This window comes from Caniella muris (assembly GCF_943193035.1).
In the GTDB taxonomy this organism is placed as follows: Bacteria; Actinomycetota; Coriobacteriia; order Coriobacteriales; family Atopobiaceae; genus Granulimonas; species Granulimonas faecalis.
In genome coordinates this window covers 57052-171736 of sequence record NZ_CALPCK010000002.1, presented here as the reverse complement: position 1 = coordinate 171736, position 114685 = coordinate 57052, and the positions used below count along the sequence as shown (strand labels likewise).

At 70.5% G+C, this 114685-nt stretch carries 100 protein-coding genes (2 of these 100 running past the window's edge); 29 read left to right on the top strand and 71 right to left on the bottom strand.

The annotated features are described in order from the left end of the window. On the top strand, positions 1–103 hold the final stretch of the coding sequence (locus NFR49_RS07830) for a YbaK/EbsC family protein (RefSeq protein ID WP_251159086.1). The gene continues 365 nt to the left of window position 1, outside the view; 103 of the gene's 468 nt are visible here — the last part of the coding sequence; the start codon falls outside the window, past its left edge; the stop codon is at positions 101–103. Positions 104–365: 262 nt separating this feature from the next. On the opposite strand, the gene NFR49_RS07825 is transcribed toward NFR49_RS07830, so the two are convergent. Further along, a complete protein-coding gene (locus NFR49_RS07825) occupies positions 366–830 on the bottom strand; it encodes a GNAT family N-acetyltransferase (protein WP_251159085.1) in 465 nt (154 codons plus the stop codon). A 175-nt stretch (positions 831–1005) separates the two neighbouring features. Between NFR49_RS07825 and NFR49_RS07820 the strand changes: the two genes are divergently transcribed. Genes NFR49_RS07820 through NFR49_RS07810 form a run of 3 tightly spaced genes read left to right on the top strand, consistent with a single transcriptional unit; the run spans position 1006 to position 2996 of the window. Continuing rightward, positions 1006–1389 (top strand): GntR family transcriptional regulator, encoded by a 384-nt coding sequence (locus NFR49_RS07820; RefSeq protein WP_251159084.1) that lies wholly within the window; start codon positions 1006–1008, stop codon positions 1387–1389. Between the two features lie 31 nt (positions 1390–1420). After that, the gene (locus NFR49_RS07815) at positions 1421–2302 is read left to right on the top strand and encodes an ABC transporter ATP-binding protein (RefSeq protein ID WP_251159083.1); all 882 of its coding nucleotides are present in this window, start codon (positions 1421–1423) and stop codon (positions 2300–2302) included. 1 nt (position 2303) lies between these two features. Beyond that, positions 2304–2996 (top strand): ABC-2 transporter permease, encoded by a 693-nt coding sequence (locus tag NFR49_RS07810; RefSeq protein ID WP_251159082.1) that lies wholly within the window; start codon positions 2304–2306, stop codon positions 2994–2996. A 126-nt stretch (positions 2997–3122) separates the two neighbouring features. On the opposite strand, the gene NFR49_RS07805 is transcribed toward NFR49_RS07810, so the two are convergent. The 4 genes from NFR49_RS07805 to uxaC are packed head-to-tail and all read right to left on the bottom strand — an operon-like array spanning position 3123 to position 9112. Further along, positions 3123–4598, bottom strand: a complete 1476-nt coding sequence (locus NFR49_RS07805) for a UxaA family hydrolase (RefSeq protein WP_251159081.1) — start codon at positions 4596–4598, stop codon at positions 3123–3125. Between the two features lies 1 nt (position 4599). Beyond that, positions 4600–6117 carry a tagaturonate reductase gene (locus NFR49_RS07800; protein WP_251159080.1) on the bottom strand — a complete coding sequence of 506 codons (1518 nt, stop codon included), beginning with the start codon at positions 6115–6117 and terminating at the stop codon, positions 4600–4602. A gap of 49 nt (positions 6118–6166) precedes the next feature. Beyond that, entirely contained in the window at positions 6167–7672 is a 1506-nt protein-coding gene (locus NFR49_RS07795) for a glycoside-pentoside-hexuronide (GPH):cation symporter (protein WP_251159079.1), read from the bottom strand. An 18-nt stretch (positions 7673–7690) separates the two neighbouring features. After that, the gene (uxaC, locus tag NFR49_RS07790) at positions 7691–9112 is read right to left on the bottom strand and encodes a glucuronate isomerase (protein ID WP_251159078.1); all 1422 of its coding nucleotides are present in this window, start codon (positions 9110–9112) and stop codon (positions 7691–7693) included. Positions 9113–9385: 273 nt separating this feature from the next. Here uxaC and NFR49_RS07785 point away from each other — a divergent pair, with 273 nt between their 5' ends. Further along, the gene (locus NFR49_RS07785; RefSeq protein WP_251159077.1) at positions 9386–10417 is read left to right on the top strand and encodes a LacI family DNA-binding transcriptional regulator; all 1032 of its coding nucleotides are present in this window, start codon (positions 9386–9388) and stop codon (positions 10415–10417) included. A 302-nt stretch (positions 10418–10719) separates the two neighbouring features. Here the strand turns inward: NFR49_RS07785 and pflA are convergent, their stop codons facing one another. The 5 genes from pflA to NFR49_RS07760 all read right to left on the bottom strand — a co-directional run bounded on the left by pflA (position 10720) and on the right by NFR49_RS07760 (position 16881). Beyond that, positions 10720–11514: a pyruvate formate-lyase-activating protein gene (gene pflA, locus NFR49_RS07780; RefSeq protein WP_251159076.1), complete on the bottom strand. Its 795-nt coding sequence runs from the start codon at positions 11512–11514 to the stop codon at positions 10720–10722. 127 nt (positions 11515–11641) lie between these two features. After that, entirely contained in the window at positions 11642–11893 is a 252-nt protein-coding gene (gene grcA3, locus NFR49_RS07775; protein WP_135978157.1) for an autonomous glycyl radical cofactor GrcA3, read from the bottom strand. Between the two features lie 52 nt (positions 11894–11945). Continuing rightward, positions 11946–14081, bottom strand: a complete 2136-nt coding sequence (pflB, locus tag NFR49_RS07770) for a formate C-acetyltransferase (protein WP_251159075.1) — start codon at positions 14079–14081, stop codon at positions 11946–11948. A 372-nt stretch (positions 14082–14453) separates the two neighbouring features. Further along, positions 14454–15518 carry a redox-regulated ATPase YchF gene (gene ychF / locus NFR49_RS07765; RefSeq protein ID WP_251159074.1) on the bottom strand — a complete coding sequence of 355 codons (1065 nt, stop codon included), beginning with the start codon at positions 15516–15518 and terminating at the stop codon, positions 14454–14456. 73 nt (positions 15519–15591) lie between these two features. Further along, on the bottom strand, positions 15592–16881 hold the full coding sequence (locus tag NFR49_RS07760) for a 4Fe-4S binding protein (protein WP_251159073.1): 1290 nt from the start codon (positions 16879–16881) through the stop codon (positions 15592–15594). A gap of 128 nt (positions 16882–17009) precedes the next feature. Between NFR49_RS07760 and NFR49_RS07755 the strand changes: the two genes are divergently transcribed. Continuing rightward, positions 17010–19565, top strand: a complete 2556-nt coding sequence (locus NFR49_RS07755) for a DEAD/DEAH box helicase (RefSeq protein ID WP_251159072.1) — start codon at positions 17010–17012, stop codon at positions 19563–19565. A 161-nt stretch (positions 19566–19726) separates the two neighbouring features. On the opposite strand, the gene NFR49_RS07750 is transcribed toward NFR49_RS07755, so the two are convergent. The 4 genes from NFR49_RS07750 to NFR49_RS07735 are packed head-to-tail and all read right to left on the bottom strand — an operon-like array spanning position 19727 to position 23581. Beyond that, positions 19727–20827: a histidine kinase dimerization/phospho-acceptor domain-containing protein gene (locus NFR49_RS07750; RefSeq protein ID WP_251159071.1), complete on the bottom strand. Its 1101-nt coding sequence runs from the start codon at positions 20825–20827 to the stop codon at positions 19727–19729. Beyond that, the gene (locus NFR49_RS07745; RefSeq protein WP_251159070.1) at positions 20824–21513 is read right to left on the bottom strand and encodes a response regulator transcription factor; all 690 of its coding nucleotides are present in this window, start codon (positions 21511–21513) and stop codon (positions 20824–20826) included. The genes NFR49_RS07750 and NFR49_RS07745 overlap by 4 nt, the downstream gene beginning before the upstream one ends. Positions 21514–21523: 10 nt before the next feature. Continuing rightward, positions 21524–23062 carry a VanZ family protein gene (locus NFR49_RS07740; protein ID WP_251159069.1) on the bottom strand — a complete coding sequence of 513 codons (1539 nt, stop codon included), beginning with the start codon at positions 23060–23062 and terminating at the stop codon, positions 21524–21526. Between the two features lie 51 nt (positions 23063–23113). Then, entirely contained in the window at positions 23114–23581 is a 468-nt protein-coding gene (locus tag NFR49_RS07735; RefSeq protein ID WP_251159068.1) for a DUF3823 domain-containing protein, read from the bottom strand. Between the two features lie 229 nt (positions 23582–23810). Between NFR49_RS07735 and NFR49_RS10175 the strand changes: the two genes are divergently transcribed. The 10 genes from NFR49_RS10175 (at position 23811) to NFR49_RS07690 (ending at position 33329) form a co-directional block, all read left to right on the top strand. Continuing rightward, positions 23811–23936 (top strand): hypothetical protein, encoded by a 126-nt coding sequence (locus tag NFR49_RS10175; RefSeq protein ID WP_275557151.1) that lies wholly within the window; start codon positions 23811–23813, stop codon positions 23934–23936. 423 nt (positions 23937–24359) lie between these two features. Beyond that, positions 24360–25247, top strand: coding sequence for a substrate-binding domain-containing protein (locus NFR49_RS07730; RefSeq protein WP_251159067.1), 888 nt, complete (start codon positions 24360–24362; stop codon positions 25245–25247). A 4-nt stretch (positions 25248–25251) separates the two neighbouring features. Then, complete coding sequence (pstC, locus tag NFR49_RS07725) at positions 25252–26112, top strand: phosphate ABC transporter permease subunit PstC (RefSeq protein WP_251159066.1); 861 nt, start codon at positions 25252–25254, stop codon at positions 26110–26112. After that, positions 26109–26999 carry a phosphate ABC transporter permease PstA gene (gene pstA, locus NFR49_RS07720; protein WP_251159065.1) on the top strand — a complete coding sequence of 297 codons (891 nt, stop codon included), beginning with the start codon at positions 26109–26111 and terminating at the stop codon, positions 26997–26999. Before pstC ends, pstA begins: the two co-directional genes overlap by 4 nt. After that, a complete protein-coding gene (gene pstB / locus NFR49_RS07715) occupies positions 26999–27838 on the top strand; it encodes a phosphate ABC transporter ATP-binding protein PstB (RefSeq protein WP_251159064.1) in 840 nt (279 codons plus the stop codon). Before pstA ends, pstB begins: the two co-directional genes overlap by 1 nt. Positions 27839–27891: 53 nt before the next feature. Further along, on the top strand, positions 27892–28611 hold the full coding sequence (locus tag NFR49_RS07710) for a response regulator transcription factor (protein WP_251159063.1): 720 nt from the start codon (positions 27892–27894) through the stop codon (positions 28609–28611). Continuing rightward, complete coding sequence (locus NFR49_RS07705; protein WP_251159062.1) at positions 28604–29992, top strand: sensor histidine kinase; 1389 nt, start codon at positions 28604–28606, stop codon at positions 29990–29992. The genes NFR49_RS07710 and NFR49_RS07705 overlap by 8 nt, the downstream gene beginning before the upstream one ends. A gap of 336 nt (positions 29993–30328) precedes the next feature. Then, positions 30329–31342: an alpha/beta hydrolase gene (locus NFR49_RS07700; RefSeq protein ID WP_251159061.1), complete on the top strand. Its 1014-nt coding sequence runs from the start codon at positions 30329–30331 to the stop codon at positions 31340–31342. Then, positions 31315–32676 carry a phthiocerol/phthiodiolone dimycocerosyl transferase family protein gene (locus tag NFR49_RS07695; RefSeq protein ID WP_251159060.1) on the top strand — a complete coding sequence of 454 codons (1362 nt, stop codon included), beginning with the start codon at positions 31315–31317 and terminating at the stop codon, positions 32674–32676. The genes NFR49_RS07700 and NFR49_RS07695 overlap by 28 nt, the downstream gene beginning before the upstream one ends. Next, positions 32673–33329 (top strand): DUF6320 domain-containing protein, encoded by a 657-nt coding sequence (locus tag NFR49_RS07690; RefSeq protein ID WP_251159318.1) that lies wholly within the window; start codon positions 32673–32675, stop codon positions 33327–33329. The genes NFR49_RS07695 and NFR49_RS07690 overlap by 4 nt, the downstream gene beginning before the upstream one ends. Before the next feature lie 41 nt (positions 33330–33370). Here NFR49_RS07690 and NFR49_RS07685 read toward each other — a convergent pair whose 3' ends face one another. The 15 genes from NFR49_RS07685 to NFR49_RS07615 all read right to left on the bottom strand — a co-directional run bounded on the left by NFR49_RS07685 (position 33371) and on the right by NFR49_RS07615 (position 47841). Further along, positions 33371–33739, bottom strand: a complete 369-nt coding sequence (locus tag NFR49_RS07685) for an Hpt domain-containing protein (protein WP_251159059.1) — start codon at positions 33737–33739, stop codon at positions 33371–33373. Positions 33740–33750: 11 nt separating this feature from the next. Further along, complete coding sequence (locus NFR49_RS07680; protein WP_251159058.1) at positions 33751–34965, bottom strand: HD-GYP domain-containing protein; 1215 nt, start codon at positions 34963–34965, stop codon at positions 33751–33753. 40 nt (positions 34966–35005) lie between these two features. After that, complete coding sequence (locus tag NFR49_RS07675) at positions 35006–35947, bottom strand: transglutaminase domain-containing protein (protein WP_251159057.1); 942 nt, start codon at positions 35945–35947, stop codon at positions 35006–35008. After that, positions 35944–38916, bottom strand: a complete 2973-nt coding sequence (locus NFR49_RS07670; protein ID WP_251159056.1) for a response regulator — start codon at positions 38914–38916, stop codon at positions 35944–35946. Before NFR49_RS07670 ends, NFR49_RS07675 begins: the two co-directional genes overlap by 4 nt. Positions 38917–38925: 9 nt before the next feature. After that, positions 38926–40182: an ABC transporter substrate-binding protein gene (locus tag NFR49_RS07665; RefSeq protein WP_251159055.1), complete on the bottom strand. Its 1257-nt coding sequence runs from the start codon at positions 40180–40182 to the stop codon at positions 38926–38928. Positions 40183–40411: 229 nt separating this feature from the next. Beyond that, positions 40412–41410 (bottom strand): sensor domain-containing diguanylate cyclase, encoded by a 999-nt coding sequence (locus tag NFR49_RS07660; RefSeq protein WP_251159054.1) that lies wholly within the window; start codon positions 41408–41410, stop codon positions 40412–40414. 25 nt (positions 41411–41435) lie between these two features. Beyond that, positions 41436–42509: a type IV pilus twitching motility protein PilT gene (locus NFR49_RS07655; protein WP_251159053.1), complete on the bottom strand. Its 1074-nt coding sequence runs from the start codon at positions 42507–42509 to the stop codon at positions 41436–41438. A 71-nt stretch (positions 42510–42580) separates the two neighbouring features. Further along, positions 42581–43033: a hypothetical protein gene (locus tag NFR49_RS07650; RefSeq protein ID WP_251159052.1), complete on the bottom strand. Its 453-nt coding sequence runs from the start codon at positions 43031–43033 to the stop codon at positions 42581–42583. Position 43034: 1 nt separating this feature from the next. Continuing rightward, positions 43035–43418, bottom strand: coding sequence for a hypothetical protein (locus NFR49_RS07645; protein WP_251159051.1), 384 nt, complete (start codon positions 43416–43418; stop codon positions 43035–43037). Beyond that, on the bottom strand, positions 43415–43945 hold the full coding sequence (locus NFR49_RS07640) for a DUF4860 domain-containing protein (protein WP_251159050.1): 531 nt from the start codon (positions 43943–43945) through the stop codon (positions 43415–43417). Before NFR49_RS07640 ends, NFR49_RS07645 begins: the two co-directional genes overlap by 4 nt. Then, on the bottom strand, positions 43942–44265 hold the full coding sequence (locus NFR49_RS07635; RefSeq protein WP_251159049.1) for a hypothetical protein: 324 nt from the start codon (positions 44263–44265) through the stop codon (positions 43942–43944). The genes NFR49_RS07640 and NFR49_RS07635 overlap by 4 nt, the downstream gene beginning before the upstream one ends. Before the next feature lie 33 nt (positions 44266–44298). Next, entirely contained in the window at positions 44299–45348 is a 1050-nt protein-coding gene (locus tag NFR49_RS07630; RefSeq protein WP_251159048.1) for a type II secretion system F family protein, read from the bottom strand. A 79-nt stretch (positions 45349–45427) separates the two neighbouring features. Further along, positions 45428–45934, bottom strand: a complete 507-nt coding sequence (locus tag NFR49_RS07625) for a PaaI family thioesterase (RefSeq protein WP_251159047.1) — start codon at positions 45932–45934, stop codon at positions 45428–45430. A gap of 133 nt (positions 45935–46067) precedes the next feature. After that, entirely contained in the window at positions 46068–47126 is a 1059-nt protein-coding gene (locus tag NFR49_RS07620) for a hypothetical protein (protein WP_251159046.1), read from the bottom strand. Positions 47127–47133: 7 nt separating this feature from the next. Next, entirely contained in the window at positions 47134–47841 is a 708-nt protein-coding gene (locus NFR49_RS07615) for a response regulator transcription factor (RefSeq protein WP_251159045.1), read from the bottom strand. A gap of 201 nt (positions 47842–48042) precedes the next feature. Between NFR49_RS07615 and NFR49_RS07610 the strand changes: the two genes are divergently transcribed. After that, positions 48043–48300 (top strand): hypothetical protein, encoded by a 258-nt coding sequence (locus NFR49_RS07610; RefSeq protein WP_251159044.1) that lies wholly within the window; start codon positions 48043–48045, stop codon positions 48298–48300. A 186-nt stretch (positions 48301–48486) separates the two neighbouring features. Here NFR49_RS07610 and NFR49_RS07605 read toward each other — a convergent pair whose 3' ends face one another. The 4 genes from NFR49_RS07605 to NFR49_RS07590 form a co-directional block, all read right to left on the bottom strand. After that, entirely contained in the window at positions 48487–49023 is a 537-nt protein-coding gene (locus tag NFR49_RS07605) for a GNAT family N-acetyltransferase (RefSeq protein WP_251159043.1), read from the bottom strand. 145 nt (positions 49024–49168) lie between these two features. After that, a complete protein-coding gene (groL, locus tag NFR49_RS07600; protein WP_251159042.1) occupies positions 49169–50806 on the bottom strand; it encodes a chaperonin GroEL in 1638 nt (545 codons plus the stop codon). A 54-nt stretch (positions 50807–50860) separates the two neighbouring features. Continuing rightward, positions 50861–51151: a co-chaperone GroES gene (locus NFR49_RS07595; RefSeq protein WP_135978179.1), complete on the bottom strand. Its 291-nt coding sequence runs from the start codon at positions 51149–51151 to the stop codon at positions 50861–50863. Positions 51152–51425: 274 nt separating this feature from the next. After that, positions 51426–53396 (bottom strand): NAD(+) synthase, encoded by a 1971-nt coding sequence (locus NFR49_RS07590; RefSeq protein WP_251159041.1) that lies wholly within the window; start codon positions 53394–53396, stop codon positions 51426–51428. A 269-nt stretch (positions 53397–53665) separates the two neighbouring features. Between NFR49_RS07590 and NFR49_RS07585 the strand changes: the two genes are divergently transcribed. Then, positions 53666–54031 (top strand): hypothetical protein, encoded by a 366-nt coding sequence (locus NFR49_RS07585; RefSeq protein ID WP_251159040.1) that lies wholly within the window; start codon positions 53666–53668, stop codon positions 54029–54031. A 141-nt stretch (positions 54032–54172) separates the two neighbouring features. Here the strand turns inward: NFR49_RS07585 and NFR49_RS07580 are convergent, their stop codons facing one another. The 8 genes from NFR49_RS07580 to NFR49_RS07545 all read right to left on the bottom strand — a co-directional run bounded on the left by NFR49_RS07580 (position 54173) and on the right by NFR49_RS07545 (position 63737). Continuing rightward, on the bottom strand, positions 54173–55450 hold the full coding sequence (locus NFR49_RS07580) for a zinc-ribbon domain-containing protein (protein WP_251159039.1): 1278 nt from the start codon (positions 55448–55450) through the stop codon (positions 54173–54175). A gap of 185 nt (positions 55451–55635) precedes the next feature. After that, positions 55636–57264, bottom strand: coding sequence for an amidohydrolase (locus tag NFR49_RS07575; RefSeq protein ID WP_251159038.1), 1629 nt, complete (start codon positions 57262–57264; stop codon positions 55636–55638). Between the two features lie 105 nt (positions 57265–57369). Beyond that, entirely contained in the window at positions 57370–57642 is a 273-nt protein-coding gene (locus NFR49_RS07570) for a hypothetical protein (RefSeq protein ID WP_251159037.1), read from the bottom strand. Positions 57643–57919: 277 nt separating this feature from the next. After that, positions 57920–58687 carry an amino acid ABC transporter ATP-binding protein gene (locus NFR49_RS07565; protein WP_251159036.1) on the bottom strand — a complete coding sequence of 256 codons (768 nt, stop codon included), beginning with the start codon at positions 58685–58687 and terminating at the stop codon, positions 57920–57922. Between the two features lie 12 nt (positions 58688–58699). Further along, positions 58700–59953 carry an amino acid ABC transporter permease gene (locus NFR49_RS07560; protein ID WP_251159035.1) on the bottom strand — a complete coding sequence of 418 codons (1254 nt, stop codon included), beginning with the start codon at positions 59951–59953 and terminating at the stop codon, positions 58700–58702. A gap of 94 nt (positions 59954–60047) precedes the next feature. Next, positions 60048–60971: a transporter substrate-binding domain-containing protein gene (locus tag NFR49_RS07555; protein ID WP_251159034.1), complete on the bottom strand. Its 924-nt coding sequence runs from the start codon at positions 60969–60971 to the stop codon at positions 60048–60050. A 361-nt stretch (positions 60972–61332) separates the two neighbouring features. Then, positions 61333–62805: a M20/M25/M40 family metallo-hydrolase gene (locus tag NFR49_RS07550; protein ID WP_251159033.1), complete on the bottom strand. Its 1473-nt coding sequence runs from the start codon at positions 62803–62805 to the stop codon at positions 61333–61335. A 2-nt stretch (positions 62806–62807) separates the two neighbouring features. Next, a complete protein-coding gene (locus NFR49_RS07545) occupies positions 62808–63737 on the bottom strand; it encodes a transporter substrate-binding domain-containing protein (RefSeq protein ID WP_251159032.1) in 930 nt (309 codons plus the stop codon). 1015 nt (positions 63738–64752) lie between these two features. Here NFR49_RS07545 and NFR49_RS07540 point away from each other — a divergent pair. Continuing rightward, positions 64753–65286, top strand: a complete 534-nt coding sequence (locus NFR49_RS07540) for a PTS sugar transporter subunit IIA (protein ID WP_251159031.1) — start codon at positions 64753–64755, stop codon at positions 65284–65286. Positions 65287–65388: 102 nt separating this feature from the next. Here the strand turns inward: NFR49_RS07540 and NFR49_RS07535 are convergent, their stop codons facing one another. The 11 genes from NFR49_RS07535 to NFR49_RS07485 all read right to left on the bottom strand — a co-directional run bounded on the left by NFR49_RS07535 (position 65389) and on the right by NFR49_RS07485 (position 76872). Continuing rightward, positions 65389–66894 (bottom strand): PSP1 domain-containing protein, encoded by a 1506-nt coding sequence (locus NFR49_RS07535; protein WP_251159030.1) that lies wholly within the window; start codon positions 66892–66894, stop codon positions 65389–65391. Beyond that, a complete protein-coding gene (locus tag NFR49_RS07530; RefSeq protein ID WP_251159029.1) occupies positions 66873–68033 on the bottom strand; it encodes a DNA polymerase III subunit delta' in 1161 nt (386 codons plus the stop codon). Before NFR49_RS07530 ends, NFR49_RS07535 begins: the two co-directional genes overlap by 22 nt. Continuing rightward, positions 68026–68652, bottom strand: a complete 627-nt coding sequence (tmk, locus tag NFR49_RS07525) for a dTMP kinase (RefSeq protein WP_251159028.1) — start codon at positions 68650–68652, stop codon at positions 68026–68028. The genes NFR49_RS07530 and tmk overlap by 8 nt, the downstream gene beginning before the upstream one ends. A 9-nt stretch (positions 68653–68661) precedes the next feature. Beyond that, entirely contained in the window at positions 68662–69546 is an 885-nt protein-coding gene (locus tag NFR49_RS07520) for an SDR family oxidoreductase (RefSeq protein ID WP_251159027.1), read from the bottom strand. Between the two features lie 42 nt (positions 69547–69588). Then, positions 69589–70212 (bottom strand): flavodoxin family protein, encoded by a 624-nt coding sequence (locus tag NFR49_RS07515; RefSeq protein ID WP_251159026.1) that lies wholly within the window; start codon positions 70210–70212, stop codon positions 69589–69591. A 28-nt stretch (positions 70213–70240) separates the two neighbouring features. Then, complete coding sequence (locus NFR49_RS07510; RefSeq protein ID WP_251159025.1) at positions 70241–72757, bottom strand: DNA topoisomerase I; 2517 nt, start codon at positions 72755–72757, stop codon at positions 70241–70243. A gap of 68 nt (positions 72758–72825) precedes the next feature. Next, positions 72826–73620 (bottom strand): twin-arginine translocase subunit TatC, encoded by a 795-nt coding sequence (gene tatC / locus NFR49_RS07505; protein ID WP_135978196.1) that lies wholly within the window; start codon positions 73618–73620, stop codon positions 72826–72828. A gap of 15 nt (positions 73621–73635) precedes the next feature. Beyond that, positions 73636–74232, bottom strand: coding sequence for a Sec-independent protein translocase subunit TatA/TatB (locus NFR49_RS10170; RefSeq protein ID WP_275557150.1), 597 nt, complete (start codon positions 74230–74232; stop codon positions 73636–73638). 142 nt (positions 74233–74374) lie between these two features. Then, entirely contained in the window at positions 74375–74689 is a 315-nt protein-coding gene (locus NFR49_RS07495; protein WP_251159024.1) for an STAS domain-containing protein, read from the bottom strand. Between the two features lie 74 nt (positions 74690–74763). Beyond that, complete coding sequence (locus NFR49_RS07490) at positions 74764–75483, bottom strand: tetratricopeptide repeat protein (protein ID WP_251159023.1); 720 nt, start codon at positions 75481–75483, stop codon at positions 74764–74766. 102 nt (positions 75484–75585) lie between these two features. Continuing rightward, positions 75586–76872, bottom strand: coding sequence for an aspartate aminotransferase type Ic (locus NFR49_RS07485; protein WP_251159022.1), 1287 nt, complete (start codon positions 76870–76872; stop codon positions 75586–75588). Positions 76873–77009: 137 nt separating this feature from the next. On the opposite strand from NFR49_RS07485, the gene NFR49_RS07480 reads away from it, so the two are divergent. Then, entirely contained in the window at positions 77010–77264 is a 255-nt protein-coding gene (locus NFR49_RS07480) for a hypothetical protein (protein ID WP_251159021.1), read from the top strand. 104 nt (positions 77265–77368) lie between these two features. Here the strand turns inward: NFR49_RS07480 and nhaA are convergent, their stop codons facing one another. After that, positions 77369–78760 (bottom strand): Na+/H+ antiporter NhaA, encoded by a 1392-nt coding sequence (nhaA, locus tag NFR49_RS07475; RefSeq protein WP_251159020.1) that lies wholly within the window; start codon positions 78758–78760, stop codon positions 77369–77371. A 195-nt stretch (positions 78761–78955) separates the two neighbouring features. Between nhaA and NFR49_RS07470 the strand changes: the two genes are divergently transcribed. Further along, the gene (locus tag NFR49_RS07470) at positions 78956–79849 is read left to right on the top strand and encodes a DegV family protein (RefSeq protein WP_251159019.1); all 894 of its coding nucleotides are present in this window, start codon (positions 78956–78958) and stop codon (positions 79847–79849) included. Positions 79850–79895: 46 nt separating this feature from the next. Here NFR49_RS07470 and NFR49_RS07465 read toward each other — a convergent pair whose 3' ends face one another. The 6 genes from NFR49_RS07465 to NFR49_RS07440 all read right to left on the bottom strand — a co-directional run bounded on the left by NFR49_RS07465 (position 79896) and on the right by NFR49_RS07440 (position 88365). Then, positions 79896–80954, bottom strand: coding sequence for a nucleoid-associated protein (locus NFR49_RS07465; RefSeq protein WP_251159018.1), 1059 nt, complete (start codon positions 80952–80954; stop codon positions 79896–79898). Positions 80955–81018: 64 nt separating this feature from the next. Beyond that, on the bottom strand, positions 81019–81801 hold the full coding sequence (locus NFR49_RS07460; protein WP_251159017.1) for a mechanosensitive ion channel family protein: 783 nt from the start codon (positions 81799–81801) through the stop codon (positions 81019–81021). Position 81802: 1 nt separating this feature from the next. Beyond that, a complete protein-coding gene (locus NFR49_RS07455) occupies positions 81803–84247 on the bottom strand; it encodes an ATP-dependent helicase (protein WP_251159016.1) in 2445 nt (814 codons plus the stop codon). Between the two features lie 154 nt (positions 84248–84401). Next, the gene (locus NFR49_RS07450) at positions 84402–86834 is read right to left on the bottom strand and encodes a homocysteine S-methyltransferase family protein (RefSeq protein ID WP_251159015.1); all 2433 of its coding nucleotides are present in this window, start codon (positions 86832–86834) and stop codon (positions 84402–84404) included. A 32-nt stretch (positions 86835–86866) separates the two neighbouring features. Next, positions 86867–87499: a vitamin B12 dependent-methionine synthase activation domain-containing protein gene (locus NFR49_RS07445; protein WP_251159014.1), complete on the bottom strand. Its 633-nt coding sequence runs from the start codon at positions 87497–87499 to the stop codon at positions 86867–86869. Beyond that, on the bottom strand, positions 87496–88365 hold the full coding sequence (locus NFR49_RS07440; RefSeq protein WP_251159013.1) for a methylenetetrahydrofolate reductase: 870 nt from the start codon (positions 88363–88365) through the stop codon (positions 87496–87498). Before NFR49_RS07440 ends, NFR49_RS07445 begins: the two co-directional genes overlap by 4 nt. Positions 88366–88760: 395 nt before the next feature. On the opposite strand from NFR49_RS07440, the gene NFR49_RS07435 reads away from it, so the two are divergent. After that, positions 88761–89003 (top strand): LSm family protein, encoded by a 243-nt coding sequence (locus NFR49_RS07435; protein WP_251159012.1) that lies wholly within the window; start codon positions 88761–88763, stop codon positions 89001–89003. Between the two features lie 388 nt (positions 89004–89391). Here the strand turns inward: NFR49_RS07435 and NFR49_RS07430 are convergent, their stop codons facing one another. Next, positions 89392–90333: an undecaprenyl-diphosphate phosphatase gene (locus tag NFR49_RS07430; protein ID WP_251159011.1), complete on the bottom strand. Its 942-nt coding sequence runs from the start codon at positions 90331–90333 to the stop codon at positions 89392–89394. A 217-nt stretch (positions 90334–90550) separates the two neighbouring features. Here NFR49_RS07430 and NFR49_RS07425 point away from each other — a divergent pair, with 217 nt between their 5' ends. The 6 genes from NFR49_RS07425 (at position 90551) to NFR49_RS07400 (ending at position 99822) form a co-directional block, all read left to right on the top strand. Next, positions 90551–91000: a universal stress protein gene (locus tag NFR49_RS07425; protein ID WP_251159010.1), complete on the top strand. Its 450-nt coding sequence runs from the start codon at positions 90551–90553 to the stop codon at positions 90998–91000. A gap of 390 nt (positions 91001–91390) precedes the next feature. Further along, complete coding sequence (locus tag NFR49_RS07420; protein ID WP_251159009.1) at positions 91391–92452, top strand: coiled-coil domain-containing protein; 1062 nt, start codon at positions 91391–91393, stop codon at positions 92450–92452. A 177-nt stretch (positions 92453–92629) separates the two neighbouring features. Next, positions 92630–93607: a DMT family transporter gene (locus NFR49_RS07415; RefSeq protein WP_251159008.1), complete on the top strand. Its 978-nt coding sequence runs from the start codon at positions 92630–92632 to the stop codon at positions 93605–93607. Positions 93608–93694: 87 nt separating this feature from the next. Continuing rightward, positions 93695–96634, top strand: coding sequence for an insulinase family protein (locus tag NFR49_RS07410; protein WP_275557149.1), 2940 nt, complete (start codon positions 93695–93697; stop codon positions 96632–96634). 21 nt (positions 96635–96655) lie between these two features. Further along, positions 96656–98008 (top strand): 2-hydroxyacyl-CoA dehydratase subunit D, encoded by a 1353-nt coding sequence (locus NFR49_RS07405; protein ID WP_251159007.1) that lies wholly within the window; start codon positions 96656–96658, stop codon positions 98006–98008. Beyond that, positions 98005–99822, top strand: a complete 1818-nt coding sequence (locus NFR49_RS07400; protein WP_251159006.1) for an acyl-CoA dehydratase activase — start codon at positions 98005–98007, stop codon at positions 99820–99822. The genes NFR49_RS07405 and NFR49_RS07400 overlap by 4 nt, the downstream gene beginning before the upstream one ends. 633 nt (positions 99823–100455) lie before the next feature. On the opposite strand, the gene NFR49_RS07395 is transcribed toward NFR49_RS07400, so the two are convergent. From NFR49_RS07395 to NFR49_RS07350, 10 genes are all read right to left on the bottom strand, one after another. Beyond that, positions 100456–102105 carry a hypothetical protein gene (locus NFR49_RS07395; protein ID WP_251159005.1) on the bottom strand — a complete coding sequence of 550 codons (1650 nt, stop codon included), beginning with the start codon at positions 102103–102105 and terminating at the stop codon, positions 100456–100458. Further along, positions 102102–102839, bottom strand: a complete 738-nt coding sequence (locus NFR49_RS07390; RefSeq protein ID WP_251159004.1) for an ABC transporter ATP-binding protein — start codon at positions 102837–102839, stop codon at positions 102102–102104. Before NFR49_RS07390 ends, NFR49_RS07395 begins: the two co-directional genes overlap by 4 nt. Positions 102840–103008: 169 nt before the next feature. After that, positions 103009–103203 carry a type II toxin-antitoxin system antitoxin gene (locus NFR49_RS07385; protein WP_251159003.1) on the bottom strand — a complete coding sequence of 65 codons (195 nt, stop codon included), beginning with the start codon at positions 103201–103203 and terminating at the stop codon, positions 103009–103011. A 4-nt stretch (positions 103204–103207) separates the two neighbouring features. Beyond that, entirely contained in the window at positions 103208–104194 is a 987-nt protein-coding gene (locus NFR49_RS07380; protein ID WP_251159002.1) for an SPFH domain-containing protein, read from the bottom strand. A 475-nt stretch (positions 104195–104669) separates the two neighbouring features. Further along, positions 104670–105665, bottom strand: a complete 996-nt coding sequence (gene ilvC / locus NFR49_RS07375; protein WP_251159001.1) for a ketol-acid reductoisomerase — start codon at positions 105663–105665, stop codon at positions 104670–104672. A 93-nt stretch (positions 105666–105758) separates the two neighbouring features. Continuing rightward, positions 105759–106244 carry an acetolactate synthase small subunit gene (gene ilvN, locus NFR49_RS07370; RefSeq protein ID WP_135978944.1) on the bottom strand — a complete coding sequence of 162 codons (486 nt, stop codon included), beginning with the start codon at positions 106242–106244 and terminating at the stop codon, positions 105759–105761. Continuing rightward, positions 106241–108169 carry a biosynthetic-type acetolactate synthase large subunit gene (ilvB, locus tag NFR49_RS07365; RefSeq protein WP_251159000.1) on the bottom strand — a complete coding sequence of 643 codons (1929 nt, stop codon included), beginning with the start codon at positions 108167–108169 and terminating at the stop codon, positions 106241–106243. Before ilvB ends, ilvN begins: the two co-directional genes overlap by 4 nt. Next, the gene (gene ilvD, locus NFR49_RS07360; RefSeq protein WP_251158999.1) at positions 108166–109830 is read right to left on the bottom strand and encodes a dihydroxy-acid dehydratase; all 1665 of its coding nucleotides are present in this window, start codon (positions 109828–109830) and stop codon (positions 108166–108168) included. The genes ilvB and ilvD overlap by 4 nt, the downstream gene beginning before the upstream one ends. A 410-nt stretch (positions 109831–110240) precedes the next feature. Further along, positions 110241–110813, bottom strand: coding sequence for a GNAT family N-acetyltransferase (locus NFR49_RS07355; protein ID WP_251158998.1), 573 nt, complete (start codon positions 110811–110813; stop codon positions 110241–110243). A 283-nt stretch (positions 110814–111096) separates the two neighbouring features. Continuing rightward, positions 111097–111942: an ABC transporter ATP-binding protein gene (locus tag NFR49_RS07350; protein WP_251158997.1), complete on the bottom strand. Its 846-nt coding sequence runs from the start codon at positions 111940–111942 to the stop codon at positions 111097–111099. A 148-nt stretch (positions 111943–112090) separates the two neighbouring features. Here NFR49_RS07350 and ilvA point away from each other — a divergent pair, with 148 nt between their 5' ends. Next, positions 112091–113311, top strand: coding sequence for a threonine ammonia-lyase (gene ilvA / locus NFR49_RS07345; protein WP_251158996.1), 1221 nt, complete (start codon positions 112091–112093; stop codon positions 113309–113311). A 273-nt stretch (positions 113312–113584) separates the two neighbouring features. Here ilvA and leuB read toward each other — a convergent pair whose 3' ends face one another. Further along, positions 113585–114685, bottom strand: the 3' portion of a protein-coding gene (gene leuB / locus NFR49_RS07340; RefSeq protein ID WP_251158995.1) for a 3-isopropylmalate dehydrogenase. The gene runs 9 nt beyond the window's last position; 1101 of the gene's 1110 nt are visible here — the last part of the coding sequence; its start codon lies off the right edge, out of view; the stop codon is at positions 113585–113587.

The following is a 114685-nucleotide window of genomic DNA, read 5'->3' as shown; positions in this document are numbered from 1 at the left end:
CCCGGCCGCCGGCAACGCCGCCAGCGCCGTGCGCCTGTCGTGCGAGGAGCTCGAGGGGGCCTGCGACGGCGCCCGGTGGGTGGACGTCTGCAAGGGGTGGTAGCGGGGGCGCTCCCGGGGGCCGTCTCCCGGCGACGTCCCCGACGGCGGCCCCTCCTCTGCACCTTCTTCTGCACCTGAACGCCGTTGAGGGCGGCCGCTCCCGCACCTGAACGCGACCAGGGGCGGATTCTCGTCACCTGAACGCGCACCAGGACGGTTTTGACGGGAGACACGCCGACGGAGTCGCCCTCATCCGCATTCAGGTGCGGGAGGGGGCCGCCGTCGCGGGACCGCCGCCGCAGGGCCGCGGCGGCCGGTACCCCTCAGAGTACCTGCTCCATGCAGGTCTTCATCGGCACCATGCCCAGGGCCTCGTAGAAGGCGCGGGCGCCGGGGTTGCACTCCCACACGTTGAGCGTCACGTCGAAGAAGCCCCGCTCCCGGGCCCAGGCCACCGCGTGCCCGTAGAGGGCGCGGCCCACGCCGCGGCCGCGGACGCCCTCGTCCACACAGAGGTCGTCGATGTAGAGCGTGGTGGCGTCGCGGCGGATGGGGTCGCCCTCCATACGATGCACCTCGCAGAGGCAGTAGCCCGCCACGCGCCCGTTGAGCACCGCCACGAAGACGGGCCTATCGTCGTCCTCCAGGATGGCGGCCAGCTCGTCGGCACCGTACTTGGTGCCCAGGCGGAACAGGTCGGGCCTGCCCTCGGCGTGCACCCGGTTCACCTGCGCCAACAGGTCGAGCATGGCCCCCACGTCCCGGCGCCCCGCGTCCCGCACCTCCACGGTCTCCCCCCTCTCCGCCCGGTCCGTGCCGGGCCTCCCAGTCCCCTGGATTATGACCCTCGGCCCCGCTCCCCGCCACCGGGCGCACCGTCCTTTGAGATCCCCCTTGACAGCTCCCCGCCGCGGCCATACTGTACATATCGTGTATACACAGTAAGGCAACCCGAGGAGCGATTTGGACATCATCCTCTCGAACTCCAGCGACCTGCCCATCTACGAGCAGATCGCGGCCCAGCTGGAGCGGGCCATCCTCAACGGCGAGCTCGCCGCCGGGGAGCGCCTGCCCTCCATCCGCTCGCTAGCCAACGACCTGCGGGTGAGCGTCATCACCACCAAGCGCGCCTACACGGAGCTCGAGCACCGCGGCTTCATCGACACGGTGCAGGGCAAGGGCAGCTTCGTCTCGGGCGGCAGCGCCGAGCTCCTCCAGGAGGGGCGCATGCGCCGCGTGGAGGAGCTGCTCACCCGGGCCGTGGACGAGGCCGCCGCCACCGGTGTGCCGCTCGCGGAGCTGCCGGCCATGCTCGACCTTCTCATCCAAGACGTCCGGGAGGGCTGACCCCTCCCGCCCGAAAGGAGCCCGACCCGCCATGAAACCCCTGGTGCAGGTCTCCGGCCTCTGCAAGTCGTACCGCGACTTCACCCTCGAGGGCGTGACCCTCACGGTGGAGCCCGGCTGCGTCTGCGGCCTCGTGGGGCCCAACGGCGCCGGCAAGTCCACCCTCATCAAATGCCTGCTGGGGCTCGTGACGCCCGACGCCGGCCGCGCGGAGGTGCTGGGCGAGCCCCTGCCGTGGGCGCCGCGCCTCTCGCCCGGGCTCAAGGCCCGCGTGGGCGTGGTGTTCGACACCCTGCCGCTGCCGGGGTCGCTGCGCGTCTCGGCCGTGGGCGCCATGGGACGCGCCGCCTACCCCTGCTGGGACGATGCGCGGTTCCGCGCCCTCTGCGGCGAGTACGGCCTGGCGCCCCACAAGGCCGTGGGAGAGCTGTCCCGCGGCATGGGCATGCGCCTCTCGCTGGCGTTCGCCCTGGCGCACCGGCCCGACCTGCTCGTCCTCGACGAGGCCACGGCCGGACTGGACCCCATGGCCCGCGACGAGGTGCTCGACGACGTGCGGGCCTTCATGGCCGCCGACGACGGCCACGGCGTCCTCATGGCCACCCACATCACGGGCGACCTCGAGAAGCTTGCCGACGAGGTCGTGTGCCTGGACGGCGGCCGGGTGGCGTTCGACCTGGCCAAGGAGGACATCACGGACACCGCGGGCATCGTGCGGTGCACGGCCGGGCAGTTCGAGCGCCTGCGGGCGGCCGGCGTGGAGGGGCTGCGCTGGGAGCGGCGCCCCTACGAGACCGTGGTGCTCGCACCCGACCGCCGCGCCCTGGCCGCGGCCTGCCCGGACCTCGCCGTGGGCCGGGCAACCATCGAGGAGTACATGACGCTCGCCGTCAAGGGCGAGAGGGAGGCCTGACATGCGGACCGTGCTCATCTCGGACATTCTCACCATGAGAAAGCCCCTCGCCCAGCTCGCGTTCATCGGCGTGTTCATCGCGCTGTTCATAGGGAGCGTGGCGGTCGCGGGGTTCTTCCCGTTCCTCTTCATGACGAGCCTGTTCACCGTCGACGAGCAGAACGGTTGGGAGCGCTTCCGCCTCACGCTGCCCGTGACGCGGAGCCAGGTTGTGCGGGGCAGGTACCTGACCGTGCTGGCCTCGTGCGTCGTCTCGGTCGTCGGGGCGGTGGCGCTCGCAGTGCCGTTCTCCTGGCTCTCCGAGGCGGGGCTGCCCGTGGCGTCGGTGGTCCCGACGGAGGGGACCGGCATCGGGGAGCTGCTCCTCACCACCACCGTGGCCTCGGCCGCCACCGCCCTGGCCGTCCTGCTCCTGGCGTCGCTCTCCATGCCGGTCTACCTGCGCTACGGCGCCACCAAGGCGGCGCGCGTAGCCCCGGCGGTCGTGATCCTGGCGTTCTGCCTCGGCATGGCCACCCTCGAGCAGGTGGGCGTGCTCGCCCAGTGGGGGCCGCACGTGGACGCGTGGCTGGGAGGGCTGGCCGCCAGCGGCCAGGGGGTGCCCGTCGCCCTCCTCGCCACGGCGGCGGTGCTGGCCGTCTACGCCGCGTCCTCGCAGGTGTCGTGCGCCATCTACGAGAGGCGGCAGTTCTAAGCGCCGGACACGGGCTGCATACGGCGCGCCCGGCCGCCCATTGGACGGGCGGCCGGGCGCAACGACGGCGGTTTGGGACAAAAGTGCCCGACCATTGGGACAAAAGTGTCCGGGTGGTGGGACAGGCTACAGCGTCACACCGTCTTTCCAAATGGCGACCTCGGCCGCGCCGCGGCGCTCCGCCGAGGTCCTGCGGCCGCTCGCGCAGGCCAGCACGGCGTCGAAGAGCGCGTCGGCGGCCTCGTCGATCGTGGCCTCCCCCGCCGCCACGACGCCGGCGTCGAAGTCCACCCAGCCGGGCTTGGCCGCGGCCAGGGCCTCGTTGGTGGCCACCTTCATGGTGGGCGCGGGGGCCCCGAACGGCGTGCCGCGGCCGGTGGAGAACAGGATCACGTGGCAGCCGGCGGCCGTGAGGGCCGTGGTCGACACCATGTCGTTTCCCGGGGAGCACAGCAGGTTGAGGCCGTGGCGCTCCACCTGGCCGCCGTAGGGCACCACGGCCACCACGGGGGCGCTGCCGCCCTTCTGCACGCAGCCGCAGCTCTTGTCCTCGAGGGTGGTGATGCCGCCGTCCTTGTTGCCGGGGCTCGGGTTCTCGTAGACGGTCTCGCCGTGGGAGATGAAGTACTCCTTGAAGCCGTTGAGCATGGCGCAGGCGTCGTCGAAGGTCCCCCGGCTGTCGCAGCGGCCGAGCAGGAAGCTCTCGGCGCCGAACATCTCGGGCACCTCGCAGAGCACCGATGTGCCGCCCTCGGCCACCACGCGGTCGCTCACGCGGCCGATGACCGGGTTGGCCGTGATGCCCGAGAGGCCGTCGGAACCGCCGCACTTGAGGCCCACCACGAGCTCGTCCACGCCGATGGGCTCCCGCCCGCGGCCTCCCACGAGGTCCATGAGCTCCTCCACGAGGGCCGCGCCGGCGGCGAGCTCGTCGTCGACGTCCTGGCAGGTGAGGAAGCGCACGAACCTCGGGTCGTAGTCGCCGAGCTCCTCCACGAGCTGGGCGTGGGTGCAGTTCTCGCAGCCGAGCGAGACGAACACCACGCCGGCGGCGTTGGGGTGGTGGGCCAGCGCGGCCAGGACCTTGCGGGTCTGGGCGTGGTCGCCGCCGGTCTGGGAGCAGCCGTAGGGGTGGGCGAAGGAGAGCACGGCGTCCACGGAGCCCCGGGGCTCCACCGACTCGGCGATGGCGCGCGCGATCTGGTTCACGCAGCCCACGGTGGGCACCACCCAGACCTCGTTGCGGGTGGCGGCCCGGCCGTCGGGGAGCCGGAAACCCATGAAGGTGCGGGTCTCCTCCGGCGCCACGGCGCAGGGGCGCGGGTCGTAGACGTAGTCCACCTCGCCCGAGAGGTTCGTGGCCATGGCGTCCAGGTGCACCCAGTCGCCGGGGGCGACGTCGCGGGTGGCGTGCCCGATGGCCACGCCGTACTTCACCACGTCCTCGCCGGCGGCGATGGGGGCCAGGGCCATCTTGTGGCCCCGGGGCACGTCGCGCAGGGCCACGACGCCGCCGGCGCCCTCGGGGGCCTCGCCCGCGGCCACGGGCTCCAGGGCCACCGCCACGTTGTCGGCGGGGTCTATGCGAATGACCGACGCCACCCTACTCGACCCCCTTGGACGCGCAGGCGTCCATGGCGGCGCGGCAGCCCTGCTCGCGGATGAGGGCGAGCTGCTCGGTCACGCGGTCCGCCAGGCCGGGCACGTCGTTGAGATCGCGGCCCCAGAACGCCTCCTGGGCCAGGGTGGCGGCCACGAGGTCGGCGGTCTCGTCGCCGGCGTGGGCGAGGAAGAACTCCAGCACCTCGGGGGCGTCGTCGGCGTGGTAGGCCGTGCCGTCGGGGCGGGTGAGGGCGAGGCCCTCGCCGTCGATGCCGGTGGGGTCGCTCGTGTAGAAGGCGATGAGGCAGGCGAGCGTGGTGGCCAGGCGCCAGGGGGCGACGCCGGCGGCCTCGGTGGCGTCGAGGAGCGTGGGCAGCACGCGGCCGCGCCACTTGGCCGCGGAGTTGAGGCTGATGGAGATGAGCCTGTGGTCCACGAACGGGTTGTCGAAGCGTTCCTTCGTGGCGTGGGCGAACGCGAGGCAGTCGTCGAGGTCGAGGGCCGGCAGGAGCGTGGGGATGACCTCCTCCTCGAGGAGGCCGTCCATGAAGGCGCACACGCTCTCGTCATGCATGCAGTCGCGCACGATGTCCAGGCCGGAGAGGTAGGCGCCCAGGGCGAAGCCCGTGTGGGCCCCGTTGAGGATGCGCACCTTGCGGCGCTCGTAGGGGGCCACGTCGTCGGTGACGAAGACCGAGGGGCTGTCGGCGAAGGGCAGCGTCTCGGCGAGCCCGGCCGGCCCCTGGACGCCCCAGAGCTCGAAGACCTCGCGCACGAGCTTGAAGCCGTCCTCGTAGCCGGCGGCCTCGTCCATGGCGGCGCTCTCGGCCGGGTCGGTCACCGAGCCGGGCACGATGGAGTCCACGAGCGTGGTGGCGAAGGTGCAGCCCTCGGAGAGCCAGTCGACGAAGGCGTCCTCCCAGCCCCACTCGCGGGCGTGGCGCGTCACGAGCTCCAGCAGCCGCGCGCCGTTCTCGGGGATGAGCTCGCAGGGCAGCACCGTCACGCCGGGCTTCCCGGCGAGCCAGCGCACGTGGAGCAGCTGGGCGAGCTTGGCGGGGTAGCTCGCGGGCGGCCGGTCGTCGGGCCCGCAGGAGCCGTCCCAGGCGATGCCGGCGTCGGTGGTGTTGGAGATCACGAGCTCGAGGTCGTCGGAGACGGCGAGCTCCATGAGGGCGGCGTAGTCCCCGTCGCGGTGCGGGTTGAGGACGCGGCTGATGGCCGAGACCACGCGGCGGGTCTCGACGGGCACGCCGTCGGCCTGGCCGCGCACGTAGACGGTGTAGAGGCCGTCCTGGGCGTTGAGGGCGTCGGCCACGGCCGGGTCGGTGGCGCGGGGCTGCACGACGCAGACCTTGCCGTCGAAGCCGCGGGTCTCGTTGGCCACGTCGATGTAGTAGTCGGCGAAGCCGCGCAGGAAGTTGCCCTCGCCGAACTGAAGCACCTTCTCGGGCGCGTCGCGAAGGAGATACCCGTCGTAGCCGATGCGATCCAGGGTCTCGTAACTGAGCGTGTTCATGGGTTTTCCTCCAGAAGGGACGGCGCCCCCCGGCGCCGTCCCGAGACGGTTACTTGCTGTCGATGGTGCTCTCGCCGATGACGCCGCCCTCCCAGCGGCCGGCCGACAGGTCGGCGCTGATGGTCCGGTAGCGCTGCTCGGTGATGTTGTAGAGGAAGAAGATGATGAGCGCCGCGCAGACCAGGGCGATGCCCGGGTAGAGCGTCATCGCGCCCTTGATGCCGAGGAGCGTCTCGGGCGTCTGGGCCTGGTTGGCCACGTAGCCGGTGAGGGCGAGGATGCCGCCGGAGACGATGGCCGCGAGGGACTGGGCGAGCTTGCGGGAGAAGTTGAAGGCCGCGTAGGTCATGCCCTCCTTGCGCACGCCGGTGTGCCACTCGCCGTAGTCGATGACGTCGGAGACGAAGGCCCAGGTGATGCCGTTGGGGATGGCCAGGGCCACGTAGCCCACGGTGACCAGGACGATGAAGGTCGCGACGTTGGTGGGGATCACGAAGTTGAGGACGTTGGCCACGGCGCCCACGATGAAGCAGGCGACGCAGGTGGGCTTCTTGCCGAAGTGCTTCACGAGGGTGGGGATGAGCAGGATGGCCACGACCGAGGAGCCCATCATGATGCCGTTCACCAGCGGCTGGAGGCCGATGTTGCCCAGGTTGTACTCGCAGAAGTACACCATCATGGTGTTGTTGGTGTTCATGGCCGAGATGGTGAACAGGGTGAGCAGGATGATGGCGCCCAGGTTCTTGTTGGTGAAGATGACCTTGGCGTAGGTCTTGAGGCCCACCTTGCCCTTGCCCTCGGCGGACTTCTCGGCCTCGCGGTTCACCTTGATGTGCTCGCGGCAGCCGAGATAGCAGACGGCGAACCCGGCGATGCCGGCGACGCCCATGACCACGGCGGCCATCATGTAGCCGTGGCCGCTGGCGGCGGACCCGCCGAAGAACAGGACCATGGGGATGAACACGGTGCCGCAGATGAGCTGGGCCGTCAGGGAGCCGGCCTGGCGCGTGGTGGCCATCTGGGCGCGGTCGTCGACGTCGCGGGTCATGACCGACGCGAGGGAGCCGTAGGGCACGTTGGTGAAGCTGTAGACCGTGCCCCAGATCATGTAGGTGATGAACGCGTAGGCGATCTTCATGGGCATGGAGACGTCGGGCATGGTGAAGGTCACCACGGTGAGCACGGCCAGGATGACGGCCGAGACCATCATGACCGGGCGGAACCTGCCGGCGCGGCCGATCTTCTTGCGGCCGTCCACGAAGGCGCCGGCCAGGGGGTCCATGAAGGCGTCGTAGATCTTCGTCACGGCGAAGATGAGGCTCACCATGGCCGGGGCGATGAGGGCGACGTCAGTGTAGAACTTCGTCAGGTAGGCCTGGCCGAGGTCGAACATGAAGCCGTTGCCCATGTCGCCGAAGCCGTAGCAGATCTTCTCGCGCCAGGGGAGGCGCTTGGCGCCGGGCTCGGCCTCGGGCTCGGTCAGCGGGGCCACCGCCACGTCGGCGTCGTCGTCGGGGCCGAGCTCGGCCTCGAGGTTGGTCTTGTTGTCGATCATCGGTGCACTCCCCTGAGTTTACGCGACGGGCAGGTCGAAGCCGAAGTAGCGGACGGTGTTGCCGTACGAGATGTCGGCCACGATGGAGCCCAGGGCGTCCATGTCGCGGGGGTACTTGCCGGCCTCGACCCACTCGCCGACCAGGCCGCAGAGCACGCGGCGGAAGTACTCGTGGCGCGGGTACGACAGGAAGCTGCGGGAGTCGGTGAGCATGCCCACGAACGTGCCGAGCACGCCCTCGTTGGCGAGGGCCGTGAGCTGCTCGCGCATGCCGCACTCGTTGTCGTTGAACCACCAGGCGCTGCCGTTCTGCATCTTGCCGGCCACGGGGCCCTCCTGGAAGCAGCCCATGACGGTGTCGATGACCACGTTGTCGTTGGGGTTGAGGCTGTAGAGGATGGTCTTGGGCAGGCCGCTGTTCTCGTCGACGGCGTTGAGGAAGTCGGCGAGCTGGTCGGCGGGGGTGTGGTTGGAGACGCAGTCGTAGCCCGTGTCGGGGCCGAGCTTGGCGAACATGCGGCGGTTGTTGTCGCGCTTGCAGCCAAAGTGGAGCTGCATGACCCAGCCCAGACGCACGTACTCGGAGGCGAGGAACTCCATGAGGGCGGTCTTGTACTGCAGGACCTCGACGCCGGTGAGGGGCTCGCCGGCGACGGCGCGGGCAAAGATGGCCTCGATCTCGTCGGCGGTGGCCGGCTCGAACATCACGTAGTCGAGGGCGTGGTCGGAGGCGCGGCAGCCCAGCTCGTGGGCCACGTCGTAGCGGGCGGAGATGGCGGCGCAGAGCTCGGCGAACGACGTCACGGGCATGGCGGCGACCTCGGAGATGCGGCCCAGGTAGGCGCGGAACTCATCGCCGCGCTCGATGCGCAGGGCGGCGTCGGGGCGCATGGCCGGGACCACCCTCACGCCGAAGGTCTCGTCGGCGGCGAGGCTCTTGTGCCAGCGGAAGTCGTCGGCGGGGTCGTCGGTGGTGCAGATGAGGCGCACGTTGGACTGCGCGATGAGGTTGCGGCAGCTCATGGAGGGGTCGGCGAGCTTGGCGGACGTGAGGTCCCAGACCTCCTGGGCGGTGTCGGCGTTGAGCACGCCGTCGTAGCCGAAGTAGCGCTTGAGCTCGAGGTGGCTCCACTCGTAGACGGGGTTGCCCACGCAGCGGGTCAGGGTCTCGGCCCACTTCTGGAACTTCTCGCGGTCGGGGGCGTCGCCGGTGATGTAGCGCTCGTCCACGCCGTTGGCGCGCATGAGGCGCCACTTGTAGTGGTCGCCGCCGAGCCACACCTGGCAGATGTTCTCGTAACGCTTGTCCTCCCAGATCTCCTGCGGGGAGATGTGGCAGTGGTAGTCGACGATGGGCAGGTCCTCGGCGTAGGTGTGGAAGAGCTCCTCACCCGTGGCCGTGGAGAGGAGGAAGTCCTTGTCGTCCATGAAGCGCCTCATTGGTGCCGCCTTTCTCGTCGTGGGCAGTGCCCGATTGAAACCGGTTTCAAATAGCGGATATCCGTGACCGGTCACCTGGCCGCGCAGGAGCCATAGGCCCCCGCTGTTCCGGGGAATATCATGCGATGTAAGGGAGTTCAGAAAAATATTAGACGGTGAACGGTAGTTGGTACCGATTTCAACGTACTGGCGTGCTCTTGGCTTGGAACCGCCGCTGTGGCACCGTTTTCACCACGGGCACGGATGCCCGGCACCGCAGAAAGGGAGGCCGCCATGGGCCGCAAGAACGTGACCATCTCCGACATCGCGGTCGCGGCCGGCGTCTCCAAGACCACGGTGTCGCGCTACATCAACGGCAGGTTCGACCTGCTCTCCGAGCCCACGCGGCTCCGGGTGGAGAAGGCCATCCAGCTGGCGCACTACACCCCCAGCGCCGTGGCCCGCTCCCTCAAGACCCAGCGCTCCTACCTCGTGGGCGTCATCGTGGCCAACATCACCACCCCCTTCGCGACGTCGCTGCTCAACGGCATCGGCCAGGGGCTCAGGGAGGGCGGCTACATCCCGATCTTCGCCGACGCGGGCGACTCCCCCGACGACGAGCGGCGCCTCGTCGAATCCCTCGTGTCCCACCAGGTGGACGGCCTCATCGTCAACACCACGACCTCGCAGAACCCGCAGCTCATCGACCTCGCCAACTCCGGAACCCCCGTGGTGCTCTGCGACCGCTACATCGACGACTACAACTTCGACATCGCCGTGTGCCCCTACCGGGAGCCCACCCTGGAGCTCATGGCCTCCATGCGGGGGCGGGGGTTCGACCGGGCGGCCTTCTTCACCCAGGACTTCACCAACAACTCCCCGCGGGCGGAGCGGCTCGACGCGTTCCTCGAGGGGGACCGGGACATCTTCGGCGCCGCGGACCCCGACGGCGACGTCTACCTCTGCGACCCCTGGGACCCCGACAGCACCCGCGCGGCCGTCTCCGCCATGCTCGCGGACTCGGGCGACCACACCGTGGGCGCCTACGCCACCAACACCGTGACGCTGCTCGCCGTCCACAACGCCCTCACCGAGCTCGGCGTGGCCGTGGGCGAGCGCGTGGGGCTCTGCGGCCCCGACGACTGGGGCTGGGCGCACCGCCTGGGCTGGAACTGGGCCGACACCCTGGGGCCGGGCGTCACCACGTTCGAGACGGACCCCTACGCCATGGGCCTCGAGGCGGCCCACCTCATGCTGGAGCGCATCGCCGACCCCACCGGGAAGAAGCAGGTGCGCCTGGTCCCGGCGCTCATGCCGCGGATGTGACGCGGGGCGGCGGAGCCCGGCGGCGCCTCTCGGCGGGCGGCGGCACCCCTCCCAGCGGCACCCTCGGCGGCACCCCCCTCCGCCGCACCCCCTCCCCCCGCTGCACCCCCTCCGCACCTGAACGCGATTGAGGGTGACCTTCTCCGCACCTGAACGCGAACGAGGGCGGATTTCGCCTCCCTGAACGCGGTTGAGGGCGGATTCCGGCACGAAGATGCGTCGGGACCCGCCCTCAACCGCGTTCAGGTGCGGAAAGAGGGGGTGCGGAGGGGGTGGGGTGCGAAAGAGGGGGCGGGCACCTGTCAGCCGCGGTCGGCCCGAGCCGCGGCGCGGGCCTCCAGCACCTGCCGGCGCAGCCCCGGGATGGCGCCCTTCTCCTGCGCGGGCACGCCCTCCAGGGGGTAGTCCAGGCCCAGCGCCCGGTACTTCCCCACGCCCATGGTGTGATAGGGCAGCAGGTCGAGGCCCACGACGTTGTCCCAGCGGGCGATGAGCCGGCCCAGGGCGGCGAGCTCGGCGGGGTCGTCGGTGATGCCGGGCACCACCACGTGGCGGATCACCACGGGCGTGCCGCGGCGGGCGAGCTCGTCGCCCAGGGCCCGGGGGTTGTCGGCGGCCTTGCCCGTGAGCTCCCGGTGCCCCTCGTCGAAGGCGTGCTTGACGTCCAGCAGCACAAGGTCGCACTCGTCGAGCAGGGCGGCGTGGCGCTCGGGCGAGGCGGCCGAGAAGGCGATGCCCGAGGTGTCCAGGCACGTGTGGATGCGCCCCGCCGGCGCACGGTGGGCCAGGGCGAACACGGCGGCGGCGAAGTCGGGCTGCAGCATGGGCTCGCCGCCGGAGAGCGTGATGCCGCCGCGGCGGTAGAAGGGACGGTTGCGCTCAAAGAGGTCGAGCACCTCCCCCGCCGTGGCCACGGAGCCGGCCGCCGGGTCCCAGGAGTCGGGGTTGTGGCAGTAGGCGCAGCGCATGGGGCACCCCTGGCAGAAGACCACGAGCCTCGTGCCCGGTCCGTCGACGGTGCCCATGGTCTCCATGGAGTGCACGCGGCCCTCCCGGGCCCGCAGCGCGGCCACGCCCACCGTCTCCCTCTCGTCCATCGCACACCCCTTCCAGAGGAAGGCCCCGGGCCTCCCATCCCTTAAAAGCATGATGCAACCGCAGGAGGGGCCGCGCCCGGCTGCCCGGGTGCGGCCCCTCCGTCGCGGCTCGTTTCCCGCAGAGGCGTTAGAGGGCCTCGTGGAACGTGCGGGAGATGACCTCATCCTGCTGCTCGCGGGTGAGCTTGTTGAAGTTCACGGCGTAGCCGGAGACACGCACCGTGAGCTGCGGGTACTTCTCGGGGTGGGCCTGGGCGTCGAGCAGCGTCTCGCGGTTGAAGACGTTGACGTTGAGGTGGTGGCCGCCCTTCTCGGCATAGCCGTCGAGCATGGAGACGAGGTTGTCGACCTGGTCGGCGGAGACTTCGCTGGTGGTCATGGCAGCTCCTTCCGTAGGGGTTTCTAGGTGGTCGGGTGGTCGGGTGCGGGCGCTACGAGCAGTCGACGTCCACGGCGCCCTCGCGGGCGGAGGCGTCGGCGGCGCAGGCGGCTGGGACCTCGTTGGCGAAGGTCACCTCCACGCCCAGGGCGTCGAGGTCGAGGTCGCCGAACATGACGTCGCCGTCCTTGCCCAGGGCGCCCGGCACGATGGAGAACGTGTTGGAGATGCCGTCCTGGGCGTCCTTGAAGGGCATCTTGGCCACGGAGGCGAGGCTCGCCACGGCGCCGCAGCTGTCGCGGTGGTGCATGGGGTTGGCGCCGGGGGCGAAGGGCTCGCCGGCCTTGCGGCCGTCGGGGGTGGAGCCGGTGGCCTTGCCGTACACCACGTTGGAGGTGATGGTGAGCACCGACGTGGTGGGCACGGACTTGCGGTAGGTCTCGTAGCCGCGGATGTCGTGCATGAAGTCCTCGATCACCTCGGCGGCGATGGCGTCCACGCGGTCGTCGTCGTTGCCGTAGCGGGGGAAGTCGCCCTCCACCGCGAAGTCCACCACGATGCCGCGCTCGTCGCGGACGGGGCGCACGGTGGCGTACTTGATGGCCGAGAGGGAGTCGGCCACCACGGAGAGGCCCGCGATGCCCGTGGCGAACCAGCGGTGCACGTGCTCGTCGTGGAGGGCCATCTGCAGACGCTCGTAGCAGTACTTGTCGTGCATGTAGTGGATGATGTTGAGGGCGTTCACGTAGACGCCGGCCAGCCAGTCCATCATGTCGTGGAATTTGTCCATGACGTCGTCGTAGTCGAGGACGTCGCCCTCCACGGGACGGTACTTGGGACCGATCTGGGTGCCCTCGACCTCGTCCACGCCGCCGTTGATGGCGTAGAGCAGGCACTTGGCCAGGTTGGCGCGGGCGCCGAAGAACTGCATCTCCTTGCCCACGCGCATGGAGCTCACGCAGCAGGCGATGGCGTAGTCGTCGCCGTGGTACACGCGCATGAGGTCGTCGTTCTCGTACTGGATGGAGCTCGAGACGATGGAGATCTTGGCGCAGTAGCGCTTGAAGGCCTCGGGCAGGCGGGTGGACCAGAGCACCGTGAGGTTGGGCTCGGGGCTCGTGCCGAGGTTCTCCAGGGTGTGGAGGTAGCGGAAGCTCATCTTGGTGACCAGCGGGCGGCCGTCGATGCCCATGCCGCCGATGGACTCGGTGACCCACTGGGGGTCGCCCGAGAAGAGCTCGTTGTAGTCGGGAGTGCGGGCGAACTTGACCATGCGCAGCTTCATGATGAAGTGGTCCACGTACTCCTGCACCTGGCGCTCGTCGACGATGCCGCGGGCGAGGTCGCGCTCGGCGTAGATGTCGAGGAAGGTGCTGGTGCGGCCCAGGCTCATGGCGGCGCCGTTCTGCTCCTTGACGCTGCCCAGGTAGCCGAAGTACAGCCACTGGATGGCCTCCTGCAGCGTCTCGGCGGGGCGACCCAGGTCGAAGCCGTAGATGGCGCCGAGCTCCTTGAGCTCCTGGAGGGCGCGGATCTGCTCGGAGAGCTCCTCGCGGTGGCGGATGACCGGCTCGGTCATCGTGGACTCGGTGCCCTCCTTCTGGCGCTTCTTGTCGGCGATGAGGAAGTCGAGGCCGTAGAGGGCCACGCGGCGGTAGTCGCCGATGATGCGGCCGCGGCCGTAGGCGTCGGGGAGGCCGGTGATGATGTGGGAGTGGCGGCAGGCGCGCATCTCGGGGGTGTAGACGTCGAACACGCCCGCGTTGTGGGTCTTGCGCAGGTTGGTGTAGATGTCCACGATCTTCTCGTCCACGTGGTAGCCGTGGCTCTCACAGGCCTGCACGGCCATGCGGATGCCGCCGTTGGGCTGCAGGGCGCGCTTGAGGGGCTTGTCGGTCTGCAGGCCCACGACGGTCTCGCGGCCCTTGTCGATGTAGCCGGGGCCGTGGCTGGTGATGGTGGAGATGACGTCGGTGTCCATGGCGATGACGCCGCCCATGGCACGCTCGGCGGCGAAGAGGTCCATGACCTCGCCCCACAGGTACTCGGTGTCCTCGGTGGGGCCCTCGAGGAAGGTCTCGTCGCCCTCGTAGGGGGTGTAGTTGCGCTGGATGAAGTCGCGAACGTCGACCTCATGCTGCCAGGGGCCCGGGACGAAGCCCTCCCAGGCGACCGGAGTCTCTTGCATGGCGATGCTCACTTTCTGCGAGAACCTTGAAGTCTTTCCAAGCAAGAACCTAGCAGAGCCGGAGGGGCGCCGGGGCCACCCAACTAAAATACCGGTAACTGGGTGGGTGAACGAGATTTGACATGCTCGATGGGGCGGGGCCGGGGTCCGGAAACAGGCGGCGGGGCGCCGGGATGCACCACGGTGGCGCGGTCTTGCAACCGGTGCGCCACCATGGCGCGGGAAACCCGGTGGACCGGCCGAAAAGCGCACCACCGTGGCGCGGTCTCGCGACCGGCGCGCCACGGTGGTGCGTAACGGGGAAGCTGTACGACCTGGGACAAAAGTGCCCGACCATTGGGACAAAAGTGTCCGGGTGTTGGGACAGGGGGCCTAGACGTTGAAGCGGAAGTGCATCACGTCGCCGTCCTGCACCACGTAGTCCTTGCCCTCCATGCGCAGCTTGCCCTGGGCGCGGCAGCCGGCCTCGCCGCCCAGCTCCACGTAGTCCTCGTAGCTGGCGACCTCGGCCTTGATGAAGCCGCGCTCAAAATCCGAGTGGATCACGCCGGCGGCCTGGGGTGCCTTGGCGCCCACGGGGACGGTCCAGGCCTTGACCTCCATGGGGCCGGCGGTGAAGTAGCTCTGCAGGCCCAGCGTGCGGTAGGCGGTCTGGGCCAGCGTCTCGAGGCCGCTCCGCTCCAGGCCCAGGCTCTCCAGGAAGTCCTTGGCCTCCTCGTCGCCCAGCTCGGCGAGCTCGGCCTCCACCTCGGCGCAGATGGGGATGGGGGTCTGGCCGTCGATGGGCGCCGGGGTCTCCCCCACCTTGTCCTCGTCGACGTTGGCCACGTAGATCACCGGCTTCATGGTGAGCAGGAACAGCTCCCTGGCGGCGGCGCGCTCGTCGTCGGTCATGTCCATGGCGGCGGCGCGGCCGCCGTCGTTGAGCCACGCCAGCAGGCGCTGGGCCACGGCGAGCTTGGGCGCCAGCTCCTTGTCGCGGCGGGCCTCCTTCTCCAGCTTGGGCAGCTGCTTCTCGAGGGTGGCGATGTCGGCGAGGATGAGCTCGGTCATGATCGTGTCGGCATCGGCCGCGGGGTCCACCCGGCCGTCCACATGCACGACGTCGGGGTCGGAGAAGTAGCGCACGACCTCGCAGATAGCGTCGGTCTCGCGGATGTTGGCCAGGAACTGGTTGCCCAGGCCCTCGCCGGCGTTGGCGCCCTTGACGAGGCCGGCGATGTCCACGAACTCCACCGTGGCCGGCACGATGCGGTCGGGGCTCACGATGGCGGCGAGCTCGCCCAGGCGGGCGTCGGGCACGTCCACGATGCCCACGTTGGGCTCGATGGTGGCGAAGGGGTAGTTGGCGGCCAGGCCGGCGCGCTTGGTGAGGGCCGTGAAGAGCGTGGACTTGCCCACGTTGGGCAGCCCGACGATGCCGATGGAGAGAGACACGGGGGTTCCTTTCTGGAGGGTGCTCCTCCCACTGTACCCCGCACGGCGGCCCCCGGGCGCTGAGGCGCCGCCCCTAGCCCTCGTCGTCGGCCAGCGAGCCGCCGAGCCTCTCCAGCATGTCGAGGCCCTTGAGCACCTGGCTCCGGCCCTGCTCCTTGAGGCGCTCCAGCTCCGCCTTGGACTCGGCCTCGCGCTCGCGGCGGTCCTTCTCCTCCTCGTCGGGGAGCACCAGCTCCTCGGCGTCGGAGAACTCGTACTCGACGGCGCCCGTGGGGCACACGTGCTCGCAGGCCCCGCACTGCACGCAGAACTCCGGCTCCACGCTCCAGCGGCCGTCCTCGCTGATCTGGATGCAGCGCACCGGGCACACGTCCTCGCACCTGCCGCAGAGCGTGCAGAGGCCCATGTCGCACACCGGCTGGTACAGGTCGATGTTGCCGGCCAGCTCCGGGTGCTTCTGGAGGGCCCCCATGACCTGCTTGCGGCGGTCGGTGAGGACGCGGCGGCGGTTCTTGGCGTTGGTGACGCCCACGGCCCGGTCCAGGGTGTGCTGCACCTGGTCCATCTGCCTCTTGTGGGCGTCCAGGAGCCCCCGCACCCGCTTGGCCGCCGTGAGCACGGGGTTGGTGCGGCTCACCAGGCGCTCGCCGCTCTTCATGATGTTCTCCACGAACTCCTTGCGCTGCCAGCTGCGGCGCACCTCGCAGGTGAGGGCGGCCTCGTCCACCACGAGGTCCAGGCCGAAGCCCGCCCAGGTCTCGGCCCGGGAGATCATGTCGCAGTAGGTCTGCTCGCCGGTGGTGGTGCGGCAGCGGTCGCAGATGCCCAGGGGCAGGTAGACGGCGATGTTGGGGAAGCGCGTCATGAGGGCGAACCACGTCTCGGAGGGCACGGCGCCCACGCAGGGCAGCACGACCTCGTTCTCCCGGGGCAGGCGGCCGAGGGCCCGGGTGCACGTGACGTAGGCGGTCTCGTGGCTCGCGGCGGCGCCGGCGATGCGGTCGTAGAGCTTGACGGTGTTGATCTCGCGCGTGTGGTAGGCCTCGCTCGGGCACACCGAGACGCACAGGCCGCACTTGATGCAGGTGTCATCGATCTCGATGGCGCCGTCGTCCACGTGGACGGCCCCCTTGGGGCACACGTCGACGCAGCGCGTGCAGGTGGAGGCGTCCCGCGACTTGCAGCTGGTGCACGACGGCGTGGCCGCCCGCGGGCGCTCCTTGTAGTCGGCGGGGTTCCACACGGGGACCTCGCCGGGCTTGGCGGCCAGGGTGTTGGCGATGTCGGCCAGGGGGTTCCGGATGGCCTGGAAGTCCTGGGAAATGTCGATGATGTCGTCGAGGAAATCGCGCTTCTCGGCCATGGGGGCTCCTTGGGTGACGGCGCCGGGCGCGCGGTCTGCACGCGGTCTGAACCCAACATTGTAGGACAGGGCGCCCCGGCGGCGTACCATGGGAGGCCGACGTCGAAACCGCTGCGGAAGGCAGGCCCATGGCATCAGAGATCGTCTCCCCCCAGGAGTTCGGGGAGCTGGGGGAGCTCGCCCTCGAGCTCAACGGACGCGAGACGCTCACCCGCGAGGACTGCTTCGACGCGTTCCTCGACTGGTGCTCGGGCCGCGGCATCGAGCTCTGGCCCCACCAGGAGGAGGCCCTCATGGCCCTCATGCTGGGCGACCACGTGGTGCTGGGCACGCCCACGGGCTCCGGCAAGAGCCTCGTGGCCCTGGGCATGCACTTCATGGCGGTGGCCCGCGGCGAGACCTCGTACTACACGGCCCCCATCAAGGCCCTCGTGTCCGAGAAGTTCTTCGACCTCGTGGACCTCTTCGGCCGCGACCTCGTGGGCATGCTCACGGGCGACGTGCAGATCAACCCGGACGCCCCCATCGTCTGCTGCACGGCCGAGATCCTGGCCAACCGCGCCCTCGCCGAGGGCGACGGGGCCGACATCTCCAGCGTCGCCGCCGACGAGTTCCACTTCTTCTCGGACCCCGACCGCGGCCGCGCCTGGCAGATCCCGCTGCTCTGCCTGCCCCAGACGCAGTTCCTGCTCATGAGCGCCACGCTGGGCGACATGGACGACATCGTGGCCCTCATGGAGCGCATGAGCGGCCGCGACGTGGACCGCGTCATGGACGCCGAGAGGCCCGTGCCGCTCAGCTACCGCTACGCCATGACGTCGCTCGAGGCCACGGCGGAGCTCGCCCTGCGCGACGGCGAGGGGCCCCTCTACATCGTGCACTTCGCCCAGGCGGCGGCGCTGGACTCCGCCCAGGCGCTCTCGTCGTTCGGCATCGCCACCAAGGAGCAGCGCAAGCGCATCCAGGAGGCCTGCCGCGGCACCAACTTCTCCACGGCCTTCGGCAAGATCCTCAAGCGCCTGCTGGCCAGCGGCGTGGGCGTGCACCACGCCGGCATGCTGCCGCGCTACCGCCTGCTCGTGGAGCGCCTGGCCCAGCAGGGGCTGCTCCCCGTGATCTGCGGCACCGACACCCTGGGCGTGGGCATCAACGTGCCCATCCACACCGTGGTGTTCGCGCAGCTCACCAAGTTCGACGGCCACCGGCAGCGCCGCCTGCGCTCCCGCGAGTTCCACCAGATCGCCGGCCGCGCCGGGCGCTCGGGCTTCGACACCGAGGGCGTCGTGGTGGCCGAGGCCCCCGAGCACGACATCGAGAACGCCCGCGCCCTGGCCAAGGCCGGCGACGACCCCAAGAAGCGCCGCCGCGTGAAGAAGAAGCGGCCGCCCGAGGGGTTCGTCAACTGGAACGAGAGCACGTTCGAGCGCCTGGTGGAGTCCGTGCCCGAGAAGCTCACGCCGCGCATGGACGTCACGCACTCCATGGTGCTCGAGGTCGTGGGCCGCGGCGGCGACGCCCGGGCCGCCGTCTCGCGCATCATCCAGGACTCCCTGCAGACCCCCGAGCAGAAGGAGGCCCTCGAGGCGCGGGCCGACGAGGTCTTCGCCACGCTCATCGACACCGGCGTGGTGGTGCGCGAGGACGGCGGGGACGGCCCCACCTACGCCCTCACCCGCGAGCTGCCCGAGGACTTCGCCCTCGACCAGCCCCTCTCGCCGTTCCTACTGGCGGCCCTCGAGCTCCTCGACCCGGAGGACCCCTCCTACGCCCTGGACGTCGTCTCCATGGTGGAGGCCACCCTGGAGGACCCCTACCAGATCCTGCGCGCCCAGCTCAGGAAGGCCAGGGAGACCGAGAACCAGCGTCTCAAGGCCGAGGGCGTGGACTACGAGGAGCGCATCGAGCTCCTCGCCGACGTCGACTACGAGAAGCCCCTGGCCGACGAGCTGGAGGCGGCGTTCGAGATGTACTGCCGCGAGGTGCCGTGGGCCCGCGACTTCAGCCTCCGGCCCAAGAGCGTGCTGCGCGCCATGCTCGAGAGCGCCAACGACTTCAAGAGCTACGTGCAGGCCTTGGGCATCGCGCGGTTCGAGGGCATCCTGCTGCGCTACCTCTCCGAGGCCTACCGCGCCCTGGACCGCACCGTGCCGCCCGAGAAGCGCGACGGGCGCCTGGACGAGATCCGCGCCTGGCTGGGCCTCATGGTGCGCTCGGTGGACTCCAGCCTCGTGGACGCCTGGGAGGCCGCCGGCGAGGAGGAGGACGGGGGCCCCGGCGCCTTCGTGGCCTCCGACGCCGTGGTCAAGGACCGCCGCGGTCTGACCCTGCTGGTGAGGAACGCCCTGTTCCGCCGGCAGACCCTGGCGGCGCGCCGCGACGCGGCGACCCTTGGCGAGCTGGACGCCGACTGGGGCTACGGCGAGCGCGTGTGGCGCCAGGTGCTCGAGCGCCTCTACGCCGAGCACGACGAGATCCTGCTGGACGGCGACGCGCGCTCGGCGGCGTTCTTCGACATCGACGACGGCGACGAGGAGGCCGACCACGTCTGGCACGTGCGCCAGATCTTCGCAGACGCCGACGGCGACCACGACTTCCGCATCACGGCCGACGTGGACCTCGACGCCACCCAGGAGAGCGACGGCGTGGTGTTCAAGAACTACCGCGCCGGCTTCTGGGAGGCCTAGCCCCTCCCGTCCCCCCACCCGGACACTTTTGTCCCAATGGTCGGGCACTTTTGTCCCACCGCCACAAAGCCCCCTCTCTCCGCCTGAAAGCAATTAAGGGCGCCCTCAACCGCTTTCAGGCGGAGTGGGAGGGCGGTGCGACAAACCAACCTGGTACCTTGTCAGGGGAGAGGGGCGGGCCACCAAAGCCTGACAACAGTCCCTTCGTGGTCGAGCGACCCCTCCTGAAGCGCCATAAGCCCGCGGGCGAGCCGGAGTGCCACGGCGGGAGCGGTCTCGAGGGCTGCCAGCGCGGGATCGTCGATCTCGACCCCTGCCTCCAGACGGCGGGAGCCCCGGTAGCGAAACAGCCCGGTGACGACCACGTCCTGCGATGCTGCAGAAAAGACGGCATCCACCGCGACCGCGGTGAGCTCGGGATCCGCCAGGACGCGAAGGGCAACAGGGAGGTCGACGGAGCCTTCGGGGAGGTCCCGGCCGGTCGCCGCGTCAAAGACCGCTTCCCGCACGTCCATCTCGCAAGGTTCGCTTTCGACAGCCCCGCCCTCGGCCCATGCCACCTGCAAAAGACGGTTCGTCCGCCTCCGGACCCGATCGGTGGAGCGATGGACGCGCTCCACCGCATCCCGCAAGGACAGCGTCCCCAGCTCCGCACCGTCCACAGCCGCATCGGCCGCCATCAGAGGCCCCTTGACGTCATGGGCCGCCACGGAGAAAAAGGCACGTTGTTTCTCGGCATCCCTTTCCATGGCGGCACAGAGGCGCTCGCAGGCCACCCAAGCGGCGACTGAGAAGACCAGCCACACCCCAAGGCCGGCACCCATCGACCTGCGCAAGGCCGCAGAGGCATCAGAGACGTCAACCCACAGCACTTCCAACCCGCGCTCGGCCCCGGAAGGGTCGGACAGCGCACGGACGCACCACAGGGCCCGTGTGGAGCCGTCACCGTCGAACGTGCGCACCCGGTCTCGGGGGACCTTCGCCCGCGGGTCCGTCACAGCCGCAGCGTCCCCCTCGACGACCTCGCTCGCGAGAGACCGGGCGAGGGACCCCTCCTCCCCCGTAAGCGCGGACTCCACCGATGCCGAGCGCACGTTGCCGGGATGTCGGAACACCCCCTGCCCCAGCCGCTCTTCCACAGCGGAGATGGCAGGCGAGTCGACTGCCCACAGGCCGACGAACCCCAGCAGCACCAAGGTCACGGCTCCAAGCGCCGTACCCGCGGCAACGATTCTCCTCAGAAGAACGGCAGGCCGGCTCATGGCGTAGACGCCCTCTCGACCACCCGCACCCCGACGCCCCAGACCGTCTGGACCTCCACGGAGGAGCCAACCCTAGCGAGCTTCGTCCGAAGACGCCGCAGCGTCTCGTCGAGAACGCGGGTGGGGGCGTCGGCCTCGAGGCCCCAGACCTCCCGAAGGAGCTGGGCGCGGGACACGACCGCCCCGAACCTCGCACAGAGCGCCGCCAAGAGCTCCCCCTCGATGCGCGTGAGACCGATGGGAACACCATGGGCGCACCACGAGGCCGTCGATGGTTCCCACAGGAGATCGCCATGGGAGCCGATGCATGCCTCCCCACTCGGAAGGCCCGGCCTTCTCAGCTGGGCGTCGACCTCTGCCACAAGGACCTGCGTCGAGATTGGCTTCTCCAAGTACCGGTCGGCGCCCCCGTCGAGGCACCGGCACCGGTCGTCCGGAGCCGAGATGGCCGTGAGCATGATTGCCGGCACGGGACTGACCGCCCGCAGGCGCTCGAGAAGGGAAAACCCGTCGACGCCGTCCATAGCGATGTCGAGGATCGCGAGGTCGAGGGTTCCCGACGCCACCGCCTCCAGGAACTCGAGGCCGGAGGCAAAGCCCACGACGCAGTGGCCTGCCGCCTGGAGACAGGCGGACACGCCCTCCCGCGTCTCCCTATCGTCCTCGACATAGAAGATGGTGGCCACCGGCGCCCCCTTACCCGGGCTGGCGGACAAGGAAGAGGCGGTGGTTTCCCGACCCCGAGACCTCGTCCCGAAGCGTCAACCCCACCGGGGCCGAGGGTGTGCCCCAGTCCCGAGGGGTCGAATCAATATCGGCATTAACCATATGAATTATCGGACACCCGCGCAAGTCGTCCTTCACGGCGCAGGTTGCGAACCAGACCCCCTGCTCCTGGAACTCGGCGGTTCCCATGACAAAACCGCGCAAGCTCGTCGTACTCGACCCACCGACTGAAAGCCAGGGCCTGGCGCAACTCTCAGCATCGCGAAGGTCCGCATAATCATCCCAGCTCAGAAAGGGCACGGGGTCCAAAGGGTCCAGATTGACTTTTCCTGTAATCCCGATCTCCTCGACCTGCATCCATCCGTCCTGCAGCCGAACGGTCAAATCTGCAGCAAAAGGACCGGCACTCCTGTACCGTTCATACATTTTTTTAAGTGAAACCGAACGGCCGGATTCGTCCAAACCCTTGCTTTCCGACAAAACGACAACAGGGACACCGTGACCAAGCGCGACGTCTTCACATTCATCCTTGAAGTAGGCGAGCATGCCGAGGCACAGGTCTCCCGTTGCGCTCTTCCACTGCTCGCATTGAACGATCACGGCTCCAGCCAAGGAGAGCACATCGCCCTCCAAAGACCCTTCGAATGGGCCCGAAGCCTGAATCCCGTCGACCTGTGCCGTAGAAACGGGATGGGCCTCTGCCGAGACACCCCGGGGCAACTGCGAAAGGACGGGGTCTTCTATATACCGAACCGTCGTATCCGGCTTTGCCCCTCCCCCTCCCATGACGGTAAGCGCCGCAAGAAACACGACAAGACCTGTTGTCACGCCGCACGCCAACGTGAGCTTAATCTTGCTCTCAGAGCCGTTGTCACCGGTCCGACGGCGAAGAAGAAGCCAATGCCCACCTGAGTCTGGGGCCACCTCGAGATGTTGGCCAAACAATCGGCAGAGAACCACGCCACCCATGGAACCACAGACGTTGCAGGCGAGATCAACCACATCGGCAATGCCCAGCGCAGCCACAAATTGGACCATTTCGAACAGGAAAGAAATCAAGGCGGCCGCTAAGATTGGCCGCCAAAACCCCCTCAGGCGCCCCGCCAGAATAGCCCCCAGCGGTACGAAAAGGAGAAAGTTGCCCCAGACGGCCGCCGGGTCTTCCGAAACCTGGATACCGAGATTCCCAAAATCCAGGTTGACCTCCCGGATTCCGGGACTTTTGAGAAGGACAACGGAACCGAGGGCAAGCGCATAACCAGCCCCCATGCCGATCATGACCGCCCTTCTCCATCGTCCATCCACGGCCCCCTTGACGAGGTACCAGATGGACAAACCAAAAACGGAGGAGATGGCGTAGATGAGGAGGGCACCGATGGGCCCTGCTACTCCGAGAAGGCCGACAACGCTCCCGTATAGGTAATTAAATGATATGTATATAAGCAGAATGCCGGCCACCACCCCGGCGCCAACCGGGAGGATGGTCCGTAAAAACCGAGAACGTCCCATGCCTACCCCTCAAGAGACGGGCGGGAGCCCCGGGAGCTCCCGCCACTGCACTCATCCGTTGAAAGAACCGCTGATAGTGAACTTGTCGTAAGCAGAGCCCGAATAGAAATACAGGCGATATGTCCCAGCGGAGCAATATGTGGAAAATGAGCCGGAAGTATCGTTGTAGAAGGTTCGAGACCCAACATCTGACCAGCCCAGACCGTCTTTTCTCTGAACAAAGACCTGCATCTGCTGGCTCTTCTGCTTGATGGCTCGGGTTTGGGTGTGATTAACCGTGCACGTCTTCCCGTTCACATACGCGGACTTCTGGGACGGCAAGCTCCAAATGCCAGAACCGCTGTAGGTGAAAAGCGTCGCTCCGAATGCCGTAGTGGCGACCGCGAAAGTAGCCAAGGCGACGGCGCACATCAGCGTCAGCTGCCGCCACGCGGAACCCAGCTTCCCCTTAACCGACATTTCATCTCCCCTCATTGCAACCGATTCGTATCTTTTGAGGCTCTGCTTAGAGGCTTGCATCAAATCCCTTTAAGGGTCGTCACAACCGCGTCACAAAAGGAGAGGACGTCGGGCAACGCCCGGCCTCCCGACCGGCCGGCCGCCCGCCACATCCGATGGCTCGTTGCACGGCGCACTCCTCGTCCGTCCGTTCGCTGTATGGGCCCTCGTGGCACTCGACGCCTCGTTGTATGAAATTCCATGCAACGAGCCGCCGGACACGGCAGCCACCCATGCAGCGAAGGCGCGGATGCAACGAACCGTCGAAGACGGCGACCACGACTTCCGCATCACGGCCGACGTGGACCTCGACGCCACCCAGGAGAGCGACGGCGTGGTGTTCAAGAACTACCGCGCCGGCTTCTGGGAGGCCTAGCCCCTCCCGTCCCCCCCACCCGGACACTTTTGTCCCAATGGTCGGGCACTTTTGTCCCACCGCCACCCCGGCCGGGCACCCTGGGTTGCGCCGCATCCGCCCGCGGGCCGGGGGATGCCCGCAGAACGTTCTACGGGTGCCGGGGGCGCCCAAAACCACCCGTAGAAGCGTCTGCGGGTGACGGGGCCGCCGAGAAGCGCCCGCGGAACGTTCTGCGGGCGTTTTCCCACCCGCAAGACGTTCTGCGGGTGGCGAGGGCCGCGGCAGCCCCGTCAGCCGGGCGCTTTCGCCGTCGCATCTTGCGCAGTCGCCGTAGGATCGGGACCGTCCGGTCTTTACAGAAGCTTTTCATTGGGCTGACAACGGCTTGATGTGGGACCCCCATCATCGGTCTCGCATCTCGCCCCCGATGAAAGGACTCCCATGCACGCCCGTACCCGCCGCATCGCCGGCGCCCTCGCCGCGGTCCTCTGCGCCGTGGGCCTCGTCGCCTGCGGCCAGCCTCAGGCCTCCGCCGAGGCCGGCGGTTCCGTGAACGTCTTCTCCCGCGAGGACGGCAGCGGGACCCGCAGCGCGTTCGTCGAGCTCGTGGGCCTCGAGGAGAAGGCCTCCGACGGCACCCCCGTGGACCTCACGGCCAACGACGCCGTGATCACCAACTCCACCTCCGTCATGCTCACCTCCGTGGCCGGCGACCCCGACGGCATCGGCTACGTCTCCATGGGCTCCCTGTCCGACGCCGTGCGCGCCGTGGCCGTGGACGGCGTGGAGGCCACGCCCGCCAACGTCAAGAACGGCTCCTACAGGCTCTCCCGCCCCCTCAACCTCGTGACCGATGACGGCCTTTCCGACGCCGCCAAGGACTTCGTCGCCTTCGCCGAGAGCGCCGAGGGTCAGAAGGTGGCAGAGGAGGCCGGCTACGTGGCAGCGACCGACGGCGCCCCCTACACCCCGTCCGGCGCCTCCGGCAAGGTGGTCGTCGCCGGGTCCTCGTCGGTCGCCCCCGTGGCCGAGAAGATTGCCGAGGCCTACAAGGAGGCCAACCCCGCGGTCACCGTCGAGATCCAGACCTCGGACTCCACCACCGGCATAACCATGGCCTCCGACGGCACCGCCGACATCGGCATGGCCTCCCGCGCCCTCAAGGACAGCGAGGCCGCCAAGGGGCTGACCTGCTCCCCGGTGGCCCTCGACGGCATCGCCGTGGTCGTGGCGCCCTCCCAGGCCGTCACGGACCTGACCACGCAGCAGGTGCGCGACATCTTCGCGGGAGACGTCGCCTCGTGGGCAGAACTCCAGGGCCGAGGGTGACGCCGTGAAGACCAACATCCTCAAGGAGCGCGCGGCCCGCGCCGTCTTCGGCACGGCGGCGCTCGTCTCGGTGGCCGCCGTCGCCCTCATCTGCATCTTCCTGTTTGCCAACGGCATCCCGGCCATGGCCCGGATCGGCCTGCCCGACTTCCTCCTCGGCAGCACCTGGAAGCCCACGAGCGACCTCTACGGCATCTTCCCCATGCTCGTGGGCAGCGTCTATGTCACGGCCGGCGCCCTCGTCGTCGGCGTGCCCGCGGGCGTCCTCACGGCCATCTACCTCTCGCAGTTCGCAAGCGGCAGGCTGTCCACCCTGCTCAAGGGCGGCATCGACCTGCTCGCCGGCATCCCGTCGGTGGTCTACGGGTTCTTCGGCCTCATGGTGCTCGTGCCCTTCATCCGCACCGAGATGGCGGGTCGCGGCCTGTCGCTCCTGGCCGCCTCGATCCTCCTCGGCATCATGATCCTGCCCACCGTGGTGACCGTCTCCAAGAACGCGCTCGACGCCGTGCCCGAGTCCTACTACCAGGGCGCGGTGGCCGTGGGCGCGAGCCACGAGCGAGCCGTCTTCACCGTGGTGGTGCCGGCCGCGGCCTCGGGCATCCTGGCCTCCGTCGTGCTCGGCGTGGGCCGCGCCATGGGCGAGACCATGGCCGTGGTCATGGTGGCCGGGAACCAGCCCCAGGTCCCCGGGTCGGTCTTCGACGGCGTGCGCACCCTCACGGCCAACATCGTGCTCGAGATGGGCTACGCCGCCGACCTGCACCGCGGCGCCCTCATCGCCACGGGTGTCGTGCTCTTCGTCCTCGTCATGCTCGTCTGCGCCCTGTTCCACACCCTCAAGACCGAGAGGAGCGCCCAGTGAGCCCCACAGCCTGCGAGGCCGTCGCCGCCCCGGCGCGCCGCGCCCGCCGCGACTGGCCGACCCTCGCCCTCAGGGCCCTCGTGGGCCTCGGGGCCGCCCTCACCCTCGCGGTGTTGGCCGGCCTCGTGGGGTTCGTCCTCGTCCGGGGCGTGCCCCACATCACCGCCGACCTGTTCGCATGGGAGTACACCTCCGAGAACGTCTCCCTCATGCCGGCCCTGGTCTCCACGCTGCTCATGGCCGCCACCTCCCTGGGCGTGGCCGTGCCCGTGGGCGTCGCCGCAGCCATCTACCTGGTGGAGTACGCGAGGCCCGGCTCGCGGCTCGTCGCCGTCGTGCGCCTGACCTGCGAGACGCTCCAGGGCGTGCCCTCCATCGTGTACGGGCTCTTCGGCCTCCTGTTCTTCACGGGCGTGCTCGGCTGGGGGCTCTCCCTCGCCTCGGGCGCCGCGACCCTGGCCCTCATGGTGCTGCCGGTGATCGTGCGCACCACCGAGGAGGCCCTCATGGCCGTGCCGCAGTCCTGGCGCCAGGGAAGCTTCGCCCTGGGTGCCGGCCGTCTGCGTACCGTGGTGCGCTGCGTGCTGCCGAGCGCCGCTCCCGGTATCGCCGGTGGCGCCCTGCTGGCCCTCGGCCGCTGCGTGGGCGAGGTCGCGGCACTGCTCTTCACCGCCGGCACCGTGGCGCAGGTCCCCGACCTCCTCGGCCGGGGCCCGGGAGCGCTGCTCGACTCCTGCCGCACCCTCGCCACCCACATGTACGTGCTCGCCAACGAGGGCCTGCACGTGGACGAGGCCTACGCCTGCGCCGTCGTCCTGCTCGCCCTGGTCCTCGTTGTCAACCTTGCAACCAACCTCACCATGAGGCTCCTGAAGGGATCCCGCTGATGTTCGAGCCCACGCTGGCGCGGCCCGAGGCCGTCGCCGCCCCCTCCGCCCTCGTCGACGGCGAGCCCGCCGCCCCCCGCGCGGCGGCGGGCACCAAGATGGACGTCTCGCACCTCGACCTCTCCTACGGCCGCACCCACGTCCTCAGGGACGTGAGCCTGTCGTTCCCCGAGAAGGAGGTCTGCGCCCTCATCGGCCCCTCGGGCTGCGGCAAGTCGACACTGCTCAAGACGCTCAACCGCATGAACGAGCTCGCCCCCGGCTGCTCGGTCTCCGGTCTCGTGACGCTCGACGGCACCGACGTCTACCGCGACCTCGACGCCCAGGAGGTGCGGCGCCGCGTGGGCATGGTGTTCCAGCAGCCCAACCCCTTCCCCATGTCGATCTTCGACAACGTGGCCTACGGCCCTCGCACCCACGGCGTCCGCGACCGCGACGAGCTCGAGGGCCGCGTGGAGCAGGCCCTGCGCGACGCCGCCCTCTGGGACGAGGTCAAGGACCGCCTCAAGAGGAGCGCCCTCGGACTCTCCGGCGGCCAGCAGCAGCGCCTCTGCATCGCCCGCGCCCTGGCAGCCCAGCCGGAGGTCCTGCTCCTCGACGAGTCCACGAGCGCCCTCGACCCCATCTCCTGCGCCAAGATCGAGGAGCTCGTCATCTCCCTCAAGGGCTCCTACACCGTGGTGATGGTGACCCACAACATGCTGCAGGCCCTACGTATCTCCGACACCTGCGCCTTCTTCCTGATGGGGGAGATGGTAGAGGACGGCCCCACCGAGACCCTGTTCACGAGCCCCGCCGACCCGCGTTGCGCCGATTATGTGGCCGGGCGGTTCGGCTGACGCGCCTCCGGACTAGGATGGGTGCTGCCCGCACACGGCCCGAGGAGGAACCCATGGCGGAAGCCACGGTCTACTATCTCGAGGATGACCCGCGCATCCTCGAGCTCACGCTCTACACCCTCGCCCAGACGGGCATCCGCGCGGAGGGCTTCTCGTCGGCGGGGGAGTTCCTCGACGCCTGCGCCGAGTCCGCTCCCGACCTTGTGCTCCTCGACATCATGCTGCCCGACGTGGATGGCCTCACGGTGCTGCGCCGCCTGAGGGGCGAGCCGGCCACACGGGACGTCCCCGTCATGATGCTCACGGCCAAGGGCGACGAGCTCGACAAGGCCTACGGGCTCGACCTGGGCGCCGACGACTACCTGGCCAAGCCGTTCGGCATGGTGGAGCTGCTGGCCCGCGTGCGGGCGCTGCTCCGCCGCTCCCAGGCGCCCGCACGCGGGGAGGCGACCGAGCCGGGCCGCCTCTCGTTCGGGGGCATCGTGCTCGACGAGGGGCGCCACACCGTGACCGCCGGCGGCGTGCCCGTGTCGCTCACCCCCAAGGAGTTCGACCTGCTCAAGACCCTCATGGCCTCGTCCGGCCACGTGCTCTCGCGCGACCGCCTGCTCGCCGACGTGTGGGACGTCGCCTTCTCCGGTGGCACCCGCACGGTGGACGTGCACGTGCGCACGTTGCGCCAGAAGCTCGCCGCCGCGGCGCCGGGCTCCGAGCGCGCCGTCGAGACCGTGCGCGGCGTCGGCTACCGGCTCGGGGACGGCCACCATGGCTGACGGTCGCGGCACGGGCCGCAGGCGCCTCTCCACCACGGTGTTCGCCGCCCTCGTGGCCTCGGCCCTCGCCTGCGTGCTCGCCGCGTTCCTCGGTACCGCCGCCGTCTACTACGCCACCCACGAGGCCGGCGAAGCCCAGCGCCTGGCCGCCTTGGCCGAGGAGGCCGGCGCCACGCTGGGACCCTTGGACGCGGACGGCCGCCGCGCCATGCTGGCTGCCCAGCTCCCCGGGCCCGAACGCTACACCCTGGTGTCGTCCGACGGCGAGGTGCTCTTCGACAGCGCCGACGACGATGCCGGCTACCACGGCGACCGGCCCGAGGTCCTCGAGGCCGAGAAGGCCGGCTCCGCCTCGGTGAGCCGCCACTCCGCCACCCTGGGCCGCGACATGCTCTACGCCGCCCAGCGCCTCGCCGGCGGCGACGTGCTGCGCATCGCCGAGGAGCGCGAGTCGTTCGTGGCCTTCGCCGGCTCGTTCGTGCTGCCGGCCGCCGCCGTCATGGCCGCCGTGGCCGCGCTCGCCGCCGTGGCGTCGCGGCTCATCACCCGGAGGATCGTGGCGCCCTTCGCCGCCCTCGACGACGGGCTGCCCGCCCCCGACTGCTACCGGGAGGTGGCCCCACTCATCGAGCGCATCGAGGACCAGCAGGCGCGCCTGCGGGAGCAGAACCTCGAGCTGGCCCGTGCCGACACCATCCGACGAGACTTCTCGGCCAACGTCTCCCACGAGATGAAGACGCCGCTCCAGATCATCTCCGGGTACGCGGAGATCATCGACCGGGGCATCGCCGACGAGGCCGACACCCGCACCTTCGCCCACATCATCCACGACGAGGCCCAGCGCATGCGCTCCCTCATCGACGACGTGCTCACCCTCTCCCGCATGGACGAGCCCCTGGGCGCCGAGCAGGGTCCCGTGGACCTGCTCGACCTGGCCGGCTCCGTCCTGCGCCGCATGGCGCCGGTGGCCGACGCTGCCGAGGTGGGGCTCCGCGCCCTGGGGTCGCCCATCACGGTGGAGGCCAACGCCCGGCTGCTCGATCAGGCCCTCTCCAACCTGGTGGAGAACGCCGTGCGCTACAGCCCTGCCGGATCCCAGGTAACGGTGACCGTGGCCAAGGACTGCCACCCCGGCGATCCGGGCGCCGCGGCCGAGGCCGTGGTCTCGGTGCGCGACGAGGGGTGCGGCATCGCAGCCGACGAGCAGGGCAAGGTGTTCGAGCGCTTCTACCGCGTGGACAAGAGCCGCTCCAAGGAGACCGGGGGCACGGGTCTGGGACTGGCCATCGTGAAGCACGCGGTCGAGCAGTGCGGCGGCACCGTGGAGCTGGAGAGCACCCCGGGCGAGGGATCGGTGTTCCGGCTGCGGCTGCCCCTGTGAGCCCCGCGGGCCCCTGCCCTTGTCCCATCACTCGGACACTTTTGTCCCATCCGCAGGACGTCGTGCGGGTGCCGGAGCCGCGGCCGTTCTGCCTTCTCCCCACCTGAACACGTCTGAGGGCGACTTCCGAGGCCGTCCCCTGCGGAAAAGCGCCCTGGAACACGTTCAGGTGCGCGAAATCCGCCCCCATGCGCGTTCAGGTGGGAAAGAGGCCGCCCTCAATCGCGTTCAGGTGCCAGAGACGGTGCCGCAGCCGGGCCACAGGCGGCGCCGATGGGGTATCAACCCTTATGTTCTGCCGCCATCGCCCGTACCCGAGCCCCCGGAAGAGGACCCATGCCCTTCGAGAAAGTCGCCAAGGCCGCCGTCAAGGCCTACACCCACCTGAAGCCCGACGTCGTGGACGGCTACGAGGCCATCAGGGTCGCCGAGGAGGCGGCCTCCAAGATCGACGCGCCCCGCATCCGCATACGGGAGGGGCGCGTCTCGGTGACCGCCGACGACGGGCATGCCGTCGAGTGCCGCACCTTCACCCCGCTGGACCTCGACATCTCGCTCGACGGCGTCAAGGTGACCGACGACTGGAAGGGTACCGTCGTGTTCTTCCACGGCGGCGGCTGGGTCACCGGCCAGGTGGACCTCTACGCCGACGCCTGCAAGGACCTCGCGCTGGCCCTCAAGCGCCGCGTGGTGTCCGTGGACTACCGCCTGGCCCCCGAGAGCCGCTTCCCGGTGCCACTGGACGACTGCTACGCCGTGGCCCGGGCCGTCATGGCCGGCGAGGTCTTCTCCGACGTGAACCCCGACCACGTGGTCCTCATGGGCGACTCGGCCGGCGGCAACCTCGCCTGCGCCGTGGCCCTCAAGGCCCGCGACACCGGCGACTTCTCCGTGCCCCGCCAGATCCTGCTCTACCCCGTCCTCAACAACGACTACGGCCCCGACGCGCCCTTCGCCTCGGTGCACGAGAACGGCAGCGACTACATCCTCACAGCCGAGGACTGCCAGGAGTACCTCATGCTCTACGCGGCCAAGCCAGAGGACCTGGAGAACCCCTACCTCGCGCCGCTCCTGGAGACGGACCTCGCGGGGCTGCCGGAGACCCTGGTGGTCAGTGCCGAGCTCTGCCCGTTGCGTGACGAGGACGAGGAGTTCACCCGGCGCCTCGCCCAGGCGGGTACGAACTCCGCTGCCTATAGAATGCAAGACGTCATGCACGGCTACCTGCTCTACCCGTCGGCCGCCGACGCGGTGAAGACCACCTTCGCGATCTGCCGGAGCTTCCTCGACGGAGAGGGGCTGCCCAAGGGGAATGGATCGACGTGGCTCGAGATACGTGGTATCGCCTAGACAACATCGGCAAGTACTACTCGGCCCAGGCCGGGCGTCGGGCCCAGACGGTCTTCCGCTACTCGGCCACCATGGACGCCCCCGTCGACGAGGCCGCCCTCCAGCGGGCCCTCGACCGCACGGTGGGGCGGTTCCCCACCTTCTCCGTCGCCCTGCGCACGGGACTGTTCTGGCACTACCTCCAGCACGTGGACACCGTCCCCAAGGTGCACCAGGAGGACCTGCCCATCTGCGCCCCGCTCCACGCCGGCCACACCTCGGTGCTGTTCCGGGTGAGCTGGTACCGCGACCGCATCAACTTCGAGGTGAGCCACATGGTCTCCGACGGCCGCGGCTCGCTCTCCTTCTTCAAGGAGCTCCTCGGGGCCTACGTGGAGGAGGCCCTGGGGGTGACGGGCGTGCCCGAGAGCTACGCCGGCTCGACCTCGGAAAGCTCCGAGGACTCCTTCGACAAGAACTACGAGCCCGGGAAGCGGGGGGCGGCCGCCCTCTCCCGGGCCGTCCACGTGGGCAGCGCCAAGCATACGGAGGACCCCTCCTACTTCGAGTACCACCTCTCCTGCAGGGCGGTGCTCGACCTGGCCCACCGGTGGGACGTGAGCCTCACCTCGGTGATGGTGGCCGCCATGGCCCTGGCGGTGCGCCGGCAGATGCACCGCCGCGACGTGGGGAGGCGCCCCATCCGCATCGGCGTCCCGGTGGACCTCAGGGGCGCCTTCTCCTCCCAGACCACCCGCAACTTCTTCGGCCTGGCCTACGTGACCTTCGAGACCCGCGAGGCCGTGCCCGAGGCCGAGGACCTGGCCCGGGAGGCCCAGCGTCAGATCACCGACGCCACCCGGCCGGACAACATCAAGCTTCGTATGAACTCCATGATCCGCCTGGAGAAGAACCCCCTGGTGCGCGTGGCCCCGGTCTTCCTCAAGGACCTCGGCCTGGGCGTCGCCCGCTCCCAGGAGGGGCGCGGCGTCACCTGCGCCGTCTCCAACCTCGGGCGCGTGGTCCTCGACGGGGCCGTGGCCGCCCATGTGAGGGACGTCAACATCCTCACCTCCACCCAGGACCTCAACCTCACCCTGTGCTCCTTCGGGGACGACCTGTCCTGCGGCATCTCCACGGTCTACACCAACCTCGACGTGGTGCGCGACTTCTGCCGGTTCTTCTCGAGCCGGGGCATCCCCGGGACGGTCAACTGCAGCAAGGCCCGGCCGCTCAAGGAGCGCGACGGCGCCGCCTCCGACAGGGACCGCAGGCACCGGCCGCCCAAGGGCGCCCGCCGACGGCTGACCGGGGCGCGCAAGCCGCTGCCGGCCGAGAAGGGAGCCGGGGCATGAGACACTGTCCGGCCTGCGACCTCGACTACACCGGGGCCATCGACCGCTGCCCCCTCTGCCACGGGGAGCTCGTGGGGGAGCCGTCGCCGGCGGTCTTTCCCCACACCGACAACATCCGGCCCCAGAAGGCGCTGCTCACCATCGTCACGCTGGCGAGCGCCGTGGGCGCCCTCACCGTGGCGTTCCTCGCCCTTGTGGGGGCCGCGCGCTGGTCGGTGGCCCTGCCGGTGCTGGCCGTGGTTGCCGCCAACTACCTGCTGCTCAGGAACTTCCTCCACTACGACCCCGGGTTCGTGCGGGGGGCCTCGCGCTACCTGCTCATGCTGGTGGCCATAACCGTGGCATGGCGCCTGGTCTCGGGCATCGACGCCCTCACGAGCCTGGTGGCCCCCATCGTCTGCCTGGCCGCCATCGCCTTCGACGCGGTGCTGCTCCTGGCCTGGCGCGACCGGTTTGCCGGGGAGTTCTCGGCCTACCTGCTGCTCGACGTGGTGTGCGGGTTCATCCCTCTCGCCCTGGTGTGGCTGGGGCTCGCCCAATGGCCCGTCCTGGCCTACGTGAGCGCCTTCTGCGCCGGGCTGCTGGCCATATTCGTGCTGGTGTTCTTCCGCCGGGACATCATCGGGGCCGCAGGCCGCCTCTTCAACGCCTGACGGGCGCCCTCCCCGCGACCGGCGCGGCCCTCTCCCCGGGCTCACCCCAGCCGGTCGCGGATGGCGGCCATGGCCCTCCCGTAGGCGTCGCGGGCCGCGGGCATGAGGCGGGCCGCGGCGTCCACGTCCCCCGCCCGCAGGGCCTCGCAGACGGCGCCGGAGGTGTCGGCCACCGCCGTGAGCCCCACGTCGCGCGCCGTGCCCTTGAGGGTGTGCGACGCCCGGAAGGCCGTCTCCACGTCTCCCTCTGCCATGGCTTCCTCCAAGGTGGAGAAGGTGGGGTCGGCCCCGAAGAGCCTCACGAACCTCGCCACGCGCTCGGGGGAGCGGAGCCGGGCGAGCACGTCGGCGCAGTCCCCTCCCGCCGCCTCGAAGAACCCCTCGAGGTCGACCGCCTCGTTGCCTCCCATGGCGCCTCCTCTCAGGTGCCGGCCGCCGTCCCCATGGCCCGGGCCATGGAGACGACGTCGGACACCATGGACTCCTTGTCGGACCGCGACAGCTCGTCGATGTTCTCTATCTGGGAGATCACCGTCTGGATGCCCGCCCGGCCGACGGTCTCCGCGCTGCAGCGGCCCATCTCCCGCCGGATCTCGTCGGCGGCCTCCTCGAGGCAGGCGAGCAGCACCGGGTTGAAGGCGCCGCACTCCCCTCCCAGGATCATGCGGACCGCCGTGTCGTGGTCGTAGGCCGGCTTGTACACCCGCTCGCTCGTGAGGGCGTCGTAGACGTCGGCCAGGGCCACCACCTGGGCGCTCAGGGGGATCTGGTCGCCCACGAGGCCGTCGGGGTAGCCGCCGCCGTCCCAACGCTCGTGGTGCCAGCGGCAGATGTCGCGGGCGCACCGCACCAGGGGCTCGTCCTTGGCAAAGGGCAGGCTCTCGAGCATCTCGGCGCCCCGGGCACTGTGGGTGCGCATGACGGCGAACTCCTCCTCGGTGAGGCGCCCGGGCTTGTTGATGATCCGGGACGGCACGGCGATCTTGCCGATGTCGTGCAGGGCCGACGCCATGGTGATGCACGCGGCCTCGGACGGGTCGAGCACCAGGTCGGGGTCGAGGAGGCGCAGGTGCGACAGGATGGTGCCCACCATGGTGGCGATGTGCTCCACATGCAGGCCGCTCTCGCCGTTGTGGAACTCCACGATGTGGGCGAGGATCGAGACCATGAGGTTGCTCTGGCGCTCCCTCTCCACCATCTGGGAGGTCACCAGGGCGAGGAGCTCGTTCTGCTTCTGGTAGAGACGGATGGTGTTGCGCACGCGGTGGCGCACCACCCCCTCGTGGAAGGGCCTGCCGATGAAGTCGGTGACCCCCAGGGAGTAGGCCCGCTCGATGAAGGAGGGGCCGTCCTCGGCCGAGATGGTGACCACCGGCACCCGCTCGATCCACCCACGGCGGTTCATCTCGAGCAGCACGCCGAAACCGTCGAGGCGCGGCATGTTGATGTCGAGGATGACGAGGGAGAGGTCCCGCGCCCTCCCCTCGAGCACCTCGACCGCCTCCACGCCGTCACGGGCCTCGAGGACGTCGTAGTCGGGGGCCAGGATGTCCTTGAGCATCTCGCGGTTGAGGAGGGAGTCGTCCACCACGAGCACCGTCCTGCGGCCCACTTCCCTCAACGACTTGTCTGCCATGGCTGCTCCTCACGCCCCACGGGCCCTTAAGGTCTCGGTCTCAGTAGATGTAGCGGTCGCGGTAGCCGGTGCCCTCGCCCACGGTGGCCCCGGAGCCGGCCGCCCCGAAGGTGGTGTCCACCCGGCTCCACGTCCCGGGCTCCACCCTCACCTGCACCCCGTGCCACGCGCCGTCGATGTAGACGGCGTTCCAGGCGTGGTAGAGGTCGCCGGGGTCCACGTAGCCCGTGACCACCCGGCAGGGGATGCCGAGGCTTCGCAGCATGGCGCCGGCCAGGGCCGAGTAGTCGAGGCAGATGCCGGACCCCTCCTCCAGGGTGGCGTCGGGGTCGGGCACGTAGCCCGTGGTCGAGGAGAGCCGGGCGGCCTTGGCCTCGTCGTAGGAGACGTTCTCGCAGACCCAGGTGTAGACGGCCCGCACCACGTCGCCCTCGTTCTCGCAGCCGCCCGTTATCTCCTTGGCCCGGGCCACCACCGCGCTCGACGGGGTGTAGGGGCAGAAGACGTTGGGGGCCAGGAACGGGTCGAGGTCGCTGTCGAGGGCGCCGTCCCAGGAGACGGCGAGCACCTCCACGTAGGAGCTGCCCTCCACGTTGCGCATGACCCTGAAGGTGTAGGCGCCGTCGCCCATGTTCACCGGGCAGGTCACGGGGCTGCCGTCGGACGGGACGTCGTAGTTGTAGGAGGCGTCCTCGCACAGCACCTGGAACTTGTGGCGCACCCCGTCGGCCTGGGCCGTGGCGAAGACCACCCCCTGGGCCGCATGGGAGATGTCCACCGTGGCGCCGTTGGCCCCCTGGGCCGCCGCGGCGTCGTAGGAGAACGCCCTCACCTCCTCCGGCCGCTCCCAGGCGGGGCCGGAGGTCTCCCCCGCCCCGTCACCGGGGCCCGCGGCGGACGGTGCCGACCCGCCGGAGCACCCCGTCACGGCCAGGACGGCCGAGAGCAGGAGCGCCACCGGGGCCGTGGCCCGCCGCCTCACGGGCGCCCCTTTCCGTTGGCCGCCGCCCGCTTGGCCCGGGCCTCGCCGAGGACCGCCCCCAGGGAGGCGATGTCCACGGGCTTTGCCATGTGCATGTCCATGCCGGCCGCCAGGGCCCGGGCCACGTCGTCCACGAAGGCGTTGGCCGTCATGGCCACGATCGGGGTCGTGGCGGCGTCGGGATGGCCGCAGGAGCGGATGGCCCGGGTGGCCCCGTAGCCGTCCAAGACGGGCATCTGGACGTCCATGAGCACGGCGTCGAAGGTACCCGGCCGCGCCCCCTCGAAGCGCTCCAGGGCCTCCTGGCCGTTGGAGACGAGCTCCACGGTGGCCCCCTCCATGGCGAGGAGCTCCTCGAGGATGGACGCGGACAGGGCGTTGTCCTCGGCGGCCAGGAAATGGAGCCCCTCGATGGAGGCGTCACCGGGGGCGGGGGCCGCCTCCCCGCCGCAGCCGGAGAGCTCCTCGAGCAGCAGGGTCAGGCTCGAGAGGAAGAACGGTTTCTGGAGGAAGCCGTCGACCCCGGCGCCGTCGCAGGCCGACTCGGCGTCGGCGCGGTCGAAGGCGGTGAGCACCATGACCGGCACGTTGTGGGGGACCACCTCGCGAATGGCCCGGGCCGTCTGGGCCCCGTCCATGCCCGGCATCCTCCAGTCGACGATGACGAGGCCGAACCCGCGGCCCTCGGCCTCGGCCTCGGCGGCCATGGAGACGGCGTCGGCGCCGGTGAGGGCGAACTCGGCCCCCACCCCGGCGTCGCCCATGACGGCCACGACCTCGTCGCACACGGCCCGCTCGTCGTCGACCACCAGGACCCTGCCGATGCCCATACGCTCGAAGAACTCGCGGCTGTCCCTGTGCCGGGCCACCCTGAGCTCCAGGTCCACCACGAAGGTGCTCCCCCGGCCCACCTCGCTCTCCACCGAGATGGCGCCCCCCATGAGCTCCACGAGGCTCTTGGTGATGGCGAGGCCCAGGCCCGTCCCCTGGACCCGGTTGGTCACCGAGTTCTCCTCGCGGGTGAAGGGGTCGAAGAGGGTCTCCATGAACTCGGGGGCCATGCCCATGCCGTCGTCCCTCACGGTGAAGCGCAGGGTGACGAAGTTGGCCCGGGGGCTCGGCATCTGGACGAGATCGAACTCGACGGTGCCCCCCTCGGGGGTGTACTTCACGGCGTTGGTGATGATGTTGATGAGAACCTGGTTGATGCGGAGCTTGTCGCCCACCACGAGGCCGTCGCGGACCCCGGAGACGTTGACCCGGAAGTCCTGGCCCTTGGCGAGGGCCTGGGGCCTCGCGATGGTCACCACGTCCTCGGCCAGCTCCGAGAGCTCGAACTCCGAGAGGTTGAGGGTGGTCTTGCCGCTCTCGATCTTGGACATGTCGAGGACGTCGTTGAGCAGGCCCAGCATGTGCTGGGAGGAGGCCTGGATCTTGCGGGTGTGGTCGCGCACGAGGTCGGGGTCGCCGGCGTCGCGGAGCAGGAGCGTGGCCAGGCCCACGATGGCGTTCATGGGGGTGCGGATGTCGTGGCTCACGTTGGACAGGAACGTGCTCTTGGACTCGTTGGCCACCTCGGCCACGGAGAGGGCCTCCCGCAGCACCTCCTCGTTGCGGCGCTCCCGGGTGCGGTCGGACAGCACCGCCATGCAGCGGCGGCCGCCGTCGACCTCCACGTCGTAGAGGCTATCGGTGAACCAGAGGGGCTCGCCGGTGGCCCGGTTGTGGCGCAGGCCCTCGCGCACCACGGTGCGCCCGTCGTCGAGCGACGCCGTGTCCACGGGTCCCTCGGCGTCCTCGAGCTCGAGCACGGCGCAGTCGGCGCGCACCTCGTCGGGCCCCACGCCCAGGATCCGGTCCACGTTGGGGCTCACGTAGTCCACCCGTACCGGGTCGCGGCTCAACATGAGAAAGACCTCGTCGGTGGCGCTGGCCAGCACCGAGAAAAGCTCCTCGCGGGCCCGGGTCTCGGCGCCCTGGGCCCTCATGGAGCGGGTGAACCGGGAGGCCGCGAGGCCGAAGAAGGCGGCCGCCCCCACGACGAGGATCACGAGGAACAGCACCACCGTCGAGGTGCCGATGATGGCGTTGCCCTGCTCCATGATGACGTCGTCGGGGATCACCGACACCATTGACCACCCGTCGGTGTTCTCGATGGGCACGAAGGCCATGACACAGTCGCGGTCGTCCAGGCGCACCCGCACCACCCCGGAGCGGGAGGCGGCGAGGCTGTCGGTGAGGGCCGAGACGCTCTCGGCGCCGTTGGCCCCCGAGCCCACGGCCTCCACGATGTTTCCCTGCACGTCGTTGGAGTGGCGGCTCACCGGGCGCACGAGCACGTCGCCGCGCCCGTTGACGATGTAGGAGAAGCCCCGGTCCTCGAAGAAGGACATGGTGAACTCCTCGGAGATGCGCGAGACCGGCGCCCCCTCGTAGACCAGGGCCGGCACCCCGTCGGCGAAGTCGATGCGCTGGAAGTAGCCGACCATCTTGAGGCCGGTGTAGTCGCCCACGTAGGGCTCGCGCACGCCGCGGTCGGGGAAGTCGCGGTAGGCCTCCCAGACCTCGTCGGGGAGCCGGAGCCCCTCTGACTCGGTGCCGGTGTAGAGGTAGCCGGTGTCGAGGTTCACCACGCCGTAGATGTTCTGGGCCTTGTTGAAGTAGGCGCAGTGCTCCACGATGGCCGCCGTGTCGGTGGAGGCCACCGGCTCGAGCACCGACACCAGGATGTCGAGCTTCTTGAGGTCCTTCTCGAGGTAGACCTCGAAGGCGTGGGCGCTCTGGTCGGTGATCTCGAGGACGTCGTCGACCGTGCTCTTCCAGAGGCTGTCCTCGATGAAGCCGAGGTAGGCGAAGCCGGCCACGAGCACCGCCACCACGAAGGCGGCCCCGGCCAGAAGCAGGGCGGTGACGGAGGGGGCGGGGCCCGTGGGCCTGTCGGCGGCGGGGCGGTGGAACAGGGACGTCATGGCACCTCCTCAGGACACGGCGGCGGTGAGGGCGGCGAGGGCGTCTTCGGCCGAGGCCCCCGAGAAGACCGCCTCCACGGCACCGTCGAGGGCGTCGTCGAGGCCGTCGGGGCACCACAGGCCGTTGGCCGCCACCATGCGCCCGGCCGCCACGAGATCGCCGTAGGCAAGACGGTGGGGGCCGGCCTCGACCTCCGTGGCGGAGAGGGCCGGGTAGCACGAGCCGTCGTCGCAACGGGAGCCGTCGGCCTCGGGCCGCAGCAGGTGCTCCACGAAGGCGACCCCGTGGTCCCGCCGCTCCGACCCCCCGTTCACGGCGACGCACCCGTCGAGGTCGCAGACCCCGAAGGTGCGGCCGTCGGGACCCGGCAGCGGGCCCATGGACCAGGCGAGGTCGGGCCGCTCCCGGAGCAGGGCGTCGACGGCCCACGAGCCGGCGACCATGAACGGCGTGCGCCCCGCGGCGAAGGCCGACGAGGCCCCCCAGCCGTCGGACCCGGGCCGGACGGCCGAGAGGGCCACGGCGCCGGTGGCCACGAGCCGCTCCAGGAGGCGGAGCCCCGCAGAGGCCATGGCCGGGAGCCGCCCCCCGTCGCCGGTCAGCACCCCGTGGGCCCCCGTGCCCAGGGAGAGCAGGGACGGGCCGAGGACGAGCGCCCGGGCCAGGGAGCGGGCGTCGCCCTCCAGCAGGGGGGCGCCGCCGTCCCAGGAGCGGCAGAGCCCCAGGAGGCCGTCGAGGGTCCCCGGGGCGGAGAGGCCCTCGGCCCGGCACCGGTCGTCGGAACGGAACAGGGCGAACGGGACCGTCCGGGTGGGGACGGCCGCGAGACGCCCCTCGCCGTCGGTGAGGGCCTCGGCGGCGAAGGGAGCGACGGCGTCCGCCCCGGCGATGGAGGACAGGTCGCAGACCAGGCCCGCGTCGGCCACCATGCGGGCCTGGGCGGGGTCGACCGTGAAGACGTCGTCGAGGTGGCCGGTGGAGAGCCTGCGCTCGAAGGCCGTGGCGTAGAGGTCCCCCTCCACCTCGTCGTAGGTGAGGAGCACCTCGGGGTTCTCCCCCATGAAGGGGTCGACGGCGCCGGCCAGCGGCGAGTGGCCGAGGTAGGGCCCCGGGGTGCCCAGGACCGTGAGGGTCACCGACTGGGCCGCCTCGGCCTCGGGGGCGTAGAACACCGGGGAATCGGCCCAGCGGGAGCACCCGAGGGTTGCCAGGGACGCGACACCGAGGCCGCAGGCGGCCACGAACGCCCTCCTCGTGCAAGCCATCGCCCCTCCCCGGTCTCTCTCCCGAATATTCAGGATACGTTTAGACAATGGTCCCATCATAGCAGCCTGAGGGTCAGACAACGACCCTTTATCGCTATGGGTCGATGGGTCGCCCCCGGGGACACAACCCCTTTACAAAGCTCTTTTGGCATGCAGGGCAGATAAACCGAGAAAACGTAGCCGGAGAGAACCGCCGGGATGGCACCCGCCGGATCCCCCGGGCCCCACATCAAACCGCCGCCGAGAACCCCACCCGGTTCTTGCCCTGCTCCTTGGCCCGGTAGAGGGCGGCGTCGGCCAGGGCGTAGAGCTCGTCCAGGGTGAGGGTCGAGTCCTCGGAGGAGGCCACCCCCATGGACAGGGTGGGGCCGTCGAGGAGGAGGTCCCCGTCGTCGGCCCGGCCGTGGGGGAAGTGCCATGCCTGGAGGCGCTCGGCGAGCGCCCTCTGGGCGGCCCCGGCCCCGAGCCCCATGCAGAAGACCACGAACTCGTCGCCGCCGATCCTTCCCACCACGTCGTCGTGGCGCACGGTGTTGCGCAGGTGGCGGGCGAGGGCCTTGAGCACGTCGTCGCCCACGGGGTGGCCGAAGGTGTCGTTGATGGCCTTGAAGTCGTCCACGTCGATGATGAAGAACGAGCAGGGCCTGCCGTCGGCGCACTCCAGCAGCTCGCGCACCCGGCGCTGGACGCCGACGCGGTTGGGGATCCGGGTGAGGCCGTCCTCCTCGGCCCGTTGCTGGTAGGAGTCGAGCATGGCCAGGGCCTCCAGGCGCTCGTTGGCGGCGTCGAGCTCCTCCTGGAGGCGCACCGCCTCGGTGACGTCGAGGAGCGTCACGTAGTACCACGGGGTCCCCGCCGAGTCCACCACCCGGCGGCCGTGGTCGTCGACCCAGCGCACCCGGCCGTCCCGGCGCACGACGCGGTAGCGCACCCGGTCGTCCTGGACGGTCTCGGGGTCGCAGGCCTGCCGCACGCGCTCGCGGTCGTCGGGGTGCACCATGCCCCAGAAGCTGTTGGCCGTGAGCTCCACGAACTGCTCGTAGGTGGCGCAGCCGAGCATCTCGAGGAGGCCCCGGTTGACGTAGTCGAAGGCGCCCCCGTCGTCGGCCCGGTAGCGGAAGACGCCGCCGGGGATCCGGTCGAGGAACTCCCACGACACCTCGGCGCCCACCTCGGGGCGGGAGGCGTCCCCGCCGGCCCCGATGGCCGGCCTGTGGAAAACGGTCATGGCACCCCCTCGGTCGCGGTCCCGCTCAGAGGCCGGCCGCGGCAAGGCGCCGGGCCAGGGCCTCGTGGTGGTTGGCATGCTGCAGGGCGCACTCGGCGGTGACGGTGCCGGAGCGCACGAGCTCGAAGAGGCTCCCGTCCATCGACATCATGCCCTCCGCCGCGCTCGACGCGATCACCGAGTCGATCTGGTGGGTCTTCTCCTCGCGGATCAGGTTGCGGATGGCGGTGTTGGCCACCATCACCTCGAAGGCGGGGGCCACGCCTCCCCCGATGGCGGGCACGAGCTGCTGGGAGACCACGGCCTGGAGCACCATGGCCAGCTGCAGCCTGATCTGGCGCTGCTGGGCCGGGGCGAAGGCGTCGACGATGCGGTCCACCGATGAGGCGCCCCCGGTGGTGTGGAGGGTGGAGAAGAGCAGCTGGGCCGTCTCGGCGGCCGTCACCGCCGTGGAGATGGTCTCGCGGTCGCGCATCTCGCCGAGCAGGATCACGTCGGGGCTCTGGCGCATGGCGCTGCGGAGGGCCTCGCCGTAGGTGGCCACGTCGGTGGGCACCTCGCGCTGGGTCACGATGCAGGTGTTGTGGCGGTGCACGAACTCGATGGGGTCCTCCATGGTGACGATGTGGCCCGAGCGCCCGTGGTTGAGGCGGTCGATGAGGCAGGCCAGGGTGGTGGACTTGCCCGAGCCGGCGGGCCCGGTGACGAGCACGAGCCCCTTGGTGAAGTCGGCGCAGGCCATGACCTCGTCGGGGATCCCGAAGGCCTCGGCGCTCGGCAGCTCGAAGGGGATCACGCGGATGACGGCGCCCAGGCTGCCGCGCTGGCGGAAGACGTTCACACGGAAGCGCCCCAGCCCCGCGATGGCGAAGGAGAAGTCGTCGTCGTGGTTCTCGGAGCCGTCGAAGGGCGCCATGGGCCGGGAGGCGAGGCCGTAGACGGCCTCGACGGCCCGCCGGGTGTCGCCGGGCATGAGGGGAGGTCCGTCCAGCCGATGCTGGCGGCCGCCGGCGGCCCAGGCCACCGGCAGGCCGGCGACGATGAAGACGTCGGAGGCGCCGCGGTCGATCATGTCGGAGAGCAGGGCGGTCATATCCATGGGGTCTCCTCCTCGGAGTCCGGGGGCGGGGCAGGTCGGCGACGGGCGGGGCGGCTATGGGCAGGGCCCCTTCAGGAGCCCTGCCAGAGCTCGTGGGAGGGCTCCTCCCAGGTGGTGGAGGCACGCCATGCCTCCACGACGACGGTGCCGGCGCCGTCGCAGGAGAGCTCCACGTCGAGGCGGCGGCCCGACGGCTGCACGAAGGCCGCCAGGAGGCGGCCGTCGCCGTCAACGGTCGCGGACGCCCCGGGCCACCGCCGGGGCACCTCCTCGGCGAGGGCGGCCCAGGCGTCGGCGCCGCCCTCCCGCGCCGCGGCGACGGCGTCGGCGAGCAGCTCCTGGGCCGAGGCCTCGTTGGCGTAGGAGTCCACCGTCATGGCCGCCTGCACGTCGGCCCGATGACGGGCGGCGGCGGCCGTGGCCATGGCCAGGACGGCGAGCACCGCGAGGCAGAGGGCGAGCACGAGCACGAGCACGGCCATGGGGCCCGGACGGATGCCGGGGGCGCGGGAGGGGGCGGCCATGTCAGCCCACCCCCCATGGCTCGAAGCGGGCCGTCTCGAGGGAGACGAGGGGGACCCCCTCGGGCCCGTCCACGGGCCCCACCTCGATGGTGGCACGCCAGAGGGTGCCCTCCCCCACACGCTCCTGCGCCCGCTCCACCGTCACGGCGAGGTCCCCCTCCACGGTCCGGGGGGCCACAGAGGACGGGTCGGCGCAGAAGCGCTCCGCGGCGGCGGCCGCCGCGGTGGCAGCCCGGGTCCGGGCGTCGGCCTCGAGGGAGACCGACGCGGCCACGGAGAGGGCTTGGACCAAGAGGGCGAGGCACCACGAGAGCACGGCCATGAGCACCAGGGCCTCCACCACGAGGGCCCGGCCGGTGCGGCGCCCGGCCGCCGCGGCCCTCACGGGCCCTCCCGCGGCGAGGTCACGACGCCGCCCCTCAGGGCCACGGGGCACCGTCCCTCGTCGGTGACCACCGTGAGGAGGTCGCCGTCCAGCGAGAAGGAGAAGGTGTCCGAGCGGGCGAGGCGCTCGGCCGCCGACGGCCGCAGGGGCGTGCCCGCCAGGGCCGTCTCCCTCACCACGTGGCCCTCGAAGAGGTAGAGCCGCGTCTCGTAGTCACCGGACCCGAGACGGGCCGTGAGCACCAGGGCGTCGCCCTCGGGACCCTCCGCCACGCCCACGGCCCCCAGACGGTCCTGGGCCCGTACGGTGTTGGCGACCAGGGCGCAGGACAGCCGCAGGTTGTCTGAGGACGCGGCCGAGGCGTGGATGGCGCCGAAGACCGCGGCGGCCACGGCGAGGGCGGCCACGGAGCCCAAAAGGACGAGGGCCACCAAGGCGGCGGCGAAGGAGGGGCGCCCACGGCGGGCGCCGCGCCCCTGGGCGCGACCCAGGGCCTGGCGGGCGGCCGCGGCGCCGCGACCCGTCATCGGGCCCTCACCTCCACCGTGGGCGCCACGTTGTCGGCGAAGGCCTCGTAGCGCACGTCGTAGGCGGACGGGTCGAACCGGATGCCGTAGGCGCCCACCAGGTGGTCGAGGTCGGCCGGGTAGGCCCCCTCCACCGCGGCGCACTGGCCCGCCGCCGAGAGGATCGACTCCCGCAGCGACGCGGCCCCCTGGTCGGAGGCGGCCCGGCGCCCGCCGAGCACCAGGACGCACAGGGCCACCGCGACACAGGCCGCCAGCAGGGCGGCCACGGGCACGGCGGTGCGCCGGGCAAAGGCTGTTTGGGCGACGGGTCGGGCCATGGCTCCTCAGACGGTCGACGGGGCGGGCAGGGATCAGGCGAGGGAGGCCATGACGCCCACGAGGGGCAGCATCACGGCCAGGAGGGTGGCGCCCACGGCCACCGAGAGGAACGCCGAGAGCACGGGCTCCACGCCGTCGATGGCGGCCATGAGGGACCCGGTGGCCTCGTCGGCGAGGTCCCGGGAGAGGTCGTCAAGGGTCTCGTCCAGGGCCCCGGTGCGGGCGGTGGCGCCCAGGAGGCGCGCGTAGACGGGGTCGACCACCCGCGCCTTGACCAGGGCAGGGATGAGCCCCTCGGGGTCGCGGGGGTCGACCATGAGGTCGAGGGCGGCGCGGGCGCGGGCGGCGAGCACCGGGTGCTCCACCCCCGAGACGGCGTCTGCCATGGCGTCGTCGGCGTTCACGCCGGCCGAGATGCCGGTGGCGAGGGCCGCCACCATGCGCGACAGGGCGAGGCCGTAGGCGGCCTCGCGGGTGGGCGGGAACCGCTCGAGGAGGGCCGTGAGCCGGGCGCGGCCCCGGGGGCTGCCCGTCATGGCCACCGCCGCGAGGGATGCCGCCGCGGCCGCCACCGTGGCCGCCAGGGCCGCCCAGCCCACGGCCATGGCGGTCGCCACCTGAGAGAACGACCCCTCGGTGAGGCTGCCCGACAGGCTCTCGTAGACGTCGGTGAAGACCGGTAGGACCCCCATGACGGTGAAGCCCAGGACCACCGACATCACGCAGAGCAGGGCCGCGGGGTACCCGAGGCCCGTGCGCAGGCGGTCGAGGAGGCGGGCCTCGTCGCCGTAGCGGCGGGCCAGGGCGAGAAGGGTCTCCTCGAGGCGCCCCATGCGCGCCCCCTGGGCCGCCATGACCTGGACGTAGGCGGGGAACGCCTTGGAGGCCGCCATGGCCTGGGCCAGCGTGGCGCCCTGGGCGAGCCTGTCGTACATGGTGCGGTAGACGGGCCTCAGGCCGTCCGCGGCGTCCTCGGCCACCATGGCCACGGCCTCGTCGGTCTGAATGCCGGCCGCCATGAGCAGGGCGACCGTCTCACAGAAGGCGCTGATCGTCCCATCGTCCATGGCAGGCTTGCCCACGGCCCCTCCCCCACTTGCTCCTCATAATCATCCCTGTGAATATACTCTGAATGAAAGCTGAGTTACAAGTGGGCCACAATCACTCCCCGTCGGGCACGGGGCGGCCGTCGTCCTCCCACACGTAGGACCCCTCGTCGGAACACTCGCCGACGATGCGCTCCACGGGAAGGATCATATAGGTGGCCTCGGCGGTCACGCACACGGTGCCGTCCTGCCGGCGCAACTCGCAGGTGCCCTCGAAGGTGCGCCGGGTCACCTTGGTGATGACGCCCACCACCTCCAGGGGCTCGCCGATGGGCGTGGGCTTGCGGTAGCGCAGCTTGAGTTCCATGGTGACGCCCCACTGGTCGGGGTGGTCGGTGATGAAGGCGCGGCCGATGGTCTCGTCGCACATGGCCGCCGCCACGCCGCCGTGGAGGCGGCCGGGGTAGCTCTGGTGGATGGGCTTGGGCGTGAAGAGGCCCACCACGCGGCCGGGCTCGTCGTCGCGCTCCACGAACTGGGCCTCGAGCCCGGCGGGGTTGTCGAAGCCGCAGACGAAGCACTGGTCGTTGATGGGCTGGTTGTGCGGGTGGGAGCAGGCCATGGGGGCTCCTTCGGGACGCGGGCTTGTCGACCCTCATTTTATGCGTCCGACCCTGCCCCTGAGAGCGGCCGAGGGCATCCCTACCCGCTTTCGGGCGCACGAGGCGGGCGGGGCGCAGGAGGGCGGGCGCGGGTCAGGCGCGCGAAAGGGGGCAGACGAACGACACCCGGCGACGGCGGGCGGCCGTCTCGGCCTCCACCGCGCACGCCTCCGCTGCGGGAAGGCGCTCGAGCAGGGGTGCCAGCGTCTCGTTTCCCGGGACCCCGGCTGCGACCTCCCACGAGACCCCCAGCGACACGGCCGTGCCCGAACGGGCGAAAAGCCGCACGCATCCGTCCGCCTCCGCCAACGCCGCCTTGGCCACGCAGTAAAGCACGGCCGCGACGCACCGCCCGTCGCACACGACCCGGGCGGGCTCGGGGGCGTCCACCGCCAAGCGGCCGCCCGGCCCCTCCGCATCCCGGTCCACAAGGCGCGCCGCATCGAGGACGACCTCCCGGGCATCCGTCGCACACGGATCGCCGCCGGAGGGGCCACCCAGGAGAAGCAGGCGATCGAACGCGTCGGCGAGCTCGTCGAGCGCACCCTCCGGGCACGTCGCCGCACCCGGGGCGGCCCCCTCGCCCGAAGCCAGCAAGGCGGCCAGGGGCGTTTTCACGTCATGGAGCAGGCGTCCCGCGATCTCGTCGGAAAGGGCCTGCCTCCCCTCCACGGCCCCGACAAGCCTTCGGCCCAGGGCCGCAAACGCGGCGAAGGATGCGAGCAGCGCCGTGACGGCAGCGAGCTTGACGGCACGAAGGAGCCGCAACGCCTCATGGCAGTCGAGGAAGCGGATCTCGACGCCGGAGGCCCCCGTTTGGACCACCCGGTAGAACACGAGGCTGTCCCCCGCCCTATAGGTGTGCGGGCCTCCGGCGTCAGGCCGTAGACCGGCCTCCGCAACCTCGGCGAAGAAGTCGGCCAGATAGGGGCCGGCTCCCTCGCGGCCGGACCGGCCCATCCGGGACGCCTCCTCGACGGGCACCGACCGCACCTCCGTGTCGAGAAACGGCCCGGGATCGCCCGAGAGGGCACCATGGGCGGCGCCCGCAAAACCGAGAAGCCCCACGACGTACAACGCCGAGCACAAGGCCGCCCCGGCGAGCAGATAACGGGTCAAACCTGCCGAAAGGCTTGCACGCCACGACGCCATCGGACCCTCACGTCTTTTCGCAGGGGCCCTCGAGGCGATACCCCACGCCCCAGACCGACCTCAAGGAGACCGAGGCCCCCGCCGACTCGAGCTTGCGCCTCAACCGCCTGGTCATCTCGTCCACGGTGCGGCTCTCGACGCCGTCTGGGAGGCCCCACACATCGAGCAGGAGCTGGGAGCGGGGGGCGGTCTTGTCGGGGCGCGCCAAGTAGTAGCGCAGCAGCTCCAGCTCCGTCGGCGTGAGGGCGACGGGCACGCCGCCGATGCGGCACTCCCCCTTCCCGCACCGCACGTTGCCCAGCTCGAGGACCCTCGGCCTCTTTGCGCCGTCGCCCTCGCCTTCAAAGCGCGCCCGTCGCAGGAGGGCCGCCACCTTGGCAAGGAGGAGCGCCGGGCGCACGGGCTTGGTCAGATAGTCGTCGCAGCCATTGGCCAGGGCGTCGATGACGGACAGCTCGTCGTCTTGGCCCGACAGGGCCAGCACCGGCACGCAGGACCGCTCTCGAACGCGGAGGAGCAGCGCCGTGCCGTCCAGCTTGGGGAGCCCCATATCGAGCAGGATAAGGTGGTAGCCGACTTCTTCCCCACGGGAAAGCGCCTCGAGAAGCCGCGCTCCATCAGGTTGGGCTACCACCTCGTAGCCCGCATTCTCCAGCACCAGCCTCACGGCACCCCGCAGGGAGTCGTCGTCCTCGATATAGAGAATTCTCTGCATGGTTCCCCCTCAACTATTCCAAGACTATCGCACCTCCCCCTCGGGCCACAACGCCGTTTTGCAACCTGAGGCCATTGTTTTGTTTTTCACGGTTTTATGGCCCGACCCTTTACCCGACACTCGTCTCACATGGCGTTTGCAGCGAGTGGTTTATTCCTTAATTTTTCCCGATAGATCGGATTCGCAATGCCTCGAAATACCGTGATGTCGAAGCTCAGGCTCTGGTGGGACGAGGGCTACATCTCGTGGGAAAGCCTCGTCGTCGCGGCGGTATGTGTGGGCCTGGGGGTTCTGTACTACGGGTTCGGAATCATCAGCCACTCGGCCCTCGTCCTCCTGAGTGGCCTCAATGTCGTGGCCGTCTTCTTGTTCGACTGGTATGACGAGAGGAAGCGCGGCCGAACCTTCGACGCAGGCGTGAGCCTGTTGTTCGTTCTCCTCAGCCTGCTCTTTCTCTGAGGCGATCTCGGCCGCAGGCCCCGCCGCCGGAGGAACGTACTACCGCGGTGCGGTGTTTGGCCGTTTGGGTCGGCAACGCGCGCCACGGTGGTGCGATTCCAGGCATGGCGCGCCACCGTGGTGCGACGTTTTGCCGTTTTGGGGTGAAAAGGGCGCCACGGTGGTGCGGGCCGGCCCCGACCCCCCCTAGTACGGCTCGGCCAGGCGCTTCTCCATCCACACCATGTCGTACCAGCGGTCGAACTTGCGGCCGCAGGCCTCGAAACGGCCCACCTCACGATAGCCCATGGCCCTGTGGAACCTCACCGAGGCGTCGGTGAGATAGGGGTCGTCGGGCTCCCGCGGCACCCCGATGCAGGCCTCGAGGGCGAGGATGTCTCGGGCCCGGGCCTCGTCCTCCAGGGCGCGGTAGAGCGCGCGGCCCACTCCCCGCCCCCGGGCACCCATGTGGAGGTAGATGGTGGTCTCGGCGTTGTGGCGGTAGGCCTCGCGGCCGACGAACGGGCGGAGCGAGGCGTAGCCCACCACGGCGGAGCCCTCCTCGGCCACCAGAAAGGGGTACCCCTGCTCGAGGATGGCCCGGATGCGTTCGGAAAACTCCGCTGCGGTGGGCACGTCGTACTCGAAGGAGACGGCGGTCCCCCGCACGTAGGGGGCGTAGACGCAGAGGGCCCTCACGGCGTCTTGCGGCGTGGCGAGGCGGATGCGGGGCATGGGAGCCATGGGGGACCTCCGGTGACGGTGCGGGCCTACGCCAGAGGATAGCGCGGCCAGATCCCTCCGCACACCCTGCCCCCACAGAGAAGGGCGGCCCGTCGCTGGGACGGACCGCCCTTCTGTCAGGCGCTTTGTCGGGGTGCCGTACGGCTTAGTACATGCCGCCCTGGCCGCCCTGGGCAGCGGCCGCGGAGATGGCCTCCTCGATGGTGGTGTCCTTGGGCTCGTCGGTGACGGTGGCCTCGGTGATGAGGAAGAGGCCGGCCACGGAGGCGGCGTTCTGCAGGGTCACGCGGGCGACCTTGACGGGGTCGAGCACGCCCATCTCGATCATGTCGCCGTACTCGCCGGTGGCGGAGTCGAGGCCGTGGCCCTTCTCCATGCCGCGCACCTTCTCCACCACGACGGCGCCCTCGAAGCCGGCGTTGTCGGCGATGGTCTTCACGGGAGCGGCCAGGGCCTTGGCGACGATGTCCACGCCGATCTTCTCGTCCATGTCGGAGGTCTCGACGTCGGCGAGCGACTCGGAGGCGTCGAGGAACGCCACACCGCCGCCGGCGACGATGCCCTCCTCCACGGCCGCACGGGTGGCCTGGAGGGCGTCCTCGATGCGGTGCTTGATCTCCTTGAGCTCCACCTCGGTGGCGGCGCCCACCTTCAGGACGGCCACGCCGCCGGCGAGCTTGGCCAGGCGCTCCTTGAGCTTCTCGACGTCGAAGTCGGAGTCGGTGTGCTCGATCTCGCCCTTGATCTGGGCGATGCGGTCGTCGATGGCGCCCTTGTCGCCCTCGCCGCCCACGATGGTGGTGTTGTCCTTGGTGACCTTGACGCTCTTGGCGCGGCCGAGCATCTCGGCGGTGGTGTCGGCGAGCTTGATGCCGAGCTCCTCCATGGCCACCTGGCCGCCGGTCACGACGGCGATGTCCTCGAGCATGCGCTTGCGGCGGTCGCCGTAGCCCGGGGCCTTGACGGCGCAGACGTTGAGGGTGCCGCGGAGCTTGTTGAGGATGAGGGTGGCCAGGGCCTCGCCGTCGACGTCCTCGGCGATGATGAGCAGGGCGGAGCCGCTCTTCTGCACGGCCTCGAGCACCGGCAGGATGTCCTGGATGTTGGAGACCTTCTGGTCGGTCATGAGGATGTAGGGGTTCTTCATCTCGCAGACCATGGTCTCGTTGTCCGTGGCGAAGTACGGGGAGATGTAGCCCTTGTCGAACTGCATACCCTCCACGGTCTCGATCTCGATGCCGAAGGTCTGGGACTCCTCGACGGTGATGACGCCGTCCTTGCCCACGACCTCCATGGCGTCGGCGATCTTCTCACCGATCTGGGGGTCGGCGGCGGAGATGGTACCCACGGAGGCGATCTGCGCCTTGGTGGAGACGGGCGTGGCGGCCTTCTTCATCTCGTCCACGACGGCGTCCACGGCGTGGTCGATGCCGCGGCGGATGGCCAGGGGGTTGGCGCCGGCGGCGACGTTGCGGAGGCCCTCGTTGACGATGACCTGGGCCAGCAGCGTGGCGGTGGTGGTGCCGTCACCCACGGTGTCGTTGGTCTTGGTGGCGACCTCCTTCACCAGCTGGGCGCCCATGTTCTCCACGGGGTCCTTGAGCTCGATCTCCTTGGCAACGGAGACGCCGTCGTTGGTGATGGTGGGGGCGCCGTAGGGGCGCTGAAGGGCCACGTAGCGGCCCTTGGGGCCCATGGTGGTGGTCACGGCGTCGGCCAGGGTGTTCACGCCGGCGGCGAGCTTGGCGCGGGCGTCGGTGCCGAACTTGATGTTCTTAGCCATGGTATGCGTACCTCCTGTGAGGGTTTGGGTGCAGATGGTGCGTGACGGGAGGGGTTAGCCCTCGATGATGGCGTAGATGTCGTCGCCGCGGAGGAGCAGGTACTCCTCGCCGTCGACCTTGATCTCGTTGCCACCGAACTTGCCATAGAAGACCTGGTCGCCCACCTTGACGTCGACCGGGATGCGGTTGCCGGAGTCGTCGCGACGGCCCTCGCCCACGGCGACGACCTCGCCCTTCTGGGGCTTCTCCTGGGCGCCCGAGGAGATGTAGAGACCGGTGGAGGTCTTCTCCTCCTTGGGGGCGGGCTTCACGAGGACGCGGTCACCCAGCGGCTTGAGATTCATAGCGGTTCCTCCTTCTGCGTGCGCCTTCTCGGCGCCCCCGCCTGAGTGCGGGGTGTGTTCTGACACGAAGTATCCTAGCCAGCCCATGGACCTAGGGCAAGGTCCATGAGGAAATCTTCATCGCTCAGACTTAGATTATCCACCAACGCAGCCATCACGTAAGGCGGCGCCGGGTCAGGCTCTAGGTCGCTGTACCCGGTGCGTGGTGTCCGTTAACCTGCGGCGGCGGGGGCGGCGTGGGCCGTCACCGATCGTGCACGGAGGGGTCGCGGCCTCAGGCCTCGAGGGCCTCGGCCTGGGTCACCCACAGGGCCGCCGAGGCGTCGCTGGGCATGCGGAGGTCGCCGCGGGGCGACACGGCCACGGACCCCACCTTGGGGCCGTCCGGCAGGCAGCTGCGCTTGAACTGCTGGGAGAAGAACCGGCGGTAGAACGTCTGCAGCCAGCGGAGGACCGTGGCGCGGTCGAAGGCGGGCTCGCGGCCGGCCTCGAGCTCCTGGTCCACGAACGCCCGGCAGGCCAGGGCGAACACCTTGGCCGGCGGGAAGGCCTGGCGGAGCACCGCGTAGAGGAAGAAGTCGTGGAGCTCGTAGGGGCCCACGAGGTCCTCGGTGCGCTGGGCGATGGTGCCGTCCTCCCCGGCGGGCAGGAGCTCCGGGGAGACCGGGGTGTCGAGCACGTCGTCGAGTACGGCGGAGAGGCCCGCGTCCCCGCAGGTGCGGGCCACGTGGGCCACGAGGTGGCGCACGAGCGTCTTGGGCACGCCGGCGTTCACACCGTACATGGACATGTGGTCACCGTTGTAGGTGGCCCAGCCGAGGGCGAGCTCCGAGAGGTCGCCGGTGCCGATCACCAGGCCGCCGCGCTGGTTGGCGAGGTCCATGAGGATCTGGGTGCGCTCGCGGGCCTGGGAGTTCTCGTAGGTGACGTCGCGGACGGCCTCGTCGTGGCCGATGTCGGAGAAATGCTGGCGCACCGCGCTGGCGATGGGCACCTCGAGGAGGGTGCAGCCCAGGGCGTCGGCCATGGCGCGGGCGTTGCCGTGGGTGCGGTCGGTGGTGCCGAAGCCCGGCATGGTGACGGCCACGATGCCGGCGCGGTCGAGCCCCACGAGGTCGAAGGCCCGGGCGCACACGAGCAGGGCGAGGGTGGAGTCCAGGCCGCCGGAGACCCCCACCACCGCCGTGGCGGAGCGGGTGTGGGCCATGCGCTGGGCGAGGCCGTGGGCCTGGATGTCGAGGATGTCCTCGCAGCGCCCCGAACGGGTCGCGGGGTCGTCGGGCACGAAGGGGTGCGGGTCCACGTGGCGGGTCACGGGCGCCGGGGCGGCCACGGCCTCGGCGAAGGCGTCGGGCAGGCGCACCTCCCGGTAGCCGGCGGCCGCGGGCGACGGGGCGGACGTCCAGGTGGAGATGCGCCGGCGCTCCTCGGCGAGGAAGGCGACGTCCACCTGGGCCAGGGCCCGGCCGTCGCCGAAGGGGCGGCCCTCGGAGAGGATGCGGCCGTTCTCGGCCACGAGGTCGTGGCCGGAGAAGACCACGTCCTGGGTGGACTCGCCCCAGCCGGAGCTCGCGTAGGCGTAGGCGCAGAGAAGCCGGGCGCTCTGGCCCGAGACGAGGGAGCGGCGGTAGTCGGCCTTGCCCACGAGGGCGTTGGAGGCCGAGAGGTTGCAGACCACCGTGGCGCCGGCCCGGGCGAGGCCCACGGAGGGCGGGCAGGCCACCCAGAGGTCCTCGCAGACCTCGACGCCCACCTTGAGGAAGGGCATGCCGGGGCAGCAGAACAGCTGGTGCGCGCCGAAGGGCACGGTGCGGCCGCAGACCTCGGCGTCGACGCAGGCCTCGGGCCCCGCGACGAAGTGGCGGCCCTCGTAGAACTCGTTGTAGGTGGGGATGTTGAGCTTGGGCACGACGCCGAGGAGCTCGCCCGCGCAGCAGGCGGCGGCGACGTTGTGGAGCTTGCCGTTCTGGCGGAGGGGCAGGCCCACGAACACGAGGCAGGGGAGGTCGGCCGTGCGGTCCAGGAACTCGGCCAGACCCTCCTCGGCGGCGTCGAGCAGGGCGTCCTGCAGGAAGAGGTCGCCGCAGGTGTAGGCCGTGAGGCAGCACTCGGGGAGCACCACCACGGAGGCGCCGCGGGCGGCGGCCGCGCGGGTCTCCTCCACGCAGGCCACGACGTTGAAGGCGACGTCGGCGACGTGGATGGCGGGGGTCGCGGCGGCGACGGTGACAAGGCCGTGGTTCATGGGGGCTCCTCTCGGCGGTTCGTGGGTCCATGGTAGCGCGACCCGCCCCGCCCCCCTGCCGGGGCGGCCGGGCCCCGGGAAGGCGCGCAGATTGTGCTGGGAGTACAAAAACTGAGGATTATTCGTAGGGAAGATAAATGTCCCTGCAGGTGAGAACGCTGCGGCGCCGCCCACGGCGCGAGGTCGCTCCTACGCCAAGTATTTCAACTACATCCCAGTTATACAATGGGAAGGGCAATTGGTTACCGTTTCTCAGAAGGAGGACCTCCGTGGCTGAAGACACCCCCGTCACCCCTCGCCGCATCGTCGTCGACGTCGTCGAGACGGCCGCGGACCTCCCGCCCCGGGCGACCGCGATCCTGGACAGGGAGCTCGCCCGCCACGAGCCGGCCGTCGTGCGCGCCCTCGTGGAGGGCTCGGGCGCCCCGGAGGCACGGGCGGTGCTCGAAGGCCTCATGGACGCCTTCTCGCGCCCGGATTTCCCGGTGGTCGACGGCTTTTCGGCCGAAGACGCCCTGCTCGCCGCCATGGAGCACGCCGACCGCGAGGGCGGCGACGGCCCCGTGCCCGTGCTCATGGCCCCCATGGACGAGGTCCTGTGGGAGTGGGTGGACGGCCGGGTCGGCACCGAGTAGGCGGCCGGGCCGCAACACCTTTGGCCGGGTTCTTTGCGACCGTCACATGCGGGGCCTCGGCGCCCCGGACGGGAGGAGGGGCCGCCCGGCGGGTCGTCCCCACCGCGCGGCCCCTCCCGGAACCCGTGCTGTGCGCCCGCCCTACTCGGAGCGGAAGCCGATGCCGCGCCCCTCGCGGGGGGCGCGCTTCCACTGGGGCGCGTTGCGGTCGATCCACACGCCCACGGCGCGCACGGACCACAGCTGCGCGAACGTGCCCGCGAAGGCGGCGGCCAGGGCCACGATCACGACGGCGGGCCCGAGGATGCCGAGCATGGCGGCCACCGTCGACAGCGGGTCGAGGCCGTAGCCGTAGTACGAGCCGGAGTACAGGTAGTAGCTGCTGGCGTACATGGAGCCCGCAGCGCCCGTCAGCACGAGCATGGCCACCACGACGATGACGGCGCCGGCGGCGAGGCCGGGCACGAAGACGGCGACGATGGCGCCCCAGGGGTCGCGCTTGAAGGCCTCGAGGATGTCCGAGAGGTCGAACGCGGCGCCGAAGCTGCCCCTGGCGGCCATGCGGACGCCTGCCACCGTGGTGTAGACGGAGACCAGCACCGCCCAGCAGAACAGGAAGATGGGGCCGAGGACCGGCACGGCGCCCACGTAGAACAGGCTGGCGGTGGCGACGGCGCCGATGAGGCCCAGGACCGCGTAGAGGAAGCCCAGCCAGACGGTGGAGCGGCTGAAGCTGCGGCGCGGCAGGCCCTCGGAGCCGTCACCGGCAGACGCGCCCCACTGGAGCATGTAGCCGGAGACGTACCAGCCGAGCACCGGCACGAGGTTCATGAGGATGAGGACGACCACGCGGCCGAACCAGCCCTGGGAGCCGGTGAGGTCGTGCCACGCCTGGCCGAGGATCCCGCGCTGGGCGGCCGTCGGGGGCACGGGCGGCTGCGACGGGGGCACGGGGCCGGCCGACGGGGCACCCGCGGGCGGCTGGACCGGCGGGGGCGGGGTCTGGCGCCGGGCCTCGGGCGCGGGGCCGGCGGCGGGATGGGACTGGTCGGGCGGGACCGGGGCGCCCGGGGCGTCGGGCAGCGGCTGCCTCTCGGGGGCGGCGTCGGTCGCCTCCTCGGCGATGACGGCCTCCTCGGCCACAGCCTCCTCGGCGGCGGGCACGGCGGGCTTCTCCGCCACGGCCTCCTCGGCGTCCGCCTCCACGACGACGGTCTCGACGGGCGCGGCCCCGGCATCGGCGGCGGCGAGGGTCTCCACGGCCACCGCGGCCTCGGCCTCGAGCTCCTCCGGGTCGACGGAAGTCGTCTCGACGTCCTCCGCGGCCCCGGTATCCTCGGCGGCGTCGAGGGGGTTGCCGCAGCTGCTGCAGAATCGGGCGCCCTCGTCGTTATCGTGGCCGCAACGGTTGCAATGCATACACATCTCCTCACTGTGATCACGGACGATGCAACGTACCGTCACAGGATACGGGTCCGATGGACCCATGAATTACCCTGCAACAGTATTTTTAAGATTCCCGCAAGCGGTATTCCTCAAACCATGCCGCAACCGGAACATCAGCCGTAGACCGGCCTGACGGGGGCCAAGGCCGGCCGGTCCCTTCAAACCCCGTCGAAGACCTTGCGGCCCCCCACGTAGGTGGCGAGGACGCGGGCGTCGTGGAAGGCGTCGGGGTTCTCGGAGAGGGGGTTGCGGTCGATGACGACGAGGTCGGCGAGCCTGCCCGGCTCCAGGGTGCCCAGCTCGTGCTCGCGGCCCACGGCCACGGCGCCCCCGAGGGTGAGGGCGCGCACGGCCTCGGCGGCGCTCACGCGCTGCTCGGGCAGCCAGCCGCCCGCGGGGTTCCCCGAGGCGTCACGGCGCGTCACGGCGTCGTGGACGATGGCGGCGGGGTCGCAGGGCACGCAGGGGGCGTCGGTGCCAAAGGCCATGGGCACACCGCTGTCCAGGTAGGTGCGGAACGGCCACATGAAGGAGGCGCGCTCCTCGCCGAGGTCGCGGGCCGGCTGCGTGACGTCGATGACGATGTGCTGGGGCTGCACGGACGCCACGACGGCGGCGTCGCGCATGCGGGCCACATCGGCCCGCTCGAGGTTCTCGATGTGCTCGAGGCAGTTGCGCCCCTGGGCAGGCGCACCGAAGCGCTCCTTCGCCTCCTCGAAGATGGAGACGCCCTCGTGCACGGCGGCGTCGCCGATGGTGTGGATGCGCACGGCGATGCCGGCCTCGGCTGCCCTGAGCACGATGGAGCGCATCTGCTCGGCGGGGATGGCAGGGTGGCCGCAGTCGCCGGGGAAGCGCGGGTTGGCGTAGGGCTCCAGCAGCCACGCCGTGTGGGCGCTGCTCACCCCGTCGAAGAACTGCTTGACGCCGGGGGCGCGCAGCATGGGGCCTGTGAGCTCGGACTGCAGGCGCTCGATACGGGAGAGGTCGCCGTCGAGGGGCAGCGTGGGGAACAGGTGCCCGCGCACGGTGAGCTCGCCGGCGGCGTCGAGGTCCGACCACACGTCGTCGAGCACGGCGTCGCAACCGGGGATGGCCGAGAGGCCCATGTCGCACACCGAGGTGACGCCGCGGCGGTTGAGCTCGTGGAGCCAGTCACGGAACACCTGGCGGAGCTGCTCCCTGGGCAGCGACTCCAGCACCCGGGCCACGTAGTACATGCCGGCGCCCTCGCGGAACACGCCGGTGAGACGGCCGTTCTCGTCGCGGTCGAAGGAGCCGCCGGCCGGGGGCTCGGTGTCCTCGTCGATGCCCAGCTCGCGCATGGCGCAGGTGTTGAGCCAGAGGGTGTGGGAGTCGCCGGAGTACATGGCCGCGGGCGTCGTGGGGAAGTAGGCGTCGAGCGAGAGGCGCGTGGGGGCGATGGGCGGGTCCCAAAGCATGTCGCGCCAGCCGTGAGAGAGGGCCCAGGTGCCCCAGGGGCGGTCCTTGGCAAAGTCGTACATGCGGGCGGCGCAGTCGGCCTCGGAGGTGCCGCAGTACTCCATGGCGAGGGCCGAGGGGAAAAGGGCCGAGTGGAACACGTGCTGGTGGGCGTCGTGGAAGCCGGCGCAGACGAAGGCATCGCCCCAGTCCTCGACCTCCGTGGAGGCGTCCCGGTACAGGTGGGCGTGGTCCGGGTCCACCACGGCCACGATGCGGTCGCCGTCCACCACCACGGCGGCGGGGCGCGTGCGGTCCCCCAGCCCGTCGAAGACGTGGCGGGACGTGATGATCCGCGTGGCCATGGCCCTCCTCGTACCAAAGGTGCAGTTGCTGCCCACCAGCATACGCTTTGGGGGAGCCGAAGCCAGGGCGGGAGGGAAAGCCCGGCCCAAGGCCGCGGAACGCCCCTACGAAAGCCGCTTGAAAAGGGGTCGGGCCACGAGCGTGGCCACGGAGACGCAGAAGAAGACCTCGCACACCGTCGAGAAGAGGCGGTCTGCCGCCAGGTCCCCCGCAGCCGCCCGCACGAGCGGGTACCAGACGAAACCGGAGACCATGACCGCCGTGGCCGCGACGAGGGCGGCGCCCCAGGCAAGGCGCAGGGGCCTCAGGCGCGGGGACACCGGGTTCAGCCGGTCGAGACGGTCGCGCACCCACTCGACGATTCCTTGCCGATCCATGACGCTAGACCGATCGGGATTCGGAGGAGGGACCAAATACATACAGGCGCATCGAATCAAGTGACCGCATCTTCGCTCCTTCCCTTCCCTCAATACTCAATCATGTTTTTCTATTTGATTCATTAGCAGATTGCGTATTTATGCCAATGGTCCGTTTGGACAGATGAGCGGCCCGGGGTGCGCCGACTCCGCACACCCCGGGCCGCACCGTCGACCCTTGTATTCATAAGTCAAACAGGCGAAGTGACAGATGGGCCCGGCCCCCTGTCACGCGCGGCTAGTCGTCGAGGTAGCGGGCCAGGAACTCGCGGGTGCGGGGCTGCTCGGGGTCGCCGAAGATCTTCTCCGGCGTGCCCTGCTCGGCGATGACACCCTGGTCCATGAAGACCACGCGGTCGCTCACGTTCTTGGCGAAGGCCATCTCGTGGGTGACCACCACCATGGTCATGCCGCCCTCGGCCAGCTTGCGCATGACCTCGAGCACCTCGCCCACGATCTCGGGGTCGAGGGCGCTCGTGGGCTCGTCGAAGAGCATGATCTGCGGGTTCATGCAGAGGGCGCGGGCGATGGCCACGCGCTGCTTCTGACCGCCGGAGAGGCGCTTGGAGTCGGCGTGGGCGAAGTCCGCCAGGCCCACGGAGGCCAGGTGGTCGAGGGCCACCTTCTCGGCCTCCTCCTTCTTGAGCTTGCCCAGGGTCACCGGGGCCAGGGTGCAGTTGTCGAGCACGTCGAGGTTGTTGAAGAGGTTGAACCCCTGGAACACCATGCCGATGTCGGCGCGCAGGGCGTTGACGTTGGTCTCGGGGGCCATGAGGTCCTGGCCGCCGAACCACACGTGGCCGGCATCGGGGGTCTCGAGGAGGTTGAGGCAGCGCAGGAGCGTGGACTTGCCCGACCCCGAGGCGCCGATGATGGTGAGCACCTCTCCCGGGGCCACGTCGAGGTCGATGCCCTTGAGCACCTCGTGGGAGCCGAAGGACTTGCGCAGGCCCTGGACCGAGATGAGCGGCGCCTGGGCGGCGTTGGGGGTGTCGGCTGCGGTCATGGTCGCCCCTCCTTAGGACTGGCGCGCGCGGGCGGGCGCGGCGGCGGGATCGGTGGTGGAGCCCACGGGGCCCGGGGCCTCCACATCGAGGCGGGCGGCGAGCATGGTGAGGACCTTGGAGAACGCCATGGTGAGGATCAGGTAGACCACCGCGGCGATGCAGTAGGCCTCGAGGCCCTTGTAGTAGATGCCGATGACGCTGGTGGTGGCGAACATGAGGTCGAACACGCCGATGATGGACAGCACCGAGGAGTCCTTGATGTTGACGATCAGCTCGTTGGACAGGGCCGGGACGGAGTTCTTGACGCCCTGGGGAAAGACCACCTTGCGCATGGCCTGCCACTGGGAGAGGCCCAGGGAGCGGGCCGCCTCGAGCTGGCCGGGGTCCACGGCCTCGATGCCGCCGCGCAGCACCTCCATCATGTAGGCGGTGGAGTTGAGGCTGATGGTGACGAGACCGGCCCAGAACGGCGACCACACGGCGTTGATCTGGGCGGTCTCCCAGCCCATGGAGCGAAACACCGCGAGGCCGGCGAAGTAGACGATGGCGCCCTGCACCATCATGGGGGTGCCGCGCACCACGGTGGAGTAGAGGCGGGCGAAACCTGCACCCACGGCCTTGAAGAACCGCACGGCGTCGTTCTCGCCGCGGTCGGGGGTCTGGATGCGCAGGAACACGAGGAGCAGGGCCAGGAAGAAGGCGATGACCGTGCCGAAAAGGGCCAGCTCGATGGTGGTGGTCACGCCGGTGACAAAGAGCTGGCGACCGTTGTAGAGCATGTAGACGGCACTCTCGAGAAAGCCAGAAGGATTGGTGGAGCTGGCGATGGCGCCCTGGCAGAGGGCCACGAAGTGGGCCACGGGTCCCAGGCAGAACAGCGCTACGGCGCAGGCCCACACAAGGTAGCTGAGATAGCGCAAGGGCTTTCTCAGCGAAACGCGGGCCAGCGGGCACCGGCTGCGGTAGGCGCCGCGCAGGACCGCCTTGGCCACGAGCGCCACGGCCGAGAACACGAGCCAGGCAAGGCACACAACGGTGAGCGCGCTCCCGGCCGCCCCGAGCGGCAAGGTGGCCGTGCAGGCAAGCGAAAAGGCGGCCACGGCGCTCGTGCCGAGCAGCACGTAGGGATGGTCGCTCTTGACGAAGTGGGCCAGGCGGCGGAAGAAGCCGGCCCCCTCGGGCAGGGGCTCGGCATAGGGGTGGAGGTTTTCCTCCTCGCCGAGGACGGCCTCCTCGAGCCTGGGATCGGGTACTCCAAGTGCCATAGTCGCTCCTTATCGATGGCGAAGGAGCGCCGGACGCACCTCGGGCGTCCGGCGCTCTCAAAGGCAGGTGGCCTGGATGGCCGAGCAGCCTGGGCTAGGCGGGCTGACGGTCGCAGGCGGCCGTCCAGATCTCCTGGCGCTCGGTGTCGGAGATGGCGTTCACGGCGTCGTTCACGGCGTCGGCCTTCTCATAGCCCTTGGCGTAGCCCACCGAGGCGGGGTTGGTGGTGGCAAAACCCTTGCCCTCGGCAAACTGGATGGGAACGAGGTTCTCGTTGGAGCGCATGTAGCCCTCCTCGTTCATCTTGGGGTAGGTGACCGCGTCGACGGCACCCTGGGCGAGCTGGGCGAGGACGGCCGGCATGGTGTCCACGGGGTTGGCATGGACGGAGTCGGGCATCTCCTCGCCGATGACGTCGTCGTAGAGGGTGGCCTTCTGGCCCATGACGGTGGCGCCGGCGAAGTCGGCCAGGGAGGTGGCGCTCTCGTAGGGCGAGCCCTTCATGACGAAGATGCCGATGCTGTCCTCGATGTAGGGGTCGGAGAAGTCGATGGACTGGCGGCGCTCCGGCGTGTCGCTCATGCCGGCGATGATGACGTCGATCTGGCCGTTGTTGAGGGCGTCCACCAGGCCGTCGAAGGAGAGCTTCACGGCCACGGGCTCGGCGCCGAGGGCCTCGGCCACGCGCTTGGCGATCTGGACGTCGTAGCCGTCGGCGTAGGCGCCGGAGACGTTCTCGATGGGGATGGTGAACTCGGTCTCCTCGGTGGCCTGCCAGTTGTAGGGGGCGTAGGCCGCCTCCATGCCCACACGCAGGGTGGTGCCGGAGCCGCCCTCGGTGGCCTCGGCCTGGGCGCCGTCGGGGGCGGTGCCGCAGCCCGCGAGGGCCGTGACGGCGGCGGTGAGGGCGCCGGCGGCGAGGAAGCCGCGGCGGGTGAGGAAGCCGGGGGCGGTGCGCTTGGGCAGCCCGCCGTTCGTCGAGGACTGGCGCACCGGGGAGGTGTTCTGGTCGTTCATGGCTGCTCCTTCGCATCCAGACGGGACGGGCCCTGTGCCCGTCGGTGGGTCCCAGAGTACGGTAAAGACGAATACCGAGGTAGGACGCGGTGCCTCCCTTTCACTGCATAGAAACAGTATGCACCCGCAATCCTATGCATCATAGGCCGGATAGGGGAACACGGGTAGGAAGTCGCTGGTAGAGTGCGTGAATCCGTGAATAGAATTGCGTATCACAGCGCTTTTCAACCGGCTCTATCCGTCAAAAGATACGGCTCTGTTGACCCCATATTTGAATAATAGCTGGTAGATTGACTGTCGTTTATCACACCCATGAGCCAATCGGCGTATATGGCAGCTATTTCTGCATACAACCTGTAAGTCAATGGAGGCAGCAGGCCTCCACGAGGCGGCGCAGGAACGCCACCCCTTGGGTGAAGGACCGCTCCAGGACACGCTCGTCCGTGCCGTGGACGCCGCGGGAGCTCTCCCCTGCGTCCACCACGAACGCCGAGAACCGCAGGCACTGGTCGCAGACACCCTCGTACATGCGGGCGTCGCTGGCGCCGACGGCCAAGGTCGGCACGAGCGGCACGGGGGTGCCGTCGGGCTCCGTGAAGAGGGGCGCGGCGGCCTCGCGCAGACGCTCCATGCCCCAGCCGTCCCAGCGCGAGACCTCGGAGGGCGGGTTGGAGCCGCCCATGAGGGCCACCTCCACGCCGAGGTCGGCCACGAGCCCCCGCACCGCGGCCACGAGGCCATCCAGGGTCTCCCCCGGCAGCAGGCGGAAGTTCACGGCCGCCCCCATATCCTGCGGCATCACGTTGGGCACGGAGGCGCCGCCCTCCATCATCGTGGGCGCGGCCGTGGTGCACACGAGGGGGTAGGTCTCGGGGTCCCGGGCCAGCAGGGCGGCGAGCTCGGTGGCGCAGGCGTCCACGCGGCCCGGGTCCCCTTGGAGGAGGTCCGCCACCGGCCCGCGGGAGATGCGGGGCGCGAGCTGCCGAAACATGGCCGCCACGGGCCCGGTGAGCCGGGGCTCCCCCACGGCGTCCAGAATGCGGGACACCGCCCGGCAGAGCCTGCCGAGCGAGGTGCCGCCCACGGGGTTGGAGGAGTGGCCCCCCTCCGACGCCGCGGAGAGCCACAGGTCGGCGTAGCCCTTCTCGGCCACGGCGACACCCATCCAATGCCCGTCGCCGCCGAGGCCGGCGAGGTCGTGCACCAGGTAGTCGCCCTCGTCGACGAGGAACGCCGGGCGCACGCCGCGGGAGCCGAGGGTGCGCGCGAGGGCGCGGGCCCCCTCCTGGAGGCACTCCTCGTCGTGGCCGCACGCCACCACGACGCCGCGGCGGAGGGGTCGCCCATCGGCGAGCACGAGCTCCAGGGCCTCGAGGATGCCGGCAAGCTGCACCTTCATATCGATGGCGCCGCGGCCCCAGACCCAGGTGCCGTCGGCGGTCCCGGAGAAGGGGCCGTGGGTCCAGTGGCCCTCCGTCCCCGGCACGCAGGGGACCACGTCCTGATGGGCCATGAACATCACGGGGTCGAGGTCCGGGTCAAAGCCGGGCAGCTCCAGCAGCAGCGCCTGGGGGCCGCCGCCGGCCGCGCCCTCCACGAGGGTCTCGGTGGCCGTCGAGAAGACACGGGGGTAGCAGGACCGCAGGTAGGCGCGCTGCTCCTCGAAGGCGTCCCAGTCACCCGTGTCGTACGCCCCCGTGGCCACGGTGGGAAACGACAGGAGGCCGGCCAGGCGTCGGGCCGCCGCCGGGCTGTCGAGTCCGGGGCAGCCGTCGCCGGCGAGGAACGCGAGGACGCCGTCGCCGCCCGTGGGCGGCGCTCCGTGGGCACCCACGGTCACTCCGGCTGGCGCTCGACGGCGCCGTCCCACAGCTCCTGGCGCTCCGCGTCGGAGAGGTCGGCCAGGGCCCCGTTGACGGCGGCGAGCATCTCGTCGTTGCCCTTGGCCACGCCCACGCCGGTGGTCACCACGTCGGGGAAGCCCTCGCCCTCATCGAACCGCACCGGCACGATGCCGGGGTTGCTCCGCAGGTAGGCGGCCTCGTTCTCCATGTTGTAGGTAGCGGCGTCCGCGGCGCCCTGCTGGAGGGCGGCGAGGACGTTGGGCACGGAGGGCAGCGGGGTCATGTGCACCACGCCGGGGATCTCGTCGATGATGTCGTCGAGCTTGGTGCCCTTCTGGCCCACGACGGAGGCGCCGGAGAGGTCCGCGAGGGTCCTGGCGTCCTCATAGGGCGAGCCCTCGCGCACGAACAGGCCGTAGGTGCCCTCGAAGTAGGGGTCGGAGAAGTCGATGGACTGGCGGCGCTCCTCGGTGGGGGCCATGCCGGCGATGATGACGTCGATCTGACCCGAGGTCAGGGCGTCGATGAGGCCGTCGAACGAGAGCTTGACGGCAACAGGCTCACGGTCGAGGGCGGCGGCCACACGCTTGGCGATCTGGACGTCGTAGCCGTCGGCGTAGGCGCCGGAGACGTTCTCGATGGGGATGGTGGTGTCCGACGCCTCCGTCACCTGCCAGTTGTAGGGGGCGTAGGCCGCCTCCATGCCCACCCGCAGCGTCTGGGTCCCGGATCTGCCCTCGGCGGCCTCGGCCTGGGCGCCGTCGGGAGCGGTGCCGCAGCCCGCGAGGGCCGTGGCGGCGGCGGTGAGGGCACCGGCGGCCAGGAATCCGCGGCGGGTGAGGGTGAGGAAGGGGGCGGTGCGCTTGGGCAGGCCGCCGTTCGCTGTGGACTGCTGCGCCGTGGGGGCGTTGCTCTCGGTCATGGCTGCTCCTTCGCATCCGTGGGCGGCACCTTTCCGGCCGCCGTTGGCATGAAAGGGTACGACGGCCCCGGACCCCGACGGCCACGGCCGGGGCAACAGTCGATGCATAGAAATAAAATTCGCTCCCGTTTCTATGCATCCATGGGCGCATGGGGCCAAGGGCCAACAAACAAGCTGATAAAGGCATGTGTAATAACGCATAACCGGCGCGATTCCCTCAGATTTCAGGCGAATCCATGCGGCGATTCATACATTCAGGTTACTATCAATTGCATATCGCAGCGTGAGAGGGACGCGATCTGGACCCATCGCCACCCGACGATGAATACGGACGCAGGGACGCCCCCCCCCTGTCCCACCACCCGGACACTTTTGTCCCAACGGTCGGGCACTTCTGTCCCACCGTTGGCAGGGGCCCGACCATGCCGGAGGCCCCTTCGGCATGGGCTTTTCGGTCGAAGAGGCCTCCAAACCCATGCCGAAGCCATCTCCGGCATGGTTTTCTCGGCGCCGGGTGCCCAAAACCCATGCCGAAAGCCGCATCGGCATGTCCGGCCATCATCCACCCCCGCACCGGGGACCGGCCCGATGCGCCCACGATTCATAAGGAGAGAAACATGCGAAGTGACAGATGTGCCAGACACCGCTGTCACACCGGGCGCGCGCCACGGTGGTGCGACGGTGGCCCCGATGCACCACGGTGGCGCAGGAGATAGGCCAAAACAGCCGAAAGGCGCACCACGGTGGCGTCGTTTTCCGGAAAAGACGCCACGGCGGCGCAGGGGCGGATCCAACGGCATCGTGGGACAAAAGTGCCCGACCGTTGGGACAGAAGTGTCCGACTGATGGGACAAAAGTGTCCGGGTGGTGGGACAGGGGGCGGGTGGCGGGCGGCTGGCATGACAACCTGCCGCGCGCCGACGGACCTGTGGTTTTTGACGCGGCCGTGCCACACCAGAGTCACGCTGGGAACAAGGGGACCCGAGGACTACCCCTTTGCCAGATAGGAGCACCCATGAGCCTCTTCGGCCTGTTCAACAAAAACGAGGGCCCCGACCTCGACGGCATCGAGCCCATCGACGCCATGGCCAACCCCACGACCATCGCCGCGCCCGTGACCGGCGCCGTCATCGAGCGCATGGACGTGGAGCGCGACATCTTCTCCGAGGGCCTCCTCGGCCGCGGCTGCGGCATCAAGCCCCAGAACGAGGTCGTCTACGCCCCCGTCAACGGCACCGTCACCGTGGAGTACGCCGGCAGCCAGCACGCCATCGGCTTCGTGAGCGAGGGCGGCGCCCAGGTGATCGTGCACGTGGGCATCGACACGGTGGCCATGGAGGGCAAGGGCTTCACCTACCTCGTGGAACAGGGCGACGGCGTGAAGGCCGGGCAGCCCGTGCTCGCCTTCTCCCGCGAGGCCATCGCCGAGGCCGGCTACGACGACATCGTGACCGTCGCCGTCGTGAACGCCGACGACTTCGAGCGCGTGGAGCTCGTGCAGCACGGCCACGTGGACGCCGGCCAGATCCTCCTGGAGCTCACCGACTAGCGCTTCCGAGAAGACCGCCCGTCCCGCACCGGGACGGCGAGGCCCCCGCATCCCACCGGGTGCGGGGGCCTTCTTCGTCGCACGTACCCTCGCCGACGGCCGCTACTCGGCAGCGGGGCCGTCGCCCTTGGGCCGGTTGGAGCGGCGCCTGCGCCTGCGACGCGGCTTCTCTGCACCCTGGCCCTCCTGGGGCTGGCCCTTGGCGTCCTGCTGTGGGCGCGGGGCGCGGGGCCTGTCGGCACCCCGGTCGCGGTGCTCCTTGGTGCCGCGCTCCTTGGGCGCGCGCCCCTCGGCGCCCTGACCCTGCCCCTGGCCGGGACGGCCCTGCCGGTCCTGGCGGCCGCCGCCGTCGCCGGGACGGCGCCTACGCGTCGCCTTGGACGAGCCGGCCCCTCCCCCGCGGGTGTCCTGCCGGGCCTCGGCACCGCGGCGCTCCTGCGCCTCCGCGCCCTCGCCGGCGTGGTGGCGCCTGCGGCGGCGCCCCGGGCGCTGCCCGTCGCCGCCGGCGTTCTCGCCCTTGGCGGCCTTGCGGGCGGCCCGCTTGGCGCGCTCGGCCTCCTTGGCGGCGGCCTCCTCCTTCTTCTCGGCCACCTGCGCCCGGCGCCTGCGGCGGCGCTGCTCGCTCACGAACACGATGTCGCTGTCGTCGAAGTCCTGCTGCCCCACGCCGTTGGCGCGGTCGAGCTCGGCGAGGGCCGCCTGCACCTCGGAGGACTCCAGGGCCTCGAGCATGGAGCGGGTCACGGTGTCGGGGCGGCACGGGCAGTGGTTCTCCTCGGCCTTCTTGCAGGCCCGCTCGGAGCACTCCATGCCGGCCAGGGGCACCTTGATGGACTTGCCGTTCTCCAGGCGCAGGCCCAGCATCTCGCGGGGGGTGTCGTACTCGCAGATCCTGGCCTTGCCGAGCGGGGTCTCGATCACGGCGTTCTTCTTGGGGGCGCGGCCCTTGAAGTCGCGGTAGGCCTCGAACTCGTAGCGCAGGCAGCACATGAGGCGGCCGCAGACGCCGCTGATCTTGGGGCTGTTGAGCGGGAGGTCCTGCTCCTTGGCCATGCGGATGGAGACGGGCTCGAAGCGGGTCTCCCAGCGGGCGCAGCAGAGCTCCTGGCCGCAGCCGGCGTAGCCGCCCATGAGGGCGGCCTCCTCGCGCACGCCGATCTGGCGCATGTCGATGCGCTCGTGGAGGGCCCGGGAGAGGTCGCGCACGAGCTGGCGGAAGTCCACGCGCTCCTCGGCGGCGAAGTAGCACACGCAGCGCTCGCCGCCGAAGAGGTACTCCACGCCCACGGGCTTGATGGGCAGGCCCGACTCCTTGGCCAGGCGGCGGAACACGGGCAGTGCCTCGTCACCCTTGGCGGCGAGCTCCTCGGCGCGGTCGTAGTCCTCGTCGGTGGCCTTGCGCACGATGGGCTTGAGGGTGGCGTCGCCGATGGTCTCCCTGAGCTCGGTCTCCGAGACCTCGCGGGCGTCCTCGGTCACGAGCCCCATCTCCAGGCCGCGCTCCGTCTCGCAGATGGCGTGGTCGCCGGCCTCGATCTGGGCCCCTGCGGGGTCGAACCACAGGTCGGAGAAGGCGAAGGTGAACTTCACCGGGATGACGCGGGGCATAGGGCCTCCTTGAAGGCGAGCAGCATGGCCTCGACGGCCAGGCGGGGGGTGACGTTGTGCGCGATGTCCGCGGCGGCGCGCTCGGCCGCCTCGCAGGCGGCGGCGACGCGCTCGGCACCGGCCGCGGCCAGGGCCTCCACGATGGGGGCGGCGTCGGCGTTGACAGGCGCGGCGGCGCGGTCCTGGGTGGCGACGAAGGCGTCGCGCAGCACGGACTCGCAGATGGCGACGGCCTCCATGATACCCGAGCGCTCCTTGGCCGCATCCTCGCGCCTCTCCTGCTCCTTTACGGCCTTGAGGGCGCCGCGGGTGAGGTACTCCTCGAGGAGGCGGTCCCGCTCCTCGCGCTCCCCGTCGGTCATCGCGCCCTCCCCGTCCGAGAACGACACGGCGGCCGCCTCGGCGACGGTGTCGGCCGCCTGGAGGATGCCCCAGCCGTCGAGCGACCCCAGGCGCCCGAGGGTGTCGAGCACGGCGTCGCGCACGGCCCGGCGGGAGGCGCTGGCGAGCAGGGCCGCGGCGTCGGCGGCCGCGGGGCACACGGAGAGCGCCCAGGCGGCCTCGGCCTGGGAGGCGCCGGCCACGGCGGCCACCTCGGCGACGGCGCTTGCGGCCGCGGACGCGAAGGGCACCACCTGGCAGCGGCTCACGATGGTGGGCAGCACGAGGTCGGGGGCGGGGGCGCAGAGGATGAAGTGGGTGTCGCCCGGGGGCTCCTCGATGGTCTTGAGCAGCGCGTTGGCCGAGACGCCGCGGAGCTGGTCGGCCCGCTCCAGCACGAACACCTTCGCGGACGAGCGCACCGGCGTCTTCTGGGCGCGGGCGATGACCTCGTCGCGCACCTGCTCGATGCGGTAGCCCGTGGCGGAGTCGGGCGACAGGATCGTCACGTCGGGGTGGTCGCCGGCCGCCACGAGGCGGCAGTCGTCGCAGGAGGCCGTGTCGCCGCAGCCGCCGCGAGGGCACACGAGGGCCTGGGCCAGGGCCACGGCGGCCCTATGGGCCTCCTCGCCCGCGGTGCCGCAGAACAGGTAGGCGGTCCCCACGCGCTCCTGGCCCAGGGCGTCGGCGAGGAAGCGCCTCACCCGGGGCTGACCGTCGAGGGCGGAGAGGCACGGGGGCGCGGCGGTCTCAGACATGGACGCCCCTCTCGGCGAGGGCCGCCACCACGGCGCCCCAGACCTCGTCGGGGGTGCCCGACGCGTCCACGCGCGCCACGCGGTCGCCGTGGCGGCGCCAGACGTCCTCGTAGCCGGCGCGCACGCGCTCCTGAAAGGCGAGGCCCTCGGCCTCGATGCGGTCGCAGCCCTCGGACAGGGCGCGCCCCAGGGCGCGGCGCGGGCTGACGTCGAGCCAAAGCGTGACGTCGGGCACGCAGTCGCCGCAGGCCAGGGCGTTGGCCCCCTCCACCATGGCGGCGGGCAGGCCGCGACCGGCGCGCTGGTAGGCCGTCGTGGAGTCGGCGAACCGGTCGCACACCACCCAGGCGCCGCGGGCCAGGGCCGGCCCCACGACCTCCCCCACCAGCTGGGCGCGGGAGGCCTCGTAGAGGAGGAGCTCGCACGGCGCCGTCATGGCCCCGTTGGCGGGGTCCAGCAGGAGGGCCCGCACCTTCTCGGAGATCGCGGTGCCGCCGGGCTCCCGTAGGCGCACGACCTCCCGGCCCGCGGCCTCGAGGGCCGCCGCCAGCCGCGCCGCCTGGGTGGTCTTGCCCGAGCCGTCGGTCCCCTCCAGGGTTATGAACGTCCCCCGCTCCACGACGGCCTCCTAAAAGGGTTTCTCGGGGAAGCCGAAGTCGGCCATGATGGCGGCCACGTTGCCCTCGAAGGTGCCGGGGTCGATGCCCGCGGCGCGGATCTTGGAGGAGTCGAGGCGGTAGTCGCGGGGCTGGTCGGCGTAGCTCTCGAGGTCCGGGCGGATGAGGGCGTCGACCTCCTCGGGCGTCGCGCCGAAGGCCGCGGCCAGGCGCCGGGCGCACTGGTACACGGAGCCGTCGGTCTCGGCCGCGAAGTTGTAGGTGCCGCGGGGCAGCTCGCAGACCTGGGCGAAGGAGTCCGCCAGGTTCTGGGCGTAGGTGAGGCAGCGGCGGTCGTGGACCTTGAACGAGGCCGGGGTGCCGGTGCGCACGGCCTCGAGCACCTGGAGCGCCACGTTGGGGCTCGGGCGCACGCCGTGGAGGGGCAAGCCCATCATCCAGGAGAGGCGCAGGGTCACGTGGTCGACGTCGGAGGCGGCGAGCCAGGCGTCCACCTCGGTCTTCTGGCGGCCGTAGTGGGAGTGGCTCTCGGGCTCGGCGTCCTCGGCGAAGGGCGCGCCGGAGGTCTTGGCGTTGAAGGTCTGCTCGGTGGTGATGAACAGGAACCGCGCCCCCTTGTCGCGGCACACCTCGGCGAGGGCGATGGGAGACTCCACGTTCACCCGGTGGGTCATCTCGGGCTCGTTCTCGCAGAGGGCCGTGGCGGCCACGGCGGCGGTGTGGAGGAGCAGGTCGAAGTCCATCGCCGAGAAGTGCGCACGCACGGCCTCGGGGTCGGCGAGGTCCACGTCGGCGCGGGTCACGGGCACGATGTCGAACCGGTCCGCGTTGTACAGGGCCATGAGGCTCGCGATGTAGCCGTTGGCGCCGGTGATGACGAGCTTTCTCCTGGACAAGGGGTCTCCTTCCAACGACGGCGGCGGCGTCCCGCCGCCACGTCAGTCGCCGATGAAGTTGGTGCGCACGCCCGGCTCGTGGAGCGGGCGGTCGACGCCCGCCTCCTGGCCCGCGGCGATGCAGCGGAGCATCCAGGCCATGTTGCGGCCGAGGGTGCGCATGGTCTGCAGGCCCTCGGCGTCGCGGCGCACCTGCTCGGGGCTGTTGCCGTGGACCATGTTCCAGTACTGGGACGGCACCACGGGCATGTTGTTGATGAGGAAGTACTGGTTGAGCCGCTCCAGCGTGGCCGTGGTGCCGGCGCGGCGCGCGCTGCACACGGCGGCCGCCGGCTTGAAGGCCAGGCGGTTGGAGGCCGCGTAGAAGAGGCGGTCCATGAACGCGCAGAGGCCGCCGTTGGCGCCGGAGTAGTAGACCGGCGAGCCCACGACGATGCCGTCGACCCCCGGCAGGAGCTCGATGACCTCGTTGACCACGTCGTCGACGGCGCAGAGGCCCGTCCGCTTGCAGCGGCCGCAGGCGAGGCAGCCGGAGCGCACCGAGGCGCCCACGTTCTTGACCTGGGTCTCGACGCCGCACTCGTTGAGGACGCCGGCCACCTCGTTGAGGGCGGTGCGCGTGCACCCGCCGGCGTGGGGGCTCCCGTTGATGAGCAGGACCTTCATGACAGACCTCCCGTGGTGTGGGGTGCGGCTACGAGCGCTTGCGGGCGGTGCGGGCGCGGCCGCGGGGCGCGCCCTTGGCCTTCTTCTCCTTGCCGGGGCAGTCCATGTTCACGCAGATGCGCCAAGGGCCGCGGTCGGTCTCTACCTCCACCACGGGGGCTCCGCAGTGGGGGCAGGTCTCGCCCGTGGCCGACAGCTTGCCGCGCTGGGGCAGCGGGTAGCTCACGCCGCACTCGTCGTAGTTGGTGCACCGGATGAAGCGCTTGCCGGTCTTCTCGCTCTTGTGGGCCACGAGGTCCCCGTGGCGCCCGGCCTCGGCGCACACCGTGCAGGTGCCCACCACGACGTCGGGCTCGCGGTTGGTGGGGCACACGGGGTTCACGCACTGCTCGTAGGGCTTGGAGCGGAACGGCCACACCTTGAGGCGCGGGGCGCCGCACTCGGGGCACGGCTCCTCGAGCGGCTCGATCTTGTCGGTGTTGCGGCCCGGCACCGGGTAGGTGACGTCGCAGTCGGGCCAGCCCATGCAGCCGATGAACCGGGAGCGGGTCTTCGCGGAGTTCTTGAGCACGAGGTCCTTGCCGCACTTGGGGCAGGCCCCCACGCGGGCGTCGGCGGTCACGGCGTCGGCGATGGCCTCGCCGAGGTCGTCGGTGTGCTCGATGAGGTCGTCCATCATGCCGGCGAGCAGCGCGCGGGAGCGGTCTACCACGGCGGCCTCGCTCGTGGCGCCCTCGGACACGCGGGTCATGTCGTCCTCGAGGGTGCTCGTCATCTCCGGCGTGGTGATGGTGGGGGCGAACCGGTCGAGGGCGTCGATGATGGCCATGCCCAGCTGGCTTGGCTCCACGGGGTTGTTCTTGAGGTACTTCACCTGGAAGAGGCGGTCGATGATGGAGGCGCGGGTGGACTTGGTGCCCAGGCCGCGCTTCTCCATCTCCTGGATGAGGCGGCCCTGGCTGTAACGCGCCGGCGGCTCGGTCTGCTTGGCCTCGCAGGCCACGTCGCGCACGGCCACGGCATCGCCCTCGGCCATGGCGGGCAGCTGCTCGTCCTTCTTGAGGCCGTAGGGGTAGATGGCGCGGTAGCCCTTGGTCTTGAGCACGTCGCCGGAGGCCTGGAACGGCTGGCCGGCCACGTCGATCTCCACCTTGGTGCCCTCGATGACGGCGGGGCCCATGAGGGTGGCGAGGAAGCGGCGGGCGACGAGGTTGTAGAGCTTCCAGGCCGCGGGCTCGAGCTTGTCGGGGTCGGCCGGGGCCGTGGGGTAGATGGGCGGGTGGTCGGTGGTCTCCTGCTTGCCGCGGGTGGCCTTGACGGGGCCTGCCGAGAGGATCTGGTCGACCACGGGGGCGTAGGCCGGCACCTTCCTGAGGGCCTTGGCCGTGGCGGCGAGGTCGAGCGACGACGGGTAGACCGTGTTGTCCACGCGGGGGTAGGAGATGAGGCCGTCCATGTAGAGCGACTCCGCGAGGCGCATGGTGCGGCCGGGCGCGAGGCCCTCGGCCGCGGCCGCGGCCTGCAGCGACGTGGTGTTGAAGGGCGCGGGGGGCTTGGAGGTGCGGCTCTTGCGGGTGACGGCGCGCACGGTGCCCTCGGTGGCCCCCTTCACGGCGGCGAAGGCCTCCTCGGCCTCCTCGGCCTTCCAGAAGCGGCCCTTGGCGTGGGAGATCCTGAACTCCTCGCCGTCCTTCTCGCCCGTGCCCTGGATGACCCAGTAGTCCTCGGGCACGAACGCCTGGCGCTCGCGCTCGCGCTCCACCACGAGGGCGAGGGTGGGGGTCTGCACGCGACCGGCGCTGCGCACGTTGCCGAAGCCGCCGTAGCGGGCCATGGTGAGGTAGCGCGTGAGGGCGGCACCCCAGATGAGGTCGATGTACTGGCGGCTCTCGCCGGCGTCGGCGAGGTCCTGGTCGAGCTCCACGAGGTTGTCGAAGGCGTGGTCGATCTCGGCCTTGGTGTAGGCGGAGTAGCGGGCGCGGGTCACCGGGACGTCGGGGTTGACCATGCGCACCTGGGAGAGGGCGTCGGAGCCGATGAGCTCGCCCTCGCGGTCGAAGTCCGTGGCGATGACCACCTCGTCGGCCTTCTTGGCCAGGTTCTTGAGGGCGCGGATGATGCCTTTCTCGGCCGGCTTCTTCTCCACCGGGGCCCACACGAGGTACGGCAGGCTCGGGACCTTCCAGCCCTTGATGTCGATGCCGTCGGGCAGGTAGGGCTTGCGGGGCTTCTTGGGGGTGCCGTCCTTCTTGAGGCCACCGTCGAACGGGGGCCTCGGCAGGGTGTCGGGGACGTCGGCGGCCAGGACCTCGCCGTCCTCGTCCACGGCGAACCAGCCCTCGCCGTCGGCGTAGTGCAGCTCCCGCGGGAAGTCGGGGGCCAGGATGTGGCCGCGCAGGCCGACGGCCACCCAGTCCTCGCCCCCGCGGCGGAAGCGGTAGACCGGTGTGTCGTAGACCTTGTCGTTCTCGGGCTTCCCGGACTCGCTCAGGAGCCGGGCTATCTGCTTGGCCGCGTCGTTCTTCTCGGCGATGACGAGTACCACGGCTCTCACTCCCTCATAGGTTCAAGGGGGCCCGCCCATCGTGCGGACCCCCGGCGGTTGCGGTTCCTCTAGTCGTCGGCGCGCTCCGCGTGGAGCTCGTAGTCCTCGCGGGTCCACCGGAGCGACTCCGGCCCGTCCTGCCGCACCAACACCACGCGGGCCACGGCGAGGGACGCCTCGTAGAGCATGACGAGCGCGGCGAACATGAAGAACATGGTAACCGGGCTGGCGTCGGGCGTGACCACGGCCGAGAAGACCAGGAGCCCGACATAGATGAAGCGCCAGTTCTCTCGGAACGTCTTGTAGGTCACCAGATGCAGGATCGACAGGTAGAAGATCACGAGGGGCACCTGGAAGGCGATGCCGAAGCCTATCTCCAGCAGCATGATGATGGAGATGTAGTCCTCGGCGTTGGGCAGCACCGTGGCGAAGGCGCTCGACTGGTCGATCATCCAGCCGAAGGCCGCCGGCAGGATGACGAAGTAGCAGAACACCATGCCGAGGAAGAACAGCGCCACCATGGCTCCCACCGTAGGCACCACCCAGCGCTGCTCGTTGGGCTTGAGCGCCGGCAGGAAGAACGCCAGGACCTCCCAGATGATGATGGGGCACGTGATGATGACGGCCGCGAAGCAGGCCACCTTGAAGCGGATGGTGAAGCCGCCGAGAGAGCTCATGATGGCGAGCTTGCCGCCGTTGGGCAGGAAGCCACGGATGGGGTCGATGACGATGTCGATGATGGTGGGCGTGGCCATGTAGACGGCCACGGCGCAGACGACGACGGCCACCACGATGATGGTGAGCCGGCGGCGCAGCTCGCCGAGGTGGTCCATCAAGGGCATGCGTGCGGGTCCGATGGGCATGGGCGGACGGGAGCGCTAGGCGCGGCTCCCTCCCTCCTCTCCGGCTGCGGGGTCTGCGGCCCCGGCGGGTGCCGGGTCCTCGGGGGCGGCGGTGCTGGGCTCGGCCGCGGGCGCCTTGGGCGCGAGGCCGTAGAGGGAGGCGGCGCTGCGGGGGTTCGCCCCGGGCTCGGGGGCAGCCTCGGTCTCGGGGGTCGCCTCGGGCTCGGGCTCCTCGGCCGACGCGGGGACGGCGGGCGCATCGGCCGCGTCGCTCGCGGCTGCGGCGGCGCCGTCGGCTGCGGCCGCGTCGCGGGCGGCCTTCTCGGCGGCCAGGCGCGCCTTGCGCTCGGCGAAGGTCTCGGCGCTCCGCTGGGTGAGGTCGGCCGCCTCGATGTCGGCGTCCTCGTCGGTGGCCACCTTGGCCTTGACGCCGTCGGCGCCGGCGGAGGCCGCCTTGGTCATGGGGTCGATGACCTCGGACTGGACCACCTTGGTGACGGAGTCCTGCGCCTCGCGGAACTGTCTGAGGCCGCGGCCGATGGTGCGCCCCATGCCCGGCAGCTTGTCGGGCCCGAAGAGCAGGAACGCGAAGATGATGATGAGGACGAACTCGGTGTCTCCGATGCCAAACAATCGGGGCACCCCCTCCCTGCATAGAAATGGGGACCGTCGGATGCGGCGGTCCCCACGGGTTCAGCGCATGTAAGCCCATACTTTAAGGCTTAGGCAACCTGGGTGCAAGATTCCCTTAAGAGTTGAGAATTGAAGAGACCGCCTAGGCCTCGTTGACGTTGAACTCGGAACCCACGCCGAGGAGCGTGAGGACGCGCAGGACGTTGGGCTGGGGACGGCTCACGGTGAGCTCGGAGCCCGCGTCCTGGGCGCGGTGCGCGGCGGCCACGAGCACGCCGATCCCGGTGGAGTCGATGTAGGGCACCTGCGCCATGTCGACGTCGATGGTGTCGACGTCGTCCTCCAGGACGGCGGCCAGGGCCTCGGTGAGGTCGGGGGCGCAGGAGACGTCCACCTCGCCGAGAATGACGACGTCGACGTGGGATCCCGTCTTTTCGGTCTTCACAGAGAGAGACATGGGGCCTTCCTCTTCTTCCTCTTCGTGCGCCTCGGGCGCGGATCAGTCAACGGTACGGTTACTACAGCCCTCGGTCACGAGGAGGACTGGGTCGTGTCCAACTTCTGGGAGAGCGCCTCGGCGCCGCCGGACTCGCTGGCGGCCGAGCCCTTGAGGCTCGAGAGCATCTGCTCGCAGTAGCTCTTGACGCCCGTGGTGCCGTCGGGGTCCGCGTCGATGCCGTGCTGGTAGGCGTCCATGGCGTCCTGGGTGCTTCCCTGATTCTGATACATCATACCGAGGTTGGCCCACGCGGGCGCGTAATTGGTCTCGTCCACAACGGATTTAAGGCTTTCGATACAAGCGGCGGTGTCCCCGGCGTAGTACTCGCACAGGGCGCGGTCCACGGCGGCGTTCTTGGCCTCGTCGCTGTCGAGGGAGCCCTCGAGGTTCAGGTAGGCGCCGAACGCCTGCTGGGCCTGGTCGAGGAGCTCCCTGGCCTCGGACTGCTCGTCGTCGTTGCCGGCGTAGGACTCCGCGTAGATGCCCCACTGGTAATAGGCCTGGGCGAGCTTGAGCTGGGCGGCCTTGTCGCCGCCGTCGCGGTCCACGGCCTCCTTGGCGCTGTCCACCTCGGGCCGGTACTTGGAGGCCGCCCCGTCGAACGACGTGGGCGCTGACGAGGTGGTGGGCTGGGACGCGAATATCTGGGAGAAGGAGGGCAGCAGGATGGACACGACCATGATCACCGACACCACGACAACGGCGACCTCCTTGCCCGTGGGCTTCTTACGGCCCTTCTTGGAACCGGCCACAGCACCTCCCCGCATAGGTCCGTAACGAGACTTCTCGAAGCAAGGGGGAAGGTTATACCAACCCTCGGCGCTTCAATCAGATGCAACCCATTCTCCAGAACTTCAGCGAAGTCCGCGGGCCTCGGCGGCCAGCTGGGCGCTCACGAGGCGGGTGCAGGCGCAGAAGACCTCGAGGGCGGCGTCGAGCTCCTCCAGCGTGGGGTAGCTGGGGGCGATGCGGATGTTGGAGTCCCTGGGGTCGTCGCCGGGCCAGGTGGCGCCGGCGCCGGTGAGGGTCACGCCGGTCCGGCGGCAGAGGTCCACGATGCGCGAGGCCGAGCCCTCGGGCCCCTCGAAGGAGACGAAGTAGCCGCCGCGGGGCGTGGTCCACGTGGCGCAGCCGGTCTCGCCGAGGCCCTCGGAGAGGCGCCGCTCCACGAGCTCGAAGCGCGGGCGCAGGACCTCGGCCAGCCGAGCCATGTGGGCGCGCACGGCGTCGGCGTCGGCGAAGGAGCGCACATGCATGAGCTGGGACATCTTGTCGGGGCACACGCGCTCCACGGCGAAGGAGCCCTTGAGGTCTGCGATGTCGGCCGGGCTGGCGGCCACGGCGGCGATGCCGGAGCCGGGGAACGTCACCTTGCTGGTGGACGCGAACTCGTAGACGAGCGCATCCCGGCCCTCCTCGGCCAGCACGTCGAAGATGTTCAGCAGCTCGTCGCCCTCGTCGTAGAGGTCGTGGACCACGTAGGCGTTGTCCCAGTACACGCGGAAGTCGGGCGCGGCGGGGCGGAGGGCCGCCATGCGGCGCACGGTCACGTCGGAGTAGGTGATGCCGCAGGGGTTCTGGTACTTGGGCACGCACCAGATGCCCTTGACCGACGGGTCGGCCACGAGCCCCTCCACGACGTCCATGTCGGGGCCCTCCGGCGTCATGGGCACCGGCACGTTCTCGAAGCCGAAGTGTTCGGTGACGGCGAAGTGCCGGTCGTAGCCCGGGGCCGGGCAGAGGAAGCGCAGCGGGCCCTGGGCGCACTGGGGCTCGGCGCCGCGGACGCCGCGAACGAAGCCGTGGGCCACGCAGTCGAACATGAGGTTGAGCGAGGAGGACCCCGCCACGACCACCTGGGACGCCGGGACGCCCATGAGGGAGGCCATGAGGGCGCGGGCCGAGGGGAGCCCGTCGGGCACGCCGTAGTTGGCGGCGTCCTGGCCCTGGTCCTCCAGGCAGGAGCCGGAGTCGAGGGCGTCGAGCATGGACCGGGAGAGGTCCACCTGCTCGCGCGAGGGCTTGCCGCGGGCCATGTCCAGGGAGAGCCCCTTGGCGGCCAGGGCGTCGACGTCGGCCTGGAGACGGTCGACCTCCGCGGCGAGGGCCGCGTCGTCCAGTGCGAGGTACACGTTGTCCATGGGTCCCCCTCGGGTCCGGCGGGCTTCGGCTGACAGAAAAGTATAGACGGCCCGGCGCCGGGCGGCTTGCTATGATGGCCCGGTCGGCGGGCGTGTTCGCGCGCCCGAAACAGGCCGTCGGTGAAAGGGGTGCGGCGATGTCGGAGACCTGGCAGGAATCGCCCGAGCACGGGGAGCTCCAGCGCCTCGTGGACCTGCTCTTCGCAACCGAGAAGCGCGCGGACCGCCTGGACGCCCTGGTCCTGGCCCAGTCCCACGACCTCTCCGAGGACCTCGTGGAGGTGGTCTCGCTCCTGCCGCCCATGGGGCTCACGCGGTCGCAGTTCTGCGACCAGATCAACTCCACCCTGGCCGCCCACGGCTGGGGGCGCCGCTACGGCATCGTGAGCTGAGGCGTCCCCGCGGGACGCCCCCCATCGCGGAGAGAAGGGACGCGCCCTCCCCGGACCGGTGCCGGGGAGGGCGCGTCCTCATAGCGGCCCATGGCGGGGGGGCGTCACCCCTCGGCCGACGCCCTCCCCTTGCGGCCCGTGGCCATCATGTAGACGCAGCCCACGACGGCGGCGACCACCGAGCACGACAGGATGGCGCACTTGGCCGCGAGCACCTCGGCGGGCTCGGTGAAGGCCAGGCCCGAGATGAGGATGGACATGGTGAAGCCGAGGCCGCCCATGATGCCCACGCCGGTGACCTGGTGCCAGTCGACGCCGTGGGGCAGCCGGGCGAAGCCCACCTTCACCAGCACCCAGGTGACGAGGATGATGCCCACCGGCTTGCCCACGAGGGCGCCGAAGAACGAGCCGAGGGTCACCGGGTCGGAGACGATGGCCATGGGGTCGACGCCGATGAGGCGCACCTGGGCGTTCACGAAGGCGAAGATCGGCAGGATGACGAAGTTCACCGGCACCGTGATGGCGTGCTCCATGCGCTGGAGCGGCGGGGTCACGCGGTGCATGACGCGCTCGACGCCCGAGGCGATGCGGGTGAACCCGTGCTGGCCGAGGACGTCCAGGTCGCCGTCGTAGGCGTTGTCGAGCTCGCGGCTCTTGGACTCGAGCCAGGGGCGCAGGGCCGTGAGGCGGATGTCGCTCGTGCAGGGCAGGAACAGCGCCAGCACCACGCCGGCGAGCGTGGCGTGGATGCCCGAGTTGAACATGCAGAACCACAGGGCCAGGCCCACCACCACGTAGCTGCGCACGGTGTAGACGCGGGCGTAGTTGAGCAGCGCGAGGACCAGGACGCAGGCCAGGGAGGCCGCGAGCCAGGGGATGGACGGGGCGTGGCCGTAGAACAGGGCGATGACCACGATGGCGAGGATGTCGTCGGCGATGGCCAGGGTGGAGAAGAAGACCTTGGTGGCGGGGGCCACGCGGTCGCCCAGCAGGCTCATGACGCCCAGGGCGAAGGCGATGTCGGTGGCCATGGGGATGGCCCAGCCGCCGATGCCGGGGCCGCCCACGTTGAAGGCGACGTAGATGAGGGCGGGCACGACCACGCCGCCCACAGCCGCCAGCATGGGCAGGGCGGCCTGGCGCGGGTTCTTGAGCTCGCCGACGGTCATCTCGTACTTGAGCTCGATGCCCACGAGCAGGAAGAAGACGGCCATGAGGAAGTCGTTGACGAACACCTCCACCGAGAGGGTGCCCACAAGGGGGCCCACGCCCAGCGTGAGGGGCTCCATGAGGAAATGGTGCACCGCCTCGTAGGCCGGGGTGTTGGCCACCACCACGGCCACGAGGGCCGCGAAGACCATGACCGCCGCGGCCACGGTGCCGTTGGAGGTCAGCTTCTGGCGGCGGAGGCGCTTCTTGCGGCGCTCCCTGACCTTGGGTTCTGAGATGATGACGATGGGCTTCTCCCCACCGTCGACGTGCTGGTTCTGTGCCATGGCAAGCGGCTCCTTAGTACGCCGTCGATTCATTGAACGTCGATTCTATCAGCCGGCTCACAGGTTGTATGGGGCCCATGGGAATTCCCGAGGTGTCCGCCCGTTGGCAATCCTCGCCGGGCACGGGGTAGGTACCCTTGTGCACGGCCCCAAGAGCAAGGCCCCCTGCACCAACCGAAAGGGTAGCGCGCCTCCATGAACGCCCAGAAGATTGCCGTCGTGACCGACACCGGCACCAACGTGCCAGCGGACTTCGCCAAAGCCCACGACATCAGACAGATCCCCCTCCAGATCAACTACACCGAGGGCAGCTTCCGCTCCGGCGTGGACATCACGTCCGAGGAGGTGATCGAGCGGTTCTCCACCGAGATCCCCACCACCTCGCTGCCGAGCCCCGCCTCCATCAGGGAGACCCTGGAGCAGGCCCGGGCCGACGGCTACGAGAGGGCCGTCGTCGTGACCATCTCCTCGGGGCTCTCGGCCACCAACCAGACCTGCCACCTCGTGGCCAACCAGATGGAGGACTTCCCCGTGGCCGTGGTGGACACCAGGTCCATCGGCGTGGCCGCTGGCATGACCGTCATGGACTGCGCCCTCATGGTCGAGGCCGGCGTGGACTTCGACCTGCTGGAGGGGCGCCTCAACGCCGAGGCCGAGCAGACGTGGGTGCTCTTCTCGCTCGACGAGCTCTCGTTCCTGCGCCACGGCGGCCGCATCTCCGAGGCCACCTACCGCCTGGGCTCCGCCCTCAACATCAAGCCGATCTTCGAGTGCGACGAGGAGGGCAGGTACCGCACGGTCAAGAAGTGCCGCGGCCGCGAGCGCGCCCTCAAGGCCACGGTGGACCTCATCGCCGAGCGCGCGAGGCTCTACAAGGACGTGGTGCTGGCCTGCGCCTCCGCCACCGGCGACGACCCGATGCTCGAGCGCTACGTGGCCCTGCTCCAGGAGAAGGTGGGCAACGCCTGCGGGCTCATCCGCTCCAGGCTCTCGCCGGACCTGCTGGTGCACACCGGCCCCACGCTCATCGGCATGGCCGTGCAGCCGGCGATGCCCGAGATGGCGGAGTGGATGGCGGCCCGGGCGTAGCCGGGGACGCCCCCTACGTCGGCGAGAACCGCCCCGAAACCGGGCTCTACCGGTTCTCGATGGCCCCCACGTTCTTGATGCGGATGCTCAGCGTGCCGTCGAGGTTGCTCTCGAACTCAAGGAAGTCGGGGTTCTTGCCGTACTCGGCCGGGAACGTGATGTCGATGCCCGTGTCGGTGCGGATCTTGTGCTTGGCGGCCACGCGGCGGGCCACCTCGGGCTCCACCGCCACGCGGTCGGGCAGGTTCTGCTCGGCGGCCTCCTCGACGAAGCGGTCGTGCATCTGCGGGGCGTCGGCGAAGACGTCGCGCGCCAGCTGCTCGGGCACCAGGACCTCGTCGGTCTCGGCGTTCTCGGAGACGTAGGCCTTGGCCCGGGCCACGGCGGCGGCGGGGTTGGCGCCGAACTCGTCGGCCACGGCCCCCACGAGGTCGCACACCCCCTGCACGACCTCCTTGCTCGAGGCCTCGCTCGTGCACTGGAGCAGGGCCTCGGGCAGCAGCTCCACGCTGCGGCCGGCCACCACCCGGGGCTCGTCGCAGAAGCGCACGTCGCCCGTGGCCGACACCACGGCGAACGACCGCACCTTCTGGGAGGGGTTGGGCAGGATGGCGTGGTGCCGGGCGATGGAGGCCAGGGTGTGGCCCAGCTCGTCGCGGCCCACCTCGTGCATGTAGGCCCGGCGGCTCTCCAGCATCACGATGGCCAGGTACCGCGGCGCCTGGGAGCGGTACATCATCTCGATGTCCTCCTCGCCGAGACCGTCCACGGTCTCCTCCTCGCGGCCCTCGAAGTCGATGAAGAGCAGGTCGAACGAGGGGGTCTCCTCCATCTGGCCCATCTGGCCGATGAGGAACTCGGCGGCGCCGGCCGTGAACGGGGCGAAGTCGGCGTTGCCGCGGAAGAACGCCACGGCCTCCTTGGCGAAGGCGCTGTCGGGCAGGAAGGCCCCGCGACGGGCGTCCAGGTTGGAGAGCGCGCGGCGGGCCTGGGAGGTCACATAGCGTTTGACCTCGTCGTCGGTGAGGTCCATGGGTGCCTCGGAGAAGACCTTGACGCAGGACTTGCCCTCGTAGCTGTGGAGAATGGCCTGGTTGACGCGCATGGGTGTTCCTTCCTCGGGGTCGGGGCGAAGGCGGCGGGGCGCCGCTGCTGGGTTGGGAGAGGGGTCAGGCCAGGTAGCTCGCCCCTTCGAGGGCGCGGACCACGGCGTCGGTGGCGGCCTGGAAGGTCACCGACGGGTCGACGTCGAAGTAGACGCTCACCTTGGTGCCGTCGCTGCCCGTGGCGGTGCACACCACCCGGGTGGCGCTCGCCGGGTCGGCGGCGCGGCCGAGGGCCTTGTCGGCGGCCTCCCGGATCTTGGCGCAGGCGTCGGCCACGTCGCACCCGGCCTTGAGGGTGACGTCGAGGCTGGTCATGTTGGCCTGGCGCACCGCGATCTTGGTGATGGCCGACGAGTTGAGCTGGGAGTTTGGCACCACCACGGCGTTGCCCAGGCGGTCGCGCACCGTGGTGTCGCGCCAGCTGACGTCGGTCACCTGGCCGGTGATGCCGTTGACGGTGATGTAGTCGCCCGGCTTGATGGTCTTGGTGACCATGAGCGTGAGGCCGCCCACCAGGTTGGAGATAGTGGTCTGCAGGCCCAGGGAGACCGCGATGGAGGCGGCGCCGAGCGACGTGATGAGGGCGTTGGGGGCGATGCCGAAGACCGGCTGCAGGATCATGAGCAGCGCGATGATCCACACCGTCCCGCGCACGACGTTGACGAAGATCGACGCGTTGGGGACGTCGGCCTTCTCGAGCCCCTCCCGGGTCATGCGGGTGAGCACACGCTCCACGCACCGGGCGACGACCGCCATCACCGCCACGAGGATGACCTTGCCCACCAGCACGCCGAGGTCGCTCTTGAAGAACGTCGCCACGTCGGCCGTCATCGTCCCGACTCCCACGTCACTGCACCTTGACGATGGGGGCGAAGCCCTTCATGAGCTTCTTGGTCTGGCCGCTCTTGGCAAAGCGCACCTCGAGGGTGTCGCCCTTCACCGCCACCACGGTGCCGGAGCCGAACGTCTTGTGATGCACGCGGTCGCCCGGCTCGAAGCTCTCGGCGGCCTTGCGGGGGTCCTTGCGCACCGGGGCCGGCCGGGCCGTGCCCGAGGAGCGCGTCTGGTTGCCGAAGACCGAGCCCCCGTACACCGAGGAGCCCGTGCCGGAGCCGAAGGTGCCGCGGCGGTCGCCGCGCTTCTCCCAGCCGGTGCCCGAGAAGCCCGCCGAACCCACGCCGGTCACCTTGATGTGGCTCTCGGGGATCTCGTTCACGAAGCGGCTGCGGGGGTTGGCCTGGGTGGCGCCCCAAGTGCGCCGCGTGGCGGCGTAGGTGAGGTAGAGGCGCTTGCGGGCCCGGGTGATGGCCACGTAGGCCAGGCGGCGCTCCTCCTCCAGGCGCGCCGGGTCGGAGTCGTGCGCGAGGTTGGGGAAGAGCCCCTCCTCCATGCCGCAGACGAACACCACGGGGAACTCCAGGCCCTTGGCGGAGTGGATGGTCATCATCGTGACGGCGCTCGTCTGGCCCGAGAGGCTGTCGAGGTCGCTGCGGAGGGCCAGCCACTCCATGAAGGCGGGCAGCTGGGAGGAGGCCACGGCGCCGAAGCCGCCGTCGGCCGCGGGCGCGGCGGCCCCGTCCGGCGCGGCGAACAGAGCGCCCTGGCCGTCGTCGTCCACGGGCTGCGGGGCGGATGCGGCGGGGTCGTCGACGGCCTCGGCGCCGGCCACGCCGGCCTCGCGGAGCTCCGCCAGCGACTCCAGGGCCGAGACCACGTCGTCGTGGCTCTCGTCGAACTCCTGGGCGATGAGCAGGAACTCGCGGATGTTCTCGATGCGGCCCTCGGCCTCGGGCGTGCGCTCGGCCTCGAGTGCGGCCACGAGCCCGGAGCGCTCCACGATGAGCTCCACCACGCGGGAGAGCTCGCCCTCGTAGTGGCGGGCCTCCTCGACGGCGCTCGTCCAGGCCGCCAGGGCGTTGCGCACCTTGGGCGAGAGGAGCCCGGCCTCGGCCACGCAGGCCTGGGCGGCCGAGAAGAACGGGATGCCGTGGGTAGCGGCGTAGGCGGCGATCCTGTCCTGGGAGGTGGCGCCGATGCCTCGGCGGGGCACGTTGACCACGCGGCGGGCCGATACGTCGTCGGCCGGGTTGAGCACGAGCTTGAGGTAGGCCATGACGTCGCGGATCTCGGCGCGGTCGAAGAAGCGCGTGCCGCCCACGATCTTGTAGGGCACGCCGGCGCGCAGGAACATGTCCTCGAGGATGCGGCTCTGGGCGTTGGTGCGGTAGAAGACCGCCATGTCGTCGTAGGGGGTGCCGGCGGCGTGCAGGCGCTCGATCTCGGCGGCCACCCAGCGGCCCTCGTCGCGCTCGTCGGCGGCCTGGTAGGCCGAGATGGGCTCGCCGTCGCCCTCGTCGGTGAACAGGCGCTTGGGCTTGCGGTGGGAGTTGTTGGCCACCACGGCGTTGGCCGCGGCCAGGATGTGGCCCGTGGAGCGGTAGTTCTGCTGCAGCTTCACCACGCGGGCGTCGGGGTAGTCCTTCTCGAAGTCCAGGATGTTCTGGATGTCGGCGCCGCGCCAGGAGTAGATGGACTGGTCGTCGTCGCCCACCACCATGAGGTTGCGGTGGCGCTCGGCCAGCCTCTTGGTGATGAGGTACTGCACGTGGTTGGTGTCCTGGTACTCGTCCACCGAGATCTGGACGAAGCGCCGCTGGTAGCGTTCCAGCACCTCGGGGTGCCTCTCAAAGAGGAGGAGCGTGTTCACGAGCAGGTCGTCGAAGTCCATGGCGTTGGCCACCATGAGGCGGCGCTGGAGCTCGGCGTAGACCCGGGCCGCCTTCTGGGTGGCGGGGTCGGCCGCCTGGGCGGCCATCTCGTCCGCGTCCACCATGGCGTTCTTGGCGGCGCCGATCTTGGAGCGGACCATGTTGATGGGGAACTGCTTGGTGTCGATGTCGAGGTCGGCCATGATGGCCTTGACCAGGCGCTTGGAGTCGTCGTCGTCGTAGATGGTGAAGTTGGGACGGTAGCCCAGGAGCTCGGCGTCGTCGCGCAGGATGCGCACGGCCATGGCGTGGAACGTGCACACCCACATGCCGCGAGTGCCCCCGGGGAGCAGGGCGCCCAGGCGCTCGCGCATCTCCGCGGCGGCCTTGTTGGTGAACGTGATGGCCAGGACCTGCCAGGGGGCCACGCCGAGGTCGGCCACCATGTGCGCGATGCGGTGCGTGAGCACGCGGGTCTTGCCCGAGCCGGCGCCGGCGAGCACGAGGAGCGGGCCCTCGCAGGTGAGGACCGCCTCGCGCTGGGCGTCGTTGAGCGAGTCGATGTCGATGGCGCTTTCTTGCATGGGGTCCCTCCGGGCGCGGCTGGGTGCGGTGCGGCCCTCCAGTCTAGCAGTGGCGGGCGGCGCGTCGGCGACGGGTGGCGGCAGGGCCCGCGGGCCCGGCCGGTGCGACGCCGGGAGGGCGGGGCGGCGGTTCGGCCGTCGATGGGGAGGGCCGCTACGCGTAGACCTCCGAGAGGATCCGCGCGCTCTCCGCCGCGTCCTTGGCGTAGGCGTCGGCGCCCACCATCTCGGCGTATTCGGGGTTGAGCACGGCGCCGCCCACGAAGACGAAGGTGCCCGGGGCCCTCTCGCGCAGGAGCTCGACGGTCTCGGCCATGGCCTTGACCGTGGTGGTCATGAGCGCCGAGAGGCCCACCACGCGGATGCCGGTCTCCTCCACGGCGGCGAGCACGGCCTCCGGGGGAACGTCGCGGCCCAGGTCAACGACGTCGTAGCCGTAGTTCTCCAGCAGCATCCTCACGATGTTCTTGCCGATGTCGTGGATGTCGCCCCTCACCGTGGCGAGGATCACGCCGCCCTTGCCGCCCGAGGAGCCCTCGGGCATGGCGGCCCTGATGACGTCGAAGCCCGCGCCGGCGGCCTCGGCCGAGGCCATGAGCTGCGGCAGGAACATGGTGCCCGCCTCGAAGCGCTCGCCCACCTCGTCCAGCGCTGGGATGAGCACGGAGTCGATGAGGTCCAGGGCGTCGCGGCTCCCCAGCAGGCGGCGCACGACCTCTCCCATGGGGCCCTTGCGGCCCGAGAGGATCAGCTGCCGGGCCAGGTCCTCGTCGGTGGCGGGCGCCCCCTCCCCCGCCCCGCCGGCAGCGGTGGCCGGCCCGGGCGCCGTGGCCGCCGCGGCGTCGGTGCGGCCGGCGTAGCCCCCGATGTAGGCCCGGGCGCCGTCGTCCTCGCCGTCGAGCACCCGGTGCACGGCCACGACGTCGGCGCTGCGGGCGTCCAGCGGGTTCATGATCGGCATGGTGAGACCGGCCGAGAGGGCCTCGGCCAGGAACGTCGCGTTCACGAGCGGCCGCAGGGGCAGGCCGAACGAGATGTTGGAGACGCCGAGCATGGTCTGCACCGGAAGCGACGCGCGCACGAGGCGCAGGGCCTCGAGGATCTGGGCCACGCCCCCCTGGTCGGTGGAGGCGGCCATGGCCAGGCAGTCTATGGAGACGTCCTCCGGGGCGATGCCGGCCTCCTCGGCCCGGGCCACGATGCGCCGCGCGATGGCCGCGCGCTCCCCGGCCGTGGGCGGGATGCCGCCCTCGTCCAGCGTGAGGCCCACGACGGCGGCGCCGTGGCGGGCGGCCACGGGCAGCACGGCGGCCAGGGACTCCTCGGAGCCGTTGACGGAGTTGATGAGCGGCTTGCCGGCGTAGGCGCGGCAGGCGGCGTCGAGGGCCTCCGGGTCGGTGGAGTCCACCTGCAGCGGCAGGTCGCAGGCGGCCTGCACGGCGCCCACGGCGGCGGCGAGCACGGCGGGCTCGTCCAGCTCGGGCAGGCCGCAGTTGACGTCGAGGAGGTCGGCGCCGGCGTCGCGCTGGTCGAGGGCCTCGGCCACCAGGTAGTCGAGGTCGCCGGCGCGCAGCGCCTCCTTGAGGCGGCGCTTGCCCGTGGGGTTGATCCGCTCGCCCACCACGGCCACCCGGTGCCCGCCCACCGGCAGCCCCACGAGCCGGCGGGCGCTCGCCACGGTGAAGGCCGGCACGTAGGCGGGCGCCGGCAGCTCGGCCCCGTCCAGGAGGCGCCGGAGCCCGGCGATGTGGCCGCCGGTGGTGCCGCAGCAGCCGCCCAGGACGGTGGCGCCGGCGGCCACGAGGTCGGCGGCGGCGGCCACGTACTCCTCGGGCCCCACGGAGAAGACCGTGCGGTCCCCCTCCATGCGGGGCAGGCCGGCGTTGGCCTGGCACACCACGGGCACGCGCGACACCCGGGCCATGGCCTCCACCACGGGCACCAGGCGGTCGGGGCCCAGGGAGCAGTTGACGCCCACAGCGGCGGCCCCGGCGGCGGACAGCGTGGCCGCGGCCACATCGGGCGGCGTGCCCAGGAACGTGAGGCCGTCCTCACCGAAGGTCATGGTCACGACCACCGGGATGTCCAGGACCTCGCGGCACACCCGGAGCGCGCACTTGGCCTCCAGGAGGTCGCCCATGGTCTCGATGACCACGAGGTCCGCGTCGGTGGCGGCCACGGCCTCGGCCTGCTCGCGGTAGAGCGCCTCGCACTCGTCCAGCGTCATGGGCCCCAAGGGCTCGAGCAGGGCGCCCGTGGGCCCCATGTCGGCCGCCACGTAGCGCGCGCCGGCGCCGCGGGCCAGGGCCACAGCCGCCGAGAAGACCTCGGCCACGGTGGCGCGCCCGGCCAGCTTGGCGGCGTTGGCGCCGAAAGTGCAGGCCGTGACCACATCGGCGCCGGCCTCCACGTAGGCGCGGTGCACGCCGGCCACGAGGTCGGGGTCCGAGAGCACCAGCAGCTCGGGCACGGCGCCGGGGGCCATGCCCCGGGCCTGGAGCATGGTGCCCAGGCCGCCGTCGAAGAGCAGGAAGGCCTCGCGGGCCAGGGCGGCGCCGAGCAGGTCGGCGGGCTTCTCGTCGGTCATGGGGTCACCCTCCTCGGTGGACGCGTGGCGGGTCAGGCGGGCCCGATCCCCACCACGGCCGTCACGGACTTCATCGGCACCATCAGCAGGCTCTCGGTCAGCGTGACACCCAGTCGCCGGCCGGCGTCCAGGGCGTCGAGCAGAGCGGGCTGCACCGAGAGCGGCAGGTCCCCGTAGCCGGGGCTGTAGCGGCGCGTGGGCACGAGGCCCCGGGCCGCGGCCCAGGCGTCCACGGCGTCGTTGCAGGCGTCGGCGCCCTGCTCCACGAGGTCGATGGCGCAGGCGTCGTAGACGAGCGCCCCCACCGGGTCGCGGGAGGCGTCGCGGGCGGCCACGGTGTCGGGCCCGGGCCCGCAGGTCACGGCCAGGAGCGCCACGGCCCGGGCGTTCCCGAGCAGCACCTCCATGGAGCGGCCGGGCAGCACCAGGCCCGTTCCGCCCACGACGAACCCCTCGGGGCCCGGCGCCACGGGGCACACGCGCCACACCCAGCGGGGGCGCACCTCGGCGGCGGCGCGGGCCATGACGGCCGTGAGACGCCCCTCCAGCTCGGGACCCAGCTCCTGGCCCCGGTGCCCCAGGTAGCGGAGCACCTCCGAGCGGTCGGGCGAGAACGACCCCGCGCCCGCCAGGATGCCCGTGGCCGGGACGGGGGCGGCGCTCATCGGCCCTCGCCGCGCGCGGCGGCGGCGCAGGCGGCGGCCACCCCGGGGCGGTTCATGGTGTAGACGTGCAGCCCGTCCACGCCGTGGGCCGCGAGGTCGGCCAGCTGGTCGCAGGCGTACTCCACGCCGGCCGCACGCAGGGCCTCGGGGTCGTCCTCGTAGCGGGCAAGGAGCTTGACCACGGCCGTGGGCATGCTGGCCGCGCACATGAAGACCATGCGGCTCACCTGGGACTTTGACATGAACGGCATGATGCCGAACGAGACGGGCACCGTGATACCCGCCCTGTCGCAGCGGTCGCGGAAGCGGTAGCAGGCCTCGTTGTCGAAGCAGAGCTGGGTGAGAAGGAAGCTCGCGCCGGCGTCCTGCTTGGCGCGGAGGTAGGCCACGTCGACCTCGGGGTCCAGGCACGAGATGTGCCCCTCGGGGTAGGCGGCCGCGCCCACGCAGAAGCCCTCCTCCACCAGGAGGGGGATCATGTCGCTGGCGTACTCGAAGTCCCCGGGCTCCACGTCGGGCCGCGGGTCGCCGCGCAGGGCGAGCACGTTGCGGATGCCGGCGGCACGCATCTGGGCGCACTTCTCGGCCAGGGCGGCGTGGGTGAGCCCCTGGCAGGTGAGGTGGGCCACCGTGGGGATGCCGTGGTCGCGCTGGACCATGGAGGCGACCTCCACGGTAGGGCCGGCGTTGCCGGAGCCGCCGGCGGAGTAGGTCACCGAGACGAACGCGGGGTCGAGGGGCGCGAGCCCGGCGGCCAGGGAGCGGGCCTCCTCGGCGGAGAGCTCCCCCTTGGGCGGGAAGATCTCGAACGAGACGGGCTGCTTGAAGTCGCGGAAGATCTGGGCGACGGTGCGGTCTGCGGTCATGGCGGCTCCTCCGGGCACGGCGGCGTTTTGCCTAGGGTAGGCCATGGGGGCCGGGGCCGGGACGGTTGCAACGAAGCCGAAAAGGGACGCGGGGCACACACCGGCTCCTCGCATAGACTCGAGCACTTATAATAGGTCGGGTCACACCATGGCATGCGAAGCTATGACCGACTACACGGTGATACGTTATGGCTAGTCAAATAACCAAACAACAATGGGTCCTCCTGATCCTGATAGGGGGATCCATTGTTTTTATTCTGATAGCACTGGTATCAAGTGATCCTTCTGAAATAAGCCATTATACCGAAAGAAAATCAATGCCAGTTTTCGAAGACCACGGTCAAACACGACAAACAGACCCACCCCCGGCGGACCCAGCCGACCAGAAGGGCCTGGTGACCGGCACCGCGGTGCGCACGCTTTACCTCGGGACGATTGCCGAGATCGACGACGATTCGCTGACCGTGACGACGGACGACGGAGACACGCTCACCTTCACCTTCTCCCCTCCCCGCAGCGTCACCGAATCGCCGGACGGCCAAGGGATGACCGTCGGCAGCCACGTCGCCATCTACTCATGGAACGACACCGACCCCCATGGCGCCTTGATCATCAGCTCGATTTACCTCGACCGGTAGGAAGGGTCGTCGATCCCGAGACCGTCGACCCCGGGTCCGTGCCGGGGACGCCGCGAAGGACCTCCATTGCGCGATGAAAAAGCGAAAGCCCTCCGGTGCGCAATTTTCTCGCCACGAACGGCCTCCAGTGCGCGATTATCGGCCCGTTTCGCGCATTGGAGGCTGTTCGTGGCAGTTCGGCCGCGCATCGGAGGCCTTTCGCGCCATCGTCGCGCACTCGGGGCCGTTCGCTGCGAGCATGTCGCGCATCCACGGCCTCTCGCACCTCTCCCGCCACGCACTGAAGGCCGCCCGCGCCCCAACCCCACGAAGAAAGCCCCGCCGCGGGCGCATCCGCGACGGGGCCCTGCCAACCGGGACCGGACCCCGCCGCCGGGGGCGTCCTCCCCTACCTCACCACGAGGAAGTACAGGATGACCAGCGCGCCCAGGACGATGCGGTACCAGCCGAAGGGCTGGAAGTCGTGCCTGCGCACGAAGTCCATGAGGAACCGGATGGCCAGGATCGACACCACGAAGGCCACGACGCAGCCCACGGCCAGCACGGAGCCGCCGGCGACCGTGAGGGCGTTGCCCGCCATGAAGAACTTGGCCAGGCGCAGCACGGAGGCGCCGAACATCACGGGGATGGCCAGGTAGAACGTGAACTCGGCCGCCACGGTGCGGGTGCAGCCCAGAAGCAGGCCGCCGATGATGGTGGAGCCGGAGCGCGACGTGCCGGGCACGAGCGACAGGATCTGGAAGCAGCCGATGCCCACGGCCCGCCTCATGTCGAGCTCCTCGATGGTCTGCACGGGCTGGTCGGCGTCCGCGAGCTCGGCCTTGGTGGCCTGGGGCAGCACGGCCTCCTCCTGCGCCTTGAGGTGCTTGGGGCGCGGGGCGTCGGCCAGCTCCGCGGCCCGGGCCATGGCGCGGCCCTCGCGCACGTGCTCGATGACGATGAAGATCACGCCGTAGACGATGAGGGCCGCGGCGATGACGAACGGGCCGGAGAGGTGCTCCTCCATCCAGTCGTCCAGCGGGATGCCCACCACGGCCGCCGGGATGCAGGCCACCACGATCTTGGCCCAGAGCGACCACGTGCCGCGGCGCTCCTCGGGCGTCTTGGACGGGGCGAAGGGGTTCAGCTGCCGGAAGTACAGCACGCACACGGCCAGGATGGCCCCCAGCTGGATGACCACGAGGAACATGTTCCAGAAGTCCTCGGAGACGTCCAGCGACACGAACTGGTCGAGGAGCAGCATGTGCCCCGTGGAGGATATGGGCAGCCACTCCGTGACGCCCTCCACCAGGCCGAACAGTGCCGCCTTGAGCAACTCGACGATGTCCACGCTCACTCCTTAGCCATCGTTGGCGCCCGCAGGCTCGTCCACGGGCAACCGGTTCCGGGTCTATCCATGATGGACCTCGGGCTGGTATGTGATTTCCTTTTCACCGTTTCTCTTGAGCCGCACACCCGCGCCGGCTTTCAGGCGGCGTAGAATCTGCCACGTCGGACGCGTCGCCAGGCGGCGCCATCGCTCGGCCACCGGGCCGATAAGGAGGGTCATGGTTTCGTACAAGGATATGGGCTACAAGCTGGTCTTCGTCTCGCTCGACGGCTCCGAGCAGCAGGGCGACGTGCTCGAGCGCGCCATCACGGTCGCCGTGAACAACGGCGCCAAGCTCGTGGTGGGCCACGTCGTGGACACCTCGGCCCTCGAGGCCGCCGGCGAGCCCCACGACGGCTTCGTCGAGAGGCGCACCGCCGCGTTCAAGGAGTCCGTGGCCCCGGTGCTCGAGGAGGCCCACGCCCACGGCGGCCTGGAGGAGTACGAGGTCATGGTGGAGCTCGGCCGCGTGCGCGAGACCCTCAAGGACAAGATGCTCGACGCCGTGCACCCCGACATCGTGGTGTGCGGGGCCCGCGGGCTCTCCAGCATCAAGTACGCGCTCCTCGGCTCCATCTCCACCTTCCTGGTGCGCGAGAGCGACTGCGACGTGCTCGTGGTCAAGTAGGACCCGAGACAGGCCCCGCCCTGTCGCCGGCAAGGTCCCGTCGCGGCCCGCGACGCCGCGATAACCGGGCCCCGGCGCCGTCCCTTCCCCGGGCGGCGCCGGGGCCCTATGCAAAAACGTGAGTACCGTTTGGTAGGGGCCGGTGACAGCAGGGCGCAAGACGGTGCCCCATTTTTCCAGCAGGCGGCATATCGTTTGAAGTTTATGCAATTCCCGCCGGTTAAGGCATATGCGGAGTTCATGGACCTTTCTGGATGAGTGTATGGTTGCATAACCCGGGACACCCCGGGTGCTGCGGGCGTCGCCCGCCCCGCGCCAACCCTCACCTCGGGAGGCGCCCCTCGCCGGCCCCGTGCCGCGAGCCCCTGTCCCCAACCGGAGGAGTGTGGCATGGAGAGACCTTCGATCGCGTCGCGCCTTCTCGGCACGGCCCTCGCGCTGCTTCTTGCGGGCGCACTCGTGCCCTGCAGCGCCCTCGCCGACGCCGACGCCCCCGAGGCCGACCTTTCGGAGCTCCAGGAGCGCATCGAGTCGTCCGGCGCCGCGTTCGACGAGGCCTCGGCCAAGGCGGCCGAGCTCGAGGAGCAGGCGGCCGAGAACCAGAGGCGCATCGACGAGGTGCGCTCCCAGATCCCGGCCCAGCGCGAGAAGGCCTCCGCGGCCATCAACGCCAGCTACAAGATGCACCAGGACACGCCGGGCCTCCTGGGCCTCGTGCTCTCGTCCAACGACTTCAACGAGTTCCTCACCACCATCACCTACCTCAACGCCGTGGAGGACCACAACGTCGACCAGGTGCAGCGCCTGGCCGACCTCCAGGACGAGCTCGACCGCAACCAGAGCGAGCTCGAGCAGAAGCTCTCCGAGGCCGAGCAGCAGAAGAAGGAGGCCGAGACCGCGCTCCAGGAGGCCAAGGCCGCCCGCGAAGAGGCCCAGCGCCAGGCCGAGGAGAAGGCCCGCCGCGAGGCCGAGGAGGCCGCGGCCGCCGTGGCCGCCGCCCAGGCCCAGGCCGCCCAGCAGGCCCCGGCCGGCCAGGAGGCCCAGCCCGCCCCCTCCCAGTCCACGCCCAGCTCCGTCGACTGGAGCCAGGACAAGCAGGCCTTCGTGGGCCACTGGGCCCCGCGCATCGACGCCTACCTCGCCGGCTCGCCCCTCGGCGGCCAGGGCAAGACCTTCGCCGACGCCGCCTGGGACTACGGCGTGGACCCGCGCTGGTCGCCCGCCATCTCCAACACGGAGAGCTCCAAGGGACTCTACTGCTTCAAGCCCCACAACGCCTGGGGCTGGGGCAGCTCCAGCTGGGACAGCTGGGAGGAGGCCATCCGCGACCACGTGGCCGGCCTCGCCCGCATCTACGGCCCCACCATCTCCATGGAGGCCGCCCGCAAGTACTGCCCGCCCAATGCGGACCACTGGTACAGCGCCACCCTGGCCGAGATGGAGCGCATCTAGCGCCCGAGAGGCCGTCCCGCGGCGCACCCCACCGGCATCCGAGGCCGGCACCCCCACCGGGTGCCGGCCTTTTTCCTTGCCGCGGGACGGCACGGTGTCTGTCCCCCAGTTTCTCCAGGACCACGGCGGGGGTACAATCGCTCCTTGCGTAACCAGACCGAAACCGAAGGGGGACCCGTGGCCCGAGACACCCAGCCCGCACTCGCAGAGAACGGCGACGAGGTCCGGGCCGTACCGGGCGAGCCCCTCGGCGAGACGGGCCCGGACGCGCCCTCCCCGCGCTCCATCGCGGCCACGGGCGTGGCCTGCACCCTCGTGGGCGGCATGCTCTGGGGCCTCTCGGGCACCTGCTCCAAGATCCTCATGGGCGCCTGGGGCATCGAGCCCCTCTGGCTCGTCTGCGTGCGCCAGGTGCTCGCCGGCGTGCTGCTCCTGGCCATGGCCCTCGTGCGCAACCCCCACGTGGTGGGCGACCTCGCGCGCCGCCGCCGCGACGTGCTCCAGCTCCTGGCCTCGGCCTTCCTGGGGATGTTCCTCAACTCCTGCTGCTACCTCTACGCCGTGGACCTCACGGACTCCGGCACGGCCACCATCCTGCAGTCGCTCTCCATCCCCATGGTGCTGGTCTACGTGTGCCTGCGCACCCGCCGCGCCCCGCGCCGCCGGGAGCTCGCGGGCCTCGTCCTGGCCCTGGCCGGCGTGTACCTCGTGGCCACCCACGGCGACCTCGGGGCGCTCCATATCTCGCCCGCCGGCCTGGCGTTCGGCCTCGGCTGCGCCACGGGCGCGGCCGTCGTGGCCGTGCTGTCCCGCCGCCTCCTGGCCGAGTACGGCTCCATGGCCATCGTGGGCATGGAGATGGTGATCGTGGGCGGCTCGCTGTGCGTCGCCGTGCGGCCCTGGGAGAGCGTGCCCGCCTTCGACGCGGGCGGCTGGGGCCTCCTCGCCTTCACCGTGGTGGCCGGCACGGTCCTCGCCTACGGCCTGTTCTTCCAGGGCGTCAAGAACCTCGGCGCCTACAAGGCCAACCTCCTCGGCACCATCGAGCCGGTCACGGCCACCGTGGCCAGCGTGCTGCTCACCGGCACAGCCTTCGCCCCGGCGGAGCTCACGGGCTTCGCGGCCATCCTCGTCATGGTGTTCCTCACCAGCTGAACAGGCACATCACCGGCCGTCCCCTCGCCCGGCGGGCACCCCGTAGGGCTATAGTCTCCTAGATACCGCGAACCCCGAGGAGGACCCATGGACCCCAAGACCGCCCCCGCAGCCCATGCAAACGAGCTCGCCCCGGGCGAGGTGCACGCCGGCTTCGTGGTGGACGGCGCCGAGGAGGTGCCCGAGGTCGACGGCTGGGCCTACGTCCTCACCCACCGCGCCACCGGGGCCCGGCTCCTGTGGCTCGCCAACGCGGACGAGAACCGCGCCTTCTCCATCGCCTTCAAGACGCCGCCCGCGGACGACACGGGCGTCTTCCACATCCTCGAGCACTCCGTGCTCGACGGCTCGGCCAAGTACCCGGTGAAGGAGCCCTTCGTCAACCTGCTCAAGAGCTCCATGCAGACGTTCCTCAACGCCATGACCTTCCCGGACAAGACCATGTACCCGGTGGCCTCCACCAACGTGGCCGACCTCGAGAACCTCATGGACGTGTACCTGGACGCCGTGCTCGACCCCAACATCTACCGCCGCCCCCGCATCTTCGAGCAGGAGGGCTGGCACTACGAGCTGGAGTCGCCCGACGCGCCGCTCACCATCAACGGCGTCGTGTTCAACGAGATGAAGGGCGCGCTCTCGGACCCCGAGGACGTGCTGTTCATGGAGCTCAAGCGCCAGCTCTTCCCCGACACCTGTTACCGCCACGAGTCGGGCGGCAACCCCGAGGCCATCCCCGACCTCTGCTACGAGGAGTTCGTGGACGCCCACCGGCGCCACTACCGCCTCGACAACTCCCACACCGTGCTCTACGGCGACCTCGACATCGACCGCGAGCTCGCCTTCCTCGACGAGCGCTTCTCGGCCGCCGAGGTGCGCGGCGAGGAGGGCCCCAACGAGCTCGCGATGCAGGGGCCCGTGTCGCCCGCACCCCTCGAGGTGCCGCTGGCCACCGCCCCCGACAACCGCTGCGTGGGCCTGGGCTACGTGATCGGCACCTGGGCCGACCGCGAGCGCGTGCTGGCCGCCGACATCCTGCTCGACGCCCTCATGGGCTCCAACGAGGCCCCGCTCATGCGCCGCATCATCGACGCCGGCCTGGGCGACGACGCCTGCGCGTTCGTGGTGGACGGCATGGCCCAGCCCATGGTCGTCTTCGAGCTCAAGGGGGCCAAGCCCGGCGTCGCCGAGGAGTTCCGCGCCCTCGTGGAGGGCGCCTGCGCCGAGCTGGCCGACGCCGGGGTGCCCACCGACCGCCTCCAGGCCTCCCTGGCCCAGGCGGAGTTCAACCTGCGCGAGGGCGACTTCGGCTACCCGGACGGTGTGGCCCTGGCCGTGTGCGCCATGGGCAGCTGGCTCTACGACGAGGACGACCCGCTCTCCTACGTGCGCTACGAGGACGCCTGCCGCGACCTCGGCGACTCCATGGGCCTCGGCATCTTCGACCGCCTGCTGCGCGAGGCCGTGGTGGAGAACCCCCACAGCGCCCTCGTGTGCGTGGAGCCCCAGGAGGGCACCGGCACGGCCCGCGAGGCCGAGCACCTGGCCCGCATCAAGGAGGCCATGGACACCGCGTGGCTCGAGGACGTCATGGAGGAGGCCCGCGCCCTCAAGGAGGAGCAGCAGCGCCCCGACGACCCGGCCGACGTCGCCAAGCTGCCCCACCTCACGCTGGCGGACATCGCCGAGGCCCCGGCGCCCGTGACCTCCCGCGAGGTCGAGGCGCCCTACCCCTGCCACGTGTACGACCTCGACACGCACCGCATCGACTACACCTACGCGTACTTCGACCTCGAGCGCCTCGCGTGGCCCGAGCTCCCCTACGCCCAGGTGCTCGCCTGCCTGCTCGGCAAGCTCGACACCCGGCGCCACACGGCAGCCGAGCTCGACTGCCTGCTCGAGTCGACCCTGGGCGACTTCTCCACCTTCATCGAGACCTACGGCGACGCCGACGACCCCCTGGGCGTGGCGCGGCCCAGGTTCGTGGTGGGCGCGGCCTCCCTCTCCGAGAAGGTCGACGGCCTCGCGAGCCTGCCCATGGAGGTGTGCCTCGAGACGCTCTTCGAGGACACCGAGCGCATCCGCGCCATCCTCACCCAGCGCCGCGTGGCCATGGAGCAGGGCTTCATCGGCTCCGGCCACAGCGCCGCGCTCGCCCGCTGCCGCAGCTACTACTCCCGCGGGGCCCTCGTGGCCGACGCCGTCTCGGGCATCGGCTTCTACCGGTTCCTCGTGTCGCTGCTCGACTCCTTCGACCGCCGCGCCGCGTCGCTCTGCGAGGTGCTCCGCAACCTCCAGGGCCGCATCTTCAAGGGCGACGGCCTGGAGACCTCGTTCGCCGGCGCCCCCGGCGACGTGGAGCGCTACTGGGAGGCGGCGGGCGACCTCGGCCTCATGAACGACGGCCACGCCACCAAGGCCCAGCTGGAGGTCCCCGAGCCCACGCCCGCCCGCGAGGCGTTCACCATCCCCGCCAACGTCTGCTTCGTGGGCCGCGCCGCCGCCGGCCTCACGCTGCCCCGGGACCCGGTTGCCTACAACGGCTCCTGGCTCGTCGCGTCCCGGGCCCTTAGTTATGGGTATCTCTGGAACGAGGTGCGCGTCCTGGGCGGCGCCTACGGGGCCGGCTTCAACGGGACGCCGGCCTCGGTGATGGGGTTCTACTCCTACCGCGACCCCGCGGTGGACCCGACCCTCGCCGCATACGCCGGCGCGGGCGCGTGGCTGTCCGGGTGGGACCCCGCCGCCTCCGACCTGGAGGGCTTCGTCATCTCCACGGTGGCGGGCCTCGACGCGCCGGTGAAGCCCCGTGCCGCCATGCGGCGCGAGGACAAGCTGCGCATCTCGGGCCGCGGCCCCGCATGGCGCGCCCAGGTCAGGCAGGAGGTGCTCGACTCGTCGGTCGACACGGTGCGCGCCCTCGGCGCCGCCGTGGCCCAGGTGGGCGAGACGGGCGGCGTCTGCGTCATCGGAGGCGCGGACATCATAGCGGCATCCACGGCCGAGCTCGAGGTGTCGCGCCTCGTCTGAGGCCGTGTACCAAGGAGGACCATGGCTCAAACCACCAAGAGCGACGACCAGAAGCTCGGGATCAGGATCCTGGACGCCTGGGCCGCCGCCATCGACGACGTCATGGAGGAGCGGCCCGACATCACCGGGTTCTGGCTCCTCAAGGCGTTCCAGGTCAAGCGCGCCCAGACGCGCTTCCTGCCCGACCGCTGGGCCCCCAGGTCCTCGCGCATGGCCGCGCGCCATGCGCTGGACTCGGTGACCTGCGCCCTCGAGCACCCCGACCGCGTGGTGCTCACCTCGATCTTCATGCCCAACGAGATCTTCCAGTGCCTGGGCCTCCACCCCCTCATCGCCGAGGCGGCCGCGAACTTCGTGACGGGGGCCCACGCCGAGAGCGCGTTCATCGAGAGCGCCGAGAAGAACGGCATCCCCGAGACCTACTGCTCCTTCCACAAGGTGCTCCTCGGCGGCGCCCTCGCCGGCGTGCTGGCGCCCCCGCGCCTCATCGCCAACTGCTCGGTGGCCTGCGACGCCAACAACCTGTCGTTCCGGCTCCTCGCGGACCGCTACGGCTGCCCCCAGAGCTACATCGACGTGCCGGCCGAGTACACCGAGGAGGGCTGCGCCTACGTGGCCGACCAGCTCCGCGACCTCGAGGCCCGGCTCTGCGAGGTCTACGGCGGCTCGGTGGACGGCGACGAGCTCCGCACCCGCGTGGCCCGCTCCCAGCGCACGCTCGACACCCTCGTGGGCACGCTCCCGCTCCGCCGCGGGCGGTTCATCCGCAACAACATGGGCCTCGAGATGCAGTACGCCCTCGTGCTCCACACCATGCTGGGCACCGAGGCGGCCGAGGACATGGTGGACGCCCTGGCGGCCGACCTCGCGGCGGCCGAGCCCTACGACGGCATCGACCTCGTGTGGAGCGCCACAGCGCCGTTCTTCTCGGTGCCGCTCCAGAAGCTGATCGACGTGAACACCGACCAGCAGGTCATCGCCAGCGACATGTGCTTCGACCAGCCCAGCCTCGACGGTTGGCACCACGACGGCGCCCGCGAGCCCTACCTGGCCATGGCCGAGCGCCTCATCCGCAACTCCTACAACGGCCCGGCGTCGCGCCGCGTGGAGCGCATGCGCGAGCTCTGCGAGCGCACCGGGGCCGACGGAGCCGTGGTGTTCTGCCACTGGGGCTGCAAGGAGACCATGGGCTGCTCCCAGCTCATGCGCCGCACCCTGGAGGCCGACGGCTACCCGTGCCTGTCCCTGGACGGCGACGGCTGCAACCGCGGCAACTTCCCCGGCGGTCAGGCCGCCACGCGCCTGGGGGCGTTCCTGGAGATGCTCCACAAGCGCTGCGACCACGGCACGCCCGCGAGAAGGACGGTGGCGTGAGCCCGCTGCGCGCGGCCATGCCGCGCCCCACGCCGGTGGACGCCCAGGGCGCCCGTGACGAGGCCCCCGAGTCGGTGCGCACGCGCGCCCTCGACCGGGCGCCCGTGGTTCACTACGCCTGCAAGTACGCCCCGGTGGAGCTGCTCGCCGGCTACGGGGCCGTCTGCGAGCCGGTGACCTACGAGGCCGACAGCTTCGAGGAGGCCGACCGCCTCGCCCACCCCAACCTGTGCGGGTTCGGCAAGTCGCTCATCTCCTACGCCCTGCGCGACGACGTCCACGCCCTCGTGCTCACGAGCTGCTGCGACGTCATGCGCCGCGTCTACGACGTGCTCGAGGCCGAGCGGTGCCTGGACTTCCTGTTCCTCGTGGACCTGCCGCACCTCACGGGCCCGGCCGAGCGGCGCCGCCTAGAGGCGGAGCTCCGCCGGCTGGCGTCGGCTTGGGAGGGCTTCACGGGCGCGAGCTTCGACGTGGGGCGCGCCCTCGCGTCGTTCGAGCCGCCGGTGGCGCGCCAGGACGCCCGCGTGACCCTGCTGGGCGCCCACGGGCCCGACTCGCTCCTCGAGGCGGCCGCGGAGGCCTTCGACGTGCCGGTGGAGAACCTCACCTGCACCGGCGGCCGCCGCGTGGTCTCTCCCCCGGCCCGCCTGGGCCGCGTGCCCCGGCAGCGGCCGTGCCACGAGGCCTGCGACGCCCAGGTGCCCGGCCCCGACCCCATGGACGCCTTCGTGCAGTGGTACGCCGGCGCCCTGCTCGACCAGGTGCCGTGCCTGCGCATGGCCGACGTCGAGCGGCGCTCCGAGCAGATCGGCACCGCGGGACAGCGCGGCATCGTGTACCACACGATGAAGTTCTGCGACTACTACGGCTTCGAGTACCTGTCCGTCTCGGCCGACTCCCCCGTCCCCATGCTCAAGGTGGAGACGGACGGCACGCGCCAGAGCGCGGGCCAGCTCAGCACCAGGCTCAAGGCCTTCGACGAAACGTTGGTGGGTATGACAGACCAGATGAGGTTCTCGGCCGGCGACGGCCCCGTGTACGTGATGGGCGTGGACTCCGGGTCCACCTCGACCGACGCCGTGGTGGTGGACGGCGAGGGCACCGTGGTGGCGAGCGTCATCCTTCCCACCGGCTCCAAGGCCACCGAGAGCGCCCGCAAGGCCATCGAGCAGGTGCTCGAGAAGGCCGGCATCTCCCGCGACCAGGTGACGCTCGCCGTGGCCACGGGCTACGGCCGCGACTCCATCCCCGACATGGACACCTCCATCACCGAGATCACCTGCCACGCCCGGGGCGCCCACGCCCTGGCCCCCGAGGCCATGACCATCGTGGACATCGGCGGTCAGGACTCCAAGGTCATCAAGCTCGACCGCGACGGCGGCGTGGTGAACTTCGTCATGAACGACAAGTGCGCCGCCGGCACGGGCCGGTTCCTCGAGATGATGGCCCGCACCATGGAGCTGCCCCTCGACGAGTTCTGCCGCCAGGGCCTCGAGTGGAAGAAGGACGTGAAGATCAGCTCCATGTGCACCGTGTTCGCCGAGAGCGAGGTGGTCTCCCTCGTGGCCGACGACACGCCGGTGCCCGACATCATCCACGGCCTCGACCGGTCTGTCGCCAGCAAGATCCGCAGTCTGGCCAAGCGGGTGAAAGCCGAGCCGCCCTACCTCATGACCGGCGGCGTCGCCAACAACGAGGGCGTGGTGGCCGCCATCGGCGAGGCCCTGGGGGCGCCGGTGACCACGAGCGAGGACTCCCAGCTCTGCGGCGCCCTGGGCGCAGCCCTGCTGGGCCTGGAGGCCCTGGACTGACCCGCCCACCGGCGCGCGCGTGACAGTGGCGCCTGGCGTGACAGCGGTGCCTGGCCCATCTGTCACTTCTCCTATTGAACAGTTGATGAGAGGGGGTCGGGGGCCGCGGGCCTCCCGGCCCCCTTCCCACGGCGCGGCGACGCGAGCGACACTGACGACGCACCACGGTGGTGCGGCGGGACCGACCGGTGCGCCCGGGGGACCGACCCGAGCGGCAGGACGGCCCGGCCATGCCCGGGCCACAGGGGACATCGGCTGCATACCGGGGGTTAGAGGGCAGAAAAATACCGCTCAACCCTAAAAGGAAGAACGGCCGAATTTCAGCGAAGCGTGAGAGTATCGATTGCGGAGCCCATGGCGCCAAAGACGGGCGATCACCCGCGAACGCAGCGACGTCAGGCGCGCCAGGAACGGATGACGCTGGCGTGTCGAACTCCATACCGAGCGATAACAACCCATGGCACCCCCAATCTCTTTCAGACTATTTCTAACAAATAATCGTAGATGATGCATCGATGGTTGTCGAGGTCTTTACCACAGGCGGCGGTTTTCCATCCACAAGACATCCCGAGAGTGCACAAAAGAAGGCCCCGGCGCGCCAGAGGGCACACCGGGGCCTGAAATTCCTTACAGCTACAACCGCTCCCGAGGCACCGGCCGGCGGCACGACGCCCAAAAAAGCAGGGAGCCCACGGCCGCAAAGACCGCGGCCACGACGAGGCTGACCGCGGCGGCCCCTCCGTCGGGCCACCCCAACAGCAGGGGGCCGGCGATCACAAGGCCCGCCATGATGATGCAGGCCACCATCGACACCACCACCGAGACCGTGATGGGCAGGCCCCGTTTGGCCAAGGCCGCAGGGCTCGTCCACTGGAAGTCGGGCCTGCGGCCGTCGAGGAACAGGCCGATGTTGGCCGTGAGCCAGAACGTGGCGCAGGGAATCACCAGGCTGAGGGCCGAGGCGGTCCAGGGGAGCCCCGCCACGGCCACGAGCACGGCCGACACCGCCGAGGCACCCAGGCAGGCGACGGCCCAGGGGACCACCTTGGACGCCATGAGGACGGGCACCGGCACGGGCAGCGTCTCCATGATCCACGAGCAGCGGCCCTCGAGGGAGACCGAGACCGCCGGCACCGGCGCCATGGACGCGCAGAACGCAAGGGCCCACGGCACGGCCGCCGCCATCACGGGACCCATCTCGCCATGGAAGGAGACGGGGATGTCGAGGGCGCCCATGACACCCTCGAGGCCCACCGCGGCCACGGCCCCGGCCAGCACCACCATCAGCAGGAGGCCGAGCAGGTCGTTGACCACCACCGACGTGGTGTCGAAGACCTGGCCCACCTCCTTGCGGCAGAGGGCGGCGAAGGCACTCCGGGCAGCCCCCACCCGGGCGGCCCTCCGCGGGCCGGACACGGAGGCGAGGGCCGCCATGGTGCGGCGGTAGGTGCGGGCCACCACCTCGAGGCAGAGGGCCCCCACGGCCACACAGACCACGCAGAAGAGCGCGAGGGGCACCGCCCCCGCCGCCGACGGGGACACCCACGCGGAGCGGAGCAGGGCGGCCGGGGGCCACACGGCGCAGATGCCGTCCGCAGCCGCCGCCAGGACCCCGGCCACGGCCTGGATCTCACCCTCCCCCGAGATGGAGGGGGACGACCCCACCAGGGCGAAGTAGGCCACCATGAACACCAGGGCGAGGGCCACCATGAAGACGGTGTAGACCGCCTTGGCGTGGGCCAAGCGGGCCGTGGCCATGGTCACCGCGGCGGCCACGAGCACCGCCACCCCCGTGCCGGGCAGGGAGGCGAAGGCCACGCAGGCCACAAGCGCCATCACCTTGACCGGCGTGGGGCCCGCCCCGAAAGAGGCGCCCAGGACCATGGCGGCGATGCCCATGGGCAGGGCCACAAGGGCGGTCATGGCCACGTTGGCAAGGACCAGGGAGGCGGTCCGCGCGGCCACCTGGACGCGCTCGGGAATGGGCCAGCTCATCATGAGGCCGTAGTCGCCTGCCTCATAGAGCAGGCCCGACGCCTTGTAGAGGGTGAAGGCCACTCCCGCCACGGTGCCAACCGCCACGCAGAAGACGGGCACCGTCCCGTCCGCGCCCATGATCTCGAGGCCCATGCCCAGAAACGCCGAGTAGACGGCCAGCAGCACGGCCAGCACCCCATAGGCCAGGCCCACGAGCACCCTGACGCCGCAGCCCCTGTCCTGGCGGGAGACAGACGAGAGGAGGCAGCGGAGCTGCACCGACACCACCCGGGCAAACAGCCTCATCGCCCCTCCCCCGCGCCGTCGGCCATGACGTCCATGAAGACGTCCTCGAGGGTCTCGTCGCCCATCACGGCCTCGATGGGGCCCTGGGCCCGCACCGCGCCGTCGCGCACGATGGCCACGGTGTCGCAGAGCCGCTCCACCACCTCGAGCACGTGGGACGAGAAGAGCACGGCGCCGCCGCCGTCGGCGTGCTCGCGGAGCATGGCCCTGAGGGTGCGGGTGGCCACCGGGTCGAGGCCCACGAAGGGCTCGTCGAGCACGAGGAGGGCCGGCCTGTGGACGAAGGCGCCCATGAGCACCAGCTTCTGCTGCATGCCGTGGCTGTAGGACGAGGCCTTGGAGCCCAGGGCGTCGGCCATGGCCAGACGGTCCGCCAGCTCCCCGATGCGGCCGGCCCGCTCAGAAGCGGGGACCCCGAAGACGTCGCAGACGTAGTCGAGGTACCCCATGCCGGTCATGAACCCGTAGACCGCGGGCGTGTCGGGGACGAAGGCGAGGTCGGCCTTGGCGGCGACGGGGTCGGACACCACGTCGTGGCCGCAGATGGCGATGGACCCGCCGTCGAAGTCCTGGATGCCCACGACGGAGGAGATGAGTGTGGTCTTGCCGGCGCCGTTGGGCCCCACGAGGCCCAGGATCTGGCCGGAGTCGACCTCGAGGGAGTAGCCGTTCGCGGCCACCTTGGCCCCGTAGGTCTTGGTGAAGTCACGGACTTCGAGAATCGGCTGGGACACGGAACACCTTCCTTCTTGATCGGGCCGCACCGCCCTCCGGCGCCACGGCCGGGCACCCCCTGCAAACGGAGGGACGCACCCGGCTCCCCACGGTAGTCCCGCGGGGAGAGGGATTGGGCTTTATTCAGGAGTAGGAAAAGAACCTGTCATACCGGGCCGGGCGCCCGGGCTAGTTCCCTTCGGCCGCGCCGCCGTCGGGTCTGTCGCCCGGGCGGTCCTTCGGCAGCCGCCCCGCGCGGCGCAGGGCGTCGCGCAAGATCCACTCCACCTGTCCGTTCGCGCTGCGCATCTCGTCGTCGGCCCACTTCTGGACCGCCGCCCACACCTCCGGGTCCACGCGCAGGGGGTACTGCTTTCGGGCCATGGGGTCAGTAGAGCGAGCCGGTGTTGATCACGGGATGGGCCTCGGAGTCGCCGCAGAGCACCACCATGAGGTTGGAGGCCATGGCGGCACGGCGCTCGTCGTCGAGGTCGACCGCGCCCCCGCGGGCCAGCTCGTTGACGGCCATCTCCACCATGCCCACGGCGCCCTCCACGATCTTGCGGCGGGCGGCGATGACGGCCTCGGCCTGCTGGCGCCGCAGCATCGCCTGGGCGATCTCGGAGGCGTAGGCCAGGTGGGTGAGCCGGGCGTCGTCCACCACCACGCCCGCGGGCTCGAGGCGGCAGGAGAGCTCCTCGCGGAGGGCCGCCGAGACCTCCTCGACGTTGGAGCGCAGGGTGATCACGTCGGAGGAGTCGGAGGAGTCGCCGGTGTGGTCGTAGGGGTAGATGCTCGCCACGTGGCGCAGGGCCGTCTCGGCCTGCATGGCCACGTAGCTGGGGTAGTCGTCCACGTCGAACAGGGCCTTGGCCGTGTCCTCCACGTGCCACACCACGACGTCGGCGATCTCGATGGGGTTGCCCACCTTGTCGTTGACCTTGAGGCGCTCGCCGTTGAGGGTGCGGGCGCGCACGCTCACCTTGGTGGAGAGGCCCTTGGACAGCAGGGCGGCCTTGGCGTCGTCGAGGTCCTCGACGACGGAGGCCTCGTCGGAGGACCCGAGCTTGCGGCTGTAGAAGGGGTTGGCCCAGTGGAAGCCCTCGGTGCGCACGGTGCCCACGTAGTTGCCGAACAGGACGCACACCCGGGCCTGGCCGGGCTGGATGGTGAAGAACCCGCCGCAGAGCACGGCGATGACGACGGTGAGCACGATGGCCCCGAGCAGCATGGGCCCGTACACCGCGTCGTCGACACCCAGGGAGAGGCCGGCGGCGGACCACAGGTACAGGGCCACGTCGGCCACAGAGGCAAGCACGAGGAGGCAGAGCATCAGCCATCCCGAGGGGGCGGCCGCCTTCTTCTCGACGGTCATGGGAAGTCTCCTTTCAGAGCCGCGGCCCCGCTGGCCGCTGACTGAGGTCATTGTGATATCACATTGGTCTCTCGTCAAGAAGGGATCCTTGGTTCCGGCGGAGTGGCGGCAAGCAGGCGGTTGGCGATGGCGGGGGCGCACGTCTCGGCCGCCGGGGAAAGCGCCTCCCGGCCACGGCCGTGCTCCCTCCCGGCCACGGTCGTGCTCCTTATCAAGGCGGCAACCTCTTGCTTTTATGCGGTAACAGCGCCCATACCGGCATGTTTATCCAGTATGGGCGCTCATCCATACATGTATGGAATTTGATAAGGAGCACGACCGCTCGCCGCAACCAAAGCAAGCAGGCCATGCCTTGTCAGCCAGGCATCTTCTGAGCGAAAGCGACGATTGATATTGCCGTTACCCATCGAGAAAAGCCGCGGCCGGTCGGGGTCGCCCGACCGGCCGCGGCCAAAACCCGATGGCCCCACAGGTCCTACTTCTTGATCCAGCTGAACATGGAGCGGATGGACTCGCCGGTCTCCTCGATGGGGTGGCCGTTGATGGCCTCACGCTGCTCGAGCAGCCAGCGGTGGCCGTCGTTGCAGTCGGCCACGAACTCCTCGGCGAAGGAGCCGTCCTGGATGCGGGCGAGGATCTGGCGCATGGCGGCGCGGCTCTCCTCGTTGATCACCTTGGGGCCGGCGTAGTACTCGCCGTACTCGGCGGTGTTGGAGATGGAGTAGTTCATGAAGTGGATGCCGCTCTCGTACATGAGGTCCACGATCATCTTCATCTCGTGGTAGGCCTCGAAGTACGCCAGCTCAGGCGGGTACCCGGCCTCGGTGAGGGTCTCGAAGCCCGCCTTCACGAGCTCCACGAGGCCGCCGCAGAGCACGGCCTGCTCGCCGAAGAGGTCCTCCTCGGTCTCGTCCTTGAAGGTGGACTTGATGATGCCGGAGCGGGCGCCGCCCACGCCCCAGCAGTAGGACAGGGCGATGTCCCAGGCGTCGCCGGTGGCGTCCTGGTAGACGCAGGCGAGGTCGGGCACGCCGGAGCCCTCGGTGTACTGACGGCGCACGATGTGGCCGGGGCCCTTGGGGGCGCACATGATGACGTTCACGTCCTCGGGGGCCTTGATGTAGCCGTAGTGGATGTTGAAGCCGTGGGCGAAGGCCAGGGTGTCGCCGGGCTTGAGGTTGGGGGCCACGTACCTCTCGTAGACCGCGGGCTGGGTCTCGTCGGGGGTGAGGATCATGACGACGTCGGCCTCTTTGACGGCCTGGTCCATGGGCACGACCTTGAGGCCGGCCTCCTCGGCGGCCTGGGCGCTGGCGGAACCCTCGCGCAGGCCCACGCGGACGTCCACGCCGGAGTCCATGAGGTTGAGGGCGTGGGCGTGGCCCTGGGAACCGTAGCCCAGGACGGCGACCTTCTTGCCCCGGATGACGTTGGGGTCGCAGTCGTTCTCGTAGCAGATGGTGACGGCCATGTTCTCTCCTTTGTGCTTCTGGTGACACGTTCTCCGCCCGGCCGGGCGGGTTGAACCGGTTGGGACGCCCCGGCGGTGCCGGGGCCTCAGGGGTCAGGCGTCGCGGGAGCCGCGGGTCTGGGCCACCTTGCCCGTGCGGGTGAGCTGCTTGATGCCGTAGGCGCGGAACAGGTCCTCCATGGCGTCGAGCTTGCTGGCCGTGCCCGTGGCCTCGATGGTGAGGGTGGCATGGCCCACGTCGACGACGTTGGCCCTGAAGACGTTGGCGATCTCGATGACCTCGTGGCGGCGCTCGGGCGGCGCCTGCACCTTGAAGAGCACCAGCTCGCGCTCCACGGCCCCCTCGAAGGTGAGGTCGGAGATCTTGAAGACGCTCACGAGCTTGTGGAGCTGCTTGGTTATCTGCTCGAAGCCCACCTCGTCGGCCTCCACGATGACGGTCATGCGGGAGAGCGACTCGTCCTCGGTGGGGGCCACCGACAGGGACTCGATGTTGAAGCCGCGGCGGCTGAACAGGCCGGTGATCCGCGACAGCACGCCGGGCTTGTTCTCCACCAGGATGGACAGCAGGTAGTTCATGAGACCTCATCCCCTCTCACCCGGTCATCGTCGTCGGACACCGGCGGGTGGCCGGCGGCCCCGAAGCCCTTCTCGCTCACTCGCACGCCGCCCAGGGTCACGTCGAGGGCGCCGATGATGTCGTCGATGGGGGCGCCGGGGGCCACCATGGGGTAGACGGTCTGGTCGGCCGGGATCTGGACGTCCAGGAGGTAGGGGCCGTCGGCGGCGAGCATGGCGTCGAGGGCGTCGGAGACCTCCTCGGGCCGGGAGATGCGGGCGGCCTCCCAGCCGTAGGCGTCGGCGAGCTTCACGAAGTCGGGCACGGCGTCGAGCTCGGTGAACGAGTAGCGGCGGTCGTAGAAGAGGGTCTGCCACTGGTGCACCATGCCGAGGGCGCGGTTGTTGACGATGAGCACCTTCACCGGCACGCGGTTGGCCGCGGCCGTGGCCATCTCCTGGCTGTTCATCTGGAACGAGCCGTCGCCGGCCACGCACACCACCTCGTCCTCGGGGCAGCCCAGCTTGGCGCCGATGGCCGCGGGGAACCCGAAGCCCATGGTGCCGAGGCCGCCGGACGAGATGAACGTGCGGGCGTGCTCGCGGTGGATGTTCTGGAGGGCCCACATCTGGTGCTGGCCCACCTCGGTGGTCACGATGGAGCGCTCGGGGTCGAGCTTGTCGGAGAGCTGGCCGAACAGCACCTCCGGCGCGATCTTGTCGGGGAAGTCCGCGAAGTCCGAGGTGTAGAAGGGCCAGCGCTCCCGCCAGCCGAAGACCTCGCGGCACCAGGCCTCGCCCACGGGCTCGGCGCCGGTCTCGTCGAGGCGCCGGTTGACGGCGTCGAGGACCACCTTGACGTCGCCCACGATGGGGACGTCCGGGTTCACGATCTTGCCTATCTCCGCCGGGTCGATGTCGATGTGCACGATCTTGGCGTGGGGAGCGAACTCCGAGACCTTGCCGGTCATGCGGTCGGAGAAGCGCGCGCCGCAGGCGATGAGCAGGTCGCACTCCATTACGGCCATGTTGGCGTACTTGGAGCCGTGCATGCCCACGGGGCCCAGGTTGAGCGGGTTGGAGCAGCGCATGGCCCCCTTGCCCATGAGCGAGGTGATGACGGGGATCCGCATCTTCTCGGCCAGCTCCGTGAGCTCCTGGCACGCGTGGCTGGCCACCACGCCGCCGCCGGCGTAGAGCAGTGGCCGCTTGGCGGAGCGGATGAGCTCGGCACAGGCGCGCACCTGCTTGGCGTTGCCCCGGTAGGTGGGGCGGTAGCTGGGCAGGTTCACGGAGTCGGGGTAGTGAAAGACCATCTCGGCGCCGGAGAGGTCGCTCGGGACGTCGATGAGCACGGGGCCCGGGCGGCCGGTGGAGGCGATGTAGAAGGCCTCGCGGAACGTGCGGGTGAGGTCGTCGGTGGACTGCAGCAGGAAGCTGTGCTTGACGATGGGCATGGTGATGCCCACGATGTCCGACTCCTGGAAGGCATCCGTGCCGATGACGCCGCGGGTCACCTGGCCCGTGATGACCACCAGGGGGATGGAGTCCATGTAGGCGGTGGCGATGCCCGTGACGGTGTTGGTGGCGCCCGGGCCGCTCGTGACGAGCACCACGCCCACCTTGCCCGTGGCCCGGGCGTAGCCGTCGGCCATGTGGGTGGCGGCCTGCTCGTGGCGGGCGAGGACGTGGCGGATCTTGGTGGAGTCGTAGAGGGCGTCGTAGATCTTGATGGCCTGGCCGCCCGGGTAGCCGAAGAGCGTGTCCACGCCCTCGGCCTCGAGGCTGGCGATGATGGCCTGGGCGCCGGTCATGGTCCTGCCCTCGTGCTCCGTGTGGCTTCCGGGGCCGAAGGGGCGGCCCTCGATGGCCCGGGCACGGCGGACGACCTTGTCGGCGACGGTGTTGGACCCGGCCTGGGCCGGGATGCGGTCCTGGTCTCTCATGACAGGTAGGCCCCCTTGTCTGCACTGGTGACAAGCCTGGCGTAGCGGGAGAGGACGCCCGTGGCGTACTTGGGCGCAGGCTGCTCCCAGGCGGCGCGGCGGCGCCCGAGCTCCTCCTCGGAGACCTCGAGCTCGATGGTGCCGGCGTCGATGTCGATGGCGACGGTGTCGCCCTCCTCCACGAGGGCGATGGGACCGCCGGCCGCGGCCTCGGGGCTCACGTGGCCGATGGCCGGGCCCTTGGTGGCTCCGGAGAAGCGGCCGTCGGTGACGAGGGCCACGGAGCGGTCGAGCCCCATGCCGCAGATGGCGGACGTGGGGGTGAGCATCTCGCGCATGCCGGGGCCGCCCGAGGGGCCCTCGTAGCGAATGACCACAACGTCGCCGGGGCGGATGCGGCCGCCGAAGATGGCCTCGCAGGCCTCCTCCTCGCTCTCGAAGACCCGGGCCGGGCCGCGGTGGCGGCGCATCTCGGGCGCCACGGCGCTCTTCTTGACCACGCCGCAGTCGGGGGCGAGGCTGCCACGGAGCACCTTGAGGCCGCCGTCCGGCGAGTAGGCCTCCGACACCGGGCGCACGATGTCGCCGTCGGGCTCCGGGCACCCCTCGACCCACTCGCCCACCGTGCCGTGGCAGGTGCGGGCCGAGAGGTCGAGGTGGCCGGTGCGGCCGAGCTCGCCCACGATGGCGGAGACGCCGCCCACGGCGTCGAGGTCCTCGATGTGCCGGGGGCCGGCCGGGGCGATGCGCACGATGTTGGGGGTGGCGGCCGAGACCTCGTCCCACTCGTCCATGGTCACCGGGCAGCCGGCGGCCTGGGCGATGGCGGTGAGGTGCAGCATGGTGTTGGTGGAGCCGCCGAAGGCCATGTCGAGGGCCATGCCGTTGCGAATGGCGCGGGAGTCGACGATGTCCAGGGCGGTGACGCCCTGCTCGAGGAGCTCCATGACCTTCATGCCGGCGCGCTTGGCCAGGCGGATGCGCTCGGAGTAGACCGCGGGCACCGTGCCGTTGCCGGGCAGGGCAATGCCGAGGGCCTCAGCCAGGCAGCAGATGGAGTTGGCGGTGAACATGCCGGAGCAGCTGCCGCAGGTGGGGCAGGCGGTCTCCTCCAGGCGGGAGCACTCCTCCACGGTCATGGTGCCGGCGGTGACCTGGCCCACGGCGTCGAAGAGGCTGTTGAGGTCGGTCTGGGAGCCGTCGGCGCCACGGCCCGCGAGCATGGGGCCGCCGGAGACGAGCACGGTGGGGATGTCCAGGCGGCAGGCGGCGATGAGCATGCCCGGCACGATCTTGTCGCAGCTGGGGATCAGCACCATGGCGTCGAACCGGTGCCCCTGCACGGCGCACTCCACGGAGTCGGCGATGACCTCGCGGCTGGTGAGCGAGTAGCGCATACCCTCGTGGTTCATGGCGATGCCGTCGCACACGCCGATGGTGTTGACCTGCAGCGGCGTGCCGCCGGCCATGCGGACACCGGCCTTGACGGCGTCGGCGATGGATTGGAGGTGGATGTGGCCGGGGATGACCTCGTTCTGGGCCGAGACGACCGCCACGAGCGGGCGCTCGAGCTCCTCGTCCGTGAGACCGTCGGCCTTGAGGAGGCTGCGGTGCGGTGCGCGGGCCAGACCCTTCTTGACGGCGTCGCTTCGTAGCTGCATGTTCCCTCGCTTCTCTCTCGGACGCGGTCCGCAGAGCCACAGCGAGGGCGGGTGCGCCCACAGGCCCGGTGTCGGTGGGCCGCCGGCCGCGGGGCTCGTCCCGCCGGGACCGGGGGTCGCCCGGTCTGACGGAATGCCGCACCGCAGCTGCTCGGGGGTGTTTCGGGGCCGTCCCATCCGGGGTGTGGCTGGGGTGGGCCCGTACTCGTCCCGTCCTCGCATCGCTCAGTGAGGGACACGGTATCTTATTAGATTGATTTCAGGGGAAGCGGAAACCAACCCGTCACAGACCGGGCCCCCGCCGCGGCCCCCGTCCCACCACCCGGACACTTTTGTCCCACCACCCGGACACTTTTGTCCCAACATCAATCAAGCAATAGGCGAAGTGACAGATGGGCCAGGCACCGCTGTCACAGGCGGGCGCCGTGGGCCTCGGCCGCCTTCCTCGCGCGGGCCCAGCGGGCCTTGGCCTCCCCCTCGGCGACGTCGCCCCACGCATGCTCCCAGGGCCTGAAGCCCAGGCTCTCGTAGAGGACCACCGCCGGCCAGGACTGGGCCTGCGTGGAGAGCTGCACGGGCCGGCCGTCGGCCGCCGCCAGCGCCGCCCGGCACACGGTGCGCGAGAGCCCGCGGCGCTGATGCCCCTCGGCCGTCATGACCCAGTGCAGCCGCAGCGGCGCGGCCTCGGGGTACTTGCCGGCGCAGAGCGTGCAGGTGGCCGCCAGGTCCCCCTCGGGGCCCAGGACGAAGAAGTGGCGCGCCGCGACGTCGGGCGCCTGCAGCTCCCGCCACTTGCCCCGGGCCTCCTCAAGCGAGAACGGGAACCCGAGCGACGTCATGAGGGCCGCCCACTCCTCCCCCATCGAGCCGGGATCATCGGCCCAGCGGTGCCCCTCCGGCAGGCCCGGCACGGGACCGACGGCGGGTCGGGGGCAGACCATGAGCAGGTCCTCGTAGGGGATGGCGTCGTCGAGCTTGGTCATGGGTCGTCTCCTCCTCACCGGGGGCCACCGGCCCCTCTCTCAGTCGTCGGCCGCCGGCCGTCCCCTCTCCTGACACCTGAACGCGGCTGGGGACGACCTCGGGGGCTCCTCGGCACCGGAATCCGCCCTCATCCGCGTTCAGGTGCGCTGAATCCGCCCCTAGACGCGTTCAGGTGCCGAGAGGGTCGCCCTCAACCGCATTCAGGTGCGCCCGGGCCCGCGCCACGCCGCGGCGGCCGGCCAGAACGCGGGCCCCGCCGCAGGGCGGCCCTGCCCGCCCCGCTCACCCGTACACGCCGCGCAGCGAGTACCAGCCGTCGCGCTCCTCCACGGCCAGGGGCACGCCGAAGAGCCCCGTCATGGCGTCGTCGCGCAGCAGCTCGGCCTTGGGGCCGTCGGCCACCACCCGGGCGCTGCCGATGAGCAGCACACGCCCGATGGCCGGGACGATGTCCTCGGGGTAGTGGGTCACGAGCACCACGGAGCGCCCCTCGGCGGCCAGCGTGGCCATGGCCTCGCGCACGTGGTACATGCCCTCGGGGTCCAGGCCCGTGCAGGGCTCGTCGAACACGAGCACCCCCGGGTCGCGCACGAGCTCGCGGGCCACGAGCACTCGGCGCACCTGGCCCGTTGAGAGCGTCATGACGTCGCGGTCGGCCAGGTCGGCGATGCCCAGGCGGTCCAGGGCGTCGGCCGCCAGCCTGCGGTGCCCCTCGGTCACCTCGCGGCGCAGGGGCAGCCCCAGCGTGCCGAAGAGCCCGCCCGCCACGACGTCGGCCACCGGCAGGTGCACGCGCACCTGGTCGTGCATGGTGCCGCTCACCACGCCCAGGCAGGCGCGGATGTCGGAGAGCGCGGGGCGGTCCTGGCCGCGGAATCGCACGGGCGGCTCGTCGCGGTGCAGCGGCAGCACCTCGCGGGTGAGCAGCTGCACGAACGTGGACTTGCCCGCGCCGTTGGGCCCGAGCAGCGCGACGGACTCCCCCTCGGCCAGCGAGAAGGACCCTACCGAGAGGATGGTCTTTCCCGCGCGGCGCACCTGGGCGTCGCGGAGCTCGAACAGCGGCGGCCTCTCCCCGGGCGTCTCCGGGACCCGCGCGGCCCCGCCCCTCTCGTCAGGCTCCCCCATGGGCCCTCCCCGTGCGTCGAGACTGAAAACACCCTGCCGACAGCGCGGCGGGTTTCCCTATAGTAGTCGAGAATGGCCGGACCGGGCCCACGCCCGTGGGCCCGGTGACCGCCCCGGCGCCACGCACCGCACCGCACGAAGGAGCCCCATGGCAGAGATGCTCACCCTCGAGGCCTTCGAGGAGGCCTCGATCAAGGTCAAGGACGTCACGCAGGAGACCAAGCTGCAGGAGAGCCCGCAGCTCTCGGCCGCCACAGGCAACCGCGTGTGGCTCAAGCCCGAGAACCTCCAGCGCACCGGCGCCTACAAGGTGCGCGGCGCCTACTACAAGATCTCGACCCTCTCCCCCGAGGAGCTGGGCCGCGGCCTCATCACCGCCAGCGCCGGCAACCACGCCCAGGGCGTGGCCTACGCGGCGAGCAGGGCCGGGGCGCGGTCGGTGGTGGTCATGCCCACGACGACGCCCCTCATCAAGGTGGAGCGCACCAAGGCCCTGGGGGCCGAGGTGGTGCTCGCCGGCGACGTCTACGACGAGTCGTGCGAGCGCGCGCTGGAGCTGGCTGAGGAGCAGGGCCTCACCTTCGTGCACCCCTTCAACGACCCCACGGTGGCCACGGGCCAGGGCACCATCGCCATGGAGATCGTGCAGGAGCTGCCGCTCGTGGACACCATCCTCGTGCCCATCGGAGGAGGCGGCCTCGCCTGCGGCGTCGCCACGTTCGCCAAGCTGTACAACCCCAAGATCCGCGTCGTCGGCGTGGAGCCCGCCGGCGCCGCCTGCATGCGCGCCAGCGTGGAGGCCGGCCACGTGGTCAAGCTCCCCGGCGCCGACACCATCGCCGACGGCACCGCCGTGCTCGAGCCCGGCGACAAGGTCTTCCCCTACGTGCGCGACAACGTGGACGAGATACTCACCGTGGAGGACGAGGAGCTCATCGTCGCCTTCCTCGACATGGTCGAGAACCACAAGATGATCGTGGAGAACTCCGGCCTGCTCACGGTGGCCGCGGCCAAGCACCTGCCCGCCGAGGGCAAGCGCGTGGCGGCGATCCTCTCCGGCGGCAACATGGACGTGATCACCATGAGCTCCGTGGTGCAGCACGGCCTCATCCAGCGCGGGCGCATCTTCACGGTCTCCGTGCTGCTGCCCGACCGCCCCGGCATGCTGGTGAAGGTGGCCTCCATCATCGCGGGCCAGAACGGCAACGTCATCAAGCTGGACCACAACCAGTTCGTGAGCACCAACCGCAACGCCGCCGTGGAGCTGCGGGTGACCATCGAGGCCTTCGGCGCCGAGCACCGCGACCAGATCGTGGCCGCCCTGGCCGACGCCGGCTTCGCGCCGACGGTGGTCCAGGCCCAGCTGTAGGGCCTCGGGGCCTTCGCCCCTACAGCCGGGCACGGGAGCGAGCACCCGCGGAACGTTCTACGGGTGGCGGGAGCGGCAAAAACCACCCGCAGAACGTTCTGCGGGTGGTGGAGCGCCCGGGCGGTACCCGCAGAAGCTTCCACGGGCGTTTATCCACCCGCAGAACGTTCTACGGGTACCGAGGGCCACGGCCGTCCCGCCTGTCGGACGCTTCGGGCGCCTCACGCGGGTACCGCCGCGACAGGGGCAGGGTGCCCCCAGGCTGAGCAGGCCCTAGGCCAGGTAGGCCGCCACCCTCTTGCCCATGGCCGCGCAGCCCAGCACGCGGTCGGCCGGGGTGGCGTCGTCGGCGATGTCGGCTGTGCGCCAGCCGTCGTCAAGGGCACGCTCCACGGCGGCCTCCACGGCGTCGGCGGCCGCGGGCTGGCCCAAGCCGTGGCGCAGCATGAGGGCCACGGAGAGGATCTGGGCCAGGGGGTTGGCCACGTCCTTGCCGGCGATGTCGGGGGCCGAGCCGTGGCTGGGCTCGAAGAGCGGCGTGCCGTCGCCCAGGCTCGCGCTGGCGAGCATCCCCAGCGACCCGGCCACCATGGAGGCCTCGTCGGACAGGATGTCGCCGAAGGTGTTCTCGGTCACCACGACGTCGAACTGCGCCGGCCGGGCCACCAGCTGCATGGCGCAGTTGTCCACGAGCATGTCGGAGAAGGCCACCTGCGGGTACTCGGCGGCCACGCGGTGGGCCACGTCGCGCCAGAGCTTGCTCGTGCCCAGCACGTTGGCCTTGTCCACCGAGCAGACCGTGGCCCGCGGGCGCCCGGCCGCGGCCTCGAAGGCGTAGCGCACCACGCGCTCGATCTCGCCCTCGCCGTACTCCAGGGCGTCGGAGCACCACACGCCCGGCTCCCCGCCCACGCCGGCGCCGGGGGCGTCGTCGATGCGCTCGCGGGCGCCGAAGTACAGGCCGCCGGTGAGCTCGCGGACGATGAGCATGTCAACGCCGCGCACGAGCTCGGGTTTGAGGCTCGAGGCATCCACCAGGGCGTCGAACACGTGCACCGGACGCAGGTTGCAGTAGAGGCCCAGGGCCTTGCGGATGGCGAGGAGCCCCTGCTCCGGGCGGGGCGCGGCGGGGTCGGTGGTGTCCCACCGGGGGCCGCCCACGCTGGCGAGGAGCACGGAGTCGGCCGCGCGGGCGGCCTCCAGGGTGGCGTCGGGCAGGGCGCAGCCGCAGGCGTCGATGGCGGCGCCGCCGATGAGATGGTCCTCGCAGTCCACGGTGAAGCCGAACCTCTCGGCCACGGCGTCGAGCACCACGCGCGACGCCGCCATGATCTCGGGCCCGATGCCGTCACCGGGCAGGCAGCAGACGGTGTA

Excerpts from the sequence above, each read along its gene's own strand:
- NFR49_RS07660 (WP_251159054.1), bottom strand. The coding sequence starts at position 41,410 with ATGACCGTTTTCCACAGGCCGGCCATCGGGGCCGGCGGGGACGCCTCC.
- NFR49_RS07465 (WP_251159018.1), bottom strand. The coding sequence starts at position 80,954 with ATGCGCGTCAACCAGGCCATTCTCCACAGCTACGAGGGCAAGTCCTGC.
- NFR49_RS07350 (WP_251158997.1), bottom strand. The coding sequence starts at position 111,942 with ATGGGGGAGCCTGACGAGAGGGGCGGGGCCGCGCGGGTCCCGGAGACG.
- NFR49_RS07445 (WP_251159014.1), bottom strand. The coding sequence starts at position 87,499 with ATGAGCGCCGCCCCCGTCCCGGCCACGGGCATCCTGGCGGGCGCGGGG.
- ilvA (WP_251158996.1), top strand. The coding sequence starts at position 112,091 with ATGGCAGAGATGCTCACCCTCGAGGCCTTCGAGGAGGCCTCGATCAAG.
- ilvD (WP_251158999.1), bottom strand. The coding sequence starts at position 109,830 with ATGCAGCTACGAAGCGACGCCGTCAAGAAGGGTCTGGCCCGCGCACCG.
- NFR49_RS07530 (WP_251159029.1), bottom strand. The coding sequence starts at position 68,033 with ATGTCTGAGACCGCCGCGCCCCCGTGCCTCTCCGCCCTCGACGGTCAG.
- NFR49_RS07590 (WP_251159041.1), bottom strand. The coding sequence starts at position 53,396 with ATGAACCACGGCCTTGTCACCGTCGCCGCCGCGACCCCCGCCATCCAC.
- grcA3 (WP_135978157.1), bottom strand. The coding sequence starts at position 11,893 with ATGACCACCAGCGAAGTCTCCGCCGACCAGGTCGACAACCTCGTCTCC.
- NFR49_RS07595 (WP_135978179.1), bottom strand. The coding sequence starts at position 51,151 with ATGAATCTCAAGCCGCTGGGTGACCGCGTCCTCGTGAAGCCCGCCCCC.
- nhaA (WP_251159020.1), bottom strand. The coding sequence starts at position 78,760 with ATGGCACAGAACCAGCACGTCGACGGTGGGGAGAAGCCCATCGTCATC.
- NFR49_RS07650 (WP_251159052.1), bottom strand. The coding sequence starts at position 43,033 with ATGGCCGCCCCCTCCCGCGCCCCCGGCATCCGTCCGGGCCCCATGGCC.
- NFR49_RS07690 (WP_251159318.1), top strand. The coding sequence starts at position 32,673 with ATGAGACACTGTCCGGCCTGCGACCTCGACTACACCGGGGCCATCGAC.
- NFR49_RS07395 (WP_251159005.1), bottom strand. The coding sequence starts at position 102,105 with ATGAGGCTGTTTGCCCGGGTGGTGTCGGTGCAGCTCCGCTGCCTCCTC.
- NFR49_RS07450 (WP_251159015.1), bottom strand. The coding sequence starts at position 86,834 with ATGACCGACGAGAAGCCCGCCGACCTGCTCGGCGCCGCCCTGGCCCGC.
- ilvN (WP_135978944.1), bottom strand. The coding sequence starts at position 106,244 with ATGAACTACCTGCTGTCCATCCTGGTGGAGAACAAGCCCGGCGTGCTG.
- NFR49_RS07655 (WP_251159053.1), bottom strand. The coding sequence starts at position 42,509 with ATGGATATGACCGCCCTGCTCTCCGACATGATCGACCGCGGCGCCTCC.
- NFR49_RS07570 (WP_251159037.1), bottom strand. The coding sequence starts at position 57,642 with ATGGATCGGCAAGGAATCGTCGAGTGGGTGCGCGACCGTCTCGACCGG.
- tatC (WP_135978196.1), bottom strand. The coding sequence starts at position 73,620 with ATGCCCATCGGACCCGCACGCATGCCCTTGATGGACCACCTCGGCGAG.
- NFR49_RS07480 (WP_251159021.1), top strand. The coding sequence starts at position 77,010 with ATGTCGGAGACCTGGCAGGAATCGCCCGAGCACGGGGAGCTCCAGCGC.
- NFR49_RS07580 (WP_251159039.1), bottom strand. The coding sequence starts at position 55,450 with ATGCATTGCAACCGTTGCGGCCACGATAACGACGAGGGCGCCCGATTC.
- NFR49_RS07730 (WP_251159067.1), top strand. The coding sequence starts at position 24,360 with ATGCACGCCCGTACCCGCCGCATCGCCGGCGCCCTCGCCGCGGTCCTC.
- ilvB (WP_251159000.1), bottom strand. The coding sequence starts at position 108,169 with ATGAGAGACCAGGACCGCATCCCGGCCCAGGCCGGGTCCAACACCGTC.
- NFR49_RS07420 (WP_251159009.1), top strand. The coding sequence starts at position 91,391 with ATGGAGAGACCTTCGATCGCGTCGCGCCTTCTCGGCACGGCCCTCGCG.
- NFR49_RS07385 (WP_251159003.1), bottom strand. The coding sequence starts at position 103,203 with ATGGCCCGAAAGCAGTACCCCCTGCGCGTGGACCCGGAGGTGTGGGCG.
- NFR49_RS07535 (WP_251159030.1), bottom strand. The coding sequence starts at position 66,894 with ATGCCCCGCGTCATCCCGGTGAAGTTCACCTTCGCCTTCTCCGACCTG.
- NFR49_RS10175 (WP_275557151.1), top strand. The coding sequence starts at position 23,811 with ATGCAACGAACCGTCGAAGACGGCGACCACGACTTCCGCATCACGGCC.
- NFR49_RS07485 (WP_251159022.1), bottom strand. The coding sequence starts at position 76,872 with ATGGACAACGTGTACCTCGCACTGGACGACGCGGCCCTCGCCGCGGAG.
- uxaC (WP_251159078.1), bottom strand. The coding sequence starts at position 9,112 with ATGAGGCGCTTCATGGACGACAAGGACTTCCTCCTCTCCACGGCCACG.
- NFR49_RS07565 (WP_251159036.1), bottom strand. The coding sequence starts at position 58,687 with ATGACCGCAGCCGACACCCCCAACGCCGCCCAGGCGCCGCTCATCTCG.
- pflB (WP_251159075.1), bottom strand. The coding sequence starts at position 14,081 with ATGCAAGAGACTCCGGTCGCCTGGGAGGGCTTCGTCCCGGGCCCCTGG.
- NFR49_RS07575 (WP_251159038.1), bottom strand. The coding sequence starts at position 57,264 with ATGGCCACGCGGATCATCACGTCCCGCCACGTCTTCGACGGGCTGGGG.
- NFR49_RS07515 (WP_251159026.1), bottom strand. The coding sequence starts at position 70,212 with ATGAAGGTCCTGCTCATCAACGGGAGCCCCCACGCCGGCGGGTGCACG.
- NFR49_RS07425 (WP_251159010.1), top strand. The coding sequence starts at position 90,551 with ATGGTTTCGTACAAGGATATGGGCTACAAGCTGGTCTTCGTCTCGCTC.
- NFR49_RS07815 (WP_251159083.1), top strand. The coding sequence starts at position 1,421 with ATGAAACCCCTGGTGCAGGTCTCCGGCCTCTGCAAGTCGTACCGCGAC.
- pstB (WP_251159064.1), top strand. The coding sequence starts at position 26,999 with ATGTTCGAGCCCACGCTGGCGCGGCCCGAGGCCGTCGCCGCCCCCTCC.
- NFR49_RS07495 (WP_251159024.1), bottom strand. The coding sequence starts at position 74,689 with ATGTCTCTCTCTGTGAAGACCGAAAAGACGGGATCCCACGTCGACGTC.
- NFR49_RS07760 (WP_251159073.1), bottom strand. The coding sequence starts at position 16,881 with ATGGCCGAGAAGCGCGATTTCCTCGACGACATCATCGACATTTCCCAG.
- NFR49_RS07605 (WP_251159043.1), bottom strand. The coding sequence starts at position 49,023 with ATGGCTCCCATGCCCCGCATCCGCCTCGCCACGCCGCAAGACGCCGTG.
- NFR49_RS07705 (WP_251159062.1), top strand. The coding sequence starts at position 28,604 with ATGGCTGACGGTCGCGGCACGGGCCGCAGGCGCCTCTCCACCACGGTG.
- NFR49_RS07560 (WP_251159035.1), bottom strand. The coding sequence starts at position 59,953 with ATGGCACTTGGAGTACCCGATCCCAGGCTCGAGGAGGCCGTCCTCGGC.
- NFR49_RS07785 (WP_251159077.1), top strand. The coding sequence starts at position 9,386 with ATGGGCCGCAAGAACGTGACCATCTCCGACATCGCGGTCGCGGCCGGC.
- NFR49_RS07710 (WP_251159063.1), top strand. The coding sequence starts at position 27,892 with ATGGCGGAAGCCACGGTCTACTATCTCGAGGATGACCCGCGCATCCTC.
- NFR49_RS07810 (WP_251159082.1), top strand. The coding sequence starts at position 2,304 with ATGCGGACCGTGCTCATCTCGGACATTCTCACCATGAGAAAGCCCCTC.
- NFR49_RS07750 (WP_251159071.1), bottom strand. The coding sequence starts at position 20,827 with ATGAGCCGGCCTGCCGTTCTTCTGAGGAGAATCGTTGCCGCGGGTACG.
- NFR49_RS07800 (WP_251159080.1), bottom strand. The coding sequence starts at position 6,117 with ATGAACACGCTCAGTTACGAGACCCTGGATCGCATCGGCTACGACGGG.
- NFR49_RS07355 (WP_251158998.1), bottom strand. The coding sequence starts at position 110,813 with ATGACCAAGCTCGACGACGCCATCCCCTACGAGGACCTGCTCATGGTC.
- NFR49_RS07795 (WP_251159079.1), bottom strand. The coding sequence starts at position 7,672 with ATGATCGACAACAAGACCAACCTCGAGGCCGAGCTCGGCCCCGACGAC.
- NFR49_RS07555 (WP_251159034.1), bottom strand. The coding sequence starts at position 60,971 with ATGAACGACCAGAACACCTCCCCGGTGCGCCAGTCCTCGACGAACGGC.
- NFR49_RS07545 (WP_251159032.1), bottom strand. The coding sequence starts at position 63,737 with ATGACCGAGAGCAACGCCCCCACGGCGCAGCAGTCCACAGCGAACGGC.
- NFR49_RS07680 (WP_251159058.1), bottom strand. The coding sequence starts at position 34,965 with ATGGCAGACAAGTCGTTGAGGGAAGTGGGCCGCAGGACGGTGCTCGTG.
- NFR49_RS07755 (WP_251159072.1), top strand. The coding sequence starts at position 17,010 with ATGGCATCAGAGATCGTCTCCCCCCAGGAGTTCGGGGAGCTGGGGGAG.
- NFR49_RS07440 (WP_251159013.1), bottom strand. The coding sequence starts at position 88,365 with ATGACCGCAGACCGCACCGTCGCCCAGATCTTCCGCGACTTCAAGCAG.
- NFR49_RS07740 (WP_251159069.1), bottom strand. The coding sequence starts at position 23,062 with ATGGGACGTTCTCGGTTTTTACGGACCATCCTCCCGGTTGGCGCCGGG.
- pflA (WP_251159076.1), bottom strand. The coding sequence starts at position 11,514 with ATGGACGAGAGGGAGACGGTGGGCGTGGCCGCGCTGCGGGCCCGGGAG.
- NFR49_RS07735 (WP_251159068.1), bottom strand. The coding sequence starts at position 23,581 with ATGCAAGCCTCTAAGCAGAGCCTCAAAAGATACGAATCGGTTGCAATG.
- NFR49_RS07455 (WP_251159016.1), bottom strand. The coding sequence starts at position 84,247 with ATGCAAGAAAGCGCCATCGACATCGACTCGCTCAACGACGCCCAGCGC.
- NFR49_RS07615 (WP_251159045.1), bottom strand. The coding sequence starts at position 47,841 with ATGCAGAGAATTCTCTATATCGAGGACGACGACTCCCTGCGGGGTGCC.
- NFR49_RS07625 (WP_251159047.1), bottom strand. The coding sequence starts at position 45,934 with ATGGCCTGCTCCCACCCGCACAACCAGCCCATCAACGACCAGTGCTTC.
- NFR49_RS07620 (WP_251159046.1), bottom strand. The coding sequence starts at position 47,126 with ATGGCGTCGTGGCGTGCAAGCCTTTCGGCAGGTTTGACCCGTTATCTG.
- NFR49_RS07380 (WP_251159002.1), bottom strand. The coding sequence starts at position 104,194 with ATGACCGTCGAGAAGAAGGCGGCCGCCCCCTCGGGATGGCTGATGCTC.
- NFR49_RS07410 (WP_275557149.1), top strand. The coding sequence starts at position 93,695 with ATGGACCCCAAGACCGCCCCCGCAGCCCATGCAAACGAGCTCGCCCCG.
- ilvC (WP_251159001.1), bottom strand. The coding sequence starts at position 105,665 with ATGGCCGTCACCATCTGCTACGAGAACGACTGCGACCCCAACGTCATC.
- NFR49_RS07665 (WP_251159055.1), bottom strand. The coding sequence starts at position 40,182 with ATGGCTTGCACGAGGAGGGCGTTCGTGGCCGCCTGCGGCCTCGGTGTC.
- NFR49_RS07700 (WP_251159061.1), top strand. The coding sequence starts at position 30,329 with ATGCCCTTCGAGAAAGTCGCCAAGGCCGCCGTCAAGGCCTACACCCAC.
- NFR49_RS07470 (WP_251159019.1), top strand. The coding sequence starts at position 78,956 with ATGAACGCCCAGAAGATTGCCGTCGTGACCGACACCGGCACCAACGTG.
- NFR49_RS07640 (WP_251159050.1), bottom strand. The coding sequence starts at position 43,945 with ATGACGGGTCGCGGCGCCGCGGCCGCCCGCCAGGCCCTGGGTCGCGCC.
- NFR49_RS07405 (WP_251159007.1), top strand. The coding sequence starts at position 96,656 with ATGGCTCAAACCACCAAGAGCGACGACCAGAAGCTCGGGATCAGGATC.
- NFR49_RS07635 (WP_251159049.1), bottom strand. The coding sequence starts at position 44,265 with ATGGCCCGACCCGTCGCCCAAACAGCCTTTGCCCGGCGCACCGCCGTG.
- groL (WP_251159042.1), bottom strand. The coding sequence starts at position 50,806 with ATGGCTAAGAACATCAAGTTCGGCACCGACGCCCGCGCCAAGCTCGCC.
- NFR49_RS07685 (WP_251159059.1), bottom strand. The coding sequence starts at position 33,739 with ATGGGAGGCAACGAGGCGGTCGACCTCGAGGGGTTCTTCGAGGCGGCG.
- NFR49_RS07670 (WP_251159056.1), bottom strand. The coding sequence starts at position 38,916 with ATGACGTCCCTGTTCCACCGCCCCGCCGCCGACAGGCCCACGGGCCCC.
- NFR49_RS07540 (WP_251159031.1), top strand. The coding sequence starts at position 64,753 with ATGAGCCTCTTCGGCCTGTTCAACAAAAACGAGGGCCCCGACCTCGAC.